At 38.1% G+C, this 115,343-nt stretch carries 111 protein-coding genes (2 of these 111 cut by a window edge); 56 read left to right on the forward strand and 55 right to left on the reverse strand.

Annotation, left to right across the window (positions count from 1 at the left end):
• The 7 genes from BCL90_RS17010 to BCL90_RS17040 form a co-directional block, all read left to right on the forward strand.
• Positions 1-144, forward strand: partial view of a helix-turn-helix domain-containing protein gene (locus BCL90_RS17010; protein ID WP_121285209.1) — the 3' portion only. It extends 138 nt beyond the left edge of the window; 144 of the gene's 282 nt are visible here — the last part of the coding sequence; its start codon lies beyond the left edge, outside the window; the stop codon is at positions 142-144.
• Positions 145-217: 73 nt separating this feature from the next.
• Positions 218-862, forward strand: coding sequence for an HD domain-containing protein (locus BCL90_RS17015; protein WP_121285210.1), 645 nt, complete (start codon positions 218-220; stop codon positions 860-862).
• Positions 863-1,127: 265 nt separating this feature from the next.
• Positions 1,128-2,384 (forward strand): putative DNA modification/repair radical SAM protein, encoded by a 1,257-nt coding sequence (locus tag BCL90_RS17020; RefSeq protein ID WP_121285211.1) that lies wholly within the window; start codon positions 1,128-1,130, stop codon positions 2,382-2,384.
• A 23-nt stretch (positions 2,385-2,407) separates the two neighbouring features.
• Positions 2,408-3,172, forward strand: a complete 765-nt coding sequence (locus tag BCL90_RS17025) for a TIGR03915 family putative DNA repair protein (RefSeq protein WP_121285212.1) — start codon at positions 2,408-2,410, stop codon at positions 3,170-3,172.
• A 236-nt stretch (positions 3,173-3,408) separates the two neighbouring features.
• Positions 3,409-3,699, forward strand: coding sequence for a co-chaperone GroES (locus tag BCL90_RS17030; protein WP_121285213.1), 291 nt, complete (start codon positions 3,409-3,411; stop codon positions 3,697-3,699).
• Between the two features lie 133 nt (positions 3,700-3,832).
• The gene (gene groL, locus BCL90_RS17035; RefSeq protein WP_121285214.1) at positions 3,833-5,467 is read left to right on the forward strand and encodes a chaperonin GroEL; all 1,635 of its coding nucleotides are present in this window, start codon (positions 3,833-3,835) and stop codon (positions 5,465-5,467) included.
• A gap of 221 nt (positions 5,468-5,688) precedes the next feature.
• Positions 5,689-6,348: an MgtC/SapB family protein gene (locus BCL90_RS17040; RefSeq protein WP_121285215.1), complete on the forward strand. Its 660-nt coding sequence runs from the start codon at positions 5,689-5,691 to the stop codon at positions 6,346-6,348.
• A gap of 1 nt (position 6,349) precedes the next feature.
• On the opposite strand, the gene BCL90_RS17045 is transcribed toward BCL90_RS17040, so the two are convergent.
• On the reverse strand, positions 6,350-10,090 hold the full coding sequence (locus tag BCL90_RS17045) for a restriction endonuclease subunit S (protein WP_121285216.1): 3,741 nt from the start codon (positions 10,088-10,090) through the stop codon (positions 6,350-6,352).
• 178 nt (positions 10,091-10,268) lie between these two features.
• Between BCL90_RS17045 and BCL90_RS17050 the strand changes: the two genes are divergently transcribed.
• Together BCL90_RS17050 and BCL90_RS17055 are read left to right on the forward strand one after the other, a co-directional pair.
• Complete coding sequence (locus tag BCL90_RS17050; protein WP_121285217.1) at positions 10,269-11,696, forward strand: L-serine ammonia-lyase; 1,428 nt, start codon at positions 10,269-10,271, stop codon at positions 11,694-11,696.
• Between the two features lie 111 nt (positions 11,697-11,807).
• Entirely contained in the window at positions 11,808-13,001 is a 1,194-nt protein-coding gene (locus BCL90_RS17055) for a C1 family peptidase (protein ID WP_121285218.1), read from the forward strand.
• Between the two features lie 428 nt (positions 13,002-13,429).
• Here the strand turns inward: BCL90_RS17055 and BCL90_RS17060 are convergent, their stop codons facing one another.
• From BCL90_RS17060 to BCL90_RS17110, 11 genes are all read right to left on the reverse strand, one after another.
• A complete protein-coding gene (locus tag BCL90_RS17060) occupies positions 13,430-14,341 on the reverse strand; it encodes an AEC family transporter (RefSeq protein WP_121285219.1) in 912 nt (303 codons plus the stop codon).
• Positions 14,342-14,407: 66 nt separating this feature from the next.
• Complete coding sequence (locus BCL90_RS17065; protein WP_208529775.1) at positions 14,408-15,628, reverse strand: DEAD/DEAH box helicase; 1,221 nt, start codon at positions 15,626-15,628, stop codon at positions 14,408-14,410.
• A gap of 185 nt (positions 15,629-15,813) precedes the next feature.
• Entirely contained in the window at positions 15,814-16,266 is a 453-nt protein-coding gene (locus BCL90_RS17070) for an Hsp20/alpha crystallin family protein (protein ID WP_121285220.1), read from the reverse strand.
• A gap of 54 nt (positions 16,267-16,320) precedes the next feature.
• Complete coding sequence (locus BCL90_RS17075) at positions 16,321-16,713, reverse strand: glycosyltransferase (RefSeq protein WP_121285221.1); 393 nt, start codon at positions 16,711-16,713, stop codon at positions 16,321-16,323.
• Positions 16,714-16,717: 4 nt separating this feature from the next.
• Positions 16,718-16,951, reverse strand: a complete 234-nt coding sequence (locus BCL90_RS17080; RefSeq protein ID WP_121285222.1) for a hypothetical protein — start codon at positions 16,949-16,951, stop codon at positions 16,718-16,720.
• Positions 16,952-16,956: 5 nt separating this feature from the next.
• Positions 16,957-17,223, reverse strand: coding sequence for a hypothetical protein (locus BCL90_RS25440; protein WP_134380369.1), 267 nt, complete (start codon positions 17,221-17,223; stop codon positions 16,957-16,959).
• 522 nt (positions 17,224-17,745) lie between these two features.
• Positions 17,746-18,099: a hypothetical protein gene (locus BCL90_RS17090; protein WP_208529774.1), complete on the reverse strand. Its 354-nt coding sequence runs from the start codon at positions 18,097-18,099 to the stop codon at positions 17,746-17,748.
• Positions 18,100-18,109: 10 nt separating this feature from the next.
• Complete coding sequence (locus BCL90_RS17095) at positions 18,110-18,661, reverse strand: RNA polymerase sigma factor (RefSeq protein WP_057933206.1); 552 nt, start codon at positions 18,659-18,661, stop codon at positions 18,110-18,112.
• 123 nt (positions 18,662-18,784) lie between these two features.
• Positions 18,785-19,711 (reverse strand): ketopantoate reductase family protein, encoded by a 927-nt coding sequence (locus BCL90_RS17100; protein WP_121285224.1) that lies wholly within the window; start codon positions 19,709-19,711, stop codon positions 18,785-18,787.
• A gap of 24 nt (positions 19,712-19,735) precedes the next feature.
• On the reverse strand, positions 19,736-20,671 hold the full coding sequence (locus BCL90_RS17105) for a TolB-like translocation protein (RefSeq protein WP_121285225.1): 936 nt from the start codon (positions 20,669-20,671) through the stop codon (positions 19,736-19,738).
• 161 nt (positions 20,672-20,832) lie between these two features.
• Positions 20,833-21,594, reverse strand: a complete 762-nt coding sequence (locus BCL90_RS17110) for a DUF4197 domain-containing protein (RefSeq protein WP_121285226.1) — start codon at positions 21,592-21,594, stop codon at positions 20,833-20,835.
• 211 nt (positions 21,595-21,805) lie between these two features.
• On the opposite strand from BCL90_RS17110, the gene BCL90_RS17115 reads away from it, so the two are divergent.
• The 3 genes from BCL90_RS17115 to BCL90_RS17125 all read left to right on the forward strand — a co-directional run bounded on the left by BCL90_RS17115 (position 21,806) and on the right by BCL90_RS17125 (position 24,429).
• Positions 21,806-22,384 (forward strand): RNA polymerase sigma factor, encoded by a 579-nt coding sequence (locus BCL90_RS17115; RefSeq protein ID WP_121285227.1) that lies wholly within the window; start codon positions 21,806-21,808, stop codon positions 22,382-22,384.
• Positions 22,377-23,681 (forward strand): carboxypeptidase-like regulatory domain-containing protein, encoded by a 1,305-nt coding sequence (locus tag BCL90_RS17120; protein WP_121285228.1) that lies wholly within the window; start codon positions 22,377-22,379, stop codon positions 23,679-23,681. Before BCL90_RS17115 ends, BCL90_RS17120 begins: the two co-directional genes overlap by 8 nt.
• 133 nt (positions 23,682-23,814) lie before the next feature.
• Entirely contained in the window at positions 23,815-24,429 is a 615-nt protein-coding gene (locus tag BCL90_RS17125) for an FMN-binding negative transcriptional regulator (RefSeq protein ID WP_121285229.1), read from the forward strand.
• Positions 24,430-25,140: 711 nt separating this feature from the next.
• Here the strand turns inward: BCL90_RS17125 and BCL90_RS17130 are convergent.
• From BCL90_RS17130 to miaB, 8 genes are all read right to left on the reverse strand, one after another.
• Positions 25,141-26,151, reverse strand: a complete 1,011-nt coding sequence (locus tag BCL90_RS17130; protein ID WP_121285230.1) for an inorganic phosphate transporter — start codon at positions 26,149-26,151, stop codon at positions 25,141-25,143.
• 12 nt (positions 26,152-26,163) lie between these two features.
• Entirely contained in the window at positions 26,164-26,805 is a 642-nt protein-coding gene (locus BCL90_RS17135; protein ID WP_193419515.1) for a DUF47 domain-containing protein, read from the reverse strand.
• Positions 26,806-27,200: 395 nt separating this feature from the next.
• On the reverse strand, positions 27,201-28,226 hold the full coding sequence (locus BCL90_RS17140; protein WP_121285232.1) for a sensor histidine kinase: 1,026 nt from the start codon (positions 28,224-28,226) through the stop codon (positions 27,201-27,203).
• 277 nt (positions 28,227-28,503) lie between these two features.
• A complete protein-coding gene (gene secG / locus BCL90_RS17145; protein ID WP_121285233.1) occupies positions 28,504-28,866 on the reverse strand; it encodes a preprotein translocase subunit SecG in 363 nt (120 codons plus the stop codon).
• A 14-nt stretch (positions 28,867-28,880) separates the two neighbouring features.
• A complete protein-coding gene (locus tag BCL90_RS17150) occupies positions 28,881-29,939 on the reverse strand; it encodes a hypothetical protein (protein ID WP_121285234.1) in 1,059 nt (352 codons plus the stop codon).
• Between the two features lie 74 nt (positions 29,940-30,013).
• Positions 30,014-30,532, reverse strand: coding sequence for an LptE family protein (locus tag BCL90_RS17155; protein ID WP_244094981.1), 519 nt, complete (start codon positions 30,530-30,532; stop codon positions 30,014-30,016).
• A 68-nt stretch (positions 30,533-30,600) separates the two neighbouring features.
• Complete coding sequence (locus tag BCL90_RS17160; protein ID WP_121285236.1) at positions 30,601-31,848, reverse strand: sigma 54-interacting transcriptional regulator; 1,248 nt, start codon at positions 31,846-31,848, stop codon at positions 30,601-30,603.
• A 70-nt stretch (positions 31,849-31,918) separates the two neighbouring features.
• The gene (miaB, locus tag BCL90_RS17165; protein WP_121285237.1) at positions 31,919-33,334 is read right to left on the reverse strand and encodes a tRNA (N6-isopentenyl adenosine(37)-C2)-methylthiotransferase MiaB; all 1,416 of its coding nucleotides are present in this window, start codon (positions 33,332-33,334) and stop codon (positions 31,919-31,921) included.
• Positions 33,335-33,862: 528 nt separating this feature from the next.
• Here miaB and BCL90_RS17170 point away from each other — a divergent pair.
• The 4 genes from BCL90_RS17170 to BCL90_RS17185 all read left to right on the forward strand — a co-directional run bounded on the left by BCL90_RS17170 (position 33,863) and on the right by BCL90_RS17185 (position 39,096).
• The gene (locus BCL90_RS17170) at positions 33,863-35,650 is read left to right on the forward strand and encodes an AsmA family protein (RefSeq protein WP_121285238.1); all 1,788 of its coding nucleotides are present in this window, start codon (positions 33,863-33,865) and stop codon (positions 35,648-35,650) included.
• Positions 35,651-35,717: 67 nt separating this feature from the next.
• Positions 35,718-37,532, forward strand: a complete 1,815-nt coding sequence (locus tag BCL90_RS17175; RefSeq protein WP_121285239.1) for a hypothetical protein — start codon at positions 35,718-35,720, stop codon at positions 37,530-37,532.
• A gap of 50 nt (positions 37,533-37,582) precedes the next feature.
• Positions 37,583-38,140, forward strand: a complete 558-nt coding sequence (locus BCL90_RS17180) for a LemA family protein (protein WP_121285240.1) — start codon at positions 37,583-37,585, stop codon at positions 38,138-38,140.
• The gene (locus tag BCL90_RS17185) at positions 38,140-39,096 is read left to right on the forward strand and encodes a DUF3137 domain-containing protein (protein WP_121285241.1); all 957 of its coding nucleotides are present in this window, start codon (positions 38,140-38,142) and stop codon (positions 39,094-39,096) included. Before BCL90_RS17180 ends, BCL90_RS17185 begins: the two co-directional genes overlap by 1 nt.
• 221 nt (positions 39,097-39,317) lie before the next feature.
• On the opposite strand, the gene BCL90_RS17190 is transcribed toward BCL90_RS17185, so the two are convergent.
• From BCL90_RS17190 to ypfJ, 7 genes are all read right to left on the reverse strand, one after another.
• Positions 39,318-39,683, reverse strand: a complete 366-nt coding sequence (locus BCL90_RS17190; RefSeq protein WP_121285242.1) for a response regulator — start codon at positions 39,681-39,683, stop codon at positions 39,318-39,320.
• Between the two features lie 20 nt (positions 39,684-39,703).
• Positions 39,704-40,288: a chemotaxis protein CheB gene (locus tag BCL90_RS17195; RefSeq protein WP_121285243.1), complete on the reverse strand. Its 585-nt coding sequence runs from the start codon at positions 40,286-40,288 to the stop codon at positions 39,704-39,706.
• Complete coding sequence (locus BCL90_RS17200; RefSeq protein WP_121285244.1) at positions 40,273-41,091, reverse strand: CheR family methyltransferase; 819 nt, start codon at positions 41,089-41,091, stop codon at positions 40,273-40,275. Before BCL90_RS17200 ends, BCL90_RS17195 begins: the two co-directional genes overlap by 16 nt.
• Positions 41,092-41,094: 3 nt before the next feature.
• The gene (locus BCL90_RS17205) at positions 41,095-41,466 is read right to left on the reverse strand and encodes a response regulator (RefSeq protein ID WP_121285245.1); all 372 of its coding nucleotides are present in this window, start codon (positions 41,464-41,466) and stop codon (positions 41,095-41,097) included.
• 14 nt (positions 41,467-41,480) lie between these two features.
• Positions 41,481-45,065, reverse strand: a complete 3,585-nt coding sequence (locus tag BCL90_RS17210; RefSeq protein WP_121285246.1) for a response regulator — start codon at positions 45,063-45,065, stop codon at positions 41,481-41,483.
• A gap of 18 nt (positions 45,066-45,083) precedes the next feature.
• Positions 45,084-46,217 (reverse strand): hybrid sensor histidine kinase/response regulator, encoded by a 1,134-nt coding sequence (locus BCL90_RS17215; protein ID WP_121285247.1) that lies wholly within the window; start codon positions 46,215-46,217, stop codon positions 45,084-45,086.
• Positions 46,218-46,321: 104 nt separating this feature from the next.
• The gene (gene ypfJ / locus BCL90_RS17220) at positions 46,322-47,167 is read right to left on the reverse strand and encodes a KPN_02809 family neutral zinc metallopeptidase (RefSeq protein ID WP_121285248.1); all 846 of its coding nucleotides are present in this window, start codon (positions 47,165-47,167) and stop codon (positions 46,322-46,324) included.
• A gap of 216 nt (positions 47,168-47,383) precedes the next feature.
• Here ypfJ and BCL90_RS17225 point away from each other — a divergent pair, with 216 nt between their 5' ends.
• Both BCL90_RS17225 and BCL90_RS17230 read left to right on the forward strand, forming a co-directional pair.
• The gene (locus BCL90_RS17225; RefSeq protein ID WP_121285249.1) at positions 47,384-47,836 is read left to right on the forward strand and encodes a hypothetical protein; all 453 of its coding nucleotides are present in this window, start codon (positions 47,384-47,386) and stop codon (positions 47,834-47,836) included.
• Positions 47,837-47,975: 139 nt separating this feature from the next.
• Positions 47,976-48,371 (forward strand): hypothetical protein, encoded by a 396-nt coding sequence (locus tag BCL90_RS17230; protein WP_134380366.1) that lies wholly within the window; start codon positions 47,976-47,978, stop codon positions 48,369-48,371.
• A 96-nt stretch (positions 48,372-48,467) separates the two neighbouring features.
• Here the strand turns inward: BCL90_RS17230 and gltX are convergent, their stop codons facing one another.
• The gene (gene gltX / locus BCL90_RS17235; protein WP_121285251.1) at positions 48,468-49,976 is read right to left on the reverse strand and encodes a glutamate--tRNA ligase; all 1,509 of its coding nucleotides are present in this window, start codon (positions 49,974-49,976) and stop codon (positions 48,468-48,470) included.
• 223 nt (positions 49,977-50,199) lie between these two features.
• On the opposite strand from gltX, the gene BCL90_RS17240 reads away from it, so the two are divergent.
• Genes BCL90_RS17240 through BCL90_RS17250 form a run of 3 tightly spaced genes read left to right on the forward strand, consistent with a single transcriptional unit; the run spans position 50,200 to position 52,310 of the window.
• Positions 50,200-51,408 (forward strand): sensor histidine kinase, encoded by a 1,209-nt coding sequence (locus BCL90_RS17240; protein ID WP_121285252.1) that lies wholly within the window; start codon positions 50,200-50,202, stop codon positions 51,406-51,408.
• The gene (locus BCL90_RS17245) at positions 51,389-51,898 is read left to right on the forward strand and encodes a DinB family protein (RefSeq protein ID WP_121285253.1); all 510 of its coding nucleotides are present in this window, start codon (positions 51,389-51,391) and stop codon (positions 51,896-51,898) included. Before BCL90_RS17240 ends, BCL90_RS17245 begins: the two co-directional genes overlap by 20 nt.
• Complete coding sequence (locus BCL90_RS17250; protein WP_121285254.1) at positions 51,888-52,310, forward strand: hotdog fold thioesterase; 423 nt, start codon at positions 51,888-51,890, stop codon at positions 52,308-52,310. Before BCL90_RS17245 ends, BCL90_RS17250 begins: the two co-directional genes overlap by 11 nt.
• A 160-nt stretch (positions 52,311-52,470) precedes the next feature.
• On the opposite strand, the gene BCL90_RS17255 is transcribed toward BCL90_RS17250, so the two are convergent.
• Entirely contained in the window at positions 52,471-52,836 is a 366-nt protein-coding gene (locus tag BCL90_RS17255; RefSeq protein ID WP_244094980.1) for a DUF6249 domain-containing protein, read from the reverse strand.
• A 136-nt stretch (positions 52,837-52,972) separates the two neighbouring features.
• Between BCL90_RS17255 and BCL90_RS17260 the strand changes: the two genes are divergently transcribed.
• The 4 genes from BCL90_RS17260 to BCL90_RS17285 all read left to right on the forward strand — a co-directional run bounded on the left by BCL90_RS17260 (position 52,973) and on the right by BCL90_RS17285 (position 55,843).
• Entirely contained in the window at positions 52,973-53,539 is a 567-nt protein-coding gene (locus BCL90_RS17260; protein ID WP_121285255.1) for a Crp/Fnr family transcriptional regulator, read from the forward strand.
• A gap of 69 nt (positions 53,540-53,608) precedes the next feature.
• A complete protein-coding gene (locus tag BCL90_RS17265; RefSeq protein WP_121285256.1) occupies positions 53,609-53,929 on the forward strand; it encodes a DMT family transporter in 321 nt (106 codons plus the stop codon).
• 853 nt (positions 53,930-54,782) lie between these two features.
• Positions 54,783-55,364, forward strand: a complete 582-nt coding sequence (locus tag BCL90_RS17280; RefSeq protein WP_121285259.1) for an RNA polymerase sigma factor — start codon at positions 54,783-54,785, stop codon at positions 55,362-55,364.
• Positions 55,361-55,843, forward strand: coding sequence for an anti-sigma factor family protein (locus tag BCL90_RS17285; protein WP_121285260.1), 483 nt, complete (start codon positions 55,361-55,363; stop codon positions 55,841-55,843). The genes BCL90_RS17280 and BCL90_RS17285 overlap by 4 nt, the downstream gene beginning before the upstream one ends.
• A 120-nt stretch (positions 55,844-55,963) precedes the next feature.
• Here BCL90_RS17285 and BCL90_RS17290 read toward each other — a convergent pair whose 3' ends face one another.
• The 6 genes from BCL90_RS17290 to BCL90_RS17315 form a co-directional block, all read right to left on the reverse strand.
• On the reverse strand, positions 55,964-56,491 hold the full coding sequence (locus BCL90_RS17290; RefSeq protein ID WP_121286166.1) for an RBBP9/YdeN family alpha/beta hydrolase: 528 nt from the start codon (positions 56,489-56,491) through the stop codon (positions 55,964-55,966).
• Between the two features lie 81 nt (positions 56,492-56,572).
• Complete coding sequence (locus tag BCL90_RS17295) at positions 56,573-56,764, reverse strand: cold-shock protein (protein WP_025141747.1); 192 nt, start codon at positions 56,762-56,764, stop codon at positions 56,573-56,575.
• A gap of 104 nt (positions 56,765-56,868) precedes the next feature.
• Complete coding sequence (locus tag BCL90_RS17300) at positions 56,869-57,795, reverse strand: hypothetical protein (protein ID WP_121285261.1); 927 nt, start codon at positions 57,793-57,795, stop codon at positions 56,869-56,871.
• Between the two features lie 58 nt (positions 57,796-57,853).
• Positions 57,854-58,729, reverse strand: coding sequence for a phosphodiester glycosidase family protein (locus BCL90_RS17305; protein WP_121285262.1), 876 nt, complete (start codon positions 58,727-58,729; stop codon positions 57,854-57,856).
• Positions 58,730-59,047: 318 nt separating this feature from the next.
• Positions 59,048-61,552 (reverse strand): zinc-dependent metalloprotease, encoded by a 2,505-nt coding sequence (locus BCL90_RS17310; protein ID WP_121285263.1) that lies wholly within the window; start codon positions 61,550-61,552, stop codon positions 59,048-59,050.
• A 91-nt stretch (positions 61,553-61,643) separates the two neighbouring features.
• The gene (locus BCL90_RS17315) at positions 61,644-62,891 is read right to left on the reverse strand and encodes an aspartyl protease family protein (protein ID WP_121285264.1); all 1,248 of its coding nucleotides are present in this window, start codon (positions 62,889-62,891) and stop codon (positions 61,644-61,646) included.
• A gap of 51 nt (positions 62,892-62,942) precedes the next feature.
• On the opposite strand from BCL90_RS17315, the gene BCL90_RS17320 reads away from it, so the two are divergent.
• The 3 genes from BCL90_RS17320 to BCL90_RS17330 are packed head-to-tail and all read left to right on the forward strand — an operon-like array spanning position 62,943 to position 65,849.
• Positions 62,943-64,271: a D-alanyl-D-alanine carboxypeptidase gene (locus tag BCL90_RS17320; protein ID WP_121285265.1), complete on the forward strand. Its 1,329-nt coding sequence runs from the start codon at positions 62,943-62,945 to the stop codon at positions 64,269-64,271.
• Entirely contained in the window at positions 64,271-65,311 is a 1,041-nt protein-coding gene (locus BCL90_RS17325) for an aminotransferase class I/II-fold pyridoxal phosphate-dependent enzyme (RefSeq protein ID WP_121285266.1), read from the forward strand. Before BCL90_RS17320 ends, BCL90_RS17325 begins: the two co-directional genes overlap by 1 nt.
• A 37-nt stretch (positions 65,312-65,348) precedes the next feature.
• The gene (locus tag BCL90_RS17330; RefSeq protein ID WP_121285267.1) at positions 65,349-65,849 is read left to right on the forward strand and encodes a phosphoglycerate mutase family protein; all 501 of its coding nucleotides are present in this window, start codon (positions 65,349-65,351) and stop codon (positions 65,847-65,849) included.
• 190 nt (positions 65,850-66,039) lie between these two features.
• On the opposite strand, the gene BCL90_RS17335 is transcribed toward BCL90_RS17330, so the two are convergent.
• The 4 genes from BCL90_RS17335 to porX form a co-directional block, all read right to left on the reverse strand.
• Complete coding sequence (locus tag BCL90_RS17335; protein ID WP_121285268.1) at positions 66,040-66,726, reverse strand: M15 family metallopeptidase; 687 nt, start codon at positions 66,724-66,726, stop codon at positions 66,040-66,042.
• Positions 66,727-66,799: 73 nt separating this feature from the next.
• Entirely contained in the window at positions 66,800-68,026 is a 1,227-nt protein-coding gene (locus BCL90_RS17340; RefSeq protein ID WP_121285269.1) for an alanine dehydrogenase, read from the reverse strand.
• A 73-nt stretch (positions 68,027-68,099) separates the two neighbouring features.
• Positions 68,100-68,516, reverse strand: coding sequence for a tRNA (adenosine(37)-N6)-threonylcarbamoyltransferase complex ATPase subunit type 1 TsaE (gene tsaE / locus BCL90_RS17345; RefSeq protein WP_121285270.1), 417 nt, complete (start codon positions 68,514-68,516; stop codon positions 68,100-68,102).
• A gap of 185 nt (positions 68,517-68,701) precedes the next feature.
• Positions 68,702-70,255, reverse strand: a complete 1,554-nt coding sequence (gene porX / locus BCL90_RS17350) for a T9SS response regulator signal transducer PorX (RefSeq protein ID WP_121285271.1) — start codon at positions 70,253-70,255, stop codon at positions 68,702-68,704.
• 111 nt (positions 70,256-70,366) lie between these two features.
• On the opposite strand from porX, the gene BCL90_RS17355 reads away from it, so the two are divergent.
• The 10 genes from BCL90_RS17355 to BCL90_RS25760 all read left to right on the forward strand — a co-directional run bounded on the left by BCL90_RS17355 (position 70,367) and on the right by BCL90_RS25760 (position 78,944).
• On the forward strand, positions 70,367-71,590 hold the full coding sequence (locus BCL90_RS17355; RefSeq protein ID WP_166792094.1) for an HD domain-containing protein: 1,224 nt from the start codon (positions 70,367-70,369) through the stop codon (positions 71,588-71,590).
• A gap of 122 nt (positions 71,591-71,712) precedes the next feature.
• On the forward strand, positions 71,713-72,789 hold the full coding sequence (gene lpxD, locus BCL90_RS17360) for a UDP-3-O-(3-hydroxymyristoyl)glucosamine N-acyltransferase (protein WP_121285272.1): 1,077 nt from the start codon (positions 71,713-71,715) through the stop codon (positions 72,787-72,789).
• The gene (locus tag BCL90_RS17365) at positions 72,779-74,191 is read left to right on the forward strand and encodes a bifunctional UDP-3-O-[3-hydroxymyristoyl] N-acetylglucosamine deacetylase/3-hydroxyacyl-ACP dehydratase (RefSeq protein ID WP_121285273.1); all 1,413 of its coding nucleotides are present in this window, start codon (positions 72,779-72,781) and stop codon (positions 74,189-74,191) included. The genes lpxD and BCL90_RS17365 overlap by 11 nt, the downstream gene beginning before the upstream one ends.
• Entirely contained in the window at positions 74,191-74,976 is a 786-nt protein-coding gene (gene lpxA / locus BCL90_RS17370) for an acyl-ACP--UDP-N-acetylglucosamine O-acyltransferase (RefSeq protein ID WP_025141731.1), read from the forward strand. Before BCL90_RS17365 ends, lpxA begins: the two co-directional genes overlap by 1 nt.
• A 43-nt stretch (positions 74,977-75,019) precedes the next feature.
• Positions 75,020-75,487: a GNAT family N-acetyltransferase gene (locus BCL90_RS17375; RefSeq protein ID WP_121286172.1), complete on the forward strand. Its 468-nt coding sequence runs from the start codon at positions 75,020-75,022 to the stop codon at positions 75,485-75,487.
• Between the two features lie 14 nt (positions 75,488-75,501).
• Complete coding sequence (locus BCL90_RS17380) at positions 75,502-76,116, forward strand: ABC transporter ATP-binding protein (RefSeq protein WP_121285274.1); 615 nt, start codon at positions 75,502-75,504, stop codon at positions 76,114-76,116.
• A gap of 525 nt (positions 76,117-76,641) precedes the next feature.
• Positions 76,642-77,202 carry an elongation factor P gene (efp, locus tag BCL90_RS17385; protein ID WP_121285275.1) on the forward strand — a complete coding sequence of 187 codons (561 nt, stop codon included), beginning with the start codon at positions 76,642-76,644 and terminating at the stop codon, positions 77,200-77,202.
• A gap of 131 nt (positions 77,203-77,333) precedes the next feature.
• Positions 77,334-77,894, forward strand: a complete 561-nt coding sequence (gene efp, locus BCL90_RS17390) for an elongation factor P (protein ID WP_121285277.1) — start codon at positions 77,334-77,336, stop codon at positions 77,892-77,894.
• A gap of 320 nt (positions 77,895-78,214) precedes the next feature.
• Positions 78,215-78,775 (forward strand): 5-formyltetrahydrofolate cyclo-ligase, encoded by a 561-nt coding sequence (locus BCL90_RS17395; protein WP_121285279.1) that lies wholly within the window; start codon positions 78,215-78,217, stop codon positions 78,773-78,775.
• A gap of 10 nt (positions 78,776-78,785) precedes the next feature.
• Positions 78,786-78,944: a hypothetical protein gene (locus BCL90_RS25760; RefSeq protein ID WP_157255332.1), complete on the forward strand. Its 159-nt coding sequence runs from the start codon at positions 78,786-78,788 to the stop codon at positions 78,942-78,944.
• A gap of 141 nt (positions 78,945-79,085) precedes the next feature.
• Here BCL90_RS25760 and BCL90_RS17400 read toward each other — a convergent pair whose 3' ends face one another.
• The 3 genes from BCL90_RS17400 to BCL90_RS17410 all read right to left on the reverse strand — a co-directional run bounded on the left by BCL90_RS17400 (position 79,086) and on the right by BCL90_RS17410 (position 82,149).
• Positions 79,086-80,057, reverse strand: a complete 972-nt coding sequence (locus tag BCL90_RS17400; RefSeq protein WP_121285281.1) for a formimidoylglutamase — start codon at positions 80,055-80,057, stop codon at positions 79,086-79,088.
• The gene (hutI, locus tag BCL90_RS17405; RefSeq protein WP_121285283.1) at positions 80,050-81,291 is read right to left on the reverse strand and encodes an imidazolonepropionase; all 1,242 of its coding nucleotides are present in this window, start codon (positions 81,289-81,291) and stop codon (positions 80,050-80,052) included. Before hutI ends, BCL90_RS17400 begins: the two co-directional genes overlap by 8 nt.
• A 90-nt stretch (positions 81,292-81,381) precedes the next feature.
• Positions 81,382-82,149 (reverse strand): exodeoxyribonuclease III, encoded by a 768-nt coding sequence (locus BCL90_RS17410; RefSeq protein ID WP_121285284.1) that lies wholly within the window; start codon positions 82,147-82,149, stop codon positions 81,382-81,384.
• Positions 82,150-82,319: 170 nt separating this feature from the next.
• On the opposite strand from BCL90_RS17410, the gene BCL90_RS17415 reads away from it, so the two are divergent.
• On the forward strand, positions 82,320-82,550 hold the full coding sequence (locus BCL90_RS17415; RefSeq protein ID WP_121285286.1) for a hypothetical protein: 231 nt from the start codon (positions 82,320-82,322) through the stop codon (positions 82,548-82,550).
• On the forward strand, positions 82,541-82,831 hold the full coding sequence (locus BCL90_RS17420) for a type II toxin-antitoxin system RelE/ParE family toxin (RefSeq protein ID WP_121285288.1): 291 nt from the start codon (positions 82,541-82,543) through the stop codon (positions 82,829-82,831). Before BCL90_RS17415 ends, BCL90_RS17420 begins: the two co-directional genes overlap by 10 nt.
• Here the strand turns inward: BCL90_RS17420 and BCL90_RS17425 are convergent.
• A complete protein-coding gene (locus BCL90_RS17425; RefSeq protein ID WP_121285290.1) occupies positions 82,824-83,546 on the reverse strand; it encodes a peptidylprolyl isomerase in 723 nt (240 codons plus the stop codon). The two genes, BCL90_RS17420 and BCL90_RS17425, sit on opposite strands and share 8 nt — an antisense overlap.
• 34 nt (positions 83,547-83,580) lie before the next feature.
• On the opposite strand from BCL90_RS17425, the gene BCL90_RS17430 reads away from it, so the two are divergent.
• The 8 genes from BCL90_RS17430 (at position 83,581) to BCL90_RS17465 (ending at position 89,274) form a co-directional block, all read left to right on the forward strand.
• Positions 83,581-84,042, forward strand: a complete 462-nt coding sequence (locus tag BCL90_RS17430) for an HYC_CC_PP family protein (RefSeq protein ID WP_121285292.1) — start codon at positions 83,581-83,583, stop codon at positions 84,040-84,042.
• Between the two features lie 87 nt (positions 84,043-84,129).
• Positions 84,130-84,666, forward strand: a complete 537-nt coding sequence (locus tag BCL90_RS17435) for a heavy-metal-associated domain-containing protein (RefSeq protein ID WP_121285294.1) — start codon at positions 84,130-84,132, stop codon at positions 84,664-84,666.
• Between the two features lies 1 nt (position 84,667).
• Positions 84,668-85,480 (forward strand): hypothetical protein, encoded by an 813-nt coding sequence (locus BCL90_RS17440; RefSeq protein ID WP_121285296.1) that lies wholly within the window; start codon positions 84,668-84,670, stop codon positions 85,478-85,480.
• A gap of 86 nt (positions 85,481-85,566) precedes the next feature.
• Positions 85,567-86,070 (forward strand): DUF3347 domain-containing protein, encoded by a 504-nt coding sequence (locus tag BCL90_RS17445; RefSeq protein WP_121285298.1) that lies wholly within the window; start codon positions 85,567-85,569, stop codon positions 86,068-86,070.
• Positions 86,070-86,630 carry a helix-turn-helix domain-containing protein gene (locus BCL90_RS17450; protein WP_121285300.1) on the forward strand — a complete coding sequence of 187 codons (561 nt, stop codon included), beginning with the start codon at positions 86,070-86,072 and terminating at the stop codon, positions 86,628-86,630. The genes BCL90_RS17445 and BCL90_RS17450 overlap by 1 nt, the downstream gene beginning before the upstream one ends.
• Positions 86,631-86,912: 282 nt before the next feature.
• Complete coding sequence (locus BCL90_RS17455) at positions 86,913-87,485, forward strand: YceI family protein (protein WP_025141714.1); 573 nt, start codon at positions 86,913-86,915, stop codon at positions 87,483-87,485.
• A gap of 95 nt (positions 87,486-87,580) precedes the next feature.
• Entirely contained in the window at positions 87,581-88,405 is an 825-nt protein-coding gene (gene ygiD / locus BCL90_RS17460) for a 4,5-DOPA-extradiol-dioxygenase (protein ID WP_121285302.1), read from the forward strand.
• 149 nt (positions 88,406-88,554) lie between these two features.
• Positions 88,555-89,274 (forward strand): heavy-metal-associated domain-containing protein, encoded by a 720-nt coding sequence (locus BCL90_RS17465; RefSeq protein ID WP_121285304.1) that lies wholly within the window; start codon positions 88,555-88,557, stop codon positions 89,272-89,274.
• Here the strand turns inward: BCL90_RS17465 and BCL90_RS17470 are convergent, their stop codons facing one another.
• The 5 genes from BCL90_RS17470 to BCL90_RS17490 form a co-directional block, all read right to left on the reverse strand.
• Positions 89,275-89,688 (reverse strand): type II toxin-antitoxin system VapC family toxin, encoded by a 414-nt coding sequence (locus BCL90_RS17470; protein ID WP_121285306.1) that lies wholly within the window; start codon positions 89,686-89,688, stop codon positions 89,275-89,277.
• Complete coding sequence (locus BCL90_RS17475) at positions 89,685-89,924, reverse strand: DUF6364 family protein (RefSeq protein ID WP_121285308.1); 240 nt, start codon at positions 89,922-89,924, stop codon at positions 89,685-89,687. The genes BCL90_RS17470 and BCL90_RS17475 overlap by 4 nt, the downstream gene beginning before the upstream one ends.
• 88 nt (positions 89,925-90,012) lie before the next feature.
• Positions 90,013-90,489, reverse strand: coding sequence for a DUF6265 family protein (locus BCL90_RS17480; RefSeq protein WP_121285310.1), 477 nt, complete (start codon positions 90,487-90,489; stop codon positions 90,013-90,015).
• Positions 90,486-91,010: a YfiT family bacillithiol transferase gene (locus tag BCL90_RS17485; RefSeq protein ID WP_121285312.1), complete on the reverse strand. Its 525-nt coding sequence runs from the start codon at positions 91,008-91,010 to the stop codon at positions 90,486-90,488. The genes BCL90_RS17480 and BCL90_RS17485 overlap by 4 nt, the downstream gene beginning before the upstream one ends.
• 134 nt (positions 91,011-91,144) lie before the next feature.
• Entirely contained in the window at positions 91,145-92,542 is a 1,398-nt protein-coding gene (locus BCL90_RS17490; RefSeq protein ID WP_121285314.1) for an aldehyde dehydrogenase family protein, read from the reverse strand.
• Positions 92,543-92,674: 132 nt separating this feature from the next.
• Here BCL90_RS17490 and BCL90_RS17495 point away from each other — a divergent pair, with 132 nt between their 5' ends.
• The 5 genes from BCL90_RS17495 to BCL90_RS17515 all read left to right on the forward strand — a co-directional run bounded on the left by BCL90_RS17495 (position 92,675) and on the right by BCL90_RS17515 (position 97,921).
• The gene (locus BCL90_RS17495) at positions 92,675-93,859 is read left to right on the forward strand and encodes a hypothetical protein (protein WP_121285316.1); all 1,185 of its coding nucleotides are present in this window, start codon (positions 92,675-92,677) and stop codon (positions 93,857-93,859) included.
• A gap of 158 nt (positions 93,860-94,017) precedes the next feature.
• On the forward strand, positions 94,018-96,402 hold the full coding sequence (locus tag BCL90_RS17500) for a S9 family peptidase (RefSeq protein ID WP_166792093.1): 2,385 nt from the start codon (positions 94,018-94,020) through the stop codon (positions 96,400-96,402).
• A gap of 316 nt (positions 96,403-96,718) precedes the next feature.
• Complete coding sequence (locus BCL90_RS17505; RefSeq protein ID WP_039479644.1) at positions 96,719-97,351, forward strand: peroxiredoxin; 633 nt, start codon at positions 96,719-96,721, stop codon at positions 97,349-97,351.
• A gap of 13 nt (positions 97,352-97,364) precedes the next feature.
• On the forward strand, positions 97,365-97,673 hold the full coding sequence (locus BCL90_RS17510) for a thioredoxin family protein (RefSeq protein WP_025141703.1): 309 nt from the start codon (positions 97,365-97,367) through the stop codon (positions 97,671-97,673).
• Positions 97,673-97,921 (forward strand): DUF6952 family protein, encoded by a 249-nt coding sequence (locus BCL90_RS17515; RefSeq protein ID WP_010599336.1) that lies wholly within the window; start codon positions 97,673-97,675, stop codon positions 97,919-97,921. Before BCL90_RS17510 ends, BCL90_RS17515 begins: the two co-directional genes overlap by 1 nt.
• A 551-nt stretch (positions 97,922-98,472) precedes the next feature.
• Here BCL90_RS17515 and BCL90_RS17520 read toward each other — a convergent pair.
• The 5 genes from BCL90_RS17520 to BCL90_RS17540 all read right to left on the reverse strand — a co-directional run bounded on the left by BCL90_RS17520 (position 98,473) and on the right by BCL90_RS17540 (position 105,864).
• A complete protein-coding gene (locus BCL90_RS17520; RefSeq protein ID WP_121285318.1) occupies positions 98,473-101,058 on the reverse strand; it encodes a phosphoenolpyruvate carboxylase in 2,586 nt (861 codons plus the stop codon).
• A 262-nt stretch (positions 101,059-101,320) separates the two neighbouring features.
• Positions 101,321-102,868, reverse strand: a complete 1,548-nt coding sequence (locus tag BCL90_RS17525) for a DHA2 family efflux MFS transporter permease subunit (protein ID WP_121285320.1) — start codon at positions 102,866-102,868, stop codon at positions 101,321-101,323.
• Between the two features lie 7 nt (positions 102,869-102,875).
• Positions 102,876-103,913 (reverse strand): HlyD family secretion protein, encoded by a 1,038-nt coding sequence (locus BCL90_RS17530; RefSeq protein WP_121285322.1) that lies wholly within the window; start codon positions 103,911-103,913, stop codon positions 102,876-102,878.
• An 8-nt stretch (positions 103,914-103,921) separates the two neighbouring features.
• On the reverse strand, positions 103,922-105,241 hold the full coding sequence (locus tag BCL90_RS17535) for a TolC family protein (protein WP_121285324.1): 1,320 nt from the start codon (positions 105,239-105,241) through the stop codon (positions 103,922-103,924).
• The gene (locus BCL90_RS17540; protein ID WP_121285326.1) at positions 105,238-105,864 is read right to left on the reverse strand and encodes a TetR/AcrR family transcriptional regulator; all 627 of its coding nucleotides are present in this window, start codon (positions 105,862-105,864) and stop codon (positions 105,238-105,240) included. The genes BCL90_RS17535 and BCL90_RS17540 overlap by 4 nt, the downstream gene beginning before the upstream one ends.
• 746 nt (positions 105,865-106,610) lie before the next feature.
• Here BCL90_RS17540 and BCL90_RS17545 point away from each other — a divergent pair.
• Both BCL90_RS17545 and BCL90_RS17550 read left to right on the forward strand, forming a co-directional pair.
• Entirely contained in the window at positions 106,611-106,796 is a 186-nt protein-coding gene (locus tag BCL90_RS17545; RefSeq protein ID WP_025141696.1) for a hypothetical protein, read from the forward strand.
• 129 nt (positions 106,797-106,925) lie between these two features.
• Positions 106,926-107,495: a DUF2911 domain-containing protein gene (locus BCL90_RS17550; protein ID WP_121286177.1), complete on the forward strand. Its 570-nt coding sequence runs from the start codon at positions 106,926-106,928 to the stop codon at positions 107,493-107,495.
• A 219-nt stretch (positions 107,496-107,714) separates the two neighbouring features.
• Here the strand turns inward: BCL90_RS17550 and BCL90_RS17555 are convergent, their stop codons facing one another.
• Both BCL90_RS17555 and BCL90_RS17560 read right to left on the reverse strand, forming a co-directional pair.
• Complete coding sequence (locus BCL90_RS17555; RefSeq protein WP_121285328.1) at positions 107,715-110,087, reverse strand: phosphocholine-specific phospholipase C; 2,373 nt, start codon at positions 110,085-110,087, stop codon at positions 107,715-107,717.
• A 55-nt stretch (positions 110,088-110,142) separates the two neighbouring features.
• Complete coding sequence (locus BCL90_RS17560) at positions 110,143-111,648, reverse strand: glycerophosphodiester phosphodiesterase family protein (protein ID WP_121285330.1); 1,506 nt, start codon at positions 111,646-111,648, stop codon at positions 110,143-110,145.
• A 394-nt stretch (positions 111,649-112,042) separates the two neighbouring features.
• Here BCL90_RS17560 and BCL90_RS17565 point away from each other — a divergent pair, with 394 nt between their 5' ends.
• Positions 112,043-115,343: the 5' portion of a DUF4175 family protein gene (locus tag BCL90_RS17565; RefSeq protein ID WP_121285332.1), read on the forward strand. Its footprint extends 17 nt past the window's final position; only the first 3,301 of its 3,318 coding nucleotides appear in the window; the start codon lies at positions 112,043-112,045; its stop codon lies off the right edge, out of view.

Raw genomic sequence — 115,343 nt, forward strand, 5'->3', positions numbered from 1 at the left:
GGCTACAGTAAACTTACTATCGACCGTTTATTTCAAATTGCAGCAATTTTAGAAGTTGAAGTTTCTCATTTATTGACGCTCAACCACAATGATTTAATTAAAATTATTGCTGATGATGAAAGCAGAACAACGGCCTTGGGTTAATTCCCGGCCGCTGTTGATATCATTTCTTTTACCCTGCAAATAATTCCAATATCTTTGGGATAAATTTAGAACTATGCAGGCTACCATCCAAAAAACCATCGATTTTGTTCAGGAAACACTTGCCAATGCCGAAGCAGGGCACGATTGGTTTCATATCGAACGCGTTTATAAAACCGCTCAAACCATTAACCAACAAGAAAATGGTGATGAACTCGTGGTAGCCTTTGCCGCATTGCTGCACGATATTGCTGATCCTAAATTCAATAACGGTGATGAAGAACTGGGGCCAAACATGGCTGCTTCATTTTTAGCATCAATTGCTGTTGAAGCTGAAGTTATTACGCATGTTAAGTTAATTATACAAAACATGTCGTTCAAAAATAGTTTTGATGGTAAAGGTTTTACCTCAAAAGAAATGCAAATTGTACAGGATGCGGATCGTTTAGATGCTATTGGAGCAATTGGAATTGCCAGGGCATTTACCTATGGAGGATTCAAAAACAGAGTGCTTTATGATCCGGCTATTTTACCAGAAGTGCACCTTAACAAAGAAAGTTATAAAAATACAACGGCCCCTACGATTAATCATTTTTACGAAAAACTGCTCCTGTTGAAAGACATGATGAATACAGAAGCTGGAAAAACAATAGCCATAGAAAGGCACAATTTTATGCTGCTCTACCTGGAACATTTTTATAAAGAATGGGAAGGCAAATAACCCACAACAAGACTATTTAAAACCAAGATCTTTGTAGCCAGTAAAACTTGGCTGGCGGAAAAGGCATAGCTTTAAATTAAAAAAATAATTCTTTTTTTTAACCCGCTGGACAAATTAATCTGGGGCATAAGCTCCCGTTGAACAGAAAATTGAATTCTTCGAACAGTATCGGCTAATACGATTATTCCAAATCCGAATAGATTAAACAAATCAATTTGCTAATATTTTTAGTTATTAAACTATCTTTGTTAGCAAAACAATTCCTATGTCTGATCGCATTCGTGAAAAATTAAATATTCTTGCCGACGCCGCTAAATATGATGTTTCTTGTTCATCAAGCGGCGGCACGAGAAAGAATGATACAAAAGGGCTTGGCAACAGCCACACTTCGGGCATTTGCCATACCTATACAGAAGATGGCAGATGTGTTTCTTTATTAAAGATCCTGCTAACAAATCATTGTATTTACGATTGTTTGTTCTGTGTTTCACGGAAAAGTAACGATATAAAACGTGCAGCATTTACAGTAGATGAAGTGGTAGAGCTGACCATGAATTTTTATCGACGGAACTATATTGAAGGATTATTTTTAAGTTCAGGGATTTTCAAAAATGCCGATTTTACCATGGAACGCTTACTGCTGGTGGTAAAAAAGTTGCGTTTGGAACAAAATTATAATGGCTATATCCATTTAAAAACTATTCCAGGAGCCAGCGATGAATTAATAAAAGAAGCTGGCTTATATGCCGACCGGATGAGTATCAATTTAGAGATGCCTACCGAGGCCGGATTAAAACTTTTGGCACCCGAAAAAAATCATGCTGACGTAATTAAGCCGCTCGACTTTGTGCAAAAGCAGATTACTCAGTTTACCGCAGATAAAAAACTGATTAAACATGTGCCCAAATTTGTACCGGCAGGCCAAAGTACCCAAATGGTAATTGGTGCTACACCCGAAAGCGATAAAGACATTATGTACACGGCCAATGCCTTTTACAAAAATTTTTCTTTAAAAAGAGTATACTATTCGGGTTATGTACCTATTAGTAACGATAGCCGTATGCCGGTTTTAGGCACACAGCCACCGCTGTTAAGGGAAAACCGTTTGTACCAAACCGATTGGCTAATGCGGTTTTATGGCTTTAAAGTGCAGGAAATTTTAAATGATGCCAACCCAAATCTTGACGTGGATATTGATCCAAAACTTAGTTGGGCGATCCGTAATATGCAGCACTTCCCCGTTGATATTAACACGGCTGATTATAAAATGATTCTTCGTATTCCTGGTATTGGCGTAATGTCGGCTAAAAAGATTGTACAGGCCAGGAAATTCGGTAAACTAAGGATTGATCAGTTAAAGAAAATCGGGGTGGCTTATAACCGCGCCAAACACTTTATTGTTTGCCTGGATAGCCCTTATCAGCTCAAAGATTATCAAGGTACCCAGATTAAAGCTTTTATTTTGGCAGAGAGTAAAAGTAAATATTTAAAAACAGATAACAACCAGATACTTTTGTTTTAAAAGATAGATCTAACAAACAAACAATGACCTACATTTTCGATGGTTCACTTCAAGGGCTCTTAACTGCCTCTTTTGAATGGTTTGAGCGCAAGCCTGGCAAAGTGATGCTCAAATCAACCGAAATGTTTCAGCCGGAAGCTTTTGCAGAAAGCTTAACTGTTATGACGGATGCAACAAAGGCTGATCGCGTTTGGGCCGGGCTTCAAAAAAAACTAAAAAAAGAATGGCTCCGTAAATTTTATTGCAGTTATTTATCAGAAATTCCTGAAGCTTACAATCACCTTTTTCAGTTTACCTTATATATTTTTCAAAATCAGTTAGGTGCCGAAAATAATTATGGCAACGAACATGTAATTGCCTTAGCTAAATATGCAAAAAGTGTAGAGCGGGAAAAACACAGGATGGAGGCATTTATCCGCTTTCAAAAAACGGGCGATGGAATATTTTATGCCAGTATCGATCCTGATTTTAATGTTTTACCCTTAATATCCAATCATTTTAAAAACCGATATGCCGATCAGCAATGGGTGATTTATGATTTAAAACGGAAGTATGGCCTGCACTATAATTTAACCACGGTGGAAGAAATTACAATTAGTTTTACTAACGGTATAAATAAACAAAACCCATCATCAATTTTGATGGATGAAGGCGAAGCTTTATATGCAACGCTTTGGAAAGATTATTTTAAAAGTGCAAATATTGTAGCCCGCAAAAACACCAAATTACATGTGCAGCATGTACCCAAAAGGTACTGGAAATATTTGACAGAAAAAGCGCCGGTTTAGCTAACAAGAGTTGACAACTTTAATAGCATACCAGGCTAGTAAGTTGTCAACTCTGAATATCCATAATTCTGGCGAAAAAAACTGAAACTTACTGCCATGCTGACACCCACATTCTCCATTAGTGTGAAAAGATTGACAGTTTGGTGAAAATTTGTCCCTCCAAACCACTTGGCATAAAAAGTGTTGATTGTAGCTTAGTTAAAAATTCAAATCAAAATAAAAATTTAATAAAAGTTATGGCGTTAAACCTTAAACCAATTGCTGGCAGTTCGAACAGAGTAATCGTTGAACCGGCTGCGGCAGAAGAAAAAACTGCATCAGGTTTGTATATCCCTGATACTGCAAAAGAAAAACCATCTAAAGGAACCGTAGTATCTGTTTCTGAAGAAGATTCTGAAGGTAAAAAAGCGAGTGTAAAAGTTGGCGATGTTGTAATTTACGGTAAATACGGCGGTACTGAGTTCCCTTACGAAGGTAAAGATTACCTGATTATGCGCGAAACTGATATTTACGCTGTTGTAGAGTAATAATTTAGGATTGAATGACTGAATTTCGAATAAGAGAATTCAGCATTAATCAACAAATAAAATAATAATGTTAGAATGAAAAGAATACAAATTCAATCATTCTCTCATACAATAATTCAAAATTTAAAAAATAATGTCAAAACAAGTAAAATATAACGTAGAAGCACGCGACGCCCTGAAAAGAGGTGTTGATATTCTTGCAAATGCAGTAAAAGTAACATTAGGTCCAAAAGGACGTAACGTAATTATCGATAAAAAATTCGGTTCACCAGCAATCACTAAAGATGGTGTTACTGTAGCGAAAGAAATCGAATTGAAAGATGCAGTTGAGAACATGGGTGCTCAAATGGTTAAAGAAGTAGCTTCAAAAACAGCTGATATTGCTGGTGATGGTACGACTACGGCTACTGTATTGGCTCAGGCAATTATCACTACAGGTATTAAAAACGTTGCTGCTGGCGCAAACCCAATGGATTTAAAACGTGGTATCGATAAAGCGGTTGCTGCTGTTGTAGAAAACTTAAAAGCACAATCGCAAGCTGTTGGCGAAGACAATAACAAAATTAAACAAGTTGCTTCTATTTCTGCGAACAACGATGAGGTTATCGGTTCGTTAATTGCAGAGGCAATGAGCAAAGTGGGTAAAGATGGTGTAATTACTGTTGAAGAAGCAAAAGGTACTGAAACTGAAGTTAAAACAGTAGAAGGTATGCAATTTGATAGAGGTTATTTATCTCCATACTTTGTGACCAATGCAGATAAAATGGAAGCTGAATTAGAAAATCCTTACATTTTAATCTACGACAAAAAAATCAGCAACATGAAAGAATTGTTGCCGGTTTTAGAAAAAACTGTTCAAACTGGTAAACCATTGGTAATCATTGCTGAAGATTTAGATGGCGAAGCTTTAGCTACTTTGGTAGTTAATAAAATCCGTGGTTCATTGAAAGTTGTTGCTGTTAAAGCTCCAGGATTTGGTGACAGAAGAAAAGCAATGTTAGAAGACATCGCGATCTTAACTGGTGGTATTGTAGTATCAGAAGAAAGAGGTTATAAATTAGAAAATGCTGATTTAACTTATTTAGGTTCTGCTGAGAAAGTTGTTGTTGATAAAGACAATACAACTGTAATTAATGGCGCTGGTAACTCAGAAGATATTAAATCTCGTGTTAGCCAAATTAAATCTCAGATCGAAACGACTACATCTGATTACGATAAAGAAAAATTACAAGAGCGTTTGGCTAAATTGGCTGGCGGTGTTGCAGTTCTTTATGTAGGTGCAGCTAGTGAAGTTGAAATGAAAGAGAAAAAAGACCGTGTTGATGATGCTTTACATGCAACCCGTGCGGCTGTAGAAGAAGGTATTGTTGCTGGTGGTGGTGTTGCTTTTATACGTGCTGTTGAAGCTTTAGCAAACCTAAAAGGTGCTAACGAGGATGAAAACACTGGTATCCAGATCATCCGTCGCGCGATTGAAGAGCCACTACGTCAAATTTGCGAAAACGCAGGTATTGAAGGCTCTATCGTAGTTCAAAAAGTTAAAGAAGGTACAGCCGATTTCGGTTATAATGCACGTACTGATGTTTACGAAAACTTAATTGGAGCAGGTGTTATTGATCCAACTAAAGTGAGCCGTGTAGCCTTAGAAAATGCAGCATCTATTGCAGCGATGTTATTAACTACAGAAGTTGTTTTAGCAGACGAACCTGAAGAAGGTGGTGCTCCAATGCCTCCAATGGGCGGCGGCGGTATGGGTGGTATGATGTAATACCCACTTGTAACGAAACGATTTCGTGTAAAAACCCCTCAAGGTATAATGCCTTGAGGGGTTTTTTATGCTAATAGCAGAAAAAAAGCTTTACCAAATCTATAACCTGCTCATTTAGTTTGTGGGTTACGAAAAGTATTTTCCAAATAGTTCAGATAGAGGCAGGGCAAATGGCCTGAGATGTTATGATTTTTATTAATTTGCCGTGATAATTCAAGGCAATGAACGAAATCATAGACCAAAACCATTTCATTACACAAAGTGAAATCAATAAATTTTTATTGGCTACCCTACTTTGCGGCATAATCGGTGCCGAACGCGAGTATAGAAGTAAATCTGCCGGACTCAAAACCATGATGATGATTGGTTTGGGAGCTGCCCTATTTACCATTTTATCTATCAAAATCGGGCCAACCAGTCAAGACCGTATTGCCTCGAACATTGTTACGGGAATAGGCTTTTTAGGTGCCGGAGTGATTTTCAAAGAAGAAAACCGCGTTAAAGGGCTCACCACAGCCTGTATTATCTGGATAGTTGCCGCAATTGGAATGGCTGTTGGATCAGGTTATTACGAGCAGGCCATTGGTGTTACGATTGTGGTTATACTGGCTTTGATTATCTTCCCATTTTTAGAAGAAATTGGCGACCGTCGTTTTACCAAGCGGATCTATCGCATTGTTAAAAAACAACATACACATGACGATTTAGAAAGTTATGAAGAAGTTTTCAGGGAAAGCAAGCTGAAACCGCAACGTGGCAAACATCAGTTGGTAAACAACATTATTACAGGAAACTGGACGGCTACCGGCACGCCACAAAACCACCAGAAATTTGTAGAGCGTATGCTAAAAGATGATGATATTATTGAGTTTGATTTTTAAACTACAAATGTTTCCTTAAAACCGCATCTTTCAGTTTCGGTATTTCTGCGATTTCTTTTTCCAAAAGTTTAATTTTTGCTTCAATTTTTTCAATCTCTAAAACTATTTTTTGTTGTTCGGAAAGTGGTGGAAGTGGGATTTTGTAGGATTTTAGAATTGTCCCGTTAATATTAGCCTGATTAATACTTTTAGACATTACTGAGAATCCATGATTTCTAATGGTTTCACTATTAAGAACATAATTTAGATAAACAGGTAAGATAATATCTTCTTTATAATTAACCCTAATGAGATATCCAGCAAAAATTGCAGGCTCATTGCTTTGATATATTCCCGATTTACCAACTAATTCTGGGCTGTTTGTTCGATTAAACAAAACGTCATTATATTTTAATGAATACTTCTTGTTTTCTTCTTCATCATTTGAATAAACCAAATCATCAAGCAAAATTCTCCCGTTTTGGATATTCCCCATTCTGATGACAGGAACAAGACCTTTTTTTTCGGACTTAGAAGAAGAACCGTATTCTGTAGAGTAACATATATTCCCTAGAAGTTCTAAAGAATAATCTGAAAATGATTTATTAATAATACTTTGAATTGTAAAATTCAAAGTACTTAGATCCTCTTTTGCTTTCTTTTCTTTTGTTTCTAAAACTTCAATTTCAGAAACTATTTTTTGTTGGATGCCTATTGGAGGAAATGGAATTTTTACATTCGATAAATCATCACTATATACATGTGGTTGTGCTTGTCCACGCTGTAAACCATAAATTTCACTTTGTATTGATTTTAAAAATAAATAAATCAATTTAGTCGAAATTTTATGTTCATCCTTTGAAATTATTGTATTGCAATCAGATGCAAAAATTGGCGTTTCAAAGTAGTTTACAAAACCAGCATTTGCACCCGACGCACTTATTGTTATAGTATTTGCATTCCGATTTGATTCATTATGAAAATATGCAGGCTCTTGACCGCCAGCAATAACTGGTATCATCCCCTTTACTGTTTTTTCTTTTGTAATGGATGTTCCTTTTTTTATTTGGGTAATTTCTCCTAATAATTGAAGTTTGTCTGTACCCCAAATCGATTCAAATTTTACTTTTTTTTTAACCGAAAGTGAGATGTTTTTTTCAAATTCGGCACGGTCAAAAGTCAGCATATCGACCAAGCTGTGGCGTGAGACATTGTTTAGCATCGTCTCATCAATTTCAAAATCAAAATCGCCCTGAAATGCCTTATAAATGTAAGTACTTGCTTTGGTTGGGTTGTCAAAAAATTCCGCGTCAAAAAGTTGAGTGCAATCTTCTATATTTTTACCCCTTTGAATCGGGTGAATTCCTTCACTTCCTCTGCGGTTAGAAAATTCGTAGCCTAAGAAACGTTTTTCGGCATCTTTTTCACCACTTTTTATTAATACTACTTTTTGTGGGTAGGCGATAATGAAATAATGGAGTTTATCCAACTCTTTTTCTAAAAGTAAATTCCAAAATGCTACATTGTTTTTGGCTTTTAATTTCTTTTGGTATTCTTTATAAATTTCGTGTTGAGTAATTGTTTTATTAGGCTCTTTTTTTAATAAAGAAATATAATCATCAAAAGAAATAGTTTCCCATACATAGTTGATGTATTTTGCAACTGGTTTTTCAATTCCATTTATGGTTAAATCCTGAAAACTCGTAAAGAATTTTTCTGTAGCAATTTTAATTTTACGACTCTCATAATTATTTTTTCTTCTCAAGAACAAAACAACTGTATTCGTACCAGTTGCCATAAAGGTATTAGAGCCTAATTCAGTAATTCCAACAATATCAAAATATTGCAAAATAATTTCTCGGGATTTAGAATAAATTCCTGTATTACTTAAAATTGAACTCGGCAAAATAATCCCTGCAACGCCACCATCTTTTAGCAATTGCATGGTACGCTCAATAAACAAACATTCAATTTCGGAGCTGTTATCAGTTAATTTACTATACAACTCAAATTCGTTTTGATTGTAATATTTTGAAGCATTATTTCTAAAAGCAGAAACCGAATATGGTGGATTCGATACAATTACATCAAACTGTTTATTTTCTTTAGGAAAATCTTTATCCCTATGGTTTAATTTTAGTTTATAATCATTGTGATTAAATCTGGCCAACCCATCAGAATGGATTACATTAGCCAATCCATCACCATGAAGATAACAGCCTACTTTGCCAACCTTAACCAGTCGGTAATCTTTTTCAATTCCGTATACATAATCAAAAGCCCAATCGAAATGAAACTGTTTAGACATTTGAATAAATCTTTTCACCTCTGCTTTTACCCCATTAAAATCACCTTTATCAATAATCCGTTGAACTTCGTGCATGGTTTCGGTAAGGAAATGACCACTTCCCGAAGCATAATCTATAACATAAGGTAAATATTCATTTTTCTCTCCTTTTTGAAGTTTCTCCTCAATAATTTTATCTAAAGGCAAACTTTTAATTACAAACTGGGCTACAGGAACAGGGGTGAAAAACTGGCCGCTTTCTTGTTTTAAACCTGTAGTTAATAACAACTCAAAAAAATCTGAAAGATATTGTTGCTTTTTTGTGTAACGAATTTTAAAATTTTGAAGTAACTCCACAATTTCCTTAACAACCACAGCATTATCGTTAAAAGATTCTTCATCATAAACGTCTTTTATAGCAAATTCATTGTTTTTTTCAAGACGGAGTTTTTTAATATCAGATAATATCGGAGCTCTTTGATCTTCAGTCAAATAAGAATATTTATTATTGAAATCTGTTTCAGAAAAATCAGTTACATTCTTTTCTAAAAATGCCTTCATGCCTTTTTTATACAGATCTGTAAGCCGTATTTGAAAACTTCTATGATTATCTTTTTCGTAAAATACACCATCATAAGTAAAGGGTGATTCAAACCACTGAAATTCTAGCTCTTGATCCGTACCTTCTTTGTCTTTTTCATCATATATTTTACATAAAAATAAAGTGAAAATTCTATTAAACGCATTGCCCTTATCCGAAACTACATTATGACGTAAAATCTCTAAAAAACGGTTAAAAATAAAACTGCTGTCTTCTTGACGAATTTCTTCAAGCTCTTTAATTGTTAAAGCCTTACTCTCAAAGTTGTATGGTCTTACCCAAGAATCAAAAACACCGTTATCTTTTGTTAGTTTATTCCATTTTTCGTAAAAATCTTTTACATCACCCGTTCTATAATCATCTTCAATTTTTACAATTTCATTTTTAAAAACAATTTCATCCCCTCTCAGTTCTGATGCATAAAGCATGATAACATCAGCCTTATTGCTAAACTTAAAATATGTGAATAATTGCCCGCCATCTTTTCTTATTTTGGCAAATTCCTTATCAAATTCTTTACCGTATGTTTTACATTCGATAAGAAGATACTCGGAGCCATCCTCACGGGTAACGCAAATGTCTAACCTCCCAGAGAAACCATGCCCAGCAGGATAAACCTTTTCAAGCGAGATGTTTTCGGGTTTATATCCTTTTTCTAAAAGTCTATTCAAACATTCCAGAACAACCCAATCCTCGGCTTTAGTAATATTCTGAACGTCTTTACCTTGAATCTTTAGTTTTCCCCCAAAGTGAAAAGTATTTTTTTCGAAATCAATTTCAATAGTAGTCCCATCCGAATATTTTCTTATAAATATCCCCAATGAGCCTTCTTTTGGTGTAAACCCTAATATAGTAGCGAAATCTTTTGTAGGCATTTTGATGTTTGGTATTAAACTAATAAAATTTTAAAAAAATCTTTAATTAAGTTTCTAACAACTAACAAAGATAGCTAAATTACTAATTTATTTAGCGAAAATTACATTTAAAATTTCAGTTTGCAAACCTAAGTAATTCCTCAAAAACTTATCATAGCTTTGTGTAACTATATTCATAATGATCAAGGAACAAATTTCAGTTTTCGATATTTTTAAAATAGGCATTGGCCCATCCAGCTCACATACTTTAGGTCCATGGCGGGCTGCGCAACAATTTACAGCTTCACTCGCGCTAAACAATTTGATTGATGATGTTGAGGGCATCAAAATATTGCTTTATGGTTCGCTTGCCAAAACAGGTAAAGGCCACGGAACGGATGTTGCTATTTTACTCGGTTTAACAGGAGCTGATCCCGTAACTTTTGATGTAGACGCGGTCACTCCTACTTTCGAAAGTATCCAACGCGATAAAAAACTGAACCTTGCTGGTAATTTAATTATCGATTTTGATTATAATGAAGATTTACTCTTTCTTTTTGCCGAAAGTTTGCCCTTCCATCCAAATGCCGTTACTTTTCAGGCATTTTTAAAAGAAGGAAAAGCTTTTTCAGAAACCTACTATTCTATTGGTGGTGGTTTTGTAATCAAAGAGGGCGAAGACAATAGCAATAAAGCCCAGGTAGACCTTCCCTTTCCGGTAGAAAAAGCAAAAGAACTGTTGCACTGGTGCCTGTCAACAGGTTTAAAAGTGAGCGAAATTGTAATGGAAAACGAATTGGCCTGGCGTACTGAAGCAGAGACAAAAAAAGGTATTCTACAACATTTCGCCGTAATGCGCGATTGTATTTACCGTGGTTGTCATACCACAGGCTTTTTACCAGGTGGTTTAAATGTAGCACGACGGGCATTTCCACTAAATAAACGGTTAATTGGAAAAAGTGAATATTCTGATTATAATAGCTGGTTAGAAGCCATTAGAAAAGGTGGAAACGGTTTTAATTATATTTTAGATTGGGTAAGCTGTTTTGCCTTAGCCGTTAATGAAGAAAACGCATCTTTTGGTCGTGTAGTAACTGCCCCTACCAACGGTGCTGCAGGGGTAATTCCAGCCGTATTACAATATTTTATTACCTTTTGCGACGGCTATAGCGAAGAAAAAATCATCCAGTTTATTGCCTGTGCTTCAGAAATTGGTAGTATTTTCAAAAAAGGAGCAACCATATCAGCCGCTATGGGTGGTTGTCAGGCCGAAATTGGCGTTTCCTCAGCCATGGCTGCCGCAGCGCTAACGGAATGTTTAGGCGGCTCGCAAAGACAGGTTTTAATGGCCGCAGAAATTGCCATGGAACATCACCTGGGTTTAACCTGCGATCCGATTGGCGGTTTAGTACAGATCCCTTGTATCGAAAGAAACACCATGGGCGCCATTAAGGCCATTACAGCTAGTCAGCTGGCGCTACAAAGCAATCCTGATAAGGCAAAAGTAAGTTTAGATGCTGTGGTAAATACGATGTGGGAAACTGCCCTCGACATGAATGCCAAATACAAAGAAACATCTGATGGAGGCTTGGCAACCAATATTCCGATCAGTTTGCCAGAATGTTAATTCAACATTGTTGCAATAAAATGACTGATGTTATCGTTTTATTACAAACTTTCCGTTGACAAATCAACAAGTATTTTTACATTCGCTGACTTTATTAATTATTCATAAAAAATGATCAACTACACAAAAATCAGTGTGATTGGTTTGGCTTTGTCGTTATCTATATCAGCGACTTATGCGCAAGACAATCTCGTTAATTCTTTAAAAAACAACCAAAGCGAAAACAGTACCGCTTCTTTTAAATTTACAGAAGTGATTAACCTGGCCAATACACCAGTTCAGAATCAAGGATCTTCAGGAACTTGCTGGAGTTATTCTACCAACTCATTTTTAGAATCAGAAATGATTAAAGCTGGTAAACAGCCAGTAACCTTATCTCAGCTTTTTTCGGCCCGTAATGCCTATGTAGAAAAAGGTAAAAATTATGTGCGTATGCATGGTGCGGTTTCATTAGGCGATGGTGGCGCTTTACACGATGTAATCAATATGTATAGAAAATATGGCGCAGTTCCGCAGGAAGTATACACCGGATTAAATTATGGCACTAAAATCAATAAAACCGCAGAGCTTGGCGATATTGAAAAAGGTGTTTTAGAAGCTGTTGTAAAAAATGCAAATGGCGAGTTAACTCCAAACTGGTTAAAGGCCTACACAGGCGTAATTGATGCTTATTTAGGTGCTGTACCTGAAAACTTTACCTACAATGGCAAAAAATACACACCAAAAACTTTCGCTCAGGAAGTGGTGGGTTTAAACGCCGATAACTATGTAGAACTTTCATCATTCAACGATCATCCTTTCTACAGCAAGTTTACTTTATTAGTGCCTGATAACTGGTCTTTCGATCAGGTTTACAACGTTAAAGTAAACGAGTTAACTGACATTATTGATAACGCTTTAAAAGGTGGTTACACTGTTGCATGGGCTACAGATGTAAGCGAAAAAAACTTCAGCTGGAAAAACGGTGTGGCTTTTGTTCCGCAAACACCTTTCGCTGACATGACCGTGAAACAAAAAGCAGAAATGTTTAACGGCCCGCAGCCAGAAATGGAAATTACGCAGGAGAACCGTCAGCTTGCTTTCGATAACTATCAAACCACAGATGATCATGGTATGCACATTGTCGGCCTGGCCAAAGATCAAACAGGTAAAGAATATTATATCGTTAAAAACTCCTGGGGTGCTACCAACGATTATAAAGGATACTTATACGTAACTAAAAACTACGTAAAGTATAAAACGACAGCAATTTTATTAAATAAAGCAGGTATTCCATCTGCAATTGCTAAAAAATTAGCTTTGTAATTCAATCAAAATCATTTGTGGAGCCGCAGAAGAAATTTTGCGGCTTTTTTGTTGGTTTTAACCGCAAAGGGCGCGAAAGTTTTCGCAAAGAGCGCAAAGAATAATGGATGATGGATAAGCGTTTGAGGAAGTTTAGTTGAGACTCCGACAGAATGATCGTCATTCCCGCGCAGGCGGGAATCTTAAAGCTTATTACGTTAGGATTTCCAATCAAGTTGGGAATGACGATTCCTCGCAATATATTAATTCATTAAAATCTCCTGTCATTTGCATTGGTTTTATACAATAAATATCCCTTAGGGTGACATATCGAATTAAGTTTAAGCCCTTATCTGTGTTCATCCTTTTTATCTGTGGTTAAAGCCCACAAAAAGTTTTTGTGATCTTGTGCCTTCTCTTTACACACTCTGCGGTTAAACCGGGATAATTTAAACCAGCCCAGAATAAGTCAACACCAACCACCATAAACCTGTAGTAATAAACGAAAGCAATATCCCGATTCCAACCACCAGATTAGAAAGCTTCGGATTAAGGTTATACTGATCAGCTACTACGCCAGCGGTCAGCAGCGTTGGCATAGCCATTTCGAAAATGGTTATTTTGGTAATGATTCCGTTCATATTTAAAGCGAGTGCGATAATTAATATTACCAATGGCGCTAAAATCAATTTATACAATAAAGCAAAGCTGATGTGTTGCAACTCGCTAAACCAACCGCCAAATTTTAGTTGTAAACCTATCGAAAACAATGCCAGTGGACCAACCGTTCCCGCCAGTTTATCGAACAATGGATCTAACGAAGAAACATCAATAAAGCGTGGTAGGGTTAGTGCCAGCACACAACCAATAAGCGGCGGAAAGGTCAATACCTTTTTCAGCACTACTTTCGGGTTTAACTTTTGATGCTGTGAAGAGCGGATAGCTACAATTACACCAATGGTAGATAAAAGCATAAAGGTAACCTGATCGCAGATAATGGCAATAGCCAGTTCCTTTTCACTGAAATAAGCCACAATTAAAGGGAAACCTACAAATGAAGTATTGCTTAAAGAACTGGTGAGTTTTAAGCCGCCGGAAGTGGCTTTGCTCATATTCCGGATACGGCTATACAGGGTAATAAATAACCAACCCAAAAGCCAGACACAAATTGGTGCCAGTGCAGGAAACAATAGATCCTTAGTCCAGGTAATGTGTGGCAGATATTTAAAAGAAACAGCGGGTAGCGCTATGTAGATTATCCAGGCATTAATGCCTTTGTGTGCATCTTTAGGCAGCGATTTACTTTTTCTGAAAAGAATCCCCGCCAAAATACATAAACCTATAAGAATGAAGTTTGCCATTGCTTAGCGCAAAGATAATTTATAAACCAAAACGCCAATAAGAATACTTATGGCGTTTTAAATAATTTATACCGAAGGTTTTGGTTTTTTCTTTTTGTTCCAAACCTTTTTCTTGCCCTTATTTTGAGGTCTCTTTTCTTCCACATGCGTAATTTCCATTGCAGCTATGCTTTCTGGCAGTGGCATCCGGGGAACTTCTTTCTCAATTAATTTTTCGATGTTATCAAACTTCCGCTTATCTCTTCCGTTAACCAATGTAATGGCCGTTCCTTTGGTTGCAGCTCTTGCTGTACGGCCAATACGGTGTACGTAATCAGCAGGATCGCCAGGAACATCATAATTGATGACCAGGTCGATTCCCTCTACATCGATTCCGCGGGATAATACATCTGTTCCGATTAAAATCGGTAATCTACGGTTTTTGAAAGCCAGTAAAATATCTTCACGTTCCTTTTGCCCCAAATCGGAGTGAAAAGCTTCGGCTTTAATACCCAATCCCTTAAAAGTTTTGTATAAGGCTTTTACTTTTTCCTTTGTCGAAACGAAAATAATACTGCTCTTGTATTGTCCGCTTTTAAAAATATCGGTTAATAAGGCCTGTTTCTGCTGGTCGTGAATGTTATAAGCTTGCTGATCGATTCCCTCAGCAGGTTTAGCAATTGAAATGGTAATCTGCTTCGGTTCATGCAAGATCTTACCTGCCATGGTTCTTATTTTCGGCGCCATCGTAGCTGAGAACAAAAGCGTTTGCCTTTTCTTTGGCAGGTAACTAATAATGCGAACAATGTCGTCGTAAAAGCCCATATCCAACATCCTATCTGCTTCATCCAAAATCAAATGCTGCAAATGCTCCAGTTTTAACACACCTGAAGATAAATGAGCCATTAATCTGCCCGGAGTGGCAATAATAATATCCACACCATCGCGCATAGAACGTTTTTGCTGCTCATAAGCAATACCGTCTCCCCCACCGTAAACGGCTAAAGAACTGATATTGGTAAAATAAGCCAGGGCTTCTACCTGTAAATCGATCTGTTGTGCAAGCTCGCGTGTTGGCGCCAGGATTAAAGTATTATTATGTCTATCAACAGCTTTGCTAATTTTATCCATTACGGGTAAAAGGTAGCTGGCCGTTTTTCCTGTACCGGTTTGAGCGCAGGCAATCAGATCATGATTATCTAAAATTACCGGGATGGCTTGTTCTTGTATTGGAGTAGCGCTTTTATACCCCATAGCCATTAAGCCTTCGTATAAATCGGGGTTAAAATTAAAGTCGTTAAAATTCAATCTATTGTGTTTATGTCTTTTAGCAAAAGTACCTTAAAATACCGCTAATAGCAAACCCGATTTCAATATCCGTTTGCTCAGCAATTTGAAAGGCATTATAAAACAAGTTCTTCCCGTTTACTATAAAACAAAATAGCCCCAACTGTTTTAAACAATCGGGGCCTGGAAATTATAATAGACGAAACTTAGTCTACCAGAATATCTTTTTCTGGTGTATTCGTTTCAGGGTTTTTAGGTAGTGTAACCTTCAAAATTCCATCAGCATAACTGGCTGAAATATTTTCTACTAAGACCTTTCCGTTTAAGCCAAAAGCTCTTTCGAAAGTGCCGTTGCTATATTCTCTACGGCTATACTTTTTGGCCGAATCGGCTTCTTCTTTAGGTTGGTAAGAAATGGTTAATACATCATCTTTGGTAACCACCTTTAAGTTTTCTTTAACCAAAGCAGGCGCAAAAAGCTCAATAATAAAGCTGGTTTCTGTTTCTTCAATGTTAGCCGGTACTTTTCTAAAGCCCTGGTTAAACATGCTGTGTTTATGGTGACCGAAAGGACCACCAAAATGTCTTCCAAATCTTCCCTCTCCTGCGCCGAAGCGACTATGCATCTTGCCCGAATGGCATCTATGTTCTTTGTACATTGTTTTTAATTTTAATTGTTATTTATTCTTTTTATTTATCGGCCTGGGCCAATATTAATTATGAAGCACTTGCTCCGTTTTAGGGATACCCAACAGCTGTGTAATGATATTTGCATAGGGATAGGATGGCGAAAAAACCGCGTAATCAAATTTCAAACCCCTTATCTGAACCAAAATATCGTCGATAAATTTCATTGGCTCAAGCAGTGCGCTGATTAATCCGGATTTAGGTTTCTCTTCTTCATCAACAACCTTTTGTCCTTGAAAAACACTCAGCTCCTGATTGTAGGCTTTAAAGTCAGCACCGATTTGTTCTATAGGAGCTTTAAATTCATCCGAGCTAAAGAAAGTAACTTTCTCACCCCGGGCAATCAGTTCGTTGGCCATACCTAAAATCGGACTAACATCGGCCTGAGATGGATCGCTTAAAAAAAGTACCTGTGACATAATGTTATCTTTTTACTTGGTTTATACTGTCGGCAGGGCTAATCATGGTATCATCCATTTTTCTGCTATGGTGACTGTAACTATGGTTTCTATAATGTTCTTGCTGGCAATCGTCATGATAATACCTGTTTTTAAAATCTAACCGATCGCGGTATCCATGCTGAATGGCCAGTACATTTAAGCTGTAAAAAGTTCCTGCAGCAACAGCCAATGCCAATAATATTCTAAATGCTCTCATGGCGGTTAATAATTTACATTAATGTTGTTAACTGTTCCATTGCCTTGTACGGTTGGCCTGTACCATTGGTTATCGATCGGCACAATTGGGTTATAATGGTTTTCGAAACCGTTAAAGCGGCTATGAAAATAATGGCGACGCCTACCGATAAAGATCCTGAACATTAAACCGATCAGCATGATGGCCAATATAAATTTGAATACAAATGGTATGAAGAAAGCGACTGCTCCAAGTACAATCCCGAATCCTATGGTTTTTAATATTTTTTTCATCTTTTTATATTATGTTTTTATTTGTGATGAAGCTATCATGATTTCTCCCGTTATTTTGGGTTTTGAAAATCATGATGGTTTCATCTTTTATAATTTTAAAGCACTGTAATCAATTCACCTTAAACAAGTTGAATTAGCAATACTGTTGTTTTTGTTATTTATATAGGAAGACGAAGCAAGATTATTTTTACTTTAAATTATTTTGATTTTTTTTATTTCTTAGGGACTTTGTCATCCTGAACGCAGTGAAGGATCTTTTTAGTAGATTAACTCGTCGGTCGGTGAGACACCAACCGATAGAATAATGTCATCCTGAGCGTAGTCGAAGGATCTTTTAGTAGATAATCCTTTCAGTCGGTGAGACATCAACCAATAGAAATCTTTGGGTAATATAGTCCAAAGATCTCTCCACTCCGCGTTGCTGCGGTCGAGATGACGAATTCGCGGAGAGACTTTCAAGATGTTTAGAATAACGCAAAAATAGATAAACAAAAAAGCCCCGAATTAATCGAGGCTTCCAAACTATTCCTTATTACGGTGGTGGCCCCATCCGCCACATCTCCGCTTGTATTCTTCCTTAAATTTTACGCGCTCCTCTTCGTTCATCGAATCCCATTTGGCACGCATTCCCCTGGCGCGCTCACGGAAACCATTATGTCCTCCATGAGCACCTTTATTAAAGTTCCCAAAAAGTAACCTGCACAGCACAAGTAAACCGAGAGCTTGCCAATAATTAAGTTTGCCTGCATGTGCCACCTCAGGTAAAATCCAATTCCATAAAAACATAACCACATAACCCAATACCGCTGCAATAAGCACCGCTACGGGCAAAAAGAAAATAAATTTCTTGCGCCGATTAAAATTTCTATTCATCATGTCTGCAAATTTAATAGTTAATAAATTCCTGATATAAATTTTGTAAACGGTTACGCAGGTGTTTTACCGCATAACCCTTTCTTGATATTAATGTTTTAATATTCTCTCCGCTTTCATCTGCCAGTTCCTGAAAAGTACGTTCCTCCAATTCGTTCTGAACAAACACATAGCGTTGATTTTCGGGCAGCTCTTCCAAGGCTAAAAACAGTTGATCCCAGAATAGTTTTTTCAAACTTTCCTCTTCAGGCGAATAAGCCTCGGCAAGTAAAATTTCTTTAAAATTGATTTCGCCGTCTTCACCTTCGAAAGTGAAATCTTCTAACGATTCTTCTTTTTGTTTACGGTATTTATCGGTGATTTTATTTCTTGCCACGCGGTATAGCCAGCCACTAATCTGCTCAATGGCGCCAGCCTCGGGTTGGTTGCTAAGTTGAAACCAAACATCCTGTAAAATATCTTCTGCATCCTCATCCGTATTCACCCTTCCACGGATGAAACTGAATAAGCGCTTACCATAATTGGCAACCGTTGAAATGATATTTTGAGGTTCGTTTGTTGGCACTAAATTTTACTTAACAACCCAGTAAACGGATGAAACTCAATATTACTTTAAATTTTCTTTATTTTTTTCAGAAAATGGATTTTTACAGATCAAAAGAACCTGATTTTTAGCATCTTATATCGATTATTTTTTAAGTAATCCTTCGTATAGTTTTAGATAAGTTGGTGCTGCAATGCCAAATTTTTCGGCCTCCCGCACAATATAGCCTGTTAACGACTCAACCTCTGTTTGTGGATTCTGATTGAGATAATCGCGGTGCATGGATGAGGTAACCTCGTAGGGCATCGATTTCATCGTATTTAATGTCTTGCACGAAATTTCATCACTAATTTTTACGCCTTTAGCAAGGGCAAGGTTTTTCACCTCTTCAATTAGCTTTAGAACAGTTTCAGTATTTTCTTCGAGTACCTTGCCGATAGTGCTATCGAAATAAGATGTAGAGGTAGCCGCAGGAGAAATAAATATAAATTTTTCCCAGATGGCGGTAGAGATTTTATCCGAAACCGTTACATCAATTCCTGCATCAAACATTAAATCTTTCAGGTGTAAAACCGCTTCGCCTATTGGTCCATCCATTCCAAAAGATAACTTCTGGATGTTGCCAGAATTTTCGATGATACCCGGCGATTTAATTTTGGAAACAATAAATGCACAGCCTTTTAAAACGTTTACATGAGGCAGAATTTCTAGAATCTCATCGCTCGCACTAACGCCGTTTAAAAGCGGCAATAATATCGTGTTATGGCCGATTAAAGGCTTTAGCTTTTCGATGGTTTGTTTTAAATCGTAGCTTTTAGTGCAGATGATAATATAATCGGCCATGCCAACTTTACTATAATCATCGGTAGCCAAATGTGGCTGAGTTACAAAACTTTCGTCTCCATTTATTACAGTTAAGCCCTTGTATTGGATCTCCTTTAAATGTTCACCACGGGCAACAAAAACAACTTCTACGTTCTTTCCATCAGCGTATTGCTTAGACAGTAAACCTCCGAAATACCCACCTACACCACCAATTCCGACAATAACAATTCTTGTTTTATTTAGCATGTTAACCTAAATATGATAAACAGATTATTTCAATGCGCCAGTTGGATTATTCCCCTTATCCACTACCCTTTTAATGTTCCCGTCTAAATCGGAAACATATATTTTACTCTCGGTAAATGGCTTTTCAGCTCCACTATAAAAAATCCGGTTATCGGCTGTAAGAAAAACATAGGGAACATTCATACCTTTAGGTGAAATCCTTTGTACTTTTTTACTGGCTAAATCTAAGATATAAACGGCTTCACTTGGTCCTTTTAATCCATTCAAAACATCGGTATTTCCTGCATTAAAAACCAGTTTCGTTCCGTCTTTTGTATAAAAAAAACGGTTGCTACTTGCAATGGAAAACTCTTTCCCGATCAAATCGGCTATCAATTTGGTATCGATTAACTTGCCCTTAAGGTCAAAGGTGTAGAGCCTGGTAAGATCATGCCCGATGATTTCCTTTTCATTTTTCCAGGTTGGTGCATAAACATTTATTTTAGATGCGCTATCAAGCATCACATAACCAGAATTATCAGTTTTAATAACACCTATCTTCCATAGGTTTTTGCTATTGAAAATATTGAAAGCGATCGCAACACCATCAGGCGACCACATGGCCTGATAATAATTATTGCTATTTACCTGCAATTTACCCTGGCTTTTGTTTTCCATATCGGCAATCCAAATGGATCGGTTCCCAACAGAATCGCTCAGTGTATATGCCAGTTTATTTCCGTCAGGAGAAATAGCCGGATTGGTTGCGCCACCAAACGAAATCTGCTTCATGGTATCAATACTCGTGGCTACAATTTTATCTCCATCCTGATAGGCTAATGCGAAATTTTTACTGCTTAAAGAAACCGTATCTAAAACGGCTTTGCCATTTTCCTCCTCAGATTTATTATTGCTGCAGGAAGTAATTAATGCAACGCAAGGAATTAAAATAGAAACTAATGTTGTACTGATTTTCGTCATATACAATTTTACAAATAGTTTTTTGTCTATTATTCAGAGATGCCTTGGAGAAGCTATATTTTACTTAATACAAACTTTCTAATTTTGGATGGTGAGGACACCAGGCCGGGGCAAATGACTTCTTTCCTCCGTGGTTCGTGTTCCCACGAACCACACCATATTTAAATCTTTTTCCTATCCGCGTAACCGAACACCTTTTGCAATAAGGTGGTACTTCTTGCGCTTAAATTGCCCCTGATTTTAAGCTCTTCCTTTGCAACTTCAACAAATAAACCATCTATTGCTTTTTGCGTAACATATTCGGTTAAGTTGGTGTTTACAGGCCTTACCAAAGGCAAGCGGTTGTATTGTGTAGTTAAATCGCTGTAATACCTGGCAGCGTTTACTTTATTTAGACTTGTGTTTACAATGGGGCTAAATTTCTGAATCAGCTGTGCAGTGGTGACCCTTTTAAAATATTCAGTAGCGGCGTCTTTATTTCCCAAAAGAATATTGGTGGCATCGGTTAATGTCATTTGTTTAATGGCCGATATAAAAATAGGCTTCGCTTCGGTAGCAGCATCTTCGGCAGCACGGTTTAAGCTCACAATTACATTATCGCAAAGTTTGTTCAGACCGATGCTACGTAAAGTTTTTTCAACCTTTTGTGCTTCGGGAGGCATCAAAATTTTAACGGCTAGGTTGCCTAAAAAGCCATCTTTAACCGAAAGCCTGTCTGCACCGGCAGAAACACCGATTTGTAGCGCCTCCTTAATCCCTTGTCCTATTTCAAAAGTAGATGGCGTTCCGGTGGCAGCTGTCATAGTACCCGGCTTTTGGGTTACTTTTTTAAATATATCACTCAATTTAATCTGCGCGCTAACATTTAGGCTTGCAAATACTAACATGGTCATTGATATCGATAAAATATTGATTCTTTTCATTTTGTGTGTTTAATCATGCTTAGCAAAACAACTGCCATAATTTTATACTAAGATAAACCTTTGCACATGGCAATAATGTTAAACCACTTAAAAAGATAGGGAGCAACGTAAAATATTTAAGCCCTTCTCTTCCTAAAAAATTAGTTTATGTCTCATCACTCAGAAATATTTTTTATACTTGAAAGATAATTCGAAATAGCTACCATATTTTTTGAGGTTTATAAAAAACACAGCTGGCAATACCCAGCAAGAAGACGCCAAACTAATTGCCGGGTATAAAAATACGGGCGATTTAGACGCGTTGGGTACGCTTTACAATAAATATATGCATTTGGTGTTTGGGGTTTGCTTAAACTACTTCAAAGATGAAGAACTAAGCAAGGATGCCGTAATGCAGATTTTCGAAGAACTGGTAACAAAACTGAAAATACACGAGGTACAGAATTTCAAAAGCTGGCTTCATGTTTTAACGCGGAACCATTGCTTAATGGCATTGCGGAAATCAGCGAAGCAAAATAATATCTCCATAGACGATACTTTTGTGGAAAATAGCGAGTTTGTGCATCTGGATATAGACGACACAAAAGAAACGCAGCTTACCATTATGGAAAAGTGTATGGAAACTTTGCCCGAAGAACAGCGAAAAAGCGTAGATTTATTTTATTTACAAGAAAAATGTTATAAAGAAGTGGCCGACATTACCGGCTACGACATGCTTAAAGTTAAGAGTTACATCCAAAATGGTAAGCGGAATTTAAAGATTTGTATAGAGAAAAACAGTAGTGAATAACGATTGGTTAGATATTGATGTACTGGAAGATTACCTGGATGGTAAGCTTGATACTAAAGCTATGCACTTTGTAGAAAGACAGGCTTTAGAAGATCCTTTCGTTGCCGAAGCATTAGAAGGCCTGAAGCAATCTCCCAGACGCAAACAAACGCTTTCTATTTTACAGAAACAGCTGTACGATCGCATATCAGAAAAGCCTGTAAAGCGCAAATTGTGGGGCATTACCACCCAAAGATTAAGTATTGCGGCAACCGCAACGGTTGCTTTTATTGCGGTGAGCATTTTATTCTTTATGCGCGAAACCAACCGCAGGAATGCAGAACTTGCTGCTCATAAAAAAGAAGGTGTGATGGTTCAGTTGGATAGTTCAGCGAGTGTTGCTTCGATCCAACCTAAAGCCAAAGAAGATACCGTTACCCAAAACACCACAAAGGCAGCTTTGATTGATAAAGCAATTGCAGATGCAAAAACAGGTGATTTGGCAAAAAACACTAAAAAAAATCCTGTTGTAGTACAGGCAGAACAACAAGTTGCCGAAGTAAAAGCGGCAAAAATTGCATCTGACAATAGTCGCGCTAAAGCGATGAGCCGCGTAAGCTTTGACAACTACAAACCAAGCCAGGTTACGTTAAGTGAGACTGTGTTGGCAGCAGAACCAGCAATCGGCTCGAATAAAATTGCATTTAGTGGCAATGTGGTAGATCAAAGTAATGGTCAACCTGTTCAGGGAGCAGTTGTAAAGTTAGCAGGCTCTAAAAATGTAACGGCGACCGATTCCAAAGGATATTTCTATTTACCTGCTGATAGCAATGCAAGAGATAAAGACTTATTGATTAATGCTATCGGTTTTAAAGAATTGCCCGTAGCTGGTTTGCAAGACCCTAATGCGATTAAAACTGCATTGAGTGGCAATAAATCATTAAACGAAATTGCTTTAATTACCGGTTCAAACGGACATAAAAAAGAAAATATTGCTGCCCCCAAAATTACGCTGCGTGCAGAACAAAACCTGGATGGAAAATCGGCCGGTGATATTACAAAGCCAATTCCGGTTTCCACCATTAATTACAGCCAATACTTAGAGAAAAATAATAAGCTTTATAATCCTAAAGGGCCCGAGCAATTTGTAATTTTAAGCTTTAAAGTTAAAAGCAACGGACGGCCAGCCAACATCTCTGTTATAAAATCACTAAATAGAAAAGCCGATTCAGAAGCGAAGCGGTTGATTCAAGAAGGTCCGGATTGGGTGTTACCTAAAAACGGAACTGATTTAGTAGAAATCAGCATTAAGTTTTAATTTCCTTTATCAACCACAGCGTACACCAAGAAAAGACACAGAGATCATGGAGATCGGTGTAAATTACAGTTAAAACCCATTAGTGTTACGCTATGTAAAATTCAATGGCCTCTGCCGCAACAAAGCACACCTCATGTACAAAACTTCATATTCTTCAGCAGGCAATCAAGATGAAATTCTTGAGTTTATGCAACAAAATAATTTTATCACATTAATCGGCTTTGATGGCGAATATCCGGTGGTTACACAGGTACCGGTTCAAACCGTAATCCATAACGATTCGATAAAACTTATCGGCCACATCATGACTAAAACCGATCATTGTAAGGCATTTGAGCAAAATCCGAGCGTAATGGCTGTTTTTACCGGTGCTCATGCTTATATCAGTGCATCAGTTTACGAAAAACCTGCCTCAGTTTCTACATGGAATTATAAAACTGTTCAGGCTAAAGGCAGTATCAGACTCATGGATTCTGAAGAAACTTATCAGGTCGTAAAAGAACTAACAAATCAGTATGAAAATCCTGAAACAAGTCCTGCTGCCTTTAATAAAATGGATGAAGCATATATTCAGAAGCATTTAAAGGCAATTACAGGATTCGAAGTTTTGGTGAAGCACATCGACCATGTTTTTAAAATGAGCCAAAACCACTCAACAAAAAATCAGGAAAGTATTATAGCAAATCTGGAGAAAAGTGAAGATCCGGTTGCAAAAGAAGTAGCGAAGGAAATGAAGAAGAATTTGTAAAACTCACCTGTTTTTTACCACAGAGTGCGCAGAGAAAATGCACAGAGGACACAGAGAGAATGATTAAATACTTGTCAGTCTTAGCGTAGTTTATGAAACTACAGACAAGGGTAGAGTTGGGATTTAAATTTACGGTGTTTTCTGTGCATCCTAACTCTACTGTCATTCTGAACGCAGTGAAGAATCTTTTAATAATAGCAAAGTACAGTTAAAGATCCTTCTTTGCATACCATTGACAGACTCCAAATCGAAAAATCGTCATTGCGAGGAACGAAGCAATCTTAATGCGCACGCTAGTAGCGATCATTGTAAGATTGCTTCGTCGGCTGAAAAAGCCTTCTCGCAATGACGATTCCTCACAGTCTATAGCTCGTTAAAATTCTCCTGTCCATTCATGCTGATTTTAAACAATTAATTACTCATCAGAATGACATACACAAAGTAAAGCCATCATTTCGACCGCCGTGGAGAACCCGAAGGCTCTGCGAAGCAAAATCTTTTAGATTTGATTTCAATAACCTGGTATAAATACCTCTCCATTCCACTGCGTTTCAGTCAAGACGACCTTCTCTGTTTGCTCTGTGCAAACTCAATGCCCTCTGTGGTAAAACAAACATCGCTTTGCGAAAACTTAGCATTCTCTGTGGTTAAAAACAAAAAAGACCAAAGCTAATGCCTTGGTCTTCTGAGTATATTAAAAGATTTTGTTTTTTATTTTAAGTAATAAATTACGGCATAAATAATGGCTGCTAATGTAGCCGAAACCGGAATGGTTAAAATCCATGCCCATATTAAGTTGATGGTTACCCCCCAACGTACTGCAGAAACACTTTTTACCACACCCACACCCACAATAGAACCTGTAATGGTGTGTGTAGTAGAAACCGGAATACCGAAATGTTCTGTAATACCTAATGTAATCGCACCTGCACCTTCAGCAGCAACACCTTCAAGTGCTGTAACTTTAGTAATTTTTGAGCCCATTGTTTTCACAATTTTCCAGCCGCCACTCATGGTACCTAAAGAGATTGCTGAGTAACAGCAAATAGGCACCCAGGCGGGCATCGATTCGAAGTTTGGAATCACTTTCGATGCAATTAATGCCGTTGCAATGATCCCCATTACCTTTTGCGCATCGTTACCTCCGTGGAAGAAACTTAACGCAGCAGAAGAGAGCAATTGCAGGCGTTTAAACCATTTCTCAGCAGTTGACGGTTTAGCATAACGACAAATATTAATAATGATCAGTGTTAATACAACTGATATCACCATACCGATTATTGGGGCCAGCACAATAAAAGAAACGATTTTTATTACATAACCCATATTTACAGCATCAAGCGGACTAGCTCCTGTAAGTAAAGCATGTGTCATCCCTGCGCCTGCAAAACCACCAATTAAAGTATGTGATGAACTTGAAGGAATACCGTACCACCAGGTTAAAAGGTTCCAGATAATGGCAGCAATTAAACCTGCAAGGATAACTTCTAAAGTGATATAATTTTCAATTACCGTTTTAGCAACAGTATTGGCCACTTTGTGGTCGGTAAAATAAAAGTAAGCAGCGAAATTGAATAACGCAGCCCATAAAACCGCCTGAAAAGGCGTAAGAACTTTTGTAGAAACAACTGTTGCAATCGAGTTAGCGGCATCGTGAAAGCCGTTAATGTAATCGAAAGCAATAGCCAGAATTACAACAACAACCAATAAGGTAGTTACCATGTTTGTTTTTTATTAAGCGTTTTTAACCAAGATAGTTTCAAGCACATTTGCCACATCCTCACACTTATCTGTTGCTTTTTCTATCGTTTGTAAAACCTCTTTTTGTTTAATTAATTCAATCGCATTGGTTTCATATTCAAACAAACGCGCAACCGCTAATGTAAATACATAATCAGCCTGGTTTTCGCCGCTGTTGATACGGATACAAGCATCAGCTATTACACGGATGTTCTTGAAACTGCGTAATTCTTTAATTGCTTTATCAATATCGGTACACATTTCTACCAAAAGCTCAGCAATTTTAACAATCGGCTCATTAATGGTGTTCATGTTGTACATCTGCATGCGGTTTGCAGTACCATAAATATAATCGGCAACATCATCAACGGCAGTTGCCAATTGGTGAATATCTTCTCTATCAAATGGAGTGATAAAGTTCCTGCTCAACTCAAGAAAAATTGAATGGGTAATATCATCACCAACGTGCTCTAAGCGCTCAATTTCCTTAAAAATTGTTTTTCTGCTTTCAGCATCAGCCGTGCTAACCATCTCTAAAAGGGTTTCAGCAATTTTTAATGCGTTGCTACCTGCTTGTTCGAAAAGTGGATGAAACTTTTTGTCTTGAGGTGTAAAGAACTTAAAAATATTGTTCATGTTAATTTTTAATATGTTGCAAAGCTACAAGCCCAATGTTAAGTTAATGTTAATTTCTTAATTATATTAACTAATTATCGCCTTATTTAGTCAGGCAAGCGTTATTTCTATACTTTCAGATAGCTAACAATGAAATAAATAGGTTTTTAGAAACAGTGTGGAACAAGTTCTTCGGTTAAGGTGGTCCCGTTAAATGCTTTATTACGGATGGAAACCTGTGCGAAATAGCATGCACACCATAAAACAGTTAACATAACCGCTTAATCAGGATATTCGCTAATATCGGGTTTAGCAACAATGATACATTGCTTTTCGAAACGAAATCAGGTGCCACATTTCCGTGCGTTCCGTGTTTCCGTGGCAAAAATTGAAGAATGATCATCAAGGTACTAAGGTTAGCCTCCTTTTTGTAGCGTAAAAGCAAAGGTAGTGCCTATGCCCGGTGTACTTCTTACCGAAATGGTTTGTTGGTGCGCCTCTAAAATGTGTTTTACAATGGCTAAGCCTAAACCCGTGCCCCCTACTTCTCTCGCACGGTGGGTATCGATGCGGTAAAAACGTTCAAATAAACGTGACAAGTGTTTTTCTTCAATCCCAATACCGTTATCGGTAACTTCTATCAAAACCTGATCGTGTAGTTCAAAAATCTTAATGGCTGTTTCTCCACCATCAATGCCGTACTTAATGCTATTTACCATTAAGTTAATTAAAACCTGCCTGATCTTTTCGCGATCTGCCGAAACTAAGGTAATGGCAGTATATTTATCTTTAAAAAAAAGCTTAATGTTTTTAGCTTTAGCGCGATCTTCGAGGTTTTCCATTACCTCTTTTGCCAATTGCACAAAATCGAATTTTTGATAGTTAATTGGCGATTCTCCAGTTTCTAACTTTGATATAACGTCTAAATCATTAATTAAATAACTCAATCGCTCTACATTATTTTCTGCTTTTTTTAAAAATAAAACAGCCTGATCAGGATCATCTACCAGGCAATCCTGTAGGGTTTCTATATAACCCTGAATAGCAAAAAGCGGGGTTTTAAATTCATGTGAAACATTTGAAAGAAACTCTCTTCTAAACTGTTCCTGTTTTTTTAATAAATCTATTTCTTTTTTCTTTGCACCTGCCCACTCTTTTACTTCTTGCTCCACATCATTAATCGGATCTGAACTCACGTATTCGCCAAGCGCATCTTTTAAATCTTTGCCTAATTTTAGGTTATGGATGAGCTTATAAATGAGTTTAATTTTGGTGTAGATATACTTCTCCAGCAAATAATAAAACACCAAAAAACTGCATAAAAACGACACGCCAAAAGAAATAGCCATATAATACAGGCTATGCTGAAAATAAAAATTAACCATTCCGATGGAAAGACCAACGGCGAGAGCAGTAAATAGAACCAGCACACTTAATTTCATGCTGCAATTTAAAGCTTTTTATGTTAAATGTGTGTTAAGAGATAAAGGGGATTGATTCATTTTTTTACGGAATGTTAAAAACAAAAGAGGTTGTACCATAAGTTGTTATTCCATTCGAACTTATCACGTTGAGCTTATCGAAACGCTTTGCGAGGCATTTAAACAGGTCCTTCGACAGGCTCAGGATGACAATTCTATGTTTATGGTATAGCATCGTTAAAAAACAAAAAAGCTTTCCCTTGTGAGGAAAGCTTTATAAAATACTAGTAAGTATTACTTATTTCTTTGTCGAATCTGTTTTAGCTGGAGTCGAAGCTGCAGGTTTAGTGGTGTTTAAATTTCCGCCAAGTGGAGATGGTGATGGGGTTTTATCTAAACGCTCCTGAATAGCAGAGTTTCCAACTGCAGCACTACCGCCACTGGTTTTAGCAATTGTAGTAACGGCAAGGGTTAACACTACGATTAAGGTTAACAATACCCAAGATCCTTTTTCTAACACATCGCCGGTACGTTGTACACCAAACATGTTACTGCCGCCGCCTCCTGTAGCTAAACCTCCACCTTTAGGATTTTGTATTAAAACAAATAAGCCTAAAGCTACACACGCAATAATTAATAAAATGATTAAAAAGGTTACCATGGTAATATTATATTTTAAAATTTCTTTTCTATAGATTGGATAAGGTCGGCAAAGTAACGGCTTTTTTCCGGATATTTCAAACTTAATTTTTTATAAGTATCTATGGCTTTGTGATAAAGCATTTGCTCGATATAAATTTTAGCTAAAGTCTCAGAAACAAGGTCGTAATTGTCTTCTGCGCTTTTCTTTGCCTTATTTTCATTATCAATCTGTTCTGGCTTAGGCGGCTTGATTGTTGGATCTTCTTTTAAGAATTTCTCAATGATTTCGGCGCCCTTTGCATCTTTAATTTCGGCAGAAGGATATTCTGCTAAATGATCGGCTACCTCGAAAGGAGTTTGGATGTGAAAGATATGCTCCACATACTGCTGTTGAAACTCAGCTCTTTCTTGCTGTTGGTTATTTTGTGGCTGTGGTTTTACATTACCGGCGTTAGGATGAGCATAAGGCTGAAAAATCTGCTCGTGCTCTTTACGGGTTTTAGCCAGCCACCATAAAAATGTGTATGGAAGCTTATCGTCGTTATATTGTGAAACAAAATTTCTTTCAGGCTCGTCTGGAACAACAGTTTCAATTTCTGGTGCGGTTATAACCACATCAGTACTTAACTTCTGTTCAAAAGCGAAGAAATCGGTAGCAGCTACACTTTCAATAAAAGAATCATCATCTGGAGGCAAGTCCATTAAATGGCTATCAATACCTGGCAGGCGGCTTGGTGTTTCTATACTTACATCCTGATTGGTAGATGAGGGGATTTCATCTGCAGATTCACCTGTTTCTTCAAAAACTTCCGGTTCATCCTGTGGATGTTCCGTAACGACTACATTAATTTCAGCCTCCTCTTCCTGCTGGTCCTCATGGACTGCAACCATATTTAGTACATGGAACAACACATGCCCCTGACCATATAATGCAGCTTTTGGAATAAATGAAGCATTAGCTTTGGCTAAAAGTAAATGGATAGGCTGTGAATATGGAAATTGCTGAACCATTTCCTGCAACATGGATGCATGCTCTGGCCTAACCTTTCCAGGTTGCGCGAGTAAATCTGCCAGTAGCTTTTTGTTATCCATTGTCAAGGTTTGCCGCTAAGTTAAAAAAATGTAGACGGGTTTTGAAAATTTTGTCTTTTAGAATCCTGCTTTATTTACCATTGCGCAAATGCACGGTTAAAAATATCTTCGGATAATTGTTTGTTAATATTTTCGATAGCGCCAGGTAATAAGGTTTGAATTGGTGCCCCATTGATCGGAAAATCGAAAAATTTGGTAAAGCTTTCTTCAAAACTTTCTTTTTCGTGTTCTTTTATATTATTCTTATATTTTACCGAAACGGTTATGGTTAACCTGTTTGCACCCGAAGTAGGTGTGGCACTGTTTTGAAGCGCAACCGGCTTAATATCATAGCCCGTTATTCTGCCTTCAAATGATGCATCGCCTTCACCTGTAGGAGAAATAATCAATTTAGTTTGGTTACGGATCCGGCTTTTTAACGATTCTGTAATCTGGTTACTCAATGTCGGTACCACTAACGGTGCATTATTTTCAAATACCCGAACTACCACCGTTTTTAATCCTGTTGTTGATGCTCCACTAAATTTATAAGAGCACGCGCTAAAAACCGAGGCAAGCAGGATGATTAGGGCAAATATTCTAATTTTCATCATTATCGAAAATGTTATCTATGTTTTGGAAAATGTGCTTCTCCAGGGGATTGAAATAAGCAATTTTAAAATTACAGGTTCAATTCTTTAATTTTCCTGTACAAAGTACGTTCTGAAATACCCAGTTCCTGAGCAGCAAACTTACGTTTACCCTTGTGTTTTTTTAAAGCTTTTTTAATCAGGTCTGATTCTTTATCCACTAACGACAAAGATTCTTCTACTTCTTCAGCCTCGTGTGCAAAATAATCAGCATTGTTATTGTTGTTGTTATTATTATTGCCTGGTGTAGGCTGCTGAATGGTAAAGGCATGTTCCTGGCCTGACGGCAATTCTACATCGCGGTACAGCTGATTGATATATTGCGGATTATCTGCCAAAACGGTAGCGGTATTTCCGCCGTGCTGAATAATTTCGGCAACGAGTTTTTTAAGTTCAACCATATCCTTTTTCATATCGAAAAGAACTTTGTACAAAATATCTCTTTCTGTAAAATCTTCTTTCGACTGAGCATTAATCGCCATTGGCAAATTACTTCCTGCTTCGTTAGGGATATAGTTTAAAATGGCTTGTCCGGTTACATTCCGGTCTTTTTCCAATACGCAGATTTGCTCAGCAATATTTTTTAACTGGCGAACATTACCCGGCCAGCTATAATTGGTTAAAATCTGAACGGCATCTGGTTCGAGGTGTAACGCCGGACTACGGTACTTATCGCTAAAATCGGCAGCGAATTTTCTGAATAATAAATAAATATCTTCTTTACGCTCTTGCAAAGCCGGTATGCGCAATGGAACAGTATTTAACCTGTAATATAAATCTTCCCGAAATTTTCCGTTCTTAACGCGGTTATATACATCAACATTGGTTGCAGCAATAATGCGGACATCTGTTTTCTGTACTTTAGACGAACCCACGCGCAAATATTCGCCACTTTCTAAAATACGCAATAAACGGGCCTGTGTACCTAAAGGTAATTCAGCAACCTCGTCTAAAAAGATGGTACCACCATTCGCCACCTCAAAATATCCTTTACGGGCTTCGTGCGCACCGGTAAATGATCCTTTTTCGTGACCAAAAAGCTCAGAATCTATCGTTCCTTCGGGAATGGCGCCACAGTTTACCGCAATAAAAGCACCATGTTTACGGGCACTCATTTGATGGATAATCTGCGAGAACACCTCTTTACCACTACCACTTTCGCCTGTTATCAACACCGACATATCAGTTGGTGCTACCTGGCTTGCAATATCTATGGCCCGGTTAAGTAAAGGCGAATTGCCAATAATACCGAACCGTTGTTTAATATTTTGTGTATCCATTCTTTAGATTTGAGTATTGAGATTTGAGATATGAGACCTTACGCCCCTTACCTTCTACCCTCCACCTTTTTTAAACTATTTTACCAATTAACGTAGCAGATGTACATTTCTCGATATACACATTTGCATACTGACCCGGTTTAACGCCATCAATTGCAGGGAAAATGGCCATTGCTCCGCTGTCTCCCCTTCCGCAGTAATCGAGATCAGATTTCTTAGAAGTGCCTTCAATCAAAACCCGAACCGTTTTACCTACCCATTCTTGCAAACGCATTAATGAATGTGCCTGTTGTTTAGCCAAAATCTCCGCTAAACGGCGTTTTTTCACTTCCTCAGGGATATCATCTTCCAATTTACGGGCGGCTAAAGTCCCTGGTCTTTCAGAATAAGTGAAGTTATACGCAAAATCATATTGCACATAATCCATCATACTCAGGGTTTCCTCATGTTCCTCTTCCGTTTCTGTACAGAAACCTGCGATGATATCGGTAGAAATTGCACAACCTGGAATAATGTTGCGGATGGCATCAATACGATTGATATACCATTCGCGGGTATAAGTCCTGTTCATTAACTCCAATATGCGGGTATTTCCTGATTGAACAGGCAGGTGGATATAGTTACAGATGTTATCGTATTTAGCAATGGTATGTAAAACTTCGTCGGTAATATCTTTTGGATGTGAAGTAGAGAAACGCACCCTTAAATCTGGGCTAACCAATGCTGTTTGCTCCAAAAGCTGCGCAAAGTTAACCGTTTCTGTTCCATCTTCCGATGTCCAGGTGTACGAATCGACGTTTTGGCCTAAAAGTGTAACCTCCCGGTAACCAGCTTCAAATAAACCCCTTGCTTCTTCTATAATAGAATGGGCATCGCGGCTACGTTCGCGGCCACGGGTAAAAGGAACCACACAGAAGGAGCACATGTTATTACAACCACGGGTAATGGAAATAAAAGCGGTTATTCCGTTGCTGTTTAAACGAACCGGACTAATATCAGCATAGGTTTCTTCGCGAGACAATAAAACATTAACTGCTTTATGTCCGCTTTCTACCTGCTCAATTAAGTTCGGCAGATCGCGATAAGCATCAGGGCCAACTACTACATCAACCAAACGTTCTTCTTCTAAAAATTTAGATTTTAAACGTTCTGCCATGCAGCCCAAAACCCCAACAATTAATTTCGGGTTGCGACGTTTTTCGACACCGAACTGTGATAGTCGGTTTCTAACCCTTGTTTCTGCGTTTTCGCGGATTGAGCAGGTATTAATGAAGATTACATCAGCCTGGTGATAATCCCCTGTGGTTTCAAATCCAGTTTCTGATAAAATAGAGGCAACAATTTCACTATCAGCAAAATTCATTGCACAACCATAACTTTCGATATATAATTTACGGGCATCGGCTTTAATCGGGGTGTCTAAAATTAAAGCTTCACCTTGCCTTGCTTCATCGTGCGTCTTATCCTGTACTTGTAAATCAATCATTATTTAAAAAATATTGGGGATTGCAAAAATACATAAATATAATTAAAAGTGACAAATTGACAGAGCTTGTTTAAATGTTTACAGTATGATTATGATAAAACAGTTAGCAGGCCCGATTAATCCATAATACATAGTTGAATAAAAAGTTTTTGGAAACGTAGGCTTCGGTGCCGATGGGACAATGCAGCCCCGCCCCCGCTTCTGCCCCAATTGAAAAAATTGTGGCATCCTGCTAAGGTCGGGTTTAGATTACAGCTGTTCTTGCTATTATGAGGGGTTTTCCGTGCCACAGGCCTAACCAATTTAGCCCTTGGCGAAGCGGTACCCTGCAGGCCAGGAGGCACGACGGCCGAAGCGTACAAGCGCAGCAAAGGAACAAACGATGTTGCTTATGCTGCCCTTGCGCTCCAGAAAATAATTTCAAGCATCCTACAGCATCACCTTTTTGGTCTTTCTGCTTTAGTCTTTGCCTTGCCCCTAAAAAACCTTTCGCTCTTCTATATGTTACCTATTGATAAGCCATAATAAATGACAGCTCAACATAAAAATAAAATTTGGATCTGGGTAGGAAGCATATTCGGCATATTGGTTTTAATTGTTGCATTTGGTGCTATGTTTTTAAGCGCCAAATGGAAACCTATATTGACCGAAAAAATTAAGGCGGGTGTTTATAATGGCTCCCATCATTTATATAGAATCGATTTTAAAAGCATTAACTTAAATGTAATTACAGGCAGCTTAGCCTTGCGCGACGTTGTTTTAACACCCGATACAGCTGTTTTTGATAGCTTAAATAAAAAACAATTGGCTCCCGCCCATACTTTCGAACTTAAATTAAAGAAACTGCAGATTAGCCGTGTAGGCATATTAACGGCCTACTTTAAAAAGAGGATAGATGTGAAGGAAATCCTTTTACAAAAGCCATCTATCAACATGATTTTTAACAAAGTGACCAGGAAACCCGATAGCATAAAAGATGAGAAATCGCTTTACGAACAGATTTCGAAAAACTTTAAATCGGTACATGTTAAAAGCATCAAAATTGTAGATGCAGATTTTGATTATATCAACAAAACCGCTGCAAAAAAAAACAAAAACTCGATCAAACACCTCGATATTAACATTAATGATTTTTTATTGGATTCGCTTTCAGGCAGTGATACAACGAGGTTTTATTATATAAAAGATGCATCATTTCAGATTGCAGGTTATAAATCGGTGACGAAAGATAAAATGTACTCCATGAAAGTGGACACCATTAAAGGCTCTACCTCAGCAAAAAAAATAACGGTTAGCGGATTTAAACTTACACCATTGTACGATGAACTTACTTTTGCAAGGAAATACAATATCCAGAAAGACCGGTACAATTTAAGCTTTGATAAAATAGAATTTAATGGCGTGGATTTTATTGGTTTAAATACCGACGAGAAACTACATGCAAAATCGTTGAAGATTGGTCCGGCAAATGTAGAAGTTTTTATGAGCCGCGAATCGCCACCGCCGCCGGGCTTTGATAAAGGCCAAAACTATCCCCATATGGCATTGAAAAGGTTGAACATGCCCATCCTGATTGATACGGTAAAGCTGAAAGACATTCATCTTAAATATGCTGAGTTTAACCCTGCAAGTAAAAAAACCGGATCGGTTGACTTTAAAGCGTTAGCAGGAACCATTTTAAATGTAACCAATGATAGCTTACAATTGAGCAAAAAGAATCATGCCCTGGCAGACTTAAATACACTTTTAATGGGCACGGGAAAGCTGAATGTAAAAATCGATTTCAACCTAACCGATAATAATGGCGCTTTTACCTACAGCGGGCGTTTGGGCAAATTTGACATGAAAAACCTAAATCCATTATCTAAAGCGTTGGGGCTGGTTGAAATAGAAAGCGGAGATATACAACATATCGATTTTAAAGCGAACGGAAATTTAAGATCAGCAACGGGATCGATGAGTATGTTGTACACCAATTTAAAGGTGAAATTACTATCGGATAATATTGATGGAGAAGGAACCAAGAAAAAAGATTTCTTGTCTTTTTTGGCTAACACCATTTTAGTTAAAGATGAAAATCCACAAAAAGGTGAAGCGCCAAGAACGGCAAGCATGACCAACACCAGGATTAATTCGGCTTCCTTTTTTAACCTGATGTGGAAAACAGTTTTCGTGGGCATAAAAGATATTGTAGGCGTTGGCGTAGTGCCCGAAAAGAATCCGGTAAAACAGCAAAAAGTAATTGCAAAAAAAATAAGGGAACAAAAACGGGCAGATAGAAAGGCAGCACGAAAAGCAAGGAGAGAAAAAAACTAACCTACATTTTTCAAATATATGTTTATAACCGTATATTGCTAATAAAACCACAGCCTTTCATTTTTTAATGCCTGATACCAGAAGATACCGTTATAAAGTTTTTAAATGGATTGCGTGTACACTGATCGGTGTTTTTATCGTACTTGCAGGTATAGCCTGGTTGTTAAATGTGAAGTCGCGCCCCATTTTAACCGACAGGATCAAAACACTGCTCTATAAATCAACCGACAGCTTATATACCATTAGTTTTACCAAGGTTTCTACCAATGTTTTTACGGGCAATGCCACTTTACAGAACGTAAAAATAACACCTGATACCAATCGGTTTAAGCAGCTCATTGCCTTAAAAAGAGCGCCAAACAATTTATATACCGTTGCCTTAAAAAAACTGGTGGTGAAGCGCTTCCACCCGTTAACCTTATACCGCGAAAAAAAACTGCAGGTAGAGGAAATCATATTTGATAAACCTGAGGTAACTATGGTTAATCAGCAATTTGCTTTTAACGAAGGTCGTGCGCCAAGGCCCATTAAATCACCTTACGAGATTATCTCCAAAAACCTGAAAGAGTTTAGCATTAAAACCATCCGTTTTAAAGATGTAAGCTTTAAGTATGTGAATAAAAATGTACCCAATTCGGTGCCTTTCGGTATTGACGACCTTAACATTACGCTAACCGATTTGCTGGTTGATTCTACCTCTGCAGATGATCCGACCCGCTTTTACCTGTTAAAAGATATCTTAATCAACCTGAATAACTATGTATACCGCACACCCGATAAAATGTACGACATTAAGCTTGATCAGCTTGATTTCAGGGCTACTACAGGCAGGCTAAGGATAAACAGCTTTGCGCTGGTTCCATTATATGATGAAATGAAATTCGGCAAGGTTGCGGGTTATGCCAGAGAACGGTTTGATATTGGCATGCGCGATATTATTCTCAACGGTATCGATTTACCACTTTACATCAGCAAACAGGAGTTGTGGGCTAAAGAAATGGCCATTGCTAACGGGTTTGTATCTGTTTTTAACCAGAATGGCCTCCCGGGTAAACCGCAGGAGAATAAGATCGGTAAATTTCCCCATCAGCTTTTGCAGCTTGTGCGTGCCCCTATTCTCGTCCAGAAAATCCAGCTGAAGGATGTAAACGTTAACTATTCGGTTTTTAACAGTGAAAGTAATCAAAGAGGGCGGATCAGCTTTGAAAACACCTCGGGTATTATAAAAAATGCCACCAACCTTGATAATATTAAGGCCATAAACCCGATCATGGAGGTTAACTTAAATACTTATTTATTTGGCCAGGGAAAACTTGATGTGAACTTTATGTTTAATCTTACTGCTAAAGATGGTGCATTCTCTTACCATGGAGTTTTACACAATTTTAATGCGCGGGTTTTAAATCAGATTACCAAACCACTTGGCCTGGTACGCATTAATCGCGGGAATGTAGATAAATTGAAGTTCAATTTTAAGGCAAACGATTCAGGCACAAAAGGAAAGGTAGCATTCTCTTACTATGACCTTTCTGTTGCATTGATGAAAAATGATCCCGAAAAAGATCACCTGGTTACCCGCGGTTTTCTTTCTTTCTTAGCCAATGCTCTAATCATCAAATCTGAAAATCCCGGTGCAGATGGCAAGCTTGTACCTGTAACCGTAAATTACAGCAGGCCTTCAAATTCCTCTTTTTTCAACATGATCTGGAAGAGCCTTTTTACGGGCATAAAATATAGCATCGGTATTACGGAAGAAAAGCAGAATGAAGTACGTAAGCATATTGCAAAGTTTAAAGCCATGCGGACCAATCATTTACAACGAAAACAAAAGCGTTTGGAACGCCGGATAAAGCGTGAACGGGAACAAAATGAAAAGCGATAACATGTTGTAACCTTTTCTTATCTTTATTCTCTAAACCTTAAACTAAAATTATGATTATTGCCCTCGTTATTCTCGGATTCATCTTTCTTATCGGGATTTTCTTTTACAACTCGCTCATTGGTAAGAAAAACCAGGTAACAAATGCCTTCTCGGCCATTGATGTAATGCTTAAAAAACGGTTCGACCTTATTCCAAACCTTGTTGAAGTGGTTAAACAGTATACTACTTACGAGCAGGGAACCTTAACCAAAATAGTTGAACTGAGATCAAAAGCAGGCTCACCGAATATCAGTAATGCAGAAAAAGCAGATTTAGATGCACAATTGAGCAGCAATGTGAGGGGTTTAATGGTCAACATTGAAAATTACCCTGATTTAAAAGCCAATACCAATTTTATTAACCTGCAAACCACCTGGACGGAAAGCGAAGAACAGATTGCCGCTGCCAGAAGAACCTATAATGCTTCGGTAACGGATTACAACAACTCGATTATGATGTTTCCAGGCAGTTTATTTGCCGGGATGCTGAACTTTCAGCCAATAGCCGTTTTAGAAACCGCAGCTGAAGAACGTAAAAACATTAGCGCAAAAGAACTTTTCAATAACTAATGTCGTTCGATATTGCAAATAATGTAGCCTTACAGCAAGTTTTGGCTACAATGGAGGTAGAACGCAAAAGAATTGCCGGTACCCAAACCAAAGGCTATATTTTTATTGTTACTGGTATTGTGCTTGGCATTTTGGGCTTCGTTTTGGGTTTTCCTATTCCTGCTGTAATTGCTGGCCTGATACCTATCATTTATGGTGGTGTTTTGTTTTTCAAAATCAACGATTCTCTAACAGCTTACCAAAATGCCTATAAAACGAATGTAATTGGTGCTGCCCTTAAATTTTTAGACGAAAGTTTATCGATTAATCCCTACCAGGGAATTGAAGCTTCGGAGTTTATGTACACACAGCTGTTTAGCAATGAGCCTGATCGTTACAAAACAGAAGATTTAGTAATGGGATGTGCTGATAAAACCCGGTTTTACTTCGCTGAAGTACATGCTGAATATAAAACAGTAACCCAAACAAAAGACGGAACCCGAACAGAGTGGCACGACATTTTTAGAGGGATCCTCTTTGCTGCCGATTTTAATAAAAAATTTAATAGCGTAACCATCGTCAGGCCAAAAGACTTTGGAGCAGCTTTTGGTGCATGGTTTTCAAAAAACCTGTTTTCTTTTGGCAGTAATGATGTTATCCAACTGGAGAATGTAGAATTTGATAAGACCTTTGTAACCTATGGTTCAGATCAGGTCGAATCCAGGTATATCCTTACACCTGCACTAATGGAGCGGATACTAAACCTCAATCATCAAAGCAAGTATAACATCAGTTTATCCTTTATCGAATCAAGAATGTATATCGCTTTCCCTTTGAACCGGAATTACTTTGAGGCACCTGTTTTTAAATCTTTACTAGATCCCGAAACTGTAAATCAGGATATTTCTACCATAAAGTTTATGTATGATATTGTTAAGGAGCTGGATCTGAATACAAGGATTTGGGGTAAGGAGTAACAGATAGGGTATTCCCAAAAATTAAAAAAAAGTCGTCATCTCGACTGGAACGCAGTGAAATGGAGAGATCTGCCACGATAGATTTCTCGACTTCGTTGCACTCCGCTCGAAATGACGACAATTCGAGTGGAGCTTTATATCAGGAGTTTAGCAAGGCAGGGCCCAGACTTACGAAGTTTTTCACGGCACATGGGCCACTTGAAACTTCGTAAGTTTAGGCGCTAGCTCAAATGTTTTTTTACAATTTCTTCGAGTGCAGCAATATCAAATGGTTTCGACAGGTAACTATCAGCACCGGCTTCATCGGCTAATGAAGATATATCATTATTGGCCGAAAAATAAATTACCGGAATATGCTTTAAATCAGGATGGCTTTTCAAAGCTCTGGTTGCCTGTATTCCTCCTAGATCGGGTAACCAATTATCCATAAAAATTAAATCAGGCATATATGCTGCAACCTGTTCTTCTATATTATTGGCGTTTTCAGATGTCTTGATCTCATACCCAGCATCTTCCAAAATAAATGTACAGAGATCAAGGATATCCCTATTATCATCAAAAACAAATATTTTTTTTGTAACTATCATATTAACCTCCGAAAAAGCAATTAATCATTTAAATTATTTATATAATCAGCCATATCGTGGCCATCCAATATTACATGCGGCTTAACATTAATAACCGCCTGTTGTGGCATATACGGCATTATGGCCGTATTTGGATTCTGTATAACGACTTTACCGCCATAATTGTTTACACTTTTTAACCCCTCTACCCCATCAGCATTAGATCCTGAAAGCAAAATACAGACCAGTTTTTCTTTAAAAACCTCAGCTGCTGATTGAAAGGTAACGTCAATTGATGGTCGCGAATAGTTTATTTTTTCAGAGTAATCTAAAGAAATACTTCGGTCTTCCTCTATCAGCGTATGGTAGTCTGCAGGCGCTATAAAAACTTTACCCGGCATTAAAAATTCCTTCTCCTCTGCCTCACCAACGGCCAATGTTGTCCGCGATTTTAATAAATCGGTTAACAGAGATTCGTTGCTTGCCTTGCGGTGAACCACTATTATAATAGGGAAATGAATATCGTTCCGTAAGACCGGAAAAATTTCGAGCAAAACATCTAAACTACCGGCCGAACCGCCAATAACTAATGCACTACAAGTGGTAGAACCTACAGTTTCCGCCATATTTTCTCCATTTTAATCCTTTTGTATTCTTTGGCCTTCGGCCAAAACTCCAAACTTTCTTTGCTGCCCAAAGCAAGATAACCCAATTTTTCTATACTACCATCAAATAGGTTAAATACTTTATGCTGCAATTCTTTATCGAAATAAATTAAAACGTTTCTACATAAAATTAACTGAAACTCATTAAAAGAATGATCAGAAGCCAGGTTATGGGTAGAAAAGATCATCTTCCGATTTAAACTTTCATCAAATTTGGCCAAAGAGTAGTTCGCGGTATAATAAGTAGAAAAATCTTTTAAGCCCCCTGATTGCAGATAGTTTTCGGAATATTGCTTTAAATAAGTTAATGGAAACATGCCTTTTTTTGCTTTTTCTAAAACCGATGGATTAATATCGGTAGCATAAATGAGTGACTTATGAAGCAAATTAAGTTCTTTTAAAACAATGGCGAGCGAATAAGCTTCTTCTCCGGTAGAGCAACCCGCCACCCAAATCCGGATAAAGGGATAGGTGCCGAGTACAGGAAGTACATCATTCCTTAAAGATTTATAAAAGGAAGGATCGCGGAACATTTCGGTAACATTAACCGTGATTTCCTCTAAAAAACGTTTGAAGTATTGCTTATCTGTTCTAACCGTATAACGAAATTCGGCGAAACTCACAAAATTATCCAGTCCATAAAGGCGTATAATCCTTCTTTTGATCGATGCATGAGAGTATTCCAGAAAATCATAACCGTGACTTTCTAAAACATCATTCAACAGGATTTCAACCTGTTCGTTATCTATCACATCACTTATCACCTGCTATTTTGTAAAATTTTCTATTTGCGTTAATAACTCATCAACATTTATCGGTTTTGAAACATAACCCGATGCACCGGCGCTGAGGCAACGCTCCTTATCGCCAACCATGGCTTGGGCGGTTACGGCTAACACAGGTATATCCTGCATTTTAGCCGATTTCTTCATCACAGCAATAGCCTGATAACCATCCATATCCGGCATCATCATATCCATTAAAACAATGGCAACATTATCGTGCTTTTCTAAAATAGAAAAACCATCTTTGGCACTTATAGCAGATAAACAATCAAAACCTTTGGCCTTTAAAACAGCTTTTAAAGCAAAAATGTTTCGGTTATCATCATCAATTATGAGAATTAATTTTTGAGGCATAAAAATAAAATGGGTTATGATGTATGATGATTTTCGTATAACCAAACTCTTAATAACGAGATCAGCTGATCCATATCTACTGGTTTGCTGATGTAATCGGATGCACCTGCAGCAATACATTTTTCACGATCACCCATCATCGCTTTTGCGGTAACAGCCAAAATTGGCAGGTTGCGGTATTTGATATCCTGTCTGATGGCTGTTGTAGTTTCATAGCCATCTAGTTCCGGCATCATCATATCCATTAAAACAACATCAATTTCGGGATTTTCATTTAATAGTTTCAGTGCTTCCTTACCATCAATGGCGGCCACTACTTTCATCTGGTGCTGCTCTAACATTTTGGTTAAAGAGAAGATATTGCGCACATCATCATCTGCTACCAGAACCGTTTTACCAACCAATACATCCTGTAGTTCGGAAAACTTTTTAGGTGTTTTGTTTTTCTCCTTGCTTTTTTCTTCTACCAGGTGAAGGAACAGGCCTGCTTCATCCAGAATACGTTGATATGAATGTGCCGTTTTTACCACAATCGAATCCGCATATTGTTTAATCCGGTTTTCTTCTCCTTTTGAAAGGTTTTTGCCAGTAAAAATAATGATTGGTAAGTTCTCTAAACCAGGTGTTTTCTTCACCACTTCAAGGGTTTCATAAGCATGCTTATCCGGAATGCCCATATCTAAAATCACACAGTTAACTTCTGGCTTATGCAAGGCAGAAACACCTTCGTTTACCTGGTTAACAATTTCCGTCTGGATATTAAAATTGCTTAGAAAATAACTTAACGCCTTGGCATGCTGTTCATTTTCTTCTACAATAAGTACTTTTTTCGGATGACGGCTTAAGGCATGCTCCAATTTTGAAAATATCTCTTGCATGTGCTCAAAGGCAAAAGGTTTATTAATAAAATCTACCGCACCTTTTAACAAACTTTCTTTCTTAACCTGCAAAGAAGACATGATGTGTACCGGAATCGGGCGTGTTGAAGGATCCGATTTCAGCTCTTCCATTACCTGCCAGCCATCTTTAATTGGAAGTTGGATATCGAGTAAAATGGCAAGCGGCTTAAAAGTCTTAGCCATTTCAATCCCTACATCACCACGAACAGCAACCAAACCTTTATAGTTTCTTTTGCGTGTAAAATCTAAAAGTGTTTTGGCAAAAGGCGTATCGTCTTCAACAATAAGAATTACCTTATCATCGGGTTGAATATTGTCACGGTCATCTTCAATCTCTTGCGGAATATTGTCGACTGTTAAATGGCTAACTTTTTTTACCGGAGTCTCTAAGGCCATTACAGGTTTCTCCGCTTGGGGTACTACACCTTCAAAACCTTTATTTTTATCAATGGGTAGGGTAAGTGTAAAAATACTTCCTTTCCCCTCCGCGCTTTTTAAATCAATATATCCGCCCAATAGTTTGGCCAGCTCTCTGCTAATGGAAAGACCCAGACCTGTGCCACCAAACTTGCGGCGCGTAGAGCCATCGGCCTGTTGAAAGGCTTCGAATACCATGCCTTGCTTTTCGGGCGCAATACCTACACCTGTATCGGTCACCTTAAATACCAGTGCACCTAATTTTTCATTCGTATTGATATTCAGGGTTACAGTACCTACCGTAGTAAATTTAATGGCATTTGATAGCAGGTTTTTAATAATCTGCTCGAGGCGCATTTTATCGGTATGAAAAAACTCAGGAACTTCTGCCGATTTTTCGATCACAAAGTTAAGGTTCTTATCTTTAGCTAAAGGGTTAAATAGCGAACGCATGCCTGAAATGATTTCGTCAACCTGAATATTTGTCCGGTCGAGTTCCATTTTACCTGCCTCAATTTTAGAAAGGTCCAGAATTTCGTCGATTAAACTTAAAAGGCCCTGACCTGAGCTTTGAATAACTTCTGCGTATTCCTGATGCTCAGGATCCATAGCCTCATTTTCGGCCATTAATCTCGACAATAACAATATGGAGTTGAGTGGGGTTCTTAACTCGTGCGACATATTGGCCAAAAACTCTGATTTGTACCTTGTACTCAACTCCAGTGCTTCTGCCTTTTGTTGAATTTCTATATTGCGCTCTTCTATCAGTTCGTTCTTTTCTTCCAGTAAGCTGCTTCTTTCTTCCAGCTCCTGGTTACTCTGCAACAATTCTTCTTGCTGTACACGTAGTTCTTCTTCACTGGCCTGAAGTTTCTGTGCCTGTGCTTCGAGCTCTGCATTTAAACCTTCCAGTTCATTGTGCTGAACTTGCAACTCTTCTGATTGTGCCTGCGTTTCTTCCAGCAATTGCTGCAGTTTTAGCCTGTTCTGTGCACCCAGCAATGCGGTACCCACATCAGATAAAACCAGGTTTAAAAAGTGTAATTGCAAATCACTGTACTTACCAATGGTGCCCAGTTCTAACCCGCCTATTGAAATTTCATTTCTAATAATTGGGAGCACAATTACCTGCGCTGGTTTAATATTTCCAGTGGCATGCGTAATGGTTAGATCGTTCTGCGGAACATCATCCAACAATATTGGCTTACCCGATTTAACCGCCTGGCCAATTAAGCCCTGGCCAAGTTCTAAACTTTGGGTTAGATCTTGTTTCTTTAAAGCATATTGCCCCTTTAAATGCAGGTATCCATCATCTTTAAATAAATAAATGGCACCTACCTGGCTCCTGGTATAATTAGCCAAAAATTCGATAATATCTTCAGCCAGGTGGAAAACATCTTTTTCGCCAACCATTTTCATGTTTAGGTTAGCTACACCAGTTTGCAGCCATTCATTCTCTTCTAAAGTATCGAAAGATTTTTTCAATGAATACGACATCGTATTCAGCGATTCAGAAAGTTCGCCAATATCATCCTGGCTTTGGCTATCTAGTTTTACGCCGTAGTTTCCATTAGATATTTGAAAAGCAATTTCTTTAATGGCCGCAATACGTTTCTCCATCTCATACTTTTTATCCTCAATTTCTTTTTGAAGTTTAACACGTTCATCAAAATCGATAGATACTTTTCTATAAAAGAACAAGGTAATGAGTATAGCAAGAACCGCAGCTATTAAAATCAGAATCGGGGTATAAGAGGTCAGTTTGTTCAGTTCTACCGTACGACTTTCGAGTAACCTGCGTTCTTCTTTAACCATGCGGTTAACAACATTACGGGCCTGATCCATATAGGTTTTTCCTTCTAAAAGCGCCGTTGGATCGATCTGCCCGCCCAGCGATTTGATTTCTATTGTAGAAGAAATGATATTCAGTCTACGGGCCAGGATATTTCTTAGTTCAGCAACATTTTTCTGCTGAATGGCATTGTCTTTAGTTTGTGCCTCTATCCTGTTTAAAGCGGCCATTGCCGTGTCGGTAGAGCCATAATAAGGCTGCAGAAATATTTTGTTTCCCGTTAGAAGGTAGCCTCGTTGTCCGGTTTCGGCATCTTTCAAGGTAGAAATTACACCTTCGGTGGTTAAAATTACTTCATCGCTGTGTTTAACCAGTTCAGTGCTTTTAATAAGGTTACCAATACTTACGTAAGAGGCCAGCGAACTGATAAATAGAATAATTAGCGATAAGCCAAGACCTAAACGTAAATTACTTTTAAGAGTTGTTTTCATTATATGGATTAAGGATAATTAGATCTGGTTTTTAAGGATTTCTTCTTCAGTAATGGGAACAATAAAGTAAAACTCCGATCCTTCATCGGGAACGCTGTTTACGCCGATGGTACCGCCATGGCGGTTAATAATTTCGGAACAGATGTACAAACCAATCCCCAGGCCGTTAAAGCGGTGGCTGTTTTCTTCTACCCGATAAAATTTATCGAAAATTTTATGTTGCTGTTCTTTTGAAATGCCTATTCCAAAATCTTTTACAGCCACGTAAAGTTTTTCATCTTTAATGTGTGTGATTACATTAACCTGATTTGTACCAGGGGCATATTTAATGGCATTGGTAATAAAATTGATGACCACTTGCTCCAGGCGCATCTCATCACCAAATATCATTTCGTCTGTTTTGCCCAGTTTGCTGATCTTAAAATCGGGATTAGATTGCTGCAACATTTCTATCGCATTATTTACCATGTTATCCGCACAAAAGCTTTTCATGTTAAACTTCATCTTTCCGCTTTCAATTTTTGAGATATCGAGCAGATCGGCAATTAATTCGTTTAGTTTTTCGAGCTGGATACTCGCCTTTTCGAGATGATTCTGCGCCATGGTTTTATCATCTCTGTTAATACTACGCTGTAGCAACTGAATATAGCCCTTTACACTAGTTAAGGGCGTTTTAAGTTCATGGCTGGCTATACTGATAAATTCGTCTTTTTTATGTTCGGCCTGTTTCCTGAATTCAATTTCTTCGAGCAGTTTTTCCTGTACCTCGTTAAGCTTTCTATTCTGCTCATAAATGCGATAAAACGTTTTTATTTTAAGGAGCAGCACATTAATATCAACTGGCTTGGTGATGTAATCCAATCCACCGCTCAGGTATCCTTTGGTAATAAATTTTAACTCTGTATTTACAGCTGAAAGAAATATAATGGCGGTATCTTTTGCCTTACTAAAACCCGAGATGGCTTCAGCTACCTCAAAGCCATCCATATCAGGCATTTGTACATCAAGAATAATCAGGACGTAATTATTTTTTAAGACCTTTTTCAGGGCTTCTTCACCAGATGATGCGGTATCAACCTCAAAATTGTGCGCCTGGAGTACTTTCTGTAACGAGATCAGGTTTTCGGGCCTGTCATCAACTATAAGGATCATCTTTATTAAAACAAATAGGAAGCCGGGATAATTAGTTTGGTTTCGAGATAAGAATCTCATTAACTGTAAACGAACAGTTCGCTTTTAAAAAAGTTTTGATTTTTTTATAAATTACTTGAATTAAAAGTATCTCCCTGTTTAATATCTCCCGTTTCAAAGCCTTTTTTAAACCAATACATCCGCTGCGCAGAGGTACCATGGGTAAAAGAATCGGGTTGAACTTCGCCTGTTGCCTGTTTTTGCAATTTATCATCGCCTATGGCATTGGCCGCCGTTAGCGCTTCTTCTATGTCGCCTTCATCCAATTTGAAATCTTTAAGGTTCTGGGCATTGTGCGCCCAAAGTCCGGCAAAAAAATCGGCCTGTAATTCTAATTTCACAGATAAGCGGTTATATTCTTTTTCGCTAACCTGACCACGTGCCTGGTCTAACTTTTCCGAAATTCCCAATAAATTTTGAACGTGGTGTCCAACTTCATGTGCAATTACATAAGCCTGGGCAAAATCTCCGGCAGCACCGAAACGGTTTTTTAAATCATCATAAAAGGATAAATCGATGTATACTTTATGGTCGCCAGGACAGTAAAACGGACCAACGGAAGATTGCGCATAACCACAGGTGGTTTGTACACCATCTCGAAACAACACTAATTTAGGATTTTCATAAGTTTGATTCATTTTTTGAAATTCCTGCTCCCACACTTCTCTGGTAGATTGCAGAACGTTGGCTACAAAGCGACCTTCAGCATCTTCTGGAACGCCAGTTTTTGCTTCGGTTTGCTGCCCGGCACCTTCCACCGGCAATTGACCAACTAATCCTGTCAAATCTTTTCCGAAGATAAGCCCCAATACCACTACAATGATACCGATACCGCCACCCAGAATTGTTTTGCCGCCACCACCAGACCGCCTGTCTTCTACATCTTCACTTCCTTTACCAAACCATTGCATAATTTAATTTTTTAGTTTAATGATTAACCTTAATTATGGGATAATTGTTATGCTAAAGTATAAATTATTTTTATTGATTTTTTCTTTTGGATTGTGGCTATAGAACATCTTTGCTTTTTGGCAAGAAAGCAAAAGCTTTAAAAAACATTTATTATAAAAGTATTTGTTAACTTTAATAGACCCTCTACGACAATAGTAACATTAATAAGTCAATCTATGGTTAATACATGGGAAGTGCTCAAGCATGGGGAAAGATTAATTGCAGCAATTGAAACTCCACCAACGGTAAGAGATTTATCTTTTAATAATAGAATTACCCCTGCATTTGACATGCTTTTTGTTCAAAGTCCAAATGGCAATTATATCTTGATCATTTATATGAGAATAAAAATAATTTATACAGATCGGACTAATCAATATTGGACTTTTATAGACAAAGATACTTTTGAAAAGAATTTTAGGTTTTCACTTAACAGAGCCGCCATATTCACTTATAATCACTGGACTTTAAATGTCGTAAAATTAAGAAAAGGTGAATGGGCGCAAAGTTATGTTACAAGCAGTTTAAGAACAGGCGATTTTGACAACAATGATTTTGACTATGTTAAAAAAGTGCTAGAACCTATCAAAGAGGAATTATTCATGAGTTTGGCCATATGCTGGGCTTAGATGATGAATATAATTTAGGTGTACATATCTCAGATTTAGAATCGGTGATGAATTCTGGCGAGACGATAAGGCAAAGACACCGTGTGGTATATATTCTATGGCTCGAAAAAACGTTAAGAGAAAAAAATATACATTAATCATGAAAGCAAAAATATTCTATATTATCATCTTATTTTTGAATATATCTTGCCGCCAAAATAAAGATACTATGGCATCAAATGAAACTACGAATACATCCTTTAAAGTGCAATGGGATCAACTAAAAGCTGAAAAAGATAAAAAAAAAGAAAAGAATTTGGTTGTTAAATTTATAAAATTAGTACAGGAAAAAAATTATGGGATTGCCAACCCAACCTATGTAAACTACAACGGAAAAACAGCCCCATTATCCAATCTTTTTGAAGATGAAAAACCTGATCAGCTGAAAAGCATTAATATTGAGATATTAGATAGAAAAGGTATAGCTCCCAACGAGAAGCTTGGCAATTGGAAGCCCCTTGATTACAAATCTGCTCTGTTATTTCTGCAGGAATAGCTTAGGTTATCTTCCATTTCAGAAAAAAAATCAAATCCAAAAAAAAGATGCTATCCCCAGATACGAGATAGCATCTTTTATTTTCGCCAAATTACATTAGCTATTAAAAACAGCTATTGCTTTTGCTATTCTTGCTTTGGTTTCTGCTACGCCCAACAGCACAGCAATATCAAAAACGCCTGGTCCAAATTTACCACCCACCAGCATAATGCGGAAAGGCAACATCAATTCGCCTGGTTTAAACCCTTTTTCTTCGGCCAAAGCTTTAAAAGCTGTTTCGGCAGAAACAGCATCAGTTAATGTTAAGCTATCAGCAAAACTGTTAAAGAAATCGGCTTTTTCGGCTGTCCACTTTGGTTTTACCGAATTTACATCATATTCTGCCGGTGAAGTAAAAAAGTAACTGCTTTGTGCCACAAAATCTGGCAATAAAGTACAGCGGTCTTTAATTAGATCGATAACCGTATTTAGAAAAGTATCATCGTTAACTTCAATACCTACTTTTTCGAGCTCAGTTTTAACGCCCGGCGCTAAACTTTCGGCACGCTCCGCTTTAATCCACTCGTGGTTATACCACTTGGCTTTTTCGAAATCGAATTTAGCGCCCGCTTTACTAATTCTTTCTATCGAGAATTTTTCTTCCAGCTCTTTTAATGAGAATAACTCCTGATCGGTACCATCATTCCAGCCTAAAAGTGCCAGCATATTAATAAAAGCTTCGGGCATAAAACCCATTTCTTTAAATCCCTTGGTTATATCGCCTGTTTTAGGGTCGGTCCAGTTCATGGCATAAACCGGGAAACCTAAACGGTCGCCATCACGTTTGCTTAATTTTCCATGTCCATCTGGTTTTAAGATTAAAGGTAAGTGTGCCCATGCAGGCATTTCTGCTTCCCAACCTAAATATTTCCAAAGTAAAATATGCACCGGCGCCGAAGGCAACCATTCTTCTCCCCTAAAAGCATGACTAATTTCCATCGCCTTATCATCAACTACAACAGCTAAATGGTAGGTTGGCATTCCGTCGGCTTTTAACAATACTTTATCATCAACCAACGAGGTTTCGAAACTTACGTCACCACGGATTAAATCATTAAAATGTACAATTTCATCGGTTGGTACCTTAATGCGGATCACGTGTGGTGTTTTAGCTGCCAATAACTCTTCAACTTCACTAATGGTAAGGGTTAAAGAATTACGCATCTGCATACGTGTGGCCTGCCCATATTGGAAATTTGGAATTTCTTTACGTTTGGCATCTAAATCTTCAGGGGTATCGAAAGCATAATAAGCATAACCATCGCTAATTAACTGTTCGGCAAATTTGCGGTAGCTGGGTTTGCGCTCGCTTTGACGGTACGGGCCATAAGCACCTGGATGTGCAGGACTTTCATCTGGTGTGATACCGCACCAATCTAAACAGTTTACAATATATTGTTCTGCGCCTTCTACAAAGCGATTTTGATCGGTATCTTCTACACGAAGTACAAAAGTTCCATTATTTTTTTTGGCAAATAAATAATTGAACAAAGCAGTGCGCACACCACCTAAATGCAAACCTCCGGTTGGGCTTGGGGCAAATCTTACTCTAACTTTTTTATCCATGGTTGAATTGTTGAGCGGTTGGCGTGAGGCGTAAAGCGCATAAAACGCCTATCCCCATACGCAAAGCGCAAGACGCTACAAAGATATATTTTTCATCCATTTTATAGCGTTTTCATCTGTGATGAAGCTACCATGCATTCAAAATGATTGTTACACGGTTGTGAAAAAGCATAATGGTTTTATGTTTTTTCCGTTTTGTTATTGTAATTTGGCTAGCTAAAGCATGAATCCTTATCAAAAGAAACGCCGTTGGAAGTTTTTCCTTCTCATTTTTGCCATCTTAATTGGCATTGCATCAGTATTTTACACCGATTCTTTTGTAAAAAAAATGGAACGCGAAGAGGCAGACCAGTTTCACCTTTGGGTGCGGATTCAGGAACGGGCCATGTTTCTTTATGACAATGATGATTACCGTGATGTGGTGGAAACCGTAAGAAAAAACACCAAAACCCCTGTAATCATGATCGATTCTGCCGGAATGATTACTTCTTTTTTTGGTTTAGACAGTACTAAAACCAATTATCCTGTTGCAGATACTAAACTCACTTACGATAGTTTATATTTTGTAAGGCAGTTGAGGCAGATGAAAGCCCAGCATCCACCTGACGAAATGAATATTTTTGGCAGAAAATTTAAAGCATACTATCGCGACTCTTTCATTTTAACGCAGTTGAGGTATTTCCCCTACATTCAAATGGGGGTTATTTTCCTTTTCCTTTTAACAGCTTATGCAGCATTCAGTTCTGCACGGAAAGATGAACAAGATCATGTTTGGGTAGGTTTAGCCAAAGAAACGGCACACCAATTGGGTACACCGATATCATCGCTCATGGCCTGGACAGAACTGATGAAATCTAAATTTGATGCAGAAGACGATCCCCTGATTGCCGAAATGGAGAACGACATCAAACGATTGGAAATTATTACCGACCGTTTCTCGAAAATCGGTTCAAAACCTATACTTGAAGACCATACGGTTTACATTGTAGTGAGCGATTTTATCCGTTATTTTAAAGTGCGCACTTCAGACAAGGTTAAATTCAGCATCACCGGAGATGAACAGGTAAGGGCAATGTTAAACGTCCCGTTGTTTGATTGGGTGATTGAAAATCTTTTAAAGAATGCGGCAAATGCCATTGAAAATGAAGGCTCAATCTCTATCAATATTATAGAAAATTTAGCCAAAGAGCAGGTTTTTATTGATGTGAGCGATACCGGAAAGGGTATTCCAAGATCTAAATTCGATGCGGTTTTTCAACCCGGCTATACCACGCGTAAACGCGGCTGGGGCTTAGGTTTATCGCTCACCAAACGTATTGTGGAAAATTACCACAGCGGAGAAATTTTTGTTAAAGACTCAGAACTGGGCAAAGGCACAACTTTTAGAATAATATTAAAAAGCAGTTTAAGATATGAACCGACCACAGCCTAACGAATATCCTACTTGGGGCGAAAACTATATCAGCAAAGTTGATGGAGATATTTTCGAAATTTTAAACGAACAGATTCAAAGTCTTCCGGCATTGTTCAGGGCGAACGCAGATAAAGCTGATTATGCCTATGCCGAAGGCAAATGGACACTAAAAGAAATGTTAGGTCATATTATTGACACTGAACGTGTTTTTGCCTTTCGCATTACCTGTTTTGCACGAAAAGAACAGCAGCCTTTACCGGGTTTCGAGGAAGATGATTATGTACTGAATGCCCGCTTTTCCGAACGCGATCTGGAAGACCTGATTGAAGAGTTTGTTGCATTACGAAAAGCCAATTTATATCTTTTTAAATCTTTAAACGACGAAGAATTAAACAGAAAGGGAGTTGCTTCAGGCAGAGAAATTAATGTAAAATCCATTTTGTTTATTGCGGGTGGCCATATTATCCATCATGTTTCCATTTTAAAAGAACGTTACCATGTGGTTTAAAAACTTTACCGCTGATGAGTTGAATAATCGCCCTAAAAATCATTTGGGAGCGCTACTCGATATCCGTTTTACCGAAATTGGGGAAGATTTTCTTGTTGGTACCATGCCTGTTGACGAACGTACGCACCAGCCTGCAGGGATTTTGCATGGAGGCGCTTCGGTAGTTTTGGCCGAAACCCTGGGTAGCATTGCTTCTTACATGTGCATAAACCCTGAGAAATATGTTGCTGTTGGTTTAGAAGTAAACGCCAATCATTTACGGCCTGTAAAAAGCGGTTTGGTTAAAGGCATTTGCAAACCATTACATATTGGGGCTAAAACTCAGGTTTGGGAAATTAAGATTTATGATGAACGCGGAAAGATGAACTGCATTAGCCGCTTAACGGTTGCGATTATTAATAAGCCGCAGTAATCTGCGGTCAGATGTTACCATCTGACTGTTACTTAAATTTAAAAGCAGGTATCTAATGCCTCAAAAAACCAATTGTCAGATGGTAACATCTGACAACACAAGAATCAAAAGAAGTCAAGTTTAATAGCGCTGTTGCTATTAAACTTGACTTCTCTGCTGATTAAAACTTGTTATTGTCAAACCATTTCTTTTCTACCACATAAGAGACAATCAGACCGAGTCCACCGAAAATTCCGATGCAACCAAAGTAAATAGCTACGGCCTGTCCCTCTTCGCTGTGGGTAATGTCGCTGCCAAACATCCCTCTAACCGTGAATAGTGCAACTAACAAGCCTATTCCTAAGCCAACTAATAATAAACCGAACTTTAAGCTTAAAAACGGTTTTGGTGTTGCCTTGTGCACACCAGGATCGATTCCCCTTTCGATCATTGCCATTTTCTCTTTGTTTGATAGGTAGCGGATTCCGAATATCATTGCGAATGCGCCTAAAAAAAGTGAAATTGGGACTAATATTGGACCTTCCATGATTATAATTTTTTAATTTGTAAATATTCTATTGTTTAATTGAACCGTGTTCTGTGTATTATGACTACATACTTTTTAATCAGGTTACACCCTTGCTGAAAAAAAATCGATAGCTTTATCAAACATTCAAATTCCATTGTACAGTCAGTTAAAAAATATAGACATCTTTAAGCCACTCACTAATGAAGCTTTAGAAAGGTTAGCTGCTGTTTCCAGACAGGTAGAACATCCGAAAGGAACGATTTTAATCCATGCAGATAAAACCGAGCCTTATTTTTATATCCTCGAAAATGGCATTGCCAGAGCTTATTCTGATGGCGAGAACCAACAAATAACCTTTTGGTTTGGACAAAACGGTGCTGTTCTTTTTTCTTTTAACAGCTACATTAACAATGGTCCCGGGTATGAGAACATTGAGCTGTTGGAACACTGCAGTTTAATTCAAATCAAGCTAACTGATCTTTTTTTGCTTTACGACCAACATTTAGAAATTGCCAATTGGGGTAGAAAAATTGCAGAGCAGGAGTTAATTGCAACTGAAAGAAGATTAATTGACAGGGCTTTTAAAGGTGCAGCAGAACGTTATCAGGATTTTGTAGATCAATCTCCCGAGTTGATTAAAAGAGTAGCCTTAAAACACATTGCCTCTTACCTGGGTGTAACACAGGTTACCCTGAGCAGAATAAGAGCTACCCATAAATAAAATTATTTTTTAACATTTGTAAAATGTTGCCCGATAAATGTGCCTTAAATTTGCATAAACACATTTATTATGAACTGGATTATCTTAATTATTGCCGGGCTTTTTGAGGTTGGCTTTACCACATGCCTTAAATTATCGAACAATTTTTCGAATATAAAATGGAGCGCAGCATTTTTTCTCTGCATTACCTTAAGCTTTTTATTGTTAAACAAAGCCACCCAAACTTTACCTATGGGAACTGCCTATGCGGTTTGGACGGGCATTGGTGCCGTAGGAACGGTAATTATCGGGATTTTTTACTTCAATGAGCCGGCAACCTTTTGGCGGATCTTTTTTATCTGTACCCTGATCGGTTCTATTGCCGGCTTAAAATTTTTTGCTTCGCATTAGTGGATAACTTGCGAAGTTTATAAGGCCAAGAGCGTAGGCAGAACTTCGCAAGTTTAGCCGGGGCTTAAAAAATTATTTCTGGAGTGCAAGAGATCAACCTGGTTCCCGTGTTACGTTGTACGCTTCGGCTTTGTTCCTTAGCATGCAGGGTAACCCCCAATGTCATTAAGTTAATGGATAAATCTCAAAAAATGTCAGTCTGATGGGCAATTTATTGTATAAAAATCAATATGAGTGACGTACAATCGTTCCCCTTGTCCTACAGCTCGGACTTGCCTCGGCTCGCCGCCGCCGAAGGGCTCTTTCTTTTTGGCATCAAAAAGAAACAAAAAATGCCGGCTGAAAATTTTTCTTTCAAAGCTAGTAGGTTGGCTTGGGCAGTGCAGCACGAAAAATTTGTTAGGCCGGATTTAAGCAGAACGGGTATATCGTGCTATGGCCTAGCTGGGCGGAAATACTAAAGCAAATAAAGCGCTGATTAATAGACGTTTGTGAAACAACGTCAATAGTAACGTATTCAAAGGGCTGTATTTGCTATTTATCATCTCCAAAAGTCTTCGGCTACGCTAAGACTGAAAACCGCGGTGCTTAATTTTTTAGGGGGTTCAAGGCATAAAACTTTGTGCATAAACCTGATTGCGACGAAATCCTTTTTGTTGTCACCCTGAGCGTAGTCGAAGGGCAACAAAAAGATTAAGCCAAAAGCAGGACTACCCTTCGCTATGAAAAACTGTCCTTTCCTTTTCAAAATACAAGAAAAATCAAATTTAAACCCTCATTTCTTCCCAAACTCATAATAAATTGATGTTTCACTTGTAACCTGTTTATCTTTAATGTAGTCTTAAGGCTAAACATGGAGCAAAAACCTACAGATTTAGAGCTGATCCAAAAAGTATTGAACGGTGAAACCGATCAGTACGCTTTATTGGTGAAACGCCATCAGCGATTTGTATTTACACTTGCTTTAAGGTTTTCGAAAAACAGGGAAGACGCCGAAGAAATTGCGCAGGATTGCTTTGTAAAGGCATATAAAGCATTAGGCACCTTTAAACAAACGGCTAAATTCAGCACCTGGTTGTACACCATCACCTATACTACGGCCATGACTTTTTTAAGAAAAAACCGTTTGGATACCACATCAATACATGATGAAGGTACCGTTTTACAGCTCGAAAACCAGACCTCCGGCTTTAACGCTAATGGATATGAGCGACAGGATAGCCATACTTTTTTAAATATTGCCATTGCCCAGCTTTTACCGGATGATGCGGTTATTATTACCCTGTTTTATAAAGGCGAACAGAGTTTAGAAGAGATTGGCGCAGCATTGCATATGGAACCCAATACGATAAAAGTAAAGTTGCACAGGGCCAGGCAAAGACTTAAAGAAAAATTACAATATTTGTTAAAAGATGAAGTAAAGGAGTTACTATGAACACAATAGAACAACAGCTTTGGGATTATATTGATGGGAATTTAGATGAATCCTTGAAAAAAGCCATCGAAGAAAAAATTGCATTAAATGCTGACGTTAAATCGCAGTACGAGGATCTGCTAAAACTTAATTTAGTATTTGACGGGCTGGACCTTGATGAACCCTCTATGTCTTTTACCCGAAACGTAATGGAAAGCGTTGCCATGGTCCCCGCCCCGGTAGCCATGAAAACAAAGGTGGATAAAAAGATTATTTACGGTATTGGCGGCTTTTTCGTGATCTCTCTGCTAGCCTTATTAGGTTATGTATTTTATAACGTTAACCTCGAAATGCCCAAATTTGATTTGAAGGTGAATCTAGACTTCAACTTAGAGAAGTACATTACACCTGCGGCTATTTATGCCTTTCTTTTTGCAGACCTGGTAATTGGATTAATTTTCCTCGATCAATTTTTAAGGAAGAAAATTGCTCAGAAGTAAGATGAATTAGACTTTTGATCGTCATTTCGACTGGAGTGCAGCGGAACGGAGAAATCTTTTAGACAGTAATAAATAGATTTCTCCGCTACGGTCGAAATGACGAGTTGTTAAGAATAAATTTTAAACCAGAGTTTTTAAAATCTCCATTCCCTTTGGCCATTCACCAAAGCCCGCGGCGGCATTAATATGTCCGGCATTACCTATATTAATAAACTCACTTCCCCAATTTTCGGCAAAAAACTCAGCCCTTTCTAACGTTACCCATTCATCATCAATACTGGCTACAACAATGGTTTTAAAGTTGATCTTATCCAAAGGTACACGATCAAAACCAGGCGTATCAAAATTGTACTTTGGTGCTTCTATATCACTTGGCGCAACCAATAATGCACCTTTAATTTTCTTTTGGTAAGCTTTTGCCCAATTGGCAATGGCTGTACAGCCTAAACTATGACCGATTAAAACCACATCATCCAAATTATATCCGGTGAGTGCCAATTCTATGTTTTCAATCCAATCCTGATTTGCCGGTGCATCCCATTCCTTTTGGTTAATGCGGATAAAATGATCTCCTGATTTTTCGAAATGGGTTTGCCAATGGTCCGGGCCAGAATTGCCTAAACCAGGAATGATGAAGTAATAAGTCATGATCTGTGAGGTAGAAAAAACTAAAATAAAAAAGGCCGCCATCACAAGAAAGCAGCCTTCTCTGTAAATATGATAAATAAATTAAATTACTTTCACATTAACGGCGTTTAAGCCTTTTTTACCGTTAGCAACTTCGTACTGTACTTTGTCGTTTTCACGGATTTCGTCGATAAGACCTGTTGAATGAACAAAAATTTCGCTATCTCCATTTGCAGGTACGATAAAGCCAAAACCTTTAGTTACATTGAAGAATTTTACTGTGCCTTCTTGCATTGTATTAAGTATTAAAATTAAGTATGCAAGGTAAGTTTTAATTTTTAAAATCAAAATAAATTTTAACATTTTTTTAACGTTAAAATTTTGTAAATAGCAGATTACTAAGGCCTTTTAATTGCCTTCCCAATTATTGTTAAAGTAATTTCACTATTATGCGGAATCCCGAGTGTTGTTCCCGGAGCCACATCAAAGAGGTTTCTAACATAAATATCGGCTATTCCCTGGGCCACCTTTTTTTTTGCTTCAGCATTTTCAGGAAGCACGTTATAAACCGTTTTTACGTGGATCCCTCCTTGAAAATCGACAACCGCAGCAACCTGGTAAGCAAAATCTTTATAAGCCCTGTCTATCCGGATAATATACTGCGGAAACATATAATCATAAGCCTCGGTTCTGTTATTCGTCCGGTCTACCGTACTGATTTTTTCGACCCTTGCAATTTTGCTTTTAGGGATAAATTGAACCGGGTTTGTAGCGGCAAAAGCATTATCACTATTGGCATTAACCTGAGCAGATCGTTTCTCTATAAAAGCAGTATCGGCCTTGGTTGGTTTTTGCAGATCGGCAGCCCTGGCCTTCAAATTATTTTTAATATAATCCTGTGCATAAAAAGTCATATTTACATCCGAACGGACATCTGAGGCGATTACTTTTCCATCAACCTGGATCCTTTGAAAAACCAGACTGTCCTTACTAATGTGCTTTACCTTAAAAAATTCGGCTGCGAAGTTATATACATTTCCGTGATCGTACTGCAGGTAAAAATTCTGCATCCTGTGTTTCTGCGGACTCCAGGCCGACATCGTGTCTTCTTTAACTACCTGGATTATCCACGAGGGCTTTTGCATAAAACCCTCCTTATTGAAAGAATATCCATCTTTAAACCGGCGTTTTACTTCAACATAACGGATGCCTTTAACAGGTTCAAAAGTAAAATCCCGAAGTGTCGGATCGCTGGTTTTAGTACCCATTTTACAGGCACTGAGCATGAGCACAAAAAAGGAAAAATATAGTGTATTTTTAATCATTTCAATAAAAATATTGGGCTAAAATAAGTTTTTTTAAGCTTGTTTTGTTGAAGGGATTTTATCTTTTAGCCTGTTTCTTTACCAGAATAACATTGGCCACTTTCCGCTGCCCTTCATGGTCCCATTTTTTATTATCTGTTGGATAATTGATTACACCACCATCAGGAATTCCATTTACCCACAAAGTGGTAGAGCCGCCGCCATCGAAATTTATAGCAGAAATACAGCCCAACCAGCGCATTAATCTAGTCAGTTCGAACAAACTCATGCCTGCTGACTTTTCATTTCTTCCATCAACGGTCAATAAAATTACCCTTCCGTTCGGTTTTATACCCAGGCAGGTACGGGGATGGCGTAAGCGGTTAAAACCAGCGGTATCTAAAGTTATATCAATATGGTTTAAAGTTAATAAAGGGCCGTTTAACATAACATTTTGAGCACTCAGTTTTGTCTCCCAATCGCTTGTTCCATCCCATTTTTTGATCGAAATTTTTCCGTTTTCAATTACAACCGCTGCTTCCTGATGCCTAGCCCTGTTTCCGTTTTTATCAAGGCGGTTGGTATTAATGGTTTTTCCATTAACGCGAACAAAATCTACCGAGCCTCCATTTTTCATATCGAAAAAATTGCCGTTTACCGCAGCAATAGCCGTATCTCTTAAACCAAAATTACTGGTAGTGATGAGTTCCTTTTCTTCTGCACCAATGGCAAATAAAGCCTTACGTCCGGTGTTTTTTATTTCTAAAAACGAAATATTTTCATTAGCAGCGAAAAGGTTTTTCTGATTGAAGTGATGCCGGAATAAAATTACCTGTCTAGCAATCTTGTCTCTCTGCCATTTAGCTTTTACAAGTGTAATAGAGTCGGCATTCTGGCCAAAGGCTGAGAAACCCGAGGTAAATAATGCAAGTGCACAGAAGAGTTTTTTAAGCATAACCTTATTTTGGTATAAAATTAAAAAACTGTTATGTTGTTTAAGTTAAAGCATCAAGAATTATACAATATTTTAAACCTCGCAGGTTTTATCCACACATCATTCGAGGAATGATCCTTTTGTTGAAGATCTTATGAATTTAATCTCAAAAATAGATCCTGAAACGAGTTCAGGATGACGAATCGAGTTGAAAACCTGCGAGGTTTGGTTAAAAAAAACGGAGCGATCAATTTAATGATCGGCTCCGCTTCTTTGAATTTTGAATGATTGATTGGACACATCGCCATTCAATCATTCTCTAATTCAGTAATTCATTAATTATTTCTTAGGGTCTAAAATATCTTTAATTCTGATATTTAAATCTTCGTAGTGCGCTTTTGTAATGGCATCGCCTGCTGCTGCCCTGGCTTTTGTAGTAGCTAATAATGTTTTTAGCTCAGCTCTAACCAACGGTCTGATATCTGATAAACCTACATTGATTGGCGTTAAACCATAGCTTGCAGCATAATCAACAGGGAAACCAACCGGAAGATCCGAATCTTTTGTCATTAAATCTTGTAAACGGTCTACATAAGCACGTTGTAGGTTACGTTTAAAGGCATCTGCTCTACCAGCAACAAAAACCGATGACCTTAAATCAGTAAATAACTCAGGCAAGGTGTATGCTTTTGCAGCACCGTTTTTGGTTTCATTATCTAACAAACGTGCGATACGGGATGCCGATAGCAAGTTACCCAAAGTATTCGTTTGAACACCTTTAATGCGGTTTAAAAGCACACCATTATCGAATTTACTTAATTGATCGTTGCTGATTAACCAAAGTGGCGTGGTAAATAATTGTTGATTGAAAAAAGCAATAGCTTCTTTTTGTTTTGCTTTTGGCAAGTAAGCATAAACTGGTCCTTTTTGATCGTAGGTTTTAAAATTTTCGCTTAAGCCACCAACATTTGTTGCCACATGCCCCATATAACGATTAAACTGGCCAACAATTTCCGTATAAATTTCTTTTAAATCGCTGTAATCTTTTCCTTTTTGATAGGTCCATTTTTCTACGTTCGGAAGAATACGTTTTAAATTCGCAATACCATAAGTACTCGCTTTCATCGCATTGTCGCCCAAATCTTCGCTCTGCAAACGAGGATCTAATGAAGTTCCCTGACGGCCGTAGAAATAAAGGGGGTTACCTGCATTTTTTAAGGTCCACTGATCTAAAATTTCTTTTTCCTGTTCTGCAGTTTTGTTTCCGGGAATCCAGGAATATCCCCATTTCACTACCCATTTATCGTATTCTCCAATTTGAGGATGAAGTTTGGTTACGCCATCGCCGGGTTGAGCAATGTAATTAAAACGTGCATAATCCATAATTGATGGTGCGGTACCGTGTTTATCTGTAAACGTTTTTGAACGTAACGAATCAACCGGGTAAGCATAGCTTGAGCCAAAGTTATGTGGCAAACCTAAGGTATGGCCAATTTCGTGCGAAGAAACGAAACGAATCAACTCGCCCATCTGTGCATCTGTAAATTGCGCTTTACGCACTTCAGGATTAATCGCTGCTGTTTGTACAAAATACCAGTTTCGCAATAGGTTCATTACATTATGGTACCAACCAATATGCGTTTCTAAAATCTGACCGGTACGAGGATCGCTAACATGCGGGCCGTAAGCATTTGCAATATCTGAAGCAAAATAACGAACTACAGAATACCTGGAGTCTTCTACGCTAAACTGAGGATCTTGTTGCGGTGTTGGTGATTCTTTACCCATTATCGCATTTTTAAAACCAGCGGCTTCGAATGCTACCTGCCAGTCATTAATCCCCTGGATCAAAAACGGCACCCATTTTTTTGGTGTTGCAGGGTCAATATAAATTACAATAGGTTTTACGGGTTCTACCAATTCGCCACGTTTATAAGCGTTTGTATCTTTCGGAACCAGATTCCAGCGATGAATATAGGCGGTGCGCTCTGCCCTTTGTGCGTTGCTTCCATAATCAATTTGAGATTGACCAAAAAAACCAACTCTGCTATCCATTATCCTGGCTTTTACAGGCGTTTTGGGCAATAACAACATCGATGTATTGAATTCGAAAGTAACGGCTCCATTACTATTATCTGTTGGAGATTCTGCTGCACGGTATGTTTTAGCTGTTTTTACTTCGACATTGATCGGGAAGGTTTTTACTGTATCGATATAAGAACGTGTTGCATCGTACATGGTAACTTTATAAGCTTTACGGATCTGATCTGTAGCGCCAATTGCCATTACATCACCATTATAAAAATCGGTAACATCAATTACAACTCCTGTTGTGTCTTTGTTATAGGCTTTAATCTCAAAGCTGGCTAAAATCTGCGCAAGATTAGAATTTTGTACCGATTCGTACATATCGCTGTTCGGATCGGCCTTAGTTGAATAACTTGGTACGCGGATGTAAACTTGTTTTCCCCTGCGCTCCCATTTCCATACTTGTTCATTTAATTCTTCACCACCATATTGTTGGTTGCCCACTTTTACGCCGGCCGGCACTTTTGCCAAACGGGTAACTACAAGCATTTCACGGTTAATCATTGAGTCTGGTATCTCAAAATACCATTTATCGTCTACTTTGTGTGTTTTAAATAAGCCATTAGTTGTTCTGGCTTTTGCAGTAATTACTTCTGAAAATGGTTTAATTCCTTCTTTTTTAGGGGCTGCAGTTGGCGTTGCTGGCGTGGCTCCTTTAGTTGTTTTAGCTTTTTTCTGGGCATATACCGAACCTGATCCGGCTACACCAAGTGCTACGATACCTGCTAGGGCAAGTACCTTAAAATTTTTCTTCATCTGTTATAAAGTTAGTTTGCTTGGCAATGAGAGGTTAAAGTTAAAGTGTTGTTACACGGCAAAACATTTGTAACTGGAAAATTACGCTTAATCAAATCCTCTTTTCGAGGCGCACCACTTTAAAATAGACTTGATTATCCCTGAAAATTTCGAGAATTATATTTCTGTCTGCCTTCGATTTAAACATTTCGGCAAGATCGTTCAAAGAATAAGCATCAATGTTTTTAAAGTTTACCGCAATAATTTCATCGTCAGCACATAAACCTGCCTTTTCTGCCGGGCTATTTTCGTCTATTTCTCCAATCAGAACTCTTTTATATTCTTTCTGATCAAGATAAAGCACCATACCCACCATATCATGTTCGAAAGGGATTTTACTTAACCCATTGGGCTTAACATAAATAAAGCCTCCCTGATAGTTAAACTGAATATTAAATTTCCGAAGTAAATCGGCGCCTAAATTACCATTCCGTTTGGATAAGTCGATTTTATACGCAATGCTCTCAAAATCGGGGAATCCCGCAACAACATCTTTAAAAACATGGCCGCCAATATTAAATTTACTTAAACGACCAACATATCCCTTAATCTGGCCACTAAGGCTCATTCCTAAATTAGCTTTGATTTTTTTTTCTGGTAGCGGGAATTCAGTTCCATTTAACATTTCGAGCGATAGAGCGTGACTAGCCCCGGTATCCATTAAAAACCTGGCTTCAACTGTTTTGTTACCTGGAGCATCAATGGTAGCTAAAATATATGGCTTCTGGTTCTCTATTTCAATAGGTATTTTTTTACCACGGTATTTAATCTTAGCATCGTGATCGTAAATAATGAGCCTATTTTCACTATACCTGATATCAACAATAAAACTGTTAAAAAAACTGAAACCCAACAATCCGTAAATTTTCAGTCCTAAATGTCCCGACAGGTTAAAGAGATCTTCTTTTAAGATCGCCGCTGGTATATACTTAATGCTTGTACTCCCTACTTTTACATCAAGGCTTTGAGATACATAGGCCTCAACGGTTTCGATGCCAAGGCCAGAAACTTTAATTTTACGGAGATTACTAAAATTTAATGAATCGATAATAGACGGATCAGTAATAATCATGGGGCCAACTCCGGTATCAAGAACAAAATCATACGGCCCTTTTCCATTTACATATACCGGAATAACCATTAGGTTTTTGATACACTTAAAAGAAATGGATTGCTTTTGCCGGTTTCCTTTAAAAAGAAATTCCTGTCCCGAAACTGAAAACACAAAAAATACCAGGCCCAGGCAAATGCTTAGTTTACGTAAACAAATTATTACACCTGGACTATATTTGGTTAACATTAAACTAAATTTAATAAATTAGTTGATAATTATGCCCCTTAAATTTAGCAGATGTTCCCCTTAAAAAACCATAATTTCATTTTTCTTGCGTTTGTTCTATCTGTTTGTCTGTTAACAGGTTGTTCAACCAATAAGATCATTTCGAAAAAAGTAGCTAAAGAATTCAAAAATTCGCAAGTAATTAAGCAGTACCAGGTTGGTTTTGCGCTTTACAACCCTACCGATAAAAAAATGATTTTTGAGAAAGATGCCGATAAATATTTCACACCGGCCTCTAACACAAAATTATACACCTTTTTTGCCAGTTTAAAAATGTTGCCCGATTTAATGCCGGCATTAAAATATATCGAACGGAACGATTCGTTGATTTTTTGGGGGACAGGTGATCCTTCATTTCTACAGTTCGCCGTGAAAGATAAATCTGCTTATAATTTCCTGCTTGCCTCCAATAAAAAGCTGTTCTTTGCTCCAGGACGCTATTCGGGCAATTTCTTTGGAGATGGCTGGGCCTGGGACGATTACGATTATTATTACCAGCCAGAAATTACCGAAATGCCGATTATGGATAACATGGTGACCTCTACTTACGCGGGGCCGAATAAAATTAACATCGAGCCGAAGGTTTTTGCACCATGCTTTAAAGCCGACTCGACAAAAACCACAGGCAATTTTCAGGTAACACGTGATTTTTTAACCAATAGCTTCCATTATCCTGCCGTTGCTGCGAAAGCCGGTTATAACCAGCAAAACCCTTATAAAACCAGTGCGCAGGTTACTATTGAAGTATTATCTGATACCCTGCACAAGCCTGTTGGCCTAATCGATCTTAAAATTCCTTCGGATGCCAAAACTTTGCGGGGCGCAAAACGTGATTCCGTTTTGAAACACATGATGCTGCCCAGCGATAATTTTATAGCAGAACACTTATTACTTGTATGCTCCAACCAGATAGGCGATACGCTGAGTACCGTAAAGGCCATTCAGTACATTACCAAAAACTACCTTTCTTTTTTGCCTGATACAGTTAAATGGGCTGATGGATCTGGTTTGTCCCGTCAGAATTTATTTACACCCCGTGATAATGTGTACTTACTTGATTCCATTTATAAGCTGGTAAACAATCCTGAAAAGCTGTTCGATATGCTGCCTGCCGGAGGAAAAAGCGGAACCTTAAAAAGTGCTTACCCAAAAACCGACAAACCATTTGTATATGGCAAAACAGGTTCATTAGGCGGCGTGCATAACCAAAGCGGATATGTAATTACCAAAAAGGGTAAAACCTATATTTATTCCTTTATGAACAATAATTTTGTAAAACCAACTGCAGAAGTACGGGCCGAAATGGTAAGGATAGTGACTTACATACATGATAATTTTTAATGCCAAATTTTAAATCGATAAATCAGCCTTTTTCAAATAGGATCAATATTGATGGAAATTCTTATTTATATTTTGGTGGAACGGCCTATCTGGGTATTCCCAAAAATCAGGATTTTATCAATTTACATCTGGAAGGGATAAAAAAATTTGGCTTAAACAACGGCACCAGCCGTACCAATAATATTCAACTGGGCATTTATGATGAAGCAGAAAAAGTAGCCGCCAAGCGGTATGGAGCAGAAGCTGCGCTCATTACTTCAAGCGGATATTTAGCTGCGCAGCTTACCGTTAAAGGTTTATCTGCATTAGGTAAAGTAATTTATGCTCCGGTTACGCATCCTGCGCTTTGGTTAACCGATCAGTCTGCCAATCAACAAACATTTAATGATTGGAAGAAGGAAAAAATAAACCTCATCAATACTTCCGGAGAGAAAACATGGGTACTGATCAGCAACTCCATGAACAACCTTTTTCCTGAAATTTATGATTTTAACTTCTTAACCGAAATACAGCCAGAAAAAGAGATTATCTTAATTGTTGATGATTCGCATGGTATTGGGGTAAACAATGATGGAATGGGTGCATTTATCAATCTCCCGGTTAAAGCTAATATCGAACGGGTTGTTGTAGCCTCAATGGCAAAAGCATTAGGGGTTGACGCTGGATTGGTTCTGGGTTCGAATGCCGTTATCGCAAAACTAAAAAACAGCAATATTTTTATTGGGGCATCTCCTCCATCAGCAGCCAGCCTTTTTGCTTTTATCCATGCCGAAAAAATATACCACGATGCACGGGCAAGATTACAGGAAAATATAAAGTTACTTACTGCCAATTTAAATGAAACATGGACGTTTGAACCAGCGTTTCCCGCATTTTTAGCACAAGATGCTACTTTGGTAAACCACTTGTTAAAAGAAAAGATCCTGATTTCATCCTTTCCTTATCCAAAACCCGAATCCAAGCCGATAAATCGAATTGTTTTGAGCAGTTGGCATGAAAAAGAAGATCTTGATCGCTTAATAAAAGCCTTAAATTTTTAACCTTTCCTTATCCAATTAATTTTTGAATATTTATGACATGAAAAAACTGCTTGTATTCCTGTCGTTAAGCCTACTCTTTATCAATGCGATTTCAGCACAAACCACCACTGTTTGGATTGTTAGACATGCTGAGAAGGATAAATCAAACCCACAGGATACCGATCCCAGCCTATCGGATGAAGGAAAAATCCGTGTTGCCGATTTAGCAAAATATTTAAAAAAAGTAAAATTTGATGTCGCCTTCGCCACTCCAACTAAAAGAACACATCAAACCTTAGATTCATTGATGATCCCAAAAGTGATTAATTATAAAGACATTAAATCGCTTGTGGATAGCATTAAAACCAATTATGTGGGTAAAACGGTGATGGTTGCAGCTCATTCCAATACCGTACTCGAAATTATTGAAGCCCTTGGTGGCAAAAGGCCAAAAGAAGAATTAACCGACGATGATTATGATTACATTTTCGAATTATCGGTAAAAGAAGATAAAGCAAGGGTTAAAATGGATCAATATGGCAGGCCACACCATTTGTAGTTTCTGATGTCAGGTGTTACTACCTGACAATTGGAGAGATAAATTTAGTGTAAGATGGCAACATCTTACACCACGGATAAAATTAAGGTCTTAAGAATGAGGATTAGATCCTGAAACAAGTTCAGGATGACGCTGGCCCTGAAGATTACAACTTGGCACCCAAACTAATGAACTAATGACCACTGAACCACTATAGCTTTTCGAAAGGAATATCCATTAAATTATAATTTCTCCACCCCGAGAAATCATAATGCCACCATTCATTTTCCAACACATTCATCTGGTATTTTGCCATGACAGCGATCAGGAAATCGCGGTTTTTCCTGGCCTCGGGAGATACATTTTCATATTTTGCCGCAGCCGCAGCTGAAAAACTATCATAGGGCGTTGGCATCACCAATTCTTTTCCTGTTTTCAGATTAATCAGTGTTAAATCTACGGCACAGCCCCTATTGTGTTTAGATCCTTTTGCCGGATTGGCCACAAAATTTTTATCGCTTGCTTTTTTATAAAACTCAACAGTAATGGCATAAGGTCGATAACCATCAAATATTTTTAACCCGTAGCCTTTTTTATTTAATTCCTTTTGGATCTTTTTTAACGATTCTACCACTGGTCTTCGGGCAAAAGCCCTCGCCTGTTTATACATTACCTGCTGCATAAAGTTATTTTTAGTAGCGTAGCGGATATCAAGTTTAATATTGGGAATGGCTTTTTTAATTTCAACCAGTTCATTACTCGGATTCGATTTTACAGAAGCCAGGTATTGGTTATAAGAACTTACTACAACCAGCTTTTTTATTGCAAGAGGTTTATTTTGGGCATTTACAGCAACCGAAAAGAAAAAGAATAAAGCTAGCAGATTGAATTTTATCATAATTATATCAAGTATAGTGATCAGGCATCAATCGTCCCCATTATCCCTCTTACATCTCCCATTTTACATCTTTTTATTGATTCGAAACCACCAATAATTCAAGATCCTTGAACGGCAGATTAAACATATCGGCCAGATCTTTATTGGTGCAATTACCTTGATAAATATAAAGTGCTTCCCGAATACCCGGTTTATTCCAAACCATATTCACTAAACCTCCAAATTCACCAATATCTAATAAAATGGGTGCAAAAATATTCGTCAAAGCGTAAGATGCCGTTCTTGGCACACGCGAGGCTATATTAGGCACGCAATAGTGGATAACATCATATTTTCTGAATACCGGATTGGTGTGGTTGGTCACTTCAGAAGTTTCGAAACAGCCACCCTGATCAATACTAATGTCAATTACCACAGAGTGTGGTTTCATGCGGGCAACGGTTTCTTCCATTACGATGCAAGGACTCCGCCCGTGGGTAGCCCTTATGGCACCTATTACTACGTCGCAGGTTATAATGGCTTTATTTAAAACAATGGGTTGCATGACCGAGGTAAACACCCTGCTGCCCAAATTATTCTGCAGGCGGCGTAAGCGATAAATAGAACTATCGAAAACTTTTACTTCAGCCCCTAATGCCAAAGCTGTTCTGGCTGCATATTCGCCAACCGTTCCTGCACCCAAAATAACAATTTCTGTTGGTGGAACCCCAGTAAAGCCTCCTAACATTAATCCTTTACCTCCAGTTACATTACTTAAATATTCTGCAGCAATTAAAATAGAGGTCGAGCCTACTATTTCGCTCATGGCACGTACCACACTGAGTATATTACCTTCGTCGCGAAGATTCTCAAAACATAACGCATTAATTTTTTTATGCATCAATGCTTTCAGATAATCCTGCTTTAGCGTTCCGGTTTGTAAAGAAGAAATAAGCGTTTGCCCTTTATGCATCATCTCAATTTCTTCCAGCATGGGAGGTGCAATTTTCACCAGGATATCCGCATCAAAAACTTCCTTTTTGTTATAGGCAATTTTGGCGCCCTGCTCAGCATATTCGGTATCAGAAAAATTAGCGGCGATACCTGCACCACTTTCCAAAACAACCCGATGTCCGTTATTTACCAATAAAGCAACAGATAAAGGGGTTAATGCAATTCTATTTTCCTGGAAAGAAATTTCCTTTGGTATTCCTATGTATAGACTGTTTTTTTTATTTCTGGTTTCTAACTTTGCTTCTTGCGTTTGTAGTAAACCCTGACGAGCTATATCGGCCATTCCTTCGCGTAATCCTGTAGCCATGTTGAATTAAAATTATGATAGTTTTAGGTTGTTCAAGATACGGAAAATCTGTTAATTTATTGATAACTAATTGTTATCCCTTCGAAAACCTGAACAATCTGCGGTTTTCATCCAGCACCTTAATCTCCACTTTTATAAGTTTTTCGGGTAATAATTCTTCCACTCGTTCCGGCCATTCTATTAAACAAACGCCACCGCCATAAAAATATTCTTCATAACCCAAATCATAAGCTTCGCGGATATCTTTTATACGGTAAAAATCGAAATGAAAAACGGGACCGTTCGGGCTTTCATATTCATTTACAATAGAATAGGTTGGACTCGAAACTACATCGGCTATCCCTAAATGTTTACAGAAATTTTTAATAAAAGTGGTTTTCCCGGCGCCCATATCGCCTTCAAAAATGAAGACTTTCTCCTTGCCCGCAAAATTTGAAAGCTGTTGTGCTACTACAGGTAAATCGGCTAAACTATTTACTTCGATATCCATTTTAAAAAAATAAAGGCAAAAGTAATACATAATTGCATTGCTTTTGCCTGATTATTTGCGTTTTGTCAGTCTGGGCCTGTCGAAGACCCTACCATCGCGGCAGATCCTGAAACAAGTCCAGGAGGACGATCCTATTGAAAATGAACGGCCTCATGTCTCAAATCTAGTATCTCAAATCCCTTAAACTACCTCGGCGAATACGTTACTACCGGAATAATCATTTCCTCTAACGAAATCCCGCCGTGCTGGAAGGTTTCATTATAGTAGTTTACAAACTGATTGTAATTATTCGGATAAACGAAATAACTATCTTCTCTTGCGAAAATATAACTGCTGCTGATGTTGATTTTTGGCAATAAAGCATCGTGAGGGTTTTTAATTAAAAACACTTCTTTTGCATTAAAATTAAGGTTTCTGCCTTGTTTGTAACGTAAATTCGTGTTTGTGCTCCTATCGCCAATGACTTTAACTGGTTTTTTAACGCGGATGGTTCCGTGATCAGTGGTAATGATCACTTTTACCTTTTTCTGAGATATTTTTTTCAATAAATCCCAAAGTGGAGAATGCTCAAACCAGGATAAGGTTAACGAACGGTAAGCCGCATCATCATTAGCCAATTCACGAATCATCTGCATATCGGTACGCGCATGACTTAACATATCAACAAAGTTGAATACAATGGCATTAAAATCATTCTGCAACAGGTTATTGGTCTGCTCAACCAAATCCTTTCCCTGCTCAAAAGTTAAGATCTTATTATAACTGAATTTACAGTCTTTTCTTAAGTTGCGTTTAATATTGTCAGCCAGGAAAGCCTCTTCGTGCATATTTTTTCCTCCCTCATCATCATCGTTCTGCCAAAGCTGAGGAAAACGTTTCTCCATGTCTAAAGGCATCATACCTGAAAAAATAGCGTTACGCGCATATTGTGTCGCCGTTGGCAAAATACTCGTGTACATATCCTCCTCATCAATCCTGAAATATTCAGAAATTAACGGATTAATGATTTTCCATTGATCATAACGTAAGTTATCAATCAGGATAAAAAACACAGGCGTATTATCGTTGATATGCGGAAAGGCTTTTTTCTTTAATAACTCATTCGAAAGCAAAGGAGCCTTGTCTTTGTTCTTAATCCAATCCAGGTAATTTTCTTCAATAAATTTTGTAAACTGTGTATTGGCCTCCTGCTTTTGCATGGTTAAAATTTCATGCATCTGCGGATCGTCCAGTTTTTCTAATTCAAGCTCCCAAAAAACGATCTTTTTGTACACGTCAATCCACTCTTCATAATTAAGCCTGTCGCCCAAAGTCATTCCTAAACGGCGGAAATCCTGTTGATAAGCCATAGAGGTTTTTTCACTCACCAGACGTTTATTATCAATTAACTTTTTAATGGTTAACAAAACCTGCTTTGGATTTACCGGTTTGATCAGGTAATCATCAATTTTACTGCCTATCGCATCTTCCATCAGGTTTTCTTCTTCACTTTTGGTAATCAGCACAACCGGAACATCTGGGTTGAGGTTTTTAATGGCCGACAAAGTTTCGATGCCACTCATTCCCGGCATATTCTCATCGAGAAAAACCAGGTCAAAGTGGGCTTTTCCAAATGCTTCCAAAGCGTCGTTTCCATTGGTAAATGTGGTTACGTGATAACCTTTATCATTTAACAATAATATATGAGGTTTTAACAGGTCGATTTCATCATCGGCCCATAATATTTTAGTTTCTTGCATGTTATTGTAAAAATAGGTAAGTATTGCCCTTTAATTTTGGCAGGTAAATCAAACTGTGAATAAAAATAGCAATTTTTGTACCGTATCTATCTATTTAACTATTTTTAACGATTGAACAAGAAGAAAATAATAAATGATCCGGTTTACGGATTCATCAGTATCCCATCTGAATTGGTTTACGATGTGATCTCACATCCTTATTTCCAGCGTTTGCGCTATATCAAACAGCTTGGAATGACCCATTTAGTTTATCCGGGGGCTTTGCACACGCGTTTTCACCATGCTTTGGGTGCGATGCATTTAATGAGTCTGGCCATAAATCTTTTAAAAAGTAAAGGACATGCCATAACCGACGGCGAAGAAGAAGCCGCCATTTTGGCCATCTTATTACACGATATCGGCCATGGCCCTTTTTCACATGCATTAGAACATTCATTGGTTACCGGAATCAGGCACGAAGATATCTCCGCAAAACTGATGCATGATCTGAATGCACACTTCGACGGACGTTTAACCCATGCGATTGAGGTTTTTAACGGCACCTACCCTAAAAGATTTCTTCATCAATTGATTTCTGGTCAGTTAGATCTCGATAGAATGGATTATTTAAACCGCGACAGTTTTTTTACAGGCGTAAGTGAAGGCGTAATCAGTTTCGATCGGATTATTAAAATGTTTAATGTTTACGATGATGACCTAGTGATTGAAGAGAAAGGCATTTATTCCATTGAGAAATTTTTAATTGCCCGCAGGCTGATGTATTGGCAGGTTTATCTGCACAAAACAGTAATATCAGGCGAGATGATCTTGGTGAAATTATTAGAACGTGCAAAAGAATTATCCGCAGCAGGCGAAAACTTGTTTGCTTCACCATCCTTAAATTATTTTCTAAAAAACGATATCAACGAGGCTAATTTCTTTGCACAGCACGAAAATTTAGAGCATTTTACCAACCTTGATGATCAGGATATTTATGCTGCCGTTAAGGTTTGGACCAAACATGATGATAAAATTTTGTCTGCATTATGTAAAATGCTTACTTCCAGAAATCTTTATAAGGTGGAAATGGGCAACGAAATGGCAAATAGCGACCGTGTAAACTTTTTGCAGGATGCTGCAGTCAGTTTATTAGAAATTAAGCCAGAAGAAGCCCGGTATTTTGTTTTCACCGATTCTATTCAAAACCGCGCATATAATGCAGGAGTTGGAAATATTAAGATTTTGATGAAAAATAACGACATTGTTGATATTGCAAAAGCCTCTGATTTGTCTAATCTGGAGTCGCTGCAAAAAACTGTAGAAAAATATATCCTCTGTTATCCCAGAGGGATTTAAGGTTATTTAACAAAATATTTAACTTTTAGTGCCGTTTTAAGTCTTATTATTGCGTAAAATATACACCCTTTAACCCGAGCAGGTTTTTTTGTTCATATCAATTTAACACATACCTTTGTACGATGCAATTTACTGCCACGCAGATAAGTCAGTTTCTAAACGGTTCCATTGATGGTAACCCTGATGTAGCCGTTACTGAACTTTCTAAAATAGAAGACGGGAAAGAAGGCTCTTTGTCTTTTCTTTCCAACCCTAAGTACGAAAACTTTTTGTACTCTACTCAGGCGTCAGTTGTTATCGTATCAAAAGACTTTGCTCCTACTCAGCCTTATACCAGCACCTTAATAAGGGTTGAAAATCCTTATAGTGCCTTTACCATTTTGTTGGATAAATATAATGAGGCGGTAAACGCACAGGCTGCACAATCTGGAATTGATAAACTGGCATATATACACCCAACAGCAAAAATTGGCAAAAATGTATTTATAGATGCTTTTGCTTATGTGGCCGAAAACGTAGAAATTGCAGATGGCTGTAAAATAAATGCGCAAACTTTTATTGGCGCTAATTCTAAAATCGGCAATAACAGCACTTTTTTCCCCGGAGTAAAAATTTATCACAATTCAATAATTGGTGCCAGGGTTATTATTCATGCTAATACGGTTATCGGAAGCGATGGTTTTGGCTTCGCCCCACAAAAGGACGGCACTTACAATAAAATCCCTCAGATTGGAAACGTCATAATTGAAGATGATGTAGAAATCGGCGCAAATACTACTGTAGATCGTGCAACAATGGGATCAACAATTGTAAAGAAAGGTGCAAAAATCGACAACCTGATCCAGATTGCCCATAACGTTGAAATTGGCGAGAATACTGTTTTAGCCGCGCAATCGGGCATATCAGGCAGTACAAAAATAGGCCCAAACAGTGTAGTCGGTGGGCAGGTTGGTATAGCCGGTCACTTAACCTTAGCAAAGGGAACACAGATTGGTGCTCAGGCCGGTATAAATTTTAACATCACAGAAGAAAATAAACAATGGCACGGTAGTCCGGCGCAACCCTTACGCAACTGGATGCGTGCCTCGGTAATTTTCAAACATCTTCCGGATGTAGAAAAAAGAATAAACGCGCTCGAAGAGGAATTGAAAAGGCTTACAGCTGAACTGGAAAAGAATACAATACACAATGAACGTTAGACAAAAAACGATTAAACAAGAAATATCAGCATCTGGTGTAGGTTTACACACAGGAGCTAATGTGACTTTAACATTTTGCCCGGCTCCCGAAAATCATGGATTTAAATTTCAGCGTATTGATTTAGATGGCCACCCGATTATCGAAGCCGATGCAGATAACGTTACCGATACCTCACGAGGCACTACACTTACTCAAAACGGTGCAAGCGTAAGTACTGTAGAGCACGTAATGGCTTCTTTAGTAGGCATGGATCTTGACAACATACTGATTAAATTAGACGGGCCTGAAACACCAATTATGGATGGAAGCTCTATCCAATTTGTTGATTTATTGGAAGAAGTAGGCACAGTTGAGCAGAATGCAGATCGTGAGTATTTTACCATTCCACATAACATTACCTATACCGAAGAAGATAGAAAAGTAGAAATTGTGGCCATGCCGTTAGACGATTACCGTTTTACGTGTATGATTGATTACAACTCTCCTGTTTTGGGCAGCCAGCACGCCGGTATTAATACCATTGCTGAGTTTAAGAAAGAAATTGCTTCTTGTCGCACTTTCTGCTTCTTACACGAATTAGAATATCAGTTATCGCACAATTTAATTAAAGGTGGAGATTTAAATAATGCCATTGTAATTGTAGATAAAGAGGTTACCAAAGACGAATTGAGCCATTTGGCTAAATTATTTAACCGTAAAGATATTGATGTTGCCCCGCAAGGGATTTTGAATAACATGGAATTGCGTTACCAGAACGAGCCTGCCCGTCATAAGTTGTTAGATATGATCGGCGATTTAGCTTTGGTTGGGATGCATTTAAAAGGTCACATTATGGCGGCCCGACCAGGTCATGCAGCAAACGTTGCCTTTGCAAAAAAGATTAAAGCAGCCATTAAAAAAGAGAAAAACAAAAAAGTACAAAAGGTATACGACCCAAGTGCAAAACCATTATATGACGTGGTTCAGATCATGGATATTTTGCCTCACCGTCAGCCATTTTTATTCGTTGATAAAATATTAGAACTTTCTAAAAACCACGTGGTAGGCGTTAAAAACGTAACCATGAACGAAGAGTTTTTCAAGGGTCATTTTCCTGGTGCACCGGTTTTTCCGGGGGTAATTCAAATTGAGGCAATGGCCCAGGTTGGTGGTATTTTAGTGTTAAGTACCGTACCGGATCCAAGAAATTATTTAACCTATTTCTTAAAAATAGATAACGTACGTTTTAGAGCACAGGTTCTTCCTGGCGATACAATTGTTTTCCGTTGCGATTTACTTGAACCCATCAGAAGAGGCATTGCCCAGATGAAAGGTGTAGGTATGGTTGGCGAAAAAATCGTTGTCGAAGCCGAAATGATGGCTCAAATTTCAAAAGTTAAACAAGCAGAACCCGCCCAATAATGATACAACCCCTAGCATATATACATCCTCAGGCAAAAATTGCCGAAAACGTGGTAATAGAACCTTTTGTAGTCATACACAAAGACGTTGTAATTGGAGAGGGAACCTGGATCGGATCGAACGTGACCATTATGGATGGCGCACGTATCGGCAAAAATTGCCGCATATTCCCTGGTGCTGTTATTTCTGGCGAACCACAGGATTTGAAATTTGCCGGCGAAATTACTACTGCAGAAATTGGCGATAATACTACTATACGTGAGTGTGTTACCATTAACCGTGGCACTAAAGATAAATGGAAAACGACCATTGGCAGTAATTGTTTAATTCAGGCTTATTCACACATCGCTCACGATTGCGAGGTTGGAAATAACTGTATTTTCTCTAACAGCACCACATTGGCTGGCCACATTACTATTGGAAACAATGTAGTTTTGGCAGGTTTGGTTGCTATACACCAATTCGTTAAAGTTGGTTCTTATGCCTTTGTAACTGGTGGTTCATTGGTACGTAAAGATGTTCCGCCTTATGTTAAAGCGGCTCGAGAGCCACTTTCTTATGCAGGTATTAACTCTGTGGGTTTGCGTAGAAGAGGTTTTACCAACGAGCAAATTGATGAGATTCAGGAAATTTACCGTGTGCTTTTTGTAAAGCACAATAACGTAACCAAAGCTTTAGACATGATCGAAGCAGAATTTAAACCAACGGAAATTCGTGATGAAATTGTAGATTTTATCCGCAATTCTAACCGTGGGGTAATGAAGGGCTTTGGCATGGGAAGCTAAGCCTAAAGCAAAGAGACCAAAGCTTAAAGCAAAACAAATATTCATGAGTGATTTAACGCTAATCAGAACAGATTCAGACCATACGGATTTCAGACAATTGGTTGCCTTACTGGATCAGGATTTAGCTGTTAGAGATGGTGACGATCATACTTTTTATGCGCAGTTTAACAAAGTTGATGCCATTAAAGAAGTGATTGTTGCCTACCAAAATGATGTACCCGTTGGTTGTGGTGCCATAAAACCTTTCTCGGCAACCGAAGCAGAAGTAAAGAGGATGTTTGTGCATCCCGACTACCGAAATAAAGGCATAGCCGCTAAAATTTTAACCGCCTTGGAAAACTGGGCAACCGAAATAGGTTTTTCTGCCACAGTGCTCGAAACAGGCAAAAAACAACCCGAAGCCATCGCACTTTATCAAAAAGTAGGATATCATATTATCCCTAACTATGGCCAGTACATTGGCGTTGATAACAGCGTTTGTATGACTAAACCGCTTAGCGCTAAACCCTAAACGCCCTACTGCAAATGAATATTACATTACAAAATGTTGGCAGAAGGTTTAATAAGGAATGGATTTTCAGGAATTTAAGCACTGAATTTTCTTCTGGTAATAGTTATGCCATATTAGGCCCTAATGGCTCTGGCAAATCAACATTATTAAGCGTGCTAACGGGTAGCTTATCCCCTTCTGAGGGCGAAGTCTCATTTTCAGACACAAAAGATATCCCTGTAGAGAATATCTACAAGTACATCAGTTTGGCAGCGCCATATCTCGAACTGGTTGAAACTTTTACCCTAAAAGAGATCATTGATTTTCATTTTAAGTTTAAAAATTTTGCTGCCGGAGTTGATGCCAAAAATCTGATCGGCATATTAGGTTTGGAAAAGGCGGCAAACAAAGAAATTAAATATTTCTCATCAGGCATGAAGCAAAGAACCAAACTAGCTTTGGCCTGCTGTGCGGATACACCTATTTTATTTTTAGACGAGCCAACGAGTAATTTAGATGTTCAGGGAATAAATTGGTACCGCGAACTGATCGAAAATTTTGGAAAAGAGCGGCTTACCATAATTGGTTCAAATCAAATACAAGAATACGAATTCTGCTCTGTACAACTACAAATGTCAGACTATAAGTAGGTTAATACCCAAAAAAGCCTTTTCTTAAACGTATGTTTTGTCATACATTTGTACTAAAAATAATTTTTTTAAAAAATATTTTGTAATTGATAAATTGTTCTTACCTTTGCACCACCAAAAAGAGAAACAATTATTTAATTTATCTCTTCCAGGAAACGTTCATATTTTCCGCATTGCGGAATCAAAAATATAGCCCTTAAAAGGCAAAGAGTTTTTCATAGTTTAGTTTGAGGTTTAGGTTGATTATGCCTTTGGAGTGGTTCCCAAAGGCATTTCTTTTATGCGGAGTTTTTTGTCGTTTCGGTGGCAATTATTTTGTGCACAAGCCTCACATTGCTAAACCCGATTGCACGAAAATACTTTTTGGTGCAGCCACTTCAATAATTTTGCACATATAATTACAAAAAGATTGAAGAAAAAGCGGGACCGTCCTACCCGATTAATGCTGGTTTCGCTTTTCAAATCATCATTCATTTTTTTAACTTTGGTATTCAAAACAATTGACAAAACAATATTTCATTATAAATGGCAAAAGCATCAGAAGTAAAAAGCGGAAATGTGCTTCGTTTTAACGGAGAGTTGGTAAGTGTAGAAGAATATATCCACCGTACTCCAGGAAATTTAAGGGCTTTTTATCAGGCCCGTATGCGCAATGTAAAAACCGGGAAAATTGTAGAATACCGTTTCCGGACAGATGAAGAGGTGACCATTTGCCGTGTGGAGACCAATGATTATCAATACCTGTATGAGGATGGCGATTACCTGGTAGTAATGGATAACAACACTTACGAACAGTACAACATCCCAAAGCTGCTTTTTGGCAGTTCGATTAAATTCCTGAAAGAAGGCATGAATGTAACCATTGCTTTTGAAAGCGATGAACCGATCGTCGCCCAATTGCCTAATAGTGTAGAGCTGGAAATCACCTACTCTGAACCCGCTGTGAAAGGCGATACCTCAACCAACGCGCAGAAATATGCCACTGTAGAAACTGGCGCTGAAATTAGGGTTCCATTATTTATTAACCAGGGAGATAAGGTGAAGATTGATACCAAAACCGGCGAATATATCGAGCGGGTAAAATAGCAAAATTGAAGGCTTAGATTTCCTTAAACCCTAAGCCTTATCCCTTAAACCTTTATAGGTTTTTATTAAAATAATTTTACCTTTGCCGTCACGAAAAACTGAAATATAAATCCAATTTAGGATAACACAATATGGCAAAAGCATCAGAAATTAAAACAGGTAACATTCTTCGTATCAACAACGAGCTGGTTACTGTTGACGAATGGAATCACCGTACACCAGGAAAAGGTGGCGCATTTTACACCGGTAAATTCCGTAACATTAAATCGGGCAGAATTGTTGAGGCACGTATGAATACCGACGAGGCTGTAGAAATCTGTCGCGTAGAAACCAGTGATTACCAATATTTATACGAAGAAGGTGATTATTTGGTAGTAATGGACAACAACAGCTACGAGCAGTTTAATGTAGAGAAATCTTTATTTGGTTCGGCTATTAAATTCTTAAAAGAAGGCATGAACATCATCGTTTCTATGGAAAGCGATGAAGCTATTATGGCGCAATTACCAAACTTTGCAGAATTCGAAATTACTTATTCTGAGCCTGCTGTTAAAGGTGATACTTCTACAAATGCATTAAAAGCAGCAACATTAGAAAACGGTGTTGAAGTTAAAGTACCAATGTTCGTAAACCAAGGCGATAAAATTAAAATTGATACCCGTACCGGCGAATATGTTGAGCGTGTAAAATAATTTCAAATTCACATTTAAAAGCCTCTGAAATTTAATTTCAGAGGCTTTTTTGTTCCTCAAAATCTGTGAGGGTTAAACCCATAATGCTAAATAAACCGCATCTCTTAGGTATTACTTAGGTGACTTAGATGGTCATTTTTTTGGAAAATCAGGGTTCGTGTGCTTGGGTTACAACAGTCCCGCTCCCTTTGTAGTGCCGGCGTGTAGCCGGCAGCTACCACTACAATCGGGTTTATTTAACCAAAGCCTTTAGATCTTAGATTACAAAACCCCGCGGGTTTTCGAAACCTAAGAGGTTTGAAAAATATTATATTTGTTTTATGTTTAAAGCCGAAATCAGAAAACAAGCGTTAAAAGACAGGTTACTGCTAACCGACCCCAACCATCATGCGTTAAACGAATCGCTTTTAAAACAGTTTAAAACACTCGATTTTAGCCAAATTAAAACCCTGCATATCTTTTTACCCATTACAGAAAAAAAAGAGCCGGATACTTTTTTATTGATCGAATGGCTGAACAAAACCCATCCTGAAACTAAAATCATTGTACCTAAGGCTGATTTTGAAACAGCGCTGATGACCCACCACGAATACCTGGGCGAAAAAGACCTGAAAAAAAACCTTTACAACATTTTGGAGCCACAAAAAGGAAATCTGCACGAAGGAGAAATAGACATGGTAATTATTCCGCTGTTAGCCTTTGATAAACAAGGTTACCGTGTAGGTTATGGCAAAGGTTTTTATGATCGCTTTCTCCGGGATATAAATGCTCAGAAAATAGGTTTATCTTTGCATCCTGCAATTGAAAAAATCGATGATGTAAATGAACACGACATCAAATTAGATTTTTGCATAACACCAACAGGAATTATAAAATTTTAAGCTTACCGGCATGCCACAGGAAATCGTTATCAAAACCGAAAAACAGTACGAAGACAATATGATTGCGGTATTCGAATTACAAGAAAAAGAAGAATTAACCGCCGAAGACCTGAAACAGATTGAATTGATGTTAAAGGCTGGTGAGAAATATGAAGCGGAGCATTTGTAAAGGATCTACTCTCAAATCGTCACCCTGAATTTATTTCAGGGTCTATTTATAAGGCATTTACCGCAAGAAAGATCCTGAAACAAGTTCAGGATGACGACTCGCGCAAAATACTCCGTGTTTTTTCGTATCAGGCGCCTAAACCTAAGAGATATTTGCTTTCACAAAATCACTCACTAAATAAGCGATTAATTTAGACGTGAGCTTACTCACCCTCCCATCAAGCATACGCGTAGCGCCTTCGCATATATGCAGGTAAGAAAATTTCTTAGCATGGGTTAAAATCAGTTTTCGAATATCGTTAACGGCAAATCCAGAGGACGTTTCAGCACTCGAAAGCACATTCTGGATACAATCTAAATCAATTTCTAAACCCGCAGCAGGTCCTAATTCATCAAAAAAATCAGTGGCATCGGCACCCATTAAAATATCATCAAAAAATACAGCTTTTAATTTTGGATTGTTATCAATCTGGCTTAAAATAGCTTCATTGTTATAATTCTGATGTAAGCCATACATAAAATAATTATTCAGGTAATTTTCTTTTAAAGCATAAGAGAAGCCATTTCCACTGTGTCTGCCCTCTAACTCTCTTAAATCGGCATGCGCATCTACATTTAACACATCAATCGGGCGTTCAAATGCTAAAGAAGCACCTTTAATCATACCATAAGCGTTGTTATGACCACCACCAATTACAATTGGGATTTTGCCTGCAGCTACAATTTTCTCTATAACAGGATAAACCAATTCATCAATTTCAGCTACTTTATTTCTTAAAGCTTCAATAGAAGAATCTTCAGGTTCAGTAATTTCAAAATGCCCTAAAACCAAAATTTCTTCACCATTTAAAAAGCGGTTACACTGGACATTCAGAAAGGCGGTTAAACTTGTGCGCCATGCCGATGCGGCTCCCGCAATACCAGCATTTGCCCTTACTCCTATATCTTCAGGGATACCCAGCAATACAAATCTAGAATTGTTTGCTGTTAATCCTTCTACCGAGATTACTTTATGTCGATAAGTATTAACCCTCTCGCCAAGCTTGGTTTCGCCATCACGATGAATAATCAAATGCTCAATGTCGCTTTGCGAATATATTTTAAGGTTATCCATGATAAATCTCACCATTTAAAATCACCGTATCAACCTGGCTTTCACCAAAACTGTACGGCAAATAGGCTATTGAGGGCATTGGTTTTGTTATGAATAAATTTGCTTTTTTTCCAATGGCAATGCTTCCATAATTTTCGCTGATCTCCATTGCTGCCGCACCGTTTAGAGTAGCTGCATTGATGGCCTGCTCCGGAAACATTTTCATTTTAATACAGCCCAGCGATACCACAAAATTCATATTCCCTGAAGGTGTCGATCCCGGATTGTAATCGGTAGCCAAAGCAATAGGCAAATCTGCTTTAATAAAGTTTTTAGCATCTGCAAATGGAATACCTAAGTAAAACGAACAAGAAGGTAGTAATGTTACAATGGTATCGGCATTTCTTAACGTTTCGATGGTTTCCTCGTTACTTTCTTCCAAATGATCGACTGAAATGGCATTATTGTTAACCGCCACCTCAATAGCGCCCGAAACAGAAAGCTGATTGGCATGTATTTTAGGTTTTAAACCATATTTTGCTCCTGCTTTGAGTATCTGATCGGTTTCTTCTACAGAGAAAAAACCTTTTTCGCAGAAAACATCAATATAATCGGCCAGGTTTTCTTCTGCTATACGAGGTAACATTTCATTAATAATCAAGTTTATATAACCTTGATGATCATTTTTAAATTCAGCTGGAAAGGCATGTGCAGCCAGAAAAGTTGCCTTGATAGGGGTTGGAAACTGATCTTTTAACCTGCGGATTACCCTAAGCATTTTGATTTCACTTTCAGTGGTTAAGCCATAACCGCTTTTTATCTCAACCGCACCTGTTCCTTGTAGAATCATCTGTTTTAACCTAATCGCAGCACTTTCAAACAATTCGTCTTCTGTTGCTTTTTGAAGTTTATTGGCTGAATTTAAAATCCCTCCACCTGCAGCGGCAATTTCTTCGTAGGTTTTTCCCTGGATTTTCATCGCAAACTCTTCTTCACGTGAGGCCGCAAAAACAATATGGGTATGGCTATCGCACCAGGAAGGGAAAATGTATCTGCCTTTGGCCGAGATTTGAGATGGGAGATTTGAGATTTGAGAAGGGATTGAGCCCATCTCACCAAAATCTTTGATCAGGCCATCTTCTATCAAAAGCCAGGCATTTTCAAGTACAGGCAAATGATACAGTTCGCTGCCACGAAGCACCAATTTATCTTTATGATGAATGCCTACGAGGCCTTTTATATTGGTGATTAGCATTTGGTTCGTTTATTAAGTATGAGTAAAAGTATCGGGTAATAAGTGTCAGGATCTGAGTTTGTAAACCCCTGATCCATTTTACATCTTGCATTATTCCATTTCCAATAGAACCGGACAATGATCTGAATGTATGGCATCGGGTAAAATCCTTACATTTTTCAAGCGGCTTTCCATTGGTCTTGTAGCCAGATGGTAATCGATACGCCAGCCCAGGTTCTTTCCCCTCGATCCGGCACGGTAGCTCCACCAGGTATAATGATGCGGGTCTTTATTAAAATGACGGAAAGTATCGATGAAGCCGTTATCCAAAAATAATTGCATCCATTCTCTTTCCTCTGGTAAAAACCCTGAAGAATTTGCATTCGATTTTGGATTATGGATGTCAATAGCAGTGTGGCAGATGTTATAATCACCACTTACTATCAAATTTGGGATTTCTTTACGCAAGTCTCCGATGTACCCGTCAAAAAACCGCATAAATTCGTACTTTTTCACCTGCCTTTCATCTCCACTCGACCCGGATGGCATATATAAGCTCATTAAGGAGAAATCATCGAAATCAGCTCTTAAAATCCTGCCTTCTTTATCGATCCATTCTTCACCACAGCCAAATTCTATATGATTGGGTTTAATTTTAGATAAAATGGCTACGCCGCTATATCCTTTTTTCTCTGCCGGGAACCAATAATGGTGATAACCCAACTGCTCAATCAGTGCAATAATTTCAGGGATTTGCGCAGGCAGCGCCTTTACTTCCTGCAAACAGACCATATCAGCGTTTGTGGCTTGTAACCAGCCAAAAAAGTTTTTGGTACTTGCTGCCCTAATTCCGTTTACGTTATAGGAAATAATTTTCATCAGTTAAATTCAGTTTTCAATGGTGATGAAGCAATCATGATTTTTTATCACCGAGTGATAGTAAATCATGATAGTTTCAGTCAGTAAATTTCAATTGTTGTGGGCGGTAAATTTAGAAATTAATTGAATAAATGCTTAGTAATTGAGATTTGCTTTCATTAAATTTGTTTATGAGCATCGAGGAGTTAAAAATAGAGATTGCAAAAAAAGTGTTCGAAACGGATGATGAAAATCTTTTATCAGAGTTGGACATGCTTTTAAACTACAATGAAAAGGTTGTGCTGGAAGAATTACCAAAGCACGTTCAAGAGGGAATTAAAAGAGGGCTACAACAAGCTAAAGAGGGCAAGCTAATTCCGTATGATGAAGTTAAAAGAAGACTTTCTGAAAAATGGCATTAACCGTTTCTTTTTCAGAAGAAGCATACGAAACACTGCTGGGAATTGGGATTTTCATTGAAGAAACCTGGGGATATTACCACGCTGAAAAATTTATCCAAACCGTTTATAAAAAAATTGATTTAATTGCCATCTTGCCCTTTATCTATGAGCCTACTGCACTAAATAGCCAGGTAAGAAAAGGCGTAATTTCTAAATATACTTCTTTCTACTATCACATAAACCAAGAAGAAATAAGAATTTTATTCTTTTTTGACAACAGGCAAGATCCTTTAATTACATAACCATCTTATCTTTCAAAGAATCCTGCAGCAGTTGTTTCTCCAATTTTTTTGCAGCTCTTCTTTTTAAAACGGTGATTTCCATTTTAACATCCTGTTTTGGCCGGTTGTTTTTATCGGTTTCCAGAGCGGCAATTTTATCTACCATATCCAAGCCAACCACAATTTCGCCATAAACAGTATAATTGCGATCTAAATGAGGGGTGCCCCCTATTGTTTTATAAACCTCACGCTGCCATTCAGGGATTTTAAATTTTAAACGTTTCTCTTCTACACTGTTTAACTGCTGATCGGTAAAAACCTTACCCTGTACCAGGTAAAACTGACTACCACTTGATGCTTTGGCCGGATTAACATCATCACCTTCCCTGGCAGCAGCCAGAACGCCTTTTTTGTGAAACAAGCTATCATTAAACTCAGCTGGAATGGTATACTTCGGCCCTCCTTCACCCAATAAAGAATCAGGTTTGGCATTTTTAGAGTCCGGATCACCACCCTGGATCATAAAATCTTTAATCACCCTGTGAAACAAAACATCATTGTAGTATCCCTGTTTAACCAGTTTTAAAAAATTATCGCGGTGTAGAGGAGTTTGGTTATATAGCTTAATGATGCATTCTCCAAATTCGGTTTTAATGCGTACATATTTATTTTTGGGCTTTGCGGCAAAGGCTGAAAGCATCGAAAAGGTGCAGAGGAATAATAATATTTTCTTCATTTAACTGGTGTTTGAGGCTAAATTAAGCTAAAAAATGAAATTCAGTAAAGAAATAACCGCTTTATTCGATAATTTTTGCTTTACCTTTGTATTAATGAAGTTAAAACAAAAAATAGCACTTTCTTTGGCTGTATTCTATGCAGTTAGTGTTATGGGTTTGGCTTTAAGTCTCCATTTCTGTGGGGGCAAACTGGAAAACGTTAAACTTTTCAGCAATGAGATTTCATGCAAATTCTGCAAGGATATTCCTGCTGAAAAGAAAGATGACGGTTGTTGCAAAAATACCCAGGTCACAGTTAAAGTAAAAGATAGTCACCATGCAGAGGCTCAGTTACAAATGCCAAAACTGTTTTCTATCCAGCTTTTTCTACACCCCCCTGTTTTAGCATTTCTAAGCAGCATTGATCCAAAGTTTTTTAGTAAAATTTCGAACAAAGCACCGCCATTATCCTCGCGGATTGCCTTGCATATTTTCAATTGCATTTTTAGGAATTAGGATTTTAAACATCGGCTCGTCAATGCATCATTTTGCATTTCGACAGGCTCAATGTGACATTTCCTTAAATTCTAATTCAAAAAAATCATGAAAGCAATAAAAATATTCAGCATCGTTATGCTATTTTTCGCCGTTAATGTTTCGGCACAACAAATCTCTACAGCAGATTTACAGGTAACCGGTTTAACCTGTTCTATGTGCTCAAACGCAACACAAAAATCTTTAGAAACCCTCGGCTTTATCAGTAGCGTTAAACCTGATTTAAATAAAAACATTTTTGTTTTAACCTTTAAAAAAGACGCCAACGTTAACCTTGACCTGATCCGCAAAAAAGTTCAGGATGCAGGTTTTTCAGTAGGCGGCTTAACGGCTAACTTCAATTTTAATGATGTTAAGGTAGACGATAAAGGTCAGGCTGTTGTTAACGGCAATGTGTACCGTTTTGTAAATGTAAAAGGTAAAACGCTTAGTGGCAACGTAAAGGCCAGCGTAGTGGATAAAGATTTCATATCTGGTTCTGCATTTAAAAAACAGGCAACCACTGCTAATTCTGATGCTTATGCAAGCGGAACCGGTGTTGTAAATGGTAAAAAAACCCGTATTTATCATTTAGTTCTTTCGTAAGATGAGGCGGATATTCGTGTTAGCGCTGATGATGATCGGCGCTTATGCCAGTGTTTCGGCACAAGAACTATATGTATTTACAGAGCCTGCAAGTAATATGCCTACCAAATCAATTGGTGTAAGGATTACTAATGAGGGCATGTTCAATTATCCGGGTTACGTAAGCCGGACGATCCCGGAGGTAATGATCGGTTTTAACAAAAATCTGATGATGCATGCACAGGCCTTTCTCTCGGATATAGATGGAAAATACCGTTTAGAAGGAGGAAGTTTATACGCCAAGTACCGGTTTTTATCCTTGGATGAGGCACATAGCCATTTCAGGGCATCTGCTTTTGGAAGGGTAAGCACCAGCAGGCGCCCAACATACACAAGAGACATTAATCTTGAGGGTGACAATAGTGGCGTACAAGGTGGATTGATTTTCACACAGCTGCTGCACAAACTGGCATTATCATCAACCTTGGGTTATGCACATGCTTTTGAAAACAGCAACAGTCAGATTGCGGGAATGCCGCAGCCAAAGAACATGTTATCTTACAGTTTATCGTCGGGTTATTTGGTTTTACCAGTAGTTTATAAGGATTACAAACAGCCCAATTTTAATGTATATTTAGAATTGCTGGGCAAAACCGATCCGGGCAGCGGTCAGTCTTATTTAGATATCGCTCCTGCTGTACAAATGATTTTGAACAGCACAACCCGCATCGATTTTGGCTACCGCTTTCAGGCAGCCGGAAATATGGATAACCGATACACCAAAAACATGTACCTGCTTCGGGCAGAATTTAACTTCTTTAACGTTTTAAAATAAAAAAATAACGAAGCGATCATGGTTTTCATATTAAACTGAAAATGAAACCATGATCGCCTCATCAGCATTAGAAACACTATAAAAAGATGAAAAAAATATTAGGATTAGTTGCCATTATGACGATCGCAACAACAGCATTCACTTATGCACAAAGTAAAACAGATGTAGCCTTAAATCAGGTATTAACGGCATATTACGATGTAAAAAATGCATTAGCAACCGATAAAAAAGACTTAGCCATTGAAAAAGTGAAAATTTTATCGGCAAAGGTAAATGCCGTTAATCATAAAGATTTACCAGCCGATCAACATAAAATATTTATGGAACAAGCGGCCATTATTAAAAATAAAGCCACGCTACTTGCGGGTTCAAACGACATCAAAACACAGAGAAAAGCCTTTGAAGGGATTTCTTATGCAATGATTAAAACGTTGAAAGGCCTGAAATTTAACGGCCAAACCGTTTATATTCAACATTGTCCAATGGCAAAGGCGAGCTGGTTAAATGAGAAAGAGAGTATCGAAAATCCATATTATGGAAGCATGATGTTTGATTGTGGCGACGTTTCTGAAACCATAAAATCGAACTAATGAACCTGCATATCAAAAATATGGTATGCAACCGTTGTAAAATGGTGGTTAAAGCCGAGCTGGAAAAGCTTGGCTTTAAACCGCTATTGGTCGAGCTTGGCGAAGTTACCCTTGCCGAAAACATAACAGCAGAGGATAAAATCAAAATTGCGGAGCAACTGACCCATTTTGGCTTCGAATTGCTGGAGGATAAAAAAACTCAAATTGCAGAACAGATTAAAACGGCTATCATTAACCTGGTACATTATACCAAAGAACCTTTAAAAATCAATCTCTCGGCTTATCTCAGCGAGCAGTTAAAACAGGAATATTCGAGCTTAAGCAGCATTTTTTCTGAACTTGAAAACCAAACGATTGAGAAGTATTTTATTGCTCAAAAAATAGAAAAAGCAAAAGAAATGCTTACCTACGGCGAGCTTACTTTGAGCGAAATTGCCTTCCAATTAAATTACAGCAGTGTAGCTCACCTATCGGCTCAATTTAAAAAAGTAACCGGAATTACGCCTTCGGCTTATAAAGCAGCATCAACAGATAGCAGGAAAACGCTCGATGAGGTCTGAGAATGTAAAATGGAAGAGGTAAGATGGAGGATGGGCTTAAAGTTTATGGTCAATGGTTAGATAGATCGTGGTTGATGGGCTAATCGGCTTATAGTCTATGAACTATGAACCAAAAAACCATCAACCACTTATCAATTCAACAATCCCAGCAATTTAACAATTCGATAATTTAGCCATTCCAACAGTTAACCGATTAATCCCCCTCTATCCAATTTCTTACCATAAGTCAAGACTGATCGACTGATAATCAGCTAATTTTGCACCTAAATAAAATCACTAAATATGAAAAAATTATTCTTATTTCTGATTGCTACCTCAATTAGTGTGGCATCATTTGCACAAACCAGCTGGAAGATAGATCCAATGCACTCGTTTGTAAACTTTTCGGTTAAACACATGGGCATCTCTTTTGTTGATGGCTCATTCAAAAAATTCGATGGGACGGTTACCGCTTCTAAGCCAGATTTAACTGATGCTAAAATTGCCTTTACCGTTGATGTAAACAGCATTACTACAGGTGTTGACATGAGAGATGGTCACTTAAAAACAGATGATTTCTTTAACGCTGAGAAATTTCCAACGATGAAATTCGAAAGCACTTCTTTCAAAAAATTAAGCGGTAACAATTATGAGTTAAGTGGTAAATTAACCATCCGCGATGTAACTAAAGATGTAAAATTTGCTGTTGTTTATGGCGGTACAGCTAAAGATCAACAAGGCAATACTAAAGCAGGTTTCGGTGCTACCACAACCATTAACCGTTTAGATTATAATATCAAATATGATCCAACTGGTGCAGGCGTTGCAAAAGATGTTGCGATCAAATTAAACCTGGAATTTGTTCAGGGAAAATAAAATATAGGATCGTCATTCCGGGCTTGTCCCGGAATCTTTCATTTAAATAGATCCTGAAACAAGTTCAGGATGAAGATTACCTAAATAAAAATGCCATGTCTGCACTATCCCAATTCAGAAATTTTACTCAACGCTTGCCTCAAACGGATTTAATGCCAACGCTTTTTATTGGCCATGGCTCTCCTATGAACGGGATTGAAAACAATGAGTTTAGTGAGAGTTGGGTAGATTTGGCCAAACATATCCCTATTCCAAAAGCAGTTTTGGTGGTATCGGCACATTGGTACACTCACGGTACTTTTGTAACTGCAATGGATTTCCCAGGTACTATCCACGATTTTGGTGGTTTCCCACAGGCACTTTTCGATGTTCAATATCCTGCTCCGGGCAATCCGAAACTTGCTGCAGAAATACCTGGCTTAATCCACTCCACTCCTGTTGGTTTAGACCACGATTGGGGTTTAGACCATGGCACCTGGACAGTAGTAAGGCACATGTATCCAAATGCAGACATCCCAGTTTTGCAACTTAGCATTGATTATACCAAATCGCCGGAACAACATTATGAAATTGCCAAAGAAATTTATGCACTCCGCAAAAAAGCGATATTGGTTATAGGTAGTGGAAATATGGTGCACAATCTACGTATGTTAAGCTGGGAAATGATTAATGGCGGCGGTTACGATTGGGCGATTGAAATGAATGATAAATTCAAAAATTTAATTGCAAACGGCGATTTTCAACCTTTAATCAATTACCGCAATCTTGGCAGTGATGCGATGTTAGCCATCCCTACTCCGGAACATTATTTGCCACTTATTTATACGCTTGGAATGAAAAACGATAAGGAAGAGGTTTCGTTTTTTAATGATAAAGCAGTTGGCGGTTCGTTAACGATGACATCAGTTCTGGTGGGGTAATAACATCTTTAAACGATGAACTTCCTCTACAGTAAAAGATTCTTCACTGCGTTCAGAATGACAACAATCTAAAATTCTATAAAACTTTATGATTATTCTGTAACGCTTATCGCACATTGAAGCGGTAAATTTGTATAAAGAATTTAATCATGACACATACCTATCAACTCACGGGCATGACCTGTGGCGGTTGCGAAAATAAAGTTAAAAGTAACCTGCTTAATTTACCAGATTTAACCTCGGTTGAGGTTTCTAAAGACACCAATACTGTTATCATTAGCATGGATAAACATATCGGTTTAGATACCTTGCAACAAGCTTTGGGAGGTAATGACAGCAAATATCAGATTTCTGCCGCACATCACAATGAAACGCTTGAAGAAACAAAATCCTGGGCAGAAACCTACAAACCCATTCTGTTGATCTTTGGGTATGTAACCGCAATATCGTTAGTGGTTTCGTGGCAGGCCAATGCCATCAATTTTATGGTGTTTATGCGCGTTTTTATGGCAGGATTCTTTCTTACCTTTTCTTTCTTTAAAATGCTCAACTTAAAAGCCTTTGCCGAAAGTTATGCCATGTACGATATCGTGGCTAAAAAATTCAGCGCTTGGGGTTATATCTATGCCTTTATCGAATTGGGCTTAGGCTTATCCTTTGCATTAAACCTATCGCCTGTTATCGTGAATTGGGTCACCCTGATCGTAATGATCATTAGTATTTTTGGAGTTTTAGAAAGCGTTTTAAACAAAAAGAAAATTCAATGCGCTTGCTTGGGCGCGGTGTTTAACCTACCCATGAGTACCGTAACCATTGTTGAAGATGCGATTATGATTGCCATGAGCGCAGCCATGTTGATTTTGATGTAGTTAAATTTTAGTCAAAAGCTCATCAGGTGGAAAAGCTGGAATTTCTGAATCTTTGAAATCTTTAATATTTCTGGTAACAATGTAATCCAGCTTTTCTATCTTATAAGCACAAAGTATCTGCAAGGCATCTTCGAAGTCTTTATGTTTAGATTTCAATCCTTTTTTAATAATATCCTGATCTATTGCAATAACTTGAATATATTCAAGTACATTATAAATTACCTCTCTTAAAGTCCGTTCCTCAAGATATTTTTTTAATAAATAATGTGTTGTCGCTATTGAATGTGAAGAAGTAAACAACTGAACTTCTTTACGTTCCGATTTTTCGAAAAGTTCTATAGCAAATTTGCTGAAAGGTTTTCTATCTGCGATTAAATCAATAATAATATTCGTATCAACAAAAATCCTTTTCATAGATGTTTACGTTCAAAATAATCATGAAGCTCAGCATCATCATCAAAATCATCTGGGAGTTTCACAGCTCCCACAATACCTCTTAACTTTGACGAAACAGTAGTAACCTCATTAAGCGTAATGGTTTCTAAATACTTTTCAACCAATTCAGATAAGCTACGCCCAGTTTGCTTTGCATAAGATTTTGCTTTTTCAATGGTCGATTTCTGTACAGTCAATGTTAACTTAGTCGTCATAACACGTGTGATTTATTCAAATATACGTATAACAGTTTAAACGAACAAGAAGCAGCTTTATTATAATCCTATTTATATAAAAATTAGATTATTGCCGCTTATATCTAAATTCCGATTTTCGGCTTTTCCCATTAGACTCGCCTTCAATCCAGGCGAGCATTTCATTTTTACCCAGGTTTTGGTAAACTATTCTTTGCGGAAAATCGTGTTCCTTGTTTTCGAAAATATAGATCTGATCCTTTGTGGAGATAAGCTTAAAACAGACTTCCTTCCCTTCATTCTGATTAGCAACCGTTGAACAATAGAAAACATCTTTTCCTATTTTTCTGATCTGTAAGGTTTCAGTAAGTATACTATCTCCTTTTGCATTAACGCGATAACTCTTGCCTTTCAGTATTTTATCAGCACCCTGGCTCCATTGTTCCACAATTTTACCTTTGGGTGTCTGCATTTCCCAGGAGCCTAAAACGAAAGCAAATGTTTTTGAAGGATTTTTTTGCGCTTTAACATTGCTATAAAAACCAACAAAAAATAAAATCAAGGAGTATAAATAGATTCTTTTCATTTTGTTATGGTATTGGTAATATGTGCCAGGTGGTGTTTTCCGTGCCAGGTGTACATACCCAGCATATTGGCCAAAGTGAGTTCTTTATTTTGGGCCGGATGAATATATTTTCTTTGGTAATCTTCTATTTTCAATGTTTTTAAAAAAGCAACCCAACGCTGATGTAAACCTGTTAACAGCTCAATCGATAATTTGATCTCAGCATTTTTTGCTTCTTCGGTTTCTGCCCAGCGCTCCTCATAATATGGTCTGATTACAGGAATATCCTCAGTAATCGCTTGCTTAAAACGGATATAGGCATTTACATGGCTATCAGGTAAATGGTGTACCACCTGCCGCAATGTCCAGCCTCCGGGACGATAGGTTTGATTCAGTTCTTCATCTGTTAAATTTTCTGTAGCTTTTTTTATTTGGCCCGGCAATGCCTCTATTTCAGAAATCCAGGTGTCAATCTGTTTTTGATCGAAAATATCAGGCATAATGAATTGACCGATCGGGTATTTAAGCTGTTCTAAATCCATGGAACCAAAATAAGGAGAATTATTGAGTTTTTAACCGCAAAGATCACAGAGAGGAAGGCACAAAGTACGCGAAGTTGGGAGCACATTAAACAATAAATCTGCCTCCATCTCATCAGATCTGCGGGATATAAAATCTACATCAATTTCTTCAACCACTTTAACAAACCCATTTTTTTGCCATACGGAGGATAAATCATTTTGGTTAAACCCAATTTTGATTGAAAAACCACTGACCTTTCATGCGAAAAAGTTTTAAAGCCAAAAAAACCATGACAGCTTCCCACCCCACTGCTGTTAACTCCACCGAAAGGCAAATTAGGATTACTGATGTGAACCAGTACATCGTTTACACAGGTTCCGCCAGCACTGGTTTCGTTAATGATTTTATGCTGATGCTGTTTGTTAGCTGAAAAGATGTACAGTGCCAAAGGCTTATTTTTGCTATTCACTAAATCAATAGCTTCCTCCAGATTTTTAAAGGTGATTACAGGTAAAACCGGGCCGAATATCTCCTCTTGCATGATGGCGCTTTTTTCATTTACTGAAGTTAAAAGTGTGGGCATTAGGGTTAAACTTTTCTCATCTGTTTCGCCCCCAAAAGCCAATACTGCTCCATCAGCAATCGCATCTTCTTTTAATTTATTTAAACGCTTAAACTGTTTATTGTTAATAATTTTGGCATAATCGTTTTTATTGATTTCAACGCCTTCAAAAAATAATTTCTGAACCGCAGCCTTGTAATGTTCTACAAAATCATTTAACCTGTTTTCTTCAATCAGCACATAATCCGGTGCAATACAGGTCTGCCCTGCATTAACCAATTTGCCCCAGGCGATTTTTTCAGCAGCTTTTTTAATATCGCAGGTTCCATCTACAATAGCTGGCGATTTCCCGCCAAGTTCCAAAGTAACAGAGGTCAGGTTTTTTGCGGCAGCTTCCATTACCACTTTGCCAATTGTGGTACTTCCGGTAAAAAATATATGATCAAACGGGAGCTTTAACAGTGCCGTAGAAACATTGGCATCGCCTTCAAAGCAAGCAACTTCTTTCAGGTCAAAAGTGGCTGTAATTAATTTACTGATTACACCAGAAGTTGCTCCACTTAACTCAGAAGGTTTAAGGATGGCGCAATTCCCAGCGGCTATTGCCGAAACCAATGGGCTCATCATTAATTGCAATGGATAATTCCATGGGGCAATGATCAAACAAATACCTTTGGGTTCATAATAGATTTTATTACTTGCAAAAAGATTGCTCATGGTTCTGTCCACCGATTTGGGGCTCATCCAAGCCTTCAGCTTTTTAATCGCGAAATCGATTTCAACATAGGTAAAGTACAGTTCAGTTATAGCACTTTCAAAACGGTTTTTACGCAGATCCTTTTCCAAGGCTGCAAATATTTCTTCTTCGGCTTTTTCTAAAGCCTGTTTAAGTAGTCTCAGCTTACCAATTCGGGTTTTAGCATCTGTTTTGCGTAAATCGAATTTATGTTTTTGCTGTAAATCGAAAACCGACTTTATCTGTTGTTCCATAATTACCTATATTACTTGCTTTTACGCTTATCGATTTTCCTGAAATTACGAGTTAAATTTAGTTAAAATGAGGCCTTTTCATTAAAAATTCATTCATTTAAAGCATATTGCAGCAAATTTTAATAATAAAAGATGAAAAGATTGTTTTTTGTTTTCGCATTCATAATTCCACTGGTTATTCATGCCCAAACCATAAAAACAGATGTACTGGTTATCGGCAATGGCGATGCTGCTTATGCCGCATCTTTTCAGTCTTTTAAATCAGGCGTAAAAACCATCCTCCTCACCCAAAAAGAACCGTTGGATTTAAATAAAGTAGCTGAAGCCAAAAGGGTTTTACTGCCTTTTTACCAAAGTTTTTTAAAGCGGGAAACTGAAAATGCGAAAAGCTTGGAAAGCCCAAAACCTAAACCTGATAAAAAAAACCGGACGAAAGTAATTGTGGTAGATAGCACCTCACTTTTAAACGTCATCAATAACACGGCTTACACAGAAATCAAACGCTCTGGAAGTGGTTGGGAAGCGAAATTGACAAATGATAAAAGCATTAAAGCCAAAATTCTTGTGCTGGCCGATAGCCCTGAAAAATTGCTTGCGGCACTAAAAATCTCCGCGTTAAATCCAGCATCTTCAAGTTCGTTAAACTATAACGAAAATACTTACCGGACAACGGTATCCAGGATTTCTTCAGGAGCCAGCTTTTTATCCCTGTACAGCTTATTGATCCAAGATCAGGAAAATATGCTTTATATCCCTAAAGATGAATTTGAAATTGGACAAGCAGCCGGGGCAACCGCAGCTTATGCCGCATTTTTCGACACCAAAACCAGTTTATCAAATTTAAAAAGAATCCAGGGAGAATTATTAGCCTATAAGCACGCGTTAATGCCCTTTGAAGATGTAAAAATGACGGATTCCAACTGGTTGGCCATTCAAAAAGTAGGTATTACAGGGATTATCAAAGCAGAAATCACAAAAGGGAAAGCATATTTTTCCCCTGAAAAAGAAGTTACTTATCAAGAAATAAAAGAACCAGTAAAAGAATATTATTACAAAGCGCAGATCTGGTTCGACGATCATCAGAATATTCCCATTAATTTGGAAAATACGATTTCTATGGTTTGTTATGTGGGCAATAAATCAATTGACGCCACAAAAGCCGAACTTCAGAAAAAATGGAACAAAAATTATAGGTTCAGCTCCAAATATGATCTTAAAAAAGTGCTTAGCAGACGCGAATTTTCGGTCATCATTAACGAATACTTAAAACCTTTCGATGATGTCAATGTAGATAAAACCGGAAGGGTAATCCGCTAATTTTTGCCACAGATTTGCACACATAAACATAATTACAAAAAATTATCTGTGTTCATCCTTTTTATCTGTGGTTAATTCATCAGGCAGAGGTTGTAACATTTCCATTTCCTTTTAAAATTAGGTCACGCTTTGCTTAAATTGCATCCAAACCTAAATTCATGAAGAAATATTTACTTTTCCTTTTGCTTTGCACAGGCGAATATGCTTTTGCGCAACAATTGGCCCCTTTAACTGTCGAAAAAATAATGCGCGACCCAAAATGGATGGGTATTTCGCCAACTAATTTCCGCTGGACGGCAGATAGCAAAACCTTATATTTTAACTGGAACCCTGAAAATAAAGCCAAGGAAGAGTTATTCAAAGTTTCGGCTGCTTCTTCAAAACCTGTTAAAGCAGCGGAAAAGGAAGACGAAAAACTATTGAATTTAAATTACACCTACAATGCCGATCGCTCCCTTGGTTTAGTTGAAAAAAGCGGTGATATTTATTTACAGAACTTCAAAACCAATAAGGAAACGCGCTTAACCAACACTCAGGAACGGGAAAGCAATTCTGTTTTTTTAACCAATGGAAATGTTGTTTACCAATTGGGCGATAATCTTTTCGTGGTTGATTTAAAATCAGCAGAAACCAAACAGCTTACTAATTTTGTTAAAGGTAAAAAAGCCGGAAAAGCAGAAAGTAAACCGGCAACCGAACAGGATAAATGGCTAAAAGCACAACAGACTGAGCTTTTCGATATTATTAAAAAACGAAATGCCGAAGCCAAAAACGGTTCACGCGGAGGAAGAGGCCGCTTTGGGAGTACCGCTGCAGATACAAAGCCTTTAAAAGAACTATATACTGAAGACAAGTTCTTAAACGGCGTAATCATTAGTCCTGATGGACATTTTATTACTTATAAATTAACTACACCGGCACAGAACAACCATAGCACCATTGTTCCGAACTATGTTACTTCATCAGGTTATACCGAAGATATTCCGGGCAGAACAAAAGTTGGCGAAAATGAAAATACCTCGCAGGGCTTTATTTATGATACGCAACGGGATACCGTTTACGCGATCCAGACTTCGACCATTACGGGCATAAAAGACCTGCCTGATTACCTGAAAGATTATCCTAAGGGACTGGACACCTTAAAAAAGAAAAATGCCGACCGGCCTGTAAATTTCTTTGGACCACTTTGGAATGACAATGGAAGTTCTGCAATTGTTGTGGCTACTTCTACCGATAATAAAGACCGCTGGATCTTGAAGCTGGATGCCTTAATAGGAAAATTTTCTTTGGTCGACCGGCAGCGCGACGAAGCATGGATTGGTGGTCCGGGCATTAGTGGTTTTTACCAGGGCAGTACAGGCTGGATCGATAATAACCGCTTTTATTATCAAAGCGAAGCGACAGGATATTCGCACCTTTATATGGTTAATGTAGCTACAGGTGATAAAAAACAGCTTACTGCCGGCAAATGGGAAGTACAATCGGTACAGTTATCAAAAGATAGAAATACTTTTTATATCAAAGGGAATAAAGAACACCCTGGCATTACCAATTTCTTTAAAATCGGTATAAATGGCGGTGAACTTGTTCAAATTACCACCATGAAAGGTTTGAATGACATTACCCTTTCCCCTGATGAGAAATACCTTGCCATCAATTATTCTTTCATGGACAAACCCGGAGAACTATATCTCCAGCCAAATAAAGTGGGGGCTAAAGCCGTACAGGTTACGCAATCTACTTCTGCCGAATTTAATTCTTACAACTGGCGTCAACCCGATATGGTTACTTTTAAAAACCGTTACGGTGCTGATGTTTATGCAAGAGTTTACAAAACAGACAATCCACACCCTAACCACCCTGCTGTAGTTTTTGTGCACGGTGCAGGTTATTTACAGAATGTACACTTTGGCTGGAGCACCTACTTTCGCGAATTTATGTTCAACAATTTACTGGCCGACAATGGTTACACGGTAATCGATATTGATTATACCGGGAGTTCTGGTTATGGCCGCGATCACCGTACGGGCATTTACCGCCAGATGGGCGGAAAAGATTTAACCGACCAGGCCGATGGTGTTAAGTTTTTGGTAGAGAAATATGGTGTTAATCCTCAACATGTGGGTTTATATGGTGGCTCTTATGGCGGTTTTATCACGCTGATGGCCATGTTCAACGAATCAGATGTTTTTGCCAGTGGTGCAGCTTTACGTTCGGTTACCGATTGGGCACATTATAACCACGGCTATACCTCAAATATTTTAAACGAACCTTATAACGATCCGATTGCCTATAAAAGAAGTTCGCCGATTTACTTCGCCGACAAATTAAAAGGGAACCTTTTAATGGCACATGGAATGGTGGATGTGAATGTGCATTTTCAGGATATTGTGCGCATTACACAGCGTTTTATAGAACTGGGCAAAAACAATTGGGAACTTGCGGTTTACCCGGTAGAGGACCATGGTTTTATTGAGCCAAGCAGCTGGACAGATGAGTATAAAAGGATATTTAAGCTGTATGAGAATACGTTGAAGAAATAGCCTTTTCTTTTATTTGGCCGTCATTACGAAGAGGCTTTTTCAGCCGAGGAAGCAATCTTACAACGATCGCTACCAGCGAGCGCTTTAAGATTGCTTCGTGCCTCGCAATGACGACCTTTTTATATGAAGCATCTGCAGTTGCTTCCTGCCAGCATGACAGCAATAGAAAAAAATAGAAGGCCGCTATATTTTATCTGACAAATATAGTTTTCATCTATATCGTTATCAATAAATACAATTAACTATTGGTAGATCGGGGTTGATTGGCTCCTCTTTTAGCCGTACCTTTGTGCCAACAAAATTAAAGAAAAAAATTATGGCAATAGTAGGTAAAAAATTCCCAAGTGTTAGTATTGATGCAATGTCAGACATGGGTGATGACTTGAAAATCAATGTATTTGAAGAAGCTGTAAACAAAAATAGTAAAGTGTTATTATTCTGGTATCCAAAAGATTTCACTTTTGTTTGCCCTACAGAATTACACGCTTTCCAAGCTGCTTTACCTGAGTTTGAAAAAAGAAATACAATTGTAATCGGTGCATCTTGCGATACCAACGAAGTTCACTTCGCCTGGTTAAATACGCCAAAAGATAATGGTGGTATTGAAGGTGTTACTTATCCAATTTTAGCGGATACTCACAGACAATTATCAGGAATCTTAGATATTCTAGATCAGGAAGTTAACTACGACGAGGAAGGAAACGAATCTTTCTCAGGTTCTAATGTAACTTTCAGGGCTACTTATTTAATCGACGAAACTGGTAAAGTTTTCCACGAAAGTGTTAACGATATGCCACTAGGTAGAAACGTTAAAGAATATTTGCGTTTAATTGATGCTTACGCTCACGTGCAGAAACATGGTGAAGTTTGTCCTGCAAACTGGGAAGAAGGAAAAGAAGCAATGAACGCAAACAGAACTGGCGTAGCTGAATACTTAGCCGCTAACTAATTAAACAAACGTTATGTTTTTAGAATTAACAGAAGATAATCTTCAACAATATTTAGCCGATAACTCAAAGGTGATGGTTCAGTATGCTGCATCCTGGTGCGGAAACTGCAGGATCATGAAACCTAAGTTCAAAAAACTGGCTTCAGAAAATGAAGATGTAGCTTTCTTAATTGTTGATGCCGAAAAACTTCCAAACTCACGCAAATTTGCAAACGTTGATAATTTACCAACTTTTGCAGCTTTTGAAGGCGGTAGCTTGGTAGATCAGGTACAGACCAACAAAGCAGAAGGTTTAATTGAACTATTTAACAAAATAAAGTAATGAAGATTCCGGTTATAAGACAGTTATTTCAAAACACCACTCCGGCACAACTGGAGACCACTTTGGAGGTTTTAGAAGCTTTCTGCGAGTTTAGAGGCGTTAGTGAGCACGAGGTTGATGTTGCAGGCGAAATGATTACTAATATCTGCGGTGCGTTAGAAGTACACCAGATGGTAAGCGAAGGAGCCGCTGAAAAAGATGCACTAAATGCTTTCGGCCAAAAAGTGATGGGTTCGATAGATCGGTAATCGTCTTAAAGCTTAATCTGGCTTTTTCGAAATATAAATCCCTTGCAGATGAAAAATCTGCAAGGGATTTTTTGTTAAACATTATTTTATGTTTTTTAATAATGAGCCTCGTAGTTGTCATTCTGAACGCAGTGAAGAATCTGCCTCATAGCAGCAGACACAGAAATTTATGGATCATTATTGAGTCCATTATTTCTTATGTTTGAGATTCTTTGTTCCTCAGAATGACAAATTCACCAAAAATTTTTATTTTTTGGAAAGCAAGGTTCCGTTTTCCATCGATCACATCAGTACCTTTCCCTACTGCAGATAGAAAAATCTGTATTCATCCAATCAGGCTTGAGCTGCAGCGTTTTGTAATTCTAGCTGATCCATAATAAGATTGTCATTTAGATCCGATAGCTATCGGATGAAGCGCAGCGAAATGGAGAAATGACGACCCTTTGAGAATGACAGCAGGTAATAAAAAAGGTCTGTGAGGACACAGACCTTGGACGTTATATTTTTAAACCTCGCAGGTTTTAAAAACCTGCGAGGTTTGGCAGAAAGTATTAGGCCAAATTCCTACCGGCATTTACAATACCAAATACTGTTCTTACCGCTAGCTTTTCTAAAGCTTGCTGGTCTTTCTCATTCTGATCGTGCTGTAGTTTTTCTAAAGCAAAATGCTGGATCAATACCAAAGGCAGAATAATTTTCTCACGCGTGGCAATCGATTTTTTATCTACAGGATAATTAGCCATTAACGTTGGCTGTCCTGAGAGTTTTAAGAGCATCTCTTTGGTTAATTTAAATTCATCATGTAATTGAGTCCAAAAAGCACCAAACTCTTTATCGTTGGCCAAATGGGCCGTAATTACAAAGTCTGATTTGCTCATGCTCATCATACAGTTATCTACAATGGTTTTCAGGTAATCAGAATCCTCATAAACCTTAAGCACTTTATCCCAATTACCAGCCTTTTCCTGAGTTCTCAATGCCGTTCCCATCCCATAGAAACCTGGAACGTTTTGTTTCAGCATACTCCAGGCCGTTACAAAACTAATGGCCCTTAAATCTTCGAGTTTCATTTCGCCGCCGCCGTTTCTTTTTACCGGGCGACTGCTGATATTAGCCTGAGATAACAGTTTTAAAGGGGATAATTTCTCTAAATAACTCACAAATAATGGATGCTCACGCAAGTCGACAAAAGCTTTATAACTTTCTTCCGCCATTTCATCGAGCAGCACTTTATTTTCGGGGTCTAAAAGAATGTTGTGTTTTTCTTTCAGTCCGGAGGTTAATCCCGCGTTGATCAGTTGTTCTATATTAAATTCAGCACTTTCCACCGAACCGTATTGCGAACTGATGGTTTGCCCCTGAACGGTTAACTGCATGTTTTTGTTGGCAATTTCTTTACCCATTGAGGCATAAAAACGGTGTGTTTTACCCCCACCACGTGCAGGAGGTCCGCCACGACCATCGAAAAATGCCAATTGAATATTGTGTTTGGCTGAAATAGCCGACAATGAGGTTTTTCCGTTAAAAATAGACCAGTTGGCCATTAAATAACCACCATCTTTGGTACTGTCAGAATACCCCAGCATAATATCCTGTTTATTGCCACGGCTCGCTAAATGCGCTTTATAAAAAGGATTACTATACAAGGTGTCCATAATGGCAGCAGCACCCTTTAAATCGTTAACGGTTTCAAAAAGCGGCACAAAATCAATCGTTAATGATTCTTTGCTCCAGCCGTTCCAAAGGAAAAGTTCGATTAACTGTAAAATATCGCTGGCCTGTTGACAATTGCTGATAATGAAACGGTGACAGGCTTTTTCGCCATTGCGTTTTTGAATTCCTTTAATTTCTTTAATTACCTCAATGGTATCCGCAATTAAAGCATCAGGCTCGCTTGCATAAACAACGGTTGCTTCTTTAAAAGAAATCAGGTTTAGTTTTTCAGCTTCTGATAATTTATCGTAATCAGCAGGATATAATGAAGAAATCGGTTTATTTTCGCGGCAGTAAGCATGTACGCTTCTCAGCACGCGGCTATCCTGACGGATATCCAACGAAGCAAAATAGTTACCGTATAAATCTATCTTACGAATCAGGTCGTTAACCAGGTCAACAAATAAACCTTCATGTTCCGCCAATAATGTTTCTTTAATTTTATTCAGGTTATCTTTTAATTCATCAGAAATATCATGAAGTTCGCAGGTTTGATCAAAAGCATTTTGATAAAGTACATCATGCAGTTTTGCAATATTTTCCTCGACCCCCCTAAAAGTGATGCGGCGTTTAATTACCCTAAAATCACGGTAGTAACAGCGGAAAAGGATCTGTCGCAACATTTTAGAAACGGCTAAAGTGGTATCTGCATGGATATTCGGATTTCCATCCCTATCACCTCCCGGCCAGAAACCGAGTTCTAAAATTTTCTTGGTTTCGAGGTTGTATTCATCGAGGTTCTGATCTATTTCTTCCTGAATATTTGCCGCAGCAAAATAAAAAGTATTTTCGAGGAACCAGGCCAGGTTTAAGGCTTCATCAACAGGTGTTGGCGATTTTTTATTAAAAAACGGTGTTTTACCCAACTGTTGTAAAAGCGAGTTCATAGCGGTGATGTCGTTATCCCTAATGGCCTTGGTTAAATCAGTAATGATGGCCAAAACGCTGCCAGGATAAAACTGGGTAGGGTGTGCGGTTAAAACCAAACGGAGCGAAAGCTCATCAATCAGTTTTTCAATTTTGGCCAGTGCAGGTTTATTATCGGCATTCTTTTTTAAAATAAAAGCCAATGTACTCTGCTCATCAGTGGTATTTAACTTGGTAAAAGAAGCATCTTCAACAGCATCAAAAAGCACAACCTGACGCTCTATATACTGTATAAACCGGAAAAGAAGGTCAACAATATCTTTACGCTCGGTATAACTGGTGTACTTGGCAAAAAATTCTTCGATAATCTGTGCAGGTTTTTCTCCGTTCGCAATTCCTTCTTCACAACTTTTAAAGAAAAGGGGAAGCAGTGTTCCGGTATCCTTAATTTTGTAAAAAGGCAAGGTGAGAAATAAACTGTTAAACAGTTCGAATTTTGAGATTACCTCATTGTTAAAAATAGATTCACGTTGCGTTGTTAAACGAAGTTTGGGCATAGCTTAGGCAATATTTTTGTATAGCGTAATACTACAAAAAATGCATAAGGTATTAAAATTCTATTGCTTACAATTTGGAAAATTGTAGAATAAATTTTAATTTTAAAATCTTATTTGGCCACGATGTGGTTAAGTAAGAACATTTGCAATGTTTAAGGGCATTGCATTGATTGTTAATTTTTTGGGTTAAAACAGCCGATGTAATAAAACACACCGGCTGTTTTTATTTTTTGCCATTATTTATGGCATTTCTTTGCAAATTTTAATGCGCATCCGTAACAATGTTTGCATTTTTCTTAAATTTCTGAAGGTATAATAAAGGTATAGAGAATAACATTATCAATCCTGCAACCCAATAAGCATCGTTATAAGTAAGCAGCATGGTTTGTTTAATTACCGAACCTTCAATTGCTTTCATCGCCATCAATTTCGCATCAATAAAAGATGATCCTTTAGCCATAAAACCGCTCGTTAATGCATTTAACTTCTGGATAAACGCGGGGTTATATTCATTAACGTTGGCAAGTAAACTACTCCTATGGAAACCAGAACGGATGTGGATTAATGTAGTTAATGCTGCGATACCAAACGAACCGCCTAGTTGTCGGCTCATGTTATTCAAACCGGAACCCTGACCAATCTCTGCCCCCGACAAATCCTGCATGGCTAAAGTTGTTAGTGGCACAAACAATAAAGCCATACCGAAACCTCTAATTACCAATGGCCAGAAGAAATCTCCTGTTCCGGAAGCCAACGTAGAATTACTTAACATCCAACAGAAAACGAAGAATAAAAACATGCCTCCTGTAGCCATAAATTGTGCAGGTACACCCTTTTTGAGCATAATACCAATGAAAGGCATCATAGCAATGGTACAAATACCACCTGCAATAAACAGCTTACCTGTTTGTAAAGGGGTAAAGCCTAAAAGGTTTTGCGCAAATACGGGGAATACGAATACCGAGCCATATAATCCAAACCCTAAAATGAAGGAGGTAAACATACCGATAGAAAAGCTCCGTTTCTTCATAATCCTCAGGTTTACGATCGGGTATTCGGTAGCGGTTTCTCTCCAGATAAATAAAAGCAAACCAAAAACAGATACAACAGCTAAAGCCGTAATATAAGGTGTGGAGAACCAATCTTCGCTCTCTCCTTTTTCAAGTACCGTTTGCAAACTACCAACTGCAATTGCTAATAGTGCGATTCCCCACCAATCAACAGGCTTACCTTTTCCATCTTTTGGTGTCTCCCGAATAAAAGTATAGGTACAATAGGCGGCGAGGATTCCGACGGGAATATTTACGTAGAAAATCCAGGGCCAATCAGCAATCTCTAAAATATAACCGCCAATGGTTGGACCTACGGTTGGACCAACAACGGCACCTAAACCAAACAATGCGGTAGCAATACCCACATCCTCACGCGGCCAGGTTTCGATCAGAATAGCTTGTGCTGTTGAAATTAATCCTCCACCTGCTACTCCCTGCAAAATCCTAAATAAAATAAGTTCATTTAAAGATGTTGCGTTTCCACATAAAAAGGAAACAAGGGTAAAAACAATAATGGAGGTTAAGAAATAATTTTTACGTCCGAAACGACTCCCCAACCAGCCCGACATGGGCAGGACGATTACGTTCGCAACGGCATATCCAGTAGATAACCAGGCGATATCTTCAAGAGTAGCGCCCAGGTTTCCCTGTATCTGTGGAATTGCCACATTTACGATAGTTGTATCAATCAACTCCAACAAAGAAGCTGTGATTACTGTAAATGTAATAATCCACTTTTTTAAACCTACTTCGGCCATTTTAATATTATTTAGTAGATACTGAAGCTTTAACGCTCATTCCTGGACGCAATTTAGCTAACAGTTCTTTTGATGGATGGATTTTGATTTTTACCGGAACACGTTGCACAACCTTAACGAAGTTACCAGTAGCATTATCAGGAGGCAATAAAGATCCTTTTGCACCAGTAATAGGTGAGAAGTTATATACTTCGCCTTCAATTTTTTGATCAGGATAAGCATCCACTTCGATCTCTACTTTAGAACCTTCTTTGATTTTCTCCAGTTGGGTTTCTTTAAAATTAGCAGTTACATAAATGCTTCCGTCGTTTACGATTGAGAATAAAGACTGACCTGCCTGAACCAATTGTCCTTTTTGAACATTCTTTTTGGAAACGATTCCAGTTGCAGGGGCTTTAATATCAGTATATGATAATTGAAGTTTGGCAAAATCGATATCACTCTGGCGTTGGCTGATTACATTGCTGCTTACAGCCAATTGTGATTGTGTAGTACCAACCTGTTTAACTGCAGCATTGTATTGATCGACTGCTGCCTGGTAAGCCGCCTGCGCAGATTCTTTTGAGGCTTTAGCCTGATCGAAAGCTTGTTGGGTAATCGATCCGTCTTTTACAAGGTTTGCATACCGTTCGTAATCCTTATTGGCCAGGTTTAATTTAACCCTTGCCGCAGCTACGTTCGCTTTTGCAGTACTGGTATTTGCCTGAGTTGCGATAATTTGCGATTGCGCCACTCCTACACCTGCACTCGCTCCTTTTTGGCCAGATTGTGCCTGCTCTAATTTCACTTTGTAATCGTTATCGTCAAGTTTCACTAAAACTTGTCCTTCAGTTACGTGTGTGTTTTCTTCAAAATTAATATCCTTTACATAACCACCAACACGCGCAACAACAGGACTGATATCACCATCAATCTGAGCATCATCCGTATCTACGTGTTTGCTATAGTAATTCCATTCTTTAATCCCGAAAATTACACCTATTACTAGTAAAACACCTAAAATGATGGGTACTACTATGTTCTTTTTTTTCTTTTCAGTTGTCATTGCTGTATTTATTGCGTTATTTTTCCTGTTGATTTTAATAAGGTATAGTAAGCCAAACCTGCATCTGCCTTAGCTATCTCCAAGTTTATTTTTGCCTGATATAATAAGGTTTCAGCATCAATGCGGTCGGTAACCGAAGCTACATTATTTTTATATTTCGATGCCAATAGTTTATCGTTTTCGGTAGCCTGTGCAATTGAAGTTTCCAAAACCTGGATTTTGTTCATGGCCACCTGGTAATTTTGAAAGTTTTTGTTGATGTCGGTTTTTACCTGATCAGATAAAATATCTTTTTGAAGGGTAATTTCGCTCTGTTCAATTTTTGCCTGGCTTACTTTGTTTTTATTGGTCCAAAGGTTTCCGAAATTCCAGGAAACTGTTGCACCCAGCGTAATCGGCATTAAATATTGGTTTGCCGGCGGAATAAAGTTACCGCTTGGGTTAATGTAATAAAGGTTTGCACCAACTCCAACGGTAGGTAAAGTATTTGCCTTAATGGTTTTGATGTTAAAATCGGCCACTTTGTTCTGAATATCAAGTTGTTTTAATTCCTGGCGGTTAGCGAAAGCCTGACCAATGTATTCATTTAAAGAACCTGGCGTTTTTAAGCCTAAGGTTGGGTCAACAATTTTAACTTCGGTATCTTCTGGTAAACCTAAAAGAATATCTAAATTATAGTTGATAACTTTACGGTTGCTCTCGATGTCCATTTGGGTTAGCGTAACATTTGCCTGCTGCAATTGAAAACGCAACACATCATTTTTGGTTACAATGCCCTGCTCGAAGAAACGTTGTGCCTGTTTAATTTGTGCAGCAATTGATTCTAAATTCTGATCAACCACTTTTCTACTCTGTAAAACCTTATATAAAGAATAGTAGGTATTGATAACTGCGTAAGTGATCTCTTCCTTACTCTTATCGGCATCCAAACGTGCAACCTCTGCCAATAACCTGGTCGATTCTTTTGCATATTTCAATTTACCACCACCGTAAACGAGTTCCTGTACAGCGGCAGTTCCGACAAAAGCATCGGCTCTTTTAGGCAGGCGAAGAGAAGATTCGCTTCCTGGTAAAGTAAAAGTAGTGGTAGGGATTTCAGCGTGGTTGTATATAAAACTTGCATTTCCAGTTGGTAAAGCATTGTCTTTAACTACCTCCAACTTTGCAACAGCCTGATCAATTTTGTTCTGAGAAAGTTTTAAGTTTTTACTATTGGCTATGCCAAGTTCTATTGCCTGGTTGATATTTAATTCCTTGCTGCTCTGTGCAAACAACGCTGCCGGAATTAATGATGCCACAAGCATTAATCTAATCGATCTGGGTATCATCTTTTTGTTGTTAAATAAACTGTTGTTAGATCTTGTAAGTGGGCAACCGCCCTGTCTTTAATAATTTTTTTGTCTTTCGGGTTGTTCAGGTCGAAGTTTGAACATGACATTACCTTATGGGGGGAAATAACAATATTGGTTATAGTGCCCATAATGGTAGCGATTACCATCCGTACATCTACCTTGTTAAAGCTGCCATCTTCAATCCCATCTGTGATAATCCGATCGATAATCTGCATGTTGTGGCTCATGGCATCTTTAATCTTATCGTACATTTCCGGCCTTTGGGTTAAAGACAATTCTCTGTGCATCATTTTATGAAATGCGGTGTTATTCAATATCCTATTTACATAGCCCTCTATAACCTTGTGCAATTTTTCTAATGCCGAAATCTTATCTTCATTGATGATTTTTAACTGAGAAGTAAAACCAGCAATACGCTCGTTCATAATCTCCACAAAAACCCCTTCTTTAGAACCGAAATAATAATTTATCATCGCCATGTTCGCTCCAGATTCCTTAGCAATCTGGCGGGTGGAAGTACCTTCGTACCCCGTCTCGCAAAACAGCTTTTCAGCTGCCGCAAGAATGGCCTGTCTTTTATCTACTTTTTCTGTTTTCATTTCTTTTTAACGACACAAAATTAATCAAACGATTGATTAACTTCCAAATGTTTATCTACTTCTTTTACATTCTCTTGATAAAACCCCAATTTTTAAATAAAATAATCACCCTAGAGAACGAAATAAGCTCTTTTATTAGATGTGATCTTCGTAAACCCTGGCAGGGCTGCACGAGATCGTCATTCCCAACTTGATTGGGAATCGTAATGCAAGTGCTTTAAGATTCCCGCCTGCGTGGGAATGACGGCCGTGCTAATGGATTCGGTCAATGGTAGCTTGTCGAAGGACTTTTTTAGATCTCTTGCAAGGCGTTTCGACAGGCTCAACATGACAATTGGAAGCGAATTACAATTTATGATACAGCCTCGACGATCGCGACAGTTTCAAGGGTTTAAAATTAGTCAGCGTGAATAAAGATTAATCAAACTGAGGTTCGTAGGGTTATATACTAGAGCAAGGTTTTCCAATTTTTCATGCCTAACTCAGCCTATGCTAAACCCGACAAAGTATCGAAATGTGATAGCCGAATTATGACTGGCCTAAAAATAGGCCCAAGATGCAATTATGATACACCCATATCTTCCCTTGGGTAACCTTGAAATAATCCGATGGCTACCGGATTAGGGTGAGAGCCGTCAGAAGAGGGATATTGATTACAGATGGGCTGGAATTGATAATTAATTATAATTTAGACATAATGACAAATTTAAAATAAATACTAACTTTGCCTCCAAATAACAGAAAACATGAGTGTACAAGAGAACAGCAGCAATAATTTCAACTGGTTATATTATGCTTTAGGTTTATTCTTCGGAGTTCTAACTGGAGCAATCATTACGCAAAACTATATTTTCGCTTTATTGGGTGGTGTTTTAGGTTTGTTAACAGCGGGCTTATTTTTAAACGCTATTGTAAAAGGAAGAAAATACTAGTTTTTAGTCCTTTTATACACTAGATTCTTTAAGGATTTAAAATTAATCCCATCAAATGAGCCCGTTATGATTTTACAAAAAACTGTAAAATCATGAATGTTCATAGCCACTGAAAACAAAAACCTAAAAATGAAAAATATCTTCATTATTGTTTTCGCTCTTTTTTGTTTTAGCGCCAGGGCCCAACAAGCCTCTCCCGCTGAAGTTAAATTTCCTGCTCCAGACCCAAGTCCGGCAGACATTGTTTATTTTCCGCTTAATGTCCCAAAGGCAAAAGCCGGAGATCCAACAAAACCAATTATAAAGATTGTTTACTCGCGCCCACAAAAGAAAGGACGTGATATTTTTGGCGTTTTAGAACAATATGGTAATGTTTGGCGTTTTGGTGCAAACGAAAGTACAGAAGTTCGTTTCTTTAAAAAAGTAAGCATTGGCGGCAAGAAAATCAAAGCAGGTACCTATAGTCTATTCGCTATTCCTAACAAAGATACCTGGACTATTATTGTAAATAGTGAAACCGATAAATGGGGAGCTTTTACCTACAATCAAGCTAAAGATATTGTTCGTGTAAATGTTCCGGTAAAAACCCTGACTAAACCGATCGAATATTTCTCGTTAACCTTTACTGAGGTTAATGGAGGTGCTCACCTGGTTATTGGCTGGGACAGAACGCAGGTAGAATTACCGATTAATTTTTAAGTTAAAAAGAAATAAAATATAAGTCCCGGCTGTGGCCGGGACTTTTTTATTTAAATCGTTTTTTTATCTCCTTACACTCAACAATAGCAGGCTATAAAAATTAATTGTCGGCTAAGGCGGTAATTAGTAAGATTATAGCTTTCTGATATATCGACGGTTTACTCTGCATATCATACAAATAAACATAGTTCTTTCAAAAGCCATCCCCTTTTTGGCGGATTATAATGCATTGCCCATATACGGGTCGGTTTTTGTAATTTCTCCGGTTTCTATTTTACCAGCATAACGGTGCTTAAATGTAACATTACCAGGCTGCACAATACTGAAATCGTACCAATTGGCGTTTTTAGCCAGATTAAACAAGATCTTTGTACTTGATTTAGCCTTGATGGTTACTGTTTTACTTCCCGATTTGTATTTATTATCTACAATTTGAAGTGTTACCAAGCCAGTGCCTTTGTTCTCAATAGCAAAAACCAGGTTACCTGAAAGTTTTTTGCTTACCAAACCTCCTTGCTCCGGGTATGTTTTTACAAAAATGGAAGGATTCTTTTTACTGCCTGCAAAGTGTCTATAAAAACCATTTGGACCACTTACAGTAAGATCATAAATTTCACTATCAAAATCATTCAGGTTGATGCGATCTTGCAATACATCGCCTGCTTTTACAGCGTATGCCCATGTTTTGCCTACAACACCATCAAATTTAGCAATGGTATTCATGTTGAAAGGTGCACCAACAGTCTCTATTTCGCTTCCAAACAAGGTTTTTACCGATTGAAAAGTAAGTGCGATCTCATTATTAATCAAATTTGCATCAACTGTTAAATGATAAGGCAAGGCGCATGCGTGCTTCGTTCCATTCTCCTGTTTTGGAGCATGATTAGATGTTTCAGCAGAAAAGGCTTCAAATTTATTTATTTTTTCAATTTCGATTTTATTGAGTGCAGTAGGGCCTACCTGAGCAGGTTTATTTTTAGCATTCCCGATACTGGTTACCACCTCATCACGCTTTAATGGTTCAGGAGATTTGATCTCTTCTCCATGATACGGCCTAAACACTGAGGTTAAATCGCCACAGACATTCCTTCTCCAATCACTGATATTATTACTTTTAATGGTTTTGCCTGTTTTTTTAGCCAGCCATTTTTCCATAAACATTAATGATGAGGTATGATCGAAAACCTGCGAGTTGACGAAACCACCTTTGCTCCATGGTGAGGCAATGACCAAGGGTACACGGTAACCCAAACCAATCGGACTTCCCTTTTTAGACTCGAAATCTGTTGCATAATTAATTCCGGAAGACACCTTCCCACTGCCTGGATCATCAGGATTTGGAACTACAAAAGGTGGCTGGTGATCGAAATAACCGTCATTTTCATCATAGGTTAAAACAAAAATTGTTTTTTTCCAAACCTCAGGGTTTTTAGTTAAAATATCCAAAGCCTCACTTACATACCATGTTCCATACAAAGGCGAACTGGTATGATCAGAAAAACGTTGAGGTGCAACTAACCACGAAACCGTTGGTAACTTTCCACTATCCACGTCCTTTCTGAACTGGTGAAAAATATCTCCTTTCGGAACATTTATAGTTTCTGATTGGCCTTGATCGTTTTTAAACGTGAAAGGTTCAAGTTCTAAGTAATCGTTTTGAGATATATTGGTGGTAAAAGCTTTATCGATCAGATTTTTTTCTTTTTGAGATAATTTATCATATTTCTCCTGAACTTCTTTAGCAGATAATGCCGGTTTAACCGTGTTATCGCCGTTTTTTCTGAAATAAGCTGATAATTTCACGTTGTGCCTGCTGACATATTCAACAGGATTATCGCCGTAATTTCCCAACCAATCGTCTATTTCACCTTCCGGAAGTTTGGAGGTCCAAAGCTCGTTTTGGTAAATGCGCCAGTCAATACCATTATCTTCTAATGTTTCCTGAAAAGTTGGCCAGTCTACAAATACATTATTTTGCGATTCAGCCTGATCGTTATTAACTACCGCAATCTGGTTTGCACTTTTTTCTCCACGAACTGTCCCCGTAAAAAAGAATAGTCTGTTTGGTGTGGTTCCGGTTAACGATGAGCAAAAATGCTGATCACAGATCGTAAAGGCATCGGCCATGGCATAATAAAAAGGAATATCATTCCGGTCATAGTAAGCCAGCGTCATTGGGCTTTTAACAGGCAGCCATTTATCGTAACGCCCGCCGTTCCGGGCTGCCACCTGATCGTTCCATGAGTGAGGCAAACCGCCCTGCCAGGTAATTTTTGTTTTGTTAATGTCGACATGAAAGGGTGCATAAGTATAGCCCTGTCCATCTTTTTGCAGCCAAACTTTGTTCCCATCGGGTTGGATATGCGCATGTGGGTCATTAAATCCACGTACACCTTTCATTTTACCAAACATGTGATCAAATGACCTGTTTTCCTGCATCAGAAAAACAATGTGCTCCGCGTCGTAAAATGTACTGCCAGGCTCTGGATTAATGGCCATAGCCTTTAGTACCGAACCGGGCAAGGTATTGGCAATCCCGGTGGCTCCTGCAAATAAGGCCGCTTTTTTTAGAAATTCTCTACGTGAGTCCATAAATTACACAATATAGCTTAGTAATTTTCAGTTGACAGTTAATTTATAGCGCTAATTACTTCTGAAACACCCTCACATAATCAACCTTCATTGTTGCCGGGAAAACAGCATCGTCTATTCCTTCTTTTCCGCCCCAGCCACCACCAACAGCTACATTTAAGATTAAGTGGAAGTTTTGATCGAACGGCCAGTCGCCAGATCCTTTTTTGGTATTGTTAAAAGTGAAGTATTTTTGATCGTCAACAAAGAAATCAATCCGATCTGCAAACCATTCCATAGCATAAACATGGTACTCAGTATAAGGATTATTAATTTTTAAAGCCTTGCCAAGCTGCGTTTTAATTACATGGTTAAATTTTCCGGTGTGCACCGTTCCATGAATAGTGTCCGGATCATAACCTACATGTTCCATAATATCAATTTCGCCATTTTTTGGCCAGCTTCCATATTTCGAATCGGTTGGTAAAGCCCATATTGCAGGCCACAAGCCCCTGCCTTTAGGCAATATGGCACGAACTTCTACCCTTCCGTATTTAAAATCAAATTTATTTTTCGTTACCAATCTGGCTGAGGTATAATGATTACTTTCTTTTTCTGCTTTTACGGCAGTAATATTCAAACTGCCTTTTTTTACAATTGCATTCGTGCTATCGGCATCAGTATAATATTGAAGTTCGTTATTGCCCCAACCCTTTCCACCTACATCGTAACTCCAGTTTTTTGCCAAAGGCAACCCCGCATCGTCAAATTCATCTGCCCATTTTAGCTTCCATCCCTCTGCAACAGGTGTTTTTTTTATTTCTTCAAAAAGCAGTTCAGGTTCGTTAGTGGTAATATAATCAACTTTGTGTGCTAAAAGCCACTGCATCTCGGGTACTGCATTTACCGTCCAGGCGTTTACGGTTAAACCCAGTTTTTGTGCATTTTCGATCCAGTTATCCTTTTGGTAAACGCTATAATGATAATCAACACCTGTTAACTTATCGGCTTTCATCTGCTCAGCACTAATTTCTCCCCTCAAATAAGCCACTTTTGCTCTTGGTAATAATGCTAAAACACGCTTGCAGTAATCGTAATCAAAACTGATGTATTCAACCCAATCGGTAACTTTTAACTTCTGCACCATTTCTACGGATTTATTGGTGACATCGGTACCGCGCTCTTTACTAACAAGCGATGGTTTGATCTCTAAGATTAGTTTTGTGCTTTTCTGCTTTTTGCCTTCAAGCAAATAAGCTTCAAGCGTTGGGATTTTTTCGCCATTGCTCATGGTTTTGGCCAATAGTTCATTATAACTAACTTTTTCAATCGTTAAACCCTGAAATTCCGGATCGTGGTTTATGACCAAAACACCGTCCGCCGTCATCCATACATCGAATTCTGAGCCATAACAACCCAGTTTTACGGCTTCGTTTAAAGAAGCGATGGAATTTTGAGGAAAATTATTTTTCTTCCAGGCACCACGGTGTGCAATTACCTGGTTTTTATTCCAGTTAAATTTTTGAGCAAAAGAAGCAGTAAAAAAAAAAAACATCAGTGCAGAAATAAGTACTCGTTTCATGTTTTGGTATGATTATACAAAAAATCAAAAGTAGATTTTTATCAGAACACTAGTTTAAAATCTATGTAACCTTTGTATTAATAAAAACAAGATAAAATTTAAAATTAATATTTTCAACCACAGATGCACATAGATAAACACAGTGTGTGCATCTGGCCATTGGCTTCATACTTTGTTAAATAAACCCGATTGAAGCGGAAACCAAAAGCTTTTTCTGCTTTTGTTGCAGCAAAAAGCGGGACTTAAAACAGCTATGAAACACTTCCCGCTGTTTTCCAAAGAATAAAAAATAACATCTTCATCATCGGAAAACAGATAAACTATTTGAAATAAACGCGTTACCTTACTATGGTTTCTTTCAATTGATTAGAACAATTTTTACATTTACGGTGACATGGTGAGCAATAACTACAGCGATTTATTACGGAAGATAGATGAGTTTATCCGCAAATTTTATTTAAATAAGATTTTGCGTGGCAGTATTTATGCCACTGCCATACTTTTAGGGCTGTACCTTGTTGTTTTTTTAAGCCTTTATTACCTCAACCCAACAGCTGGATTTAAAACCTTTGTATTTTTTGCTTATTTACTGATTAGCGTATTGTTAGTTGGTTTCTTAATCATAAAACCTTTGCTTGCCATGTTAAAACTAGGCAAGCACCTCACTTTTGATGAAGCATCGGTTATCATCGGAAATCACTTTTCCGATATTAAGGATAAATTACTCAATACCCTGCAACTTCATTATTTATCTGAAAATCATCCTGAAAATAACCACCTCATTCTAGCGAGTATCGATCAAAAGATCCTTGAGCTTAAACCTGTTCCGTTTTACAGCGCTGTTAGCATTAACGATAACCGGAAGTATTTAAAGTATCTTTTTGTTCCCCTTTCTATTATTCTGTCAATTGCCATTATCGCACCTACCATTTTACGCGAGGGTACAAACAGTTTTTTTAAGTACGATGAATACATTGCACCTAAAGCACCTTTCAGTTTCACGGTTTTGAATAAGAATTTAACCGTTACCCAAGGTGATGATTTAACACTAAATGTCAAATTGACTGGTGATGAACTTCCTGCCGAAATTTACGTTGAAGACGGAAAAAACACCTATAAACTCGAAAAAAAGAACATCAGTAAGTTTAATTACAACATCAAAAATATACAGAGCGATAAAAAATTGATTTTTAAAGGAGGTGGCTTTAGCTCAGCTGCATTTACCGTTTCGGTTAAACCGCGCCCTGAACTACTAAATGCAACTGCAACTTTAAATTATCCTGCTTACCTGGGCAAAAAACAGGAGTTGATTGCCAATGTTGGCGATATGCTTCTACCCGAAGGCACTAAAGTTACCTGGAATTTTAAAACTGATCAGAGTAATTCGCTTTTATTTATTTTAAATGGCACCGAAAATCTGCTCAAAGTTGAAGATAATACTTCTTCCTTCCATACCACCATCAGGAACAATTCGAAATACAGCATTACCCCTAAAAATGAATATGTTACACTAAGAGATTCCTTAGCACATCAGATTACCGTAATTAAAGATCAATCTCCAGGCATTTCTGTAATGGAAAAACCCGATTCGGTCAGCAATAAAGCTTTGTATTTCAGCGGACAAGTGACTGATGATTATGGTTTTAGCCGTTTGACGTTTAAATACAATATCAAAGAAAATAACCGGATTGTAAGCACAGTTACCAAAAATATTGCGATTAAAAGCAATGCAACAGAAAATACTTTCTTCTATTTCTGGGATTTAAAAACTGCCACCGCCAAACCCGGCCAGGAGATTGAGTATTACTTTGAAGTAGCCGACAATGATGGCGTAAATGGCACAAAGGTAACCCGGTCAGAAATTAAAACCTTTAAACAGCCTACCAAAAAAGAAACTGCAGAACAGGTAAATGCCAGCAACCAGGCCCTAAAAAAGAAAGTGCAGTCAGCCATACGTTTGGCCAATACCATAGAAAAAGAGAGTAAAAAAGTAGCTGAAAGCCTGATTGATAAAAAACAGATCTCTTTTGAAGATAAAAAGCAGATTGAGGCTCTTCTGGATAAACAAAAACAACTTGATCAAACGGTTAAGGAAATTAAAGAACAGAATGACAAAAACATTCAGCAGCAGGAAGACCAAAAACAAACAGAAGAACTTTTAGAAAAACAAAAACAGATCAAAGACCTCTTTGATAATGTACTGGATGAAAAAACCAAAGAACTTTTGCAAAAGCTGCAGAACCTGATGAATGAGAAAAATAAAGACCAAACACAGCAGGAGCTTTCTAAAATGCAATTGGACAATAAAACCCTAAAAAATGAACTTGACAGGATTTTAGAACTTTATAAACAGTTGGAATTTGAACAAAATCTCCAAACGGACATCGATCGACTAAATGAACTTGCCAAAGAACAAAAAGAGCTTGCAGAACAAACAAAAGATAAAAAACAGGACAATGAATCGTTAAAGCAAAAACAGGATGCGCTGAACAAAGAGATGAAAGACCTGAAAGACGATCTTAAAAAACTGGAAGAAAAAAATCAGTCATTAGAAAGACCAAACCCCTTCGAAAACCCTGAAAAAGATGTTCATGATATACAAAAAGATCAGCAGGATAGTAAGGATGCTCTAGATAAAAAAGATTCTAAAAATGCAAGCCAGAAACAGCAAAAAGCTGGTGAGCAGATGGAAAAACTATCCAAAAAAATGAGTGATATGCAGCAGCAGGGTGAAGAAATGGAAAATAACCTGAACGCTAAAGAGTTACGACGCCTATTGGAAAACTTATTAACCACATCTTTTGATCAGGAAAAAGTAATGCTTGCTCTAAAGAAAATGACCACGGCAGATCCTTCCTATACCAGCAACGTTCAGAAACAGCGTAGCATTAAAGATAACCTTAAAACTATCGCTGATAGCTTATACAGCCTAAGCAAACGTGTTCCGCAGATAGAATCAACAGTTAACGAGGAGATGAATAAGATTAACTTCAACCTGGATAAAAGTTTGGAAAATTTGGGTGATAGAAGAACATCTGAGGCTAATCGTTTCCAGCAATTTACCATGACTTCTATCAATAATCTAACTTTGATGTTGAGCGAAGCATTAAGTCAACTGCAAAATATGCAGAAAAACGGTAAAGGCGGCAGCGGAAAGAAACAAAAACAAGGAATGAAGCAGCTTTCTCAAATGCAGGAACAACTGAATAAGAGCATGCAAAAAGCCAGGGAACAGATGCAAAAACAAGGTGGCAATCAAGGTACAGTTGGTAAAGGACAAATGAGCCAGGAGTTTGGTAAAATGGCGCAGCAACAGCAGATGATCCGCCAGGCACTCGAAAAGATCAACCGTGAAGAGAACAAAGATGGCACAGGTAAAATGGGCAACCTAAACGAAGCGATTAAAGAAATGAAACAGACGGAAAGCGATCTGGTTAACAAACGTTTGCAGCAAGAAACCTTAAACAGGCAAAAAGACTTATTAACCAAATTACTAGAAGCAGAAAAAGCTGAACGTGATCAGGAAGAAGATTCAAAAAGAGAAAGTAAAGCCGCTAAGGAGTTCCCTCCATCCTATCAAAAAATGGTCGATCAGTTTAAAAAACAGCAACAAAATGGTAATGATATACTGCAAAAACTACCACCAAGTTTAAATTACTACTATAAAAACAAGATCGCTGAATATTTGAAGTCGT

It is taken from the genome of Pedobacter alluvionis (genome assembly GCF_003664035.1).
GTDB lineage: Bacteria > Bacteroidota > Bacteroidia > Sphingobacteriales > Sphingobacteriaceae > Pedobacter > Pedobacter alluvionis.

Coding starts and splice junctions, on each gene's coding strand:
- BCL90_RS17015 (WP_121285210.1), top strand. CDS start 218: ATGCAGGCTACCATCCAAAAAACCATCGATTTTGTTCAGGAAACACTT.
- BCL90_RS17020 (WP_121285211.1), top strand. CDS start 1,128: ATGTCTGATCGCATTCGTGAAAAATTAAATATTCTTGCCGACGCCGCT.
- BCL90_RS17025 (WP_121285212.1), top strand. CDS start 2,408: ATGACCTACATTTTCGATGGTTCACTTCAAGGGCTCTTAACTGCCTCT.
- BCL90_RS17030 (WP_121285213.1), top strand. CDS start 3,409: ATGGCGTTAAACCTTAAACCAATTGCTGGCAGTTCGAACAGAGTAATC.
- groL (WP_121285214.1), top strand. CDS start 3,833: ATGTCAAAACAAGTAAAATATAACGTAGAAGCACGCGACGCCCTGAAA.
- BCL90_RS17040 (WP_121285215.1), top strand. CDS start 5,689: ATGAACGAAATCATAGACCAAAACCATTTCATTACACAAAGTGAAATC.
- BCL90_RS17045 (WP_121285216.1), bottom strand. CDS start 10,090: ATGCCTACAAAAGATTTCGCTACTATATTAGGGTTTACACCAAAAGAA.
- BCL90_RS17050 (WP_121285217.1), top strand. CDS start 10,269: ATGATCAAGGAACAAATTTCAGTTTTCGATATTTTTAAAATAGGCATT.
- BCL90_RS17055 (WP_121285218.1), top strand. CDS start 11,808: ATGATCAACTACACAAAAATCAGTGTGATTGGTTTGGCTTTGTCGTTA.
- BCL90_RS17060 (WP_121285219.1), bottom strand. CDS start 14,341: ATGGCAAACTTCATTCTTATAGGTTTATGTATTTTGGCGGGGATTCTT.
- BCL90_RS17070 (WP_121285220.1), bottom strand. CDS start 16,266: ATGTACAAAGAACATAGATGCCATTCGGGCAAGATGCATAGTCGCTTC.
- BCL90_RS17075 (WP_121285221.1), bottom strand. CDS start 16,713: ATGTCACAGGTACTTTTTTTAAGCGATCCATCTCAGGCCGATGTTAGT.
- BCL90_RS17080 (WP_121285222.1), bottom strand. CDS start 16,951: ATGAGAGCATTTAGAATATTATTGGCATTGGCTGTTGCTGCAGGAACT.
- BCL90_RS25440 (WP_134380369.1), bottom strand. CDS start 17,223: ATGAAAAAAATATTAAAAACCATAGGATTCGGGATTGTACTTGGAGCA.
- BCL90_RS17090 (WP_208529774.1), bottom strand. CDS start 18,099: ATGATGAATAGAAATTTTAATCGGCGCAAGAAATTTATTTTCTTTTTG.
- BCL90_RS17100 (WP_121285224.1), bottom strand. CDS start 19,711: ATGCTAAATAAAACAAGAATTGTTATTGTCGGAATTGGTGGTGTAGGT.
- BCL90_RS17105 (WP_121285225.1), bottom strand. CDS start 20,671: ATGACGAAAATCAGTACAACATTAGTTTCTATTTTAATTCCTTGCGTT.
- BCL90_RS17110 (WP_121285226.1), bottom strand. CDS start 21,594: ATGAAAAGAATCAATATTTTATCGATATCAATGACCATGTTAGTATTT.
- BCL90_RS17125 (WP_121285229.1), top strand. CDS start 23,815: ATGTACAAAACTTCATATTCTTCAGCAGGCAATCAAGATGAAATTCTT.
- BCL90_RS17130 (WP_121285230.1), bottom strand. CDS start 26,151: ATGGTAACTACCTTATTGGTTGTTGTTGTAATTCTGGCTATTGCTTTC.
- BCL90_RS17135 (WP_193419515.1), bottom strand. CDS start 26,805: ATGAACAATATTTTTAAGTTCTTTACACCTCAAGACAAAAAGTTTCAT.
- BCL90_RS17140 (WP_121285232.1), bottom strand. CDS start 28,226: ATGAAATTAAGTGTGCTGGTTCTATTTACTGCTCTCGCCGTTGGTCTT.
- secG (WP_121285233.1), bottom strand. CDS start 28,866: ATGGTAACCTTTTTAATCATTTTATTAATTATTGCGTGTGTAGCTTTA.
- BCL90_RS17150 (WP_121285234.1), bottom strand. CDS start 29,939: ATGGATAACAAAAAGCTACTGGCAGATTTACTCGCGCAACCTGGAAAG.
- BCL90_RS17155 (WP_244094981.1), bottom strand. CDS start 30,532: ATGATGAAAATTAGAATATTTGCCCTAATCATCCTGCTTGCCTCGGTT.
- BCL90_RS17160 (WP_121285236.1), bottom strand. CDS start 31,848: ATGGATACACAAAATATTAAACAACGGTTCGGTATTATTGGCAATTCG.
- miaB (WP_121285237.1), bottom strand. CDS start 33,334: ATGATTGATTTACAAGTACAGGATAAGACGCACGATGAAGCAAGGCAA.
- BCL90_RS17170 (WP_121285238.1), top strand. CDS start 33,863: ATGACAGCTCAACATAAAAATAAAATTTGGATCTGGGTAGGAAGCATA.
- BCL90_RS17175 (WP_121285239.1), top strand. CDS start 35,718: ATGCCTGATACCAGAAGATACCGTTATAAAGTTTTTAAATGGATTGCG.
- BCL90_RS17180 (WP_121285240.1), top strand. CDS start 37,583: ATGATTATTGCCCTCGTTATTCTCGGATTCATCTTTCTTATCGGGATT.
- BCL90_RS17185 (WP_121285241.1), top strand. CDS start 38,140: ATGTCGTTCGATATTGCAAATAATGTAGCCTTACAGCAAGTTTTGGCT.
- BCL90_RS17190 (WP_121285242.1), bottom strand. CDS start 39,683: ATGATAGTTACAAAAAAAATATTTGTTTTTGATGATAATAGGGATATC.
- BCL90_RS17195 (WP_121285243.1), bottom strand. CDS start 40,288: ATGGCGGAAACTGTAGGTTCTACCACTTGTAGTGCATTAGTTATTGGC.
- BCL90_RS17205 (WP_121285245.1), bottom strand. CDS start 41,466: ATGCCTCAAAAATTAATTCTCATAATTGATGATGATAACCGAAACATT.
- BCL90_RS17210 (WP_121285246.1), bottom strand. CDS start 45,065: ATGAAAACAACTCTTAAAAGTAATTTACGTTTAGGTCTTGGCTTATCG.
- BCL90_RS17215 (WP_121285247.1), bottom strand. CDS start 46,217: ATGATCCTTATAGTTGATGACAGGCCCGAAAACCTGATCTCGTTACAG.
- ypfJ (WP_121285248.1), bottom strand. CDS start 47,167: ATGCAATGGTTTGGTAAAGGAAGTGAAGATGTAGAAGACAGGCGGTCT.
- BCL90_RS17225 (WP_121285249.1), top strand. CDS start 47,384: ATGGTTAATACATGGGAAGTGCTCAAGCATGGGGAAAGATTAATTGCA.
- BCL90_RS17230 (WP_134380366.1), top strand. CDS start 47,976: ATGAAAGCAAAAATATTCTATATTATCATCTTATTTTTGAATATATCT.
- gltX (WP_121285251.1), bottom strand. CDS start 49,976: ATGGATAAAAAAGTTAGAGTAAGATTTGCCCCAAGCCCAACCGGAGGT.
- BCL90_RS17240 (WP_121285252.1), top strand. CDS start 50,200: ATGAATCCTTATCAAAAGAAACGCCGTTGGAAGTTTTTCCTTCTCATT.
- BCL90_RS17245 (WP_121285253.1), top strand. CDS start 51,389: ATGAACCGACCACAGCCTAACGAATATCCTACTTGGGGCGAAAACTAT.
- BCL90_RS17250 (WP_121285254.1), top strand. CDS start 51,888: ATGTGGTTTAAAAACTTTACCGCTGATGAGTTGAATAATCGCCCTAAA.
- BCL90_RS17255 (WP_244094980.1), bottom strand. CDS start 52,836: ATGGAAGGTCCAATATTAGTCCCAATTTCACTTTTTTTAGGCGCATTC.
- BCL90_RS17265 (WP_121285256.1), top strand. CDS start 53,609: ATGAACTGGATTATCTTAATTATTGCCGGGCTTTTTGAGGTTGGCTTT.
- BCL90_RS17280 (WP_121285259.1), top strand. CDS start 54,783: ATGGAGCAAAAACCTACAGATTTAGAGCTGATCCAAAAAGTATTGAAC.
- BCL90_RS17285 (WP_121285260.1), top strand. CDS start 55,361: ATGAACACAATAGAACAACAGCTTTGGGATTATATTGATGGGAATTTA.
- BCL90_RS17290 (WP_121286166.1), bottom strand. CDS start 56,491: ATGACTTATTACTTCATCATTCCTGGTTTAGGCAATTCTGGCCCGGAC.
- BCL90_RS17295 (WP_025141747.1), bottom strand. CDS start 56,764: ATGCAAGAAGGCACAGTAAAATTCTTCAATGTAACTAAAGGTTTTGGC.
- BCL90_RS17300 (WP_121285261.1), bottom strand. CDS start 57,795: ATGATTAAAAATACACTATATTTTTCCTTTTTTGTGCTCATGCTCAGT.
- BCL90_RS17305 (WP_121285262.1), bottom strand. CDS start 58,729: ATGCTTAAAAAACTCTTCTGTGCACTTGCATTATTTACCTCGGGTTTC.
- BCL90_RS17310 (WP_121285263.1), bottom strand. CDS start 61,552: ATGAAGAAAAATTTTAAGGTACTTGCCCTAGCAGGTATCGTAGCACTT.
- BCL90_RS17315 (WP_121285264.1), bottom strand. CDS start 62,891: ATGTTAACCAAATATAGTCCAGGTGTAATAATTTGTTTACGTAAACTA.
- BCL90_RS17320 (WP_121285265.1), top strand. CDS start 62,943: ATGTTCCCCTTAAAAAACCATAATTTCATTTTTCTTGCGTTTGTTCTA.
- BCL90_RS17325 (WP_121285266.1), top strand. CDS start 64,271: ATGCCAAATTTTAAATCGATAAATCAGCCTTTTTCAAATAGGATCAAT.
- BCL90_RS17330 (WP_121285267.1), top strand. CDS start 65,349: ATGAAAAAACTGCTTGTATTCCTGTCGTTAAGCCTACTCTTTATCAAT.
- BCL90_RS17335 (WP_121285268.1), bottom strand. CDS start 66,726: ATGATAAAATTCAATCTGCTAGCTTTATTCTTTTTCTTTTCGGTTGCT.
- BCL90_RS17340 (WP_121285269.1), bottom strand. CDS start 68,026: ATGGCTACAGGATTACGCGAAGGAATGGCCGATATAGCTCGTCAGGGT.
- tsaE (WP_121285270.1), bottom strand. CDS start 68,516: ATGGATATCGAAGTAAATAGTTTAGCCGATTTACCTGTAGTAGCACAA.
- porX (WP_121285271.1), bottom strand. CDS start 70,255: ATGCAAGAAACTAAAATATTATGGGCCGATGATGAAATCGACCTGTTA.
- lpxD (WP_121285272.1), top strand. CDS start 71,713: ATGCAATTTACTGCCACGCAGATAAGTCAGTTTCTAAACGGTTCCATT.
- BCL90_RS17365 (WP_121285273.1), top strand. CDS start 72,779: ATGAACGTTAGACAAAAAACGATTAAACAAGAAATATCAGCATCTGGT.
- lpxA (WP_025141731.1), top strand. CDS start 74,191: ATGATACAACCCCTAGCATATATACATCCTCAGGCAAAAATTGCCGAA.
- BCL90_RS17375 (WP_121286172.1), top strand. CDS start 75,020: ATGAGTGATTTAACGCTAATCAGAACAGATTCAGACCATACGGATTTC.
- BCL90_RS17380 (WP_121285274.1), top strand. CDS start 75,502: ATGAATATTACATTACAAAATGTTGGCAGAAGGTTTAATAAGGAATGG.
- efp (WP_121285275.1), top strand. CDS start 76,642: ATGGCAAAAGCATCAGAAGTAAAAAGCGGAAATGTGCTTCGTTTTAAC.
- efp (WP_121285277.1), top strand. CDS start 77,334: ATGGCAAAAGCATCAGAAATTAAAACAGGTAACATTCTTCGTATCAAC.
- BCL90_RS17395 (WP_121285279.1), top strand. CDS start 78,215: ATGTTTAAAGCCGAAATCAGAAAACAAGCGTTAAAAGACAGGTTACTG.
- BCL90_RS25760 (WP_157255332.1), top strand. CDS start 78,786: ATGCCACAGGAAATCGTTATCAAAACCGAAAAACAGTACGAAGACAAT.
- BCL90_RS17400 (WP_121285281.1), bottom strand. CDS start 80,057: ATGGATAACCTTAAAATATATTCGCAAAGCGACATTGAGCATTTGATT.
- hutI (WP_121285283.1), bottom strand. CDS start 81,291: ATGCTAATCACCAATATAAAAGGCCTCGTAGGCATTCATCATAAAGAT.
- BCL90_RS17410 (WP_121285284.1), bottom strand. CDS start 82,149: ATGAAAATTATTTCCTATAACGTAAACGGAATTAGGGCAGCAAGTACC.
- BCL90_RS17415 (WP_121285286.1), top strand. CDS start 82,320: ATGAGCATCGAGGAGTTAAAAATAGAGATTGCAAAAAAAGTGTTCGAA.
- BCL90_RS17420 (WP_121285288.1), top strand. CDS start 82,541: ATGGCATTAACCGTTTCTTTTTCAGAAGAAGCATACGAAACACTGCTG.
- BCL90_RS17425 (WP_121285290.1), bottom strand. CDS start 83,546: ATGAAGAAAATATTATTATTCCTCTGCACCTTTTCGATGCTTTCAGCC.
- BCL90_RS17430 (WP_121285292.1), top strand. CDS start 83,581: ATGAAATTCAGTAAAGAAATAACCGCTTTATTCGATAATTTTTGCTTT.
- BCL90_RS17435 (WP_121285294.1), top strand. CDS start 84,130: ATGAAAGCAATAAAAATATTCAGCATCGTTATGCTATTTTTCGCCGTT.
- BCL90_RS17440 (WP_121285296.1), top strand. CDS start 84,668: ATGAGGCGGATATTCGTGTTAGCGCTGATGATGATCGGCGCTTATGCC.
- BCL90_RS17445 (WP_121285298.1), top strand. CDS start 85,567: ATGAAAAAAATATTAGGATTAGTTGCCATTATGACGATCGCAACAACA.
- BCL90_RS17450 (WP_121285300.1), top strand. CDS start 86,070: ATGAACCTGCATATCAAAAATATGGTATGCAACCGTTGTAAAATGGTG.
- BCL90_RS17455 (WP_025141714.1), top strand. CDS start 86,913: ATGAAAAAATTATTCTTATTTCTGATTGCTACCTCAATTAGTGTGGCA.
- ygiD (WP_121285302.1), top strand. CDS start 87,581: ATGTCTGCACTATCCCAATTCAGAAATTTTACTCAACGCTTGCCTCAA.
- BCL90_RS17465 (WP_121285304.1), top strand. CDS start 88,555: ATGACACATACCTATCAACTCACGGGCATGACCTGTGGCGGTTGCGAA.
- BCL90_RS17470 (WP_121285306.1), bottom strand. CDS start 89,688: ATGAAAAGGATTTTTGTTGATACGAATATTATTATTGATTTAATCGCA.
- BCL90_RS17475 (WP_121285308.1), bottom strand. CDS start 89,924: ATGACGACTAAGTTAACATTGACTGTACAGAAATCGACCATTGAAAAA.
- BCL90_RS17480 (WP_121285310.1), bottom strand. CDS start 90,489: ATGAAAAGAATCTATTTATACTCCTTGATTTTATTTTTTGTTGGTTTT.
- BCL90_RS17485 (WP_121285312.1), bottom strand. CDS start 91,010: ATGGATTTAGAACAGCTTAAATACCCGATCGGTCAATTCATTATGCCT.
- BCL90_RS17490 (WP_121285314.1), bottom strand. CDS start 92,542: ATGGAACAACAGATAAAGTCGGTTTTCGATTTACAGCAAAAACATAAA.
- BCL90_RS17495 (WP_121285316.1), top strand. CDS start 92,675: ATGAAAAGATTGTTTTTTGTTTTCGCATTCATAATTCCACTGGTTATT.
- BCL90_RS17500 (WP_166792093.1), top strand. CDS start 94,018: ATGAAGAAATATTTACTTTTCCTTTTGCTTTGCACAGGCGAATATGCT.
- BCL90_RS17505 (WP_039479644.1), top strand. CDS start 96,719: ATGGCAATAGTAGGTAAAAAATTCCCAAGTGTTAGTATTGATGCAATG.
- BCL90_RS17510 (WP_025141703.1), top strand. CDS start 97,365: ATGTTTTTAGAATTAACAGAAGATAATCTTCAACAATATTTAGCCGAT.
- BCL90_RS17515 (WP_010599336.1), top strand. CDS start 97,673: ATGAAGATTCCGGTTATAAGACAGTTATTTCAAAACACCACTCCGGCA.
- BCL90_RS17520 (WP_121285318.1), bottom strand. CDS start 101,058: ATGCCCAAACTTCGTTTAACAACGCAACGTGAATCTATTTTTAACAAT.
- BCL90_RS17525 (WP_121285320.1), bottom strand. CDS start 102,868: ATGGCCGAAGTAGGTTTAAAAAAGTGGATTATTACATTTACAGTAATC.
- BCL90_RS17530 (WP_121285322.1), bottom strand. CDS start 103,913: ATGACAACTGAAAAGAAAAAAAAGAACATAGTAGTACCCATCATTTTA.
- BCL90_RS17535 (WP_121285324.1), bottom strand. CDS start 105,241: ATGATACCCAGATCGATTAGATTAATGCTTGTGGCATCATTAATTCCG.
- BCL90_RS17540 (WP_121285326.1), bottom strand. CDS start 105,864: ATGAAAACAGAAAAAGTAGATAAAAGACAGGCCATTCTTGCGGCAGCT.
- BCL90_RS17545 (WP_025141696.1), top strand. CDS start 106,611: ATGAGTGTACAAGAGAACAGCAGCAATAATTTCAACTGGTTATATTAT.
- BCL90_RS17550 (WP_121286177.1), top strand. CDS start 106,926: ATGAAAAATATCTTCATTATTGTTTTCGCTCTTTTTTGTTTTAGCGCC.
- BCL90_RS17555 (WP_121285328.1), bottom strand. CDS start 110,087: ATGGACTCACGTAGAGAATTTCTAAAAAAAGCGGCCTTATTTGCAGGA.
- BCL90_RS17560 (WP_121285330.1), bottom strand. CDS start 111,648: ATGAAACGAGTACTTATTTCTGCACTGATGTTTTTTTTTTTTACTGCT.